This window comes from Enterococcus sp. AN402 (assembly GCF_040719405.1).
GTDB classification, from domain to species: domain Bacteria; phylum Bacillota; class Bacilli; order Lactobacillales; family Enterococcaceae; genus Enterococcus; species Enterococcus faecalis.
Genome location: NZ_JBFDTM010000004.1, coordinates 2,660,001 through 2,775,343, shown reverse-complemented (window position 1 = coordinate 2,775,343; position 115,343 = coordinate 2,660,001). Strand labels below are relative to the sequence as shown.

General features: G+C 40.0%; 96 protein-coding genes and 1 riboswitch (2 of these 97 cut by a window edge). Of the genes, 26 read left to right on the top strand and 70 right to left on the bottom strand.

All coding sequences use genetic code 11. The features are described 5' to 3' along the window. From mutS to AB1I62_RS14845, 6 genes are all read right to left on the bottom strand, one after another. Positions 1-1,986 carry the 5' portion of a DNA mismatch repair protein MutS gene (gene mutS / locus AB1I62_RS14870; RefSeq protein ID WP_048737569.1) on the bottom strand. The gene continues 591 nt to the left of window position 1, outside the view, so 1,986 of the gene's 2,577 nt are visible here — the first part of the coding sequence; it begins with the start codon at positions 1,984-1,986; the stop codon falls past the left edge of the window. Then, entirely contained in the window at positions 1,987-2,373 is a 387-nt protein-coding gene (locus tag AB1I62_RS14865) for a YlbF family regulator (protein WP_002359008.1), read from the bottom strand. A gap of 73 nt (positions 2,374-2,446) precedes the next feature. Continuing rightward, positions 2,447-3,244, bottom strand: coding sequence for a TIGR00282 family metallophosphoesterase (locus AB1I62_RS14860; RefSeq protein WP_002354864.1), 798 nt, complete (start codon positions 3,242-3,244; stop codon positions 2,447-2,449). A 159-nt stretch (positions 3,245-3,403) separates the two neighbouring features. Then, positions 3,404-4,960: a ribonuclease Y gene (rny, locus tag AB1I62_RS14855; RefSeq protein WP_002354863.1), complete on the bottom strand. Its 1,557-nt coding sequence runs from the start codon at positions 4,958-4,960 to the stop codon at positions 3,404-3,406. A 396-nt stretch (positions 4,961-5,356) separates the two neighbouring features. Next, a complete protein-coding gene (gene recA / locus AB1I62_RS14850) occupies positions 5,357-6,403 on the bottom strand; it encodes a recombinase RecA (protein WP_002354860.1) in 1,047 nt (348 codons plus the stop codon). Positions 6,404-6,516: 113 nt separating this feature from the next. Continuing rightward, complete coding sequence (locus AB1I62_RS14845; protein WP_033660204.1) at positions 6,517-7,761, bottom strand: competence/damage-inducible protein A; 1,245 nt, start codon at positions 7,759-7,761, stop codon at positions 6,517-6,519. Between the two features lie 191 nt (positions 7,762-7,952). On the opposite strand from AB1I62_RS14845, the gene AB1I62_RS14840 reads away from it, so the two are divergent. Beyond that, a complete protein-coding gene (locus tag AB1I62_RS14840) occupies positions 7,953-9,158 on the top strand; it encodes a hypothetical protein (RefSeq protein WP_002360981.1) in 1,206 nt (401 codons plus the stop codon). A gap of 78 nt (positions 9,159-9,236) precedes the next feature. Here the strand turns inward: AB1I62_RS14840 and AB1I62_RS14835 are convergent, their stop codons facing one another. From AB1I62_RS14835 to AB1I62_RS14825, 3 genes are all read right to left on the bottom strand, one after another. Next, positions 9,237-9,866, bottom strand: coding sequence for an NAD(P)-dependent oxidoreductase (locus AB1I62_RS14835; protein ID WP_002354854.1), 630 nt, complete (start codon positions 9,864-9,866; stop codon positions 9,237-9,239). 58 nt (positions 9,867-9,924) lie between these two features. Further along, entirely contained in the window at positions 9,925-10,350 is a 426-nt protein-coding gene (locus AB1I62_RS14830; protein ID WP_002383201.1) for an Rrf2 family transcriptional regulator, read from the bottom strand. An 88-nt stretch (positions 10,351-10,438) separates the two neighbouring features. Next, a complete protein-coding gene (locus AB1I62_RS14825; RefSeq protein WP_002358999.1) occupies positions 10,439-10,822 on the bottom strand; it encodes a YccF domain-containing protein in 384 nt (127 codons plus the stop codon). Positions 10,823-10,985: 163 nt separating this feature from the next. Here AB1I62_RS14825 and AB1I62_RS14820 point away from each other — a divergent pair, with 163 nt between their 5' ends. Next, the gene (locus AB1I62_RS14820) at positions 10,986-11,777 is read left to right on the top strand and encodes a hypothetical protein (protein ID WP_002354848.1); all 792 of its coding nucleotides are present in this window, start codon (positions 10,986-10,988) and stop codon (positions 11,775-11,777) included. 52 nt (positions 11,778-11,829) lie between these two features. Here the strand turns inward: AB1I62_RS14820 and AB1I62_RS14815 are convergent, their stop codons facing one another. The 12 genes from AB1I62_RS14815 to AB1I62_RS14760 form a co-directional block, all read right to left on the bottom strand. Then, positions 11,830-12,966 carry an ArgE/DapE family deacylase gene (locus AB1I62_RS14815; protein ID WP_367019383.1) on the bottom strand — a complete coding sequence of 379 codons (1,137 nt, stop codon included), beginning with the start codon at positions 12,964-12,966 and terminating at the stop codon, positions 11,830-11,832. A 129-nt stretch (positions 12,967-13,095) separates the two neighbouring features. Next, on the bottom strand, positions 13,096-13,980 hold the full coding sequence (locus AB1I62_RS14810) for an RsiV family protein (RefSeq protein ID WP_002365402.1): 885 nt from the start codon (positions 13,978-13,980) through the stop codon (positions 13,096-13,098). Positions 13,981-14,004: 24 nt separating this feature from the next. Next, positions 14,005-14,502 (bottom strand): RNA polymerase sigma factor, encoded by a 498-nt coding sequence (locus AB1I62_RS14805; protein WP_002372752.1) that lies wholly within the window; start codon positions 14,500-14,502, stop codon positions 14,005-14,007. A 120-nt stretch (positions 14,503-14,622) separates the two neighbouring features. Continuing rightward, the gene (locus AB1I62_RS14800; RefSeq protein WP_002358995.1) at positions 14,623-16,083 is read right to left on the bottom strand and encodes a helix-turn-helix domain-containing protein; all 1,461 of its coding nucleotides are present in this window, start codon (positions 16,081-16,083) and stop codon (positions 14,623-14,625) included. Beyond that, positions 16,058-16,543, bottom strand: coding sequence for a hypothetical protein (locus AB1I62_RS14795; RefSeq protein ID WP_002372750.1), 486 nt, complete (start codon positions 16,541-16,543; stop codon positions 16,058-16,060). The genes AB1I62_RS14800 and AB1I62_RS14795 overlap by 26 nt, the downstream gene beginning before the upstream one ends. A gap of 104 nt (positions 16,544-16,647) precedes the next feature. Next, a complete protein-coding gene (locus tag AB1I62_RS14790; RefSeq protein WP_367019381.1) occupies positions 16,648-17,727 on the bottom strand; it encodes a DUF916 and DUF3324 domain-containing protein in 1,080 nt (359 codons plus the stop codon). Between the two features lie 106 nt (positions 17,728-17,833). Beyond that, positions 17,834-18,592, bottom strand: a complete 759-nt coding sequence (locus tag AB1I62_RS14785) for a WxL domain-containing protein (RefSeq protein ID WP_131639183.1) — start codon at positions 18,590-18,592, stop codon at positions 17,834-17,836. After that, a complete protein-coding gene (locus tag AB1I62_RS14780; RefSeq protein WP_002385162.1) occupies positions 18,593-19,393 on the bottom strand; it encodes a WxL domain-containing protein in 801 nt (266 codons plus the stop codon). A 4-nt stretch (positions 19,394-19,397) separates the two neighbouring features. After that, on the bottom strand, positions 19,398-20,132 hold the full coding sequence (locus AB1I62_RS14775) for a WxL domain-containing protein (protein WP_002354838.1): 735 nt from the start codon (positions 20,130-20,132) through the stop codon (positions 19,398-19,400). Beyond that, a complete protein-coding gene (locus AB1I62_RS14770) occupies positions 20,089-20,478 on the bottom strand; it encodes an LPXTG cell wall anchor domain-containing protein (RefSeq protein WP_002354835.1) in 390 nt (129 codons plus the stop codon). The genes AB1I62_RS14775 and AB1I62_RS14770 overlap by 44 nt, the downstream gene beginning before the upstream one ends. A gap of 19 nt (positions 20,479-20,497) precedes the next feature. After that, complete coding sequence (locus AB1I62_RS14765) at positions 20,498-25,354, bottom strand: hypothetical protein (protein ID WP_367019379.1); 4,857 nt, start codon at positions 25,352-25,354, stop codon at positions 20,498-20,500. A gap of 366 nt (positions 25,355-25,720) precedes the next feature. After that, positions 25,721-26,734, bottom strand: coding sequence for an alpha/beta hydrolase (locus AB1I62_RS14760; RefSeq protein WP_002370135.1), 1,014 nt, complete (start codon positions 26,732-26,734; stop codon positions 25,721-25,723). Between the two features lie 165 nt (positions 26,735-26,899). On the opposite strand from AB1I62_RS14760, the gene AB1I62_RS14755 reads away from it, so the two are divergent. Continuing rightward, entirely contained in the window at positions 26,900-27,445 is a 546-nt protein-coding gene (locus AB1I62_RS14755; RefSeq protein ID WP_010778018.1) for a cysteine hydrolase family protein, read from the top strand. A 188-nt stretch (positions 27,446-27,633) separates the two neighbouring features. Here AB1I62_RS14755 and lrgB read toward each other — a convergent pair whose 3' ends face one another. The 8 genes from lrgB to AB1I62_RS14715 form a co-directional block, all read right to left on the bottom strand. After that, positions 27,634-28,317: an antiholin-like protein LrgB gene (gene lrgB / locus AB1I62_RS14750; protein ID WP_002354830.1), complete on the bottom strand. Its 684-nt coding sequence runs from the start codon at positions 28,315-28,317 to the stop codon at positions 27,634-27,636. Further along, positions 28,314-28,733: an antiholin-like murein hydrolase modulator LrgA gene (gene lrgA, locus AB1I62_RS14745; RefSeq protein WP_002354829.1), complete on the bottom strand. Its 420-nt coding sequence runs from the start codon at positions 28,731-28,733 to the stop codon at positions 28,314-28,316. Before lrgA ends, lrgB begins: the two co-directional genes overlap by 4 nt. Positions 28,734-28,884: 151 nt before the next feature. Then, the gene (locus AB1I62_RS14740; protein ID WP_002367483.1) at positions 28,885-29,613 is read right to left on the bottom strand and encodes a LytTR family transcriptional regulator DNA-binding domain-containing protein; all 729 of its coding nucleotides are present in this window, start codon (positions 29,611-29,613) and stop codon (positions 28,885-28,887) included. After that, positions 29,594-31,363, bottom strand: coding sequence for a sensor histidine kinase (locus AB1I62_RS14735; protein WP_002367484.1), 1,770 nt, complete (start codon positions 31,361-31,363; stop codon positions 29,594-29,596). The genes AB1I62_RS14740 and AB1I62_RS14735 overlap by 20 nt, the downstream gene beginning before the upstream one ends. Positions 31,364-31,453: 90 nt before the next feature. Beyond that, on the bottom strand, positions 31,454-32,272 hold the full coding sequence (locus AB1I62_RS14730) for a MetQ/NlpA family ABC transporter substrate-binding protein (RefSeq protein ID WP_002354826.1): 819 nt from the start codon (positions 32,270-32,272) through the stop codon (positions 31,454-31,456). 12 nt (positions 32,273-32,284) lie between these two features. Continuing rightward, positions 32,285-32,956, bottom strand: coding sequence for a methionine ABC transporter permease (locus AB1I62_RS14725; RefSeq protein ID WP_010778019.1), 672 nt, complete (start codon positions 32,954-32,956; stop codon positions 32,285-32,287). Next, complete coding sequence (locus AB1I62_RS14720; RefSeq protein WP_010778020.1) at positions 32,953-33,675, bottom strand: ATP-binding cassette domain-containing protein; 723 nt, start codon at positions 33,673-33,675, stop codon at positions 32,953-32,955. Before AB1I62_RS14720 ends, AB1I62_RS14725 begins: the two co-directional genes overlap by 4 nt. Positions 33,676-34,036: 361 nt before the next feature. Continuing rightward, positions 34,037-34,435, bottom strand: coding sequence for an OsmC family protein (locus AB1I62_RS14715; RefSeq protein WP_002394733.1), 399 nt, complete (start codon positions 34,433-34,435; stop codon positions 34,037-34,039). Positions 34,436-34,635: 200 nt separating this feature from the next. Between AB1I62_RS14715 and rpsN the strand changes: the two genes are divergently transcribed. The 5 genes from rpsN (at position 34,636) to AB1I62_RS14690 (ending at position 37,866) form a co-directional block, all read left to right on the top strand. Beyond that, positions 34,636-34,905, top strand: a complete 270-nt coding sequence (gene rpsN, locus AB1I62_RS14710; protein ID WP_367019378.1) for a 30S ribosomal protein S14 — start codon at positions 34,636-34,638, stop codon at positions 34,903-34,905. 109 nt (positions 34,906-35,014) lie between these two features. Beyond that, the gene (rpmG, locus tag AB1I62_RS14705) at positions 35,015-35,164 is read left to right on the top strand and encodes a 50S ribosomal protein L33 (protein ID WP_002354818.1); all 150 of its coding nucleotides are present in this window, start codon (positions 35,015-35,017) and stop codon (positions 35,162-35,164) included. A 15-nt stretch (positions 35,165-35,179) separates the two neighbouring features. After that, complete coding sequence (locus AB1I62_RS14700; RefSeq protein ID WP_016616438.1) at positions 35,180-36,154, top strand: GTP-binding protein; 975 nt, start codon at positions 35,180-35,182, stop codon at positions 36,152-36,154. A 33-nt stretch (positions 36,155-36,187) separates the two neighbouring features. After that, on the top strand, positions 36,188-36,310 hold the full coding sequence (locus AB1I62_RS14695; RefSeq protein WP_002383181.1) for a putative metal homeostasis protein: 123 nt from the start codon (positions 36,188-36,190) through the stop codon (positions 36,308-36,310). A 20-nt stretch (positions 36,311-36,330) separates the two neighbouring features. After that, a complete protein-coding gene (locus AB1I62_RS14690; protein ID WP_016616437.1) occupies positions 36,331-37,866 on the top strand; it encodes a zinc ABC transporter substrate-binding protein AdcA in 1,536 nt (511 codons plus the stop codon). A gap of 57 nt (positions 37,867-37,923) precedes the next feature. Here the strand turns inward: AB1I62_RS14690 and AB1I62_RS14685 are convergent, their stop codons facing one another. The 3 genes from AB1I62_RS14685 to AB1I62_RS14675 all read right to left on the bottom strand — a co-directional run bounded on the left by AB1I62_RS14685 (position 37,924) and on the right by AB1I62_RS14675 (position 40,783). Then, the gene (locus tag AB1I62_RS14685) at positions 37,924-38,898 is read right to left on the bottom strand and encodes a tRNA-dihydrouridine synthase (RefSeq protein ID WP_010710860.1); all 975 of its coding nucleotides are present in this window, start codon (positions 38,896-38,898) and stop codon (positions 37,924-37,926) included. Between the two features lie 186 nt (positions 38,899-39,084). Next, the gene (locus tag AB1I62_RS14680; RefSeq protein WP_002354811.1) at positions 39,085-39,855 is read right to left on the bottom strand and encodes an ABC transporter permease; all 771 of its coding nucleotides are present in this window, start codon (positions 39,853-39,855) and stop codon (positions 39,085-39,087) included. Next, entirely contained in the window at positions 39,848-40,783 is a 936-nt protein-coding gene (locus AB1I62_RS14675) for an ABC transporter ATP-binding protein (RefSeq protein WP_002354809.1), read from the bottom strand. The genes AB1I62_RS14680 and AB1I62_RS14675 overlap by 8 nt, the downstream gene beginning before the upstream one ends. A 257-nt stretch (positions 40,784-41,040) precedes the next feature. On the opposite strand from AB1I62_RS14675, the gene AB1I62_RS14670 reads away from it, so the two are divergent. The 5 genes from AB1I62_RS14670 to AB1I62_RS14650 all read left to right on the top strand — a co-directional run bounded on the left by AB1I62_RS14670 (position 41,041) and on the right by AB1I62_RS14650 (position 46,287). Continuing rightward, on the top strand, positions 41,041-41,460 hold the full coding sequence (locus AB1I62_RS14670; RefSeq protein WP_002354802.1) for a PTS sugar transporter subunit IIA: 420 nt from the start codon (positions 41,041-41,043) through the stop codon (positions 41,458-41,460). A 12-nt stretch (positions 41,461-41,472) separates the two neighbouring features. Continuing rightward, the gene (locus tag AB1I62_RS14665) at positions 41,473-41,964 is read left to right on the top strand and encodes a PTS sugar transporter subunit IIB (protein ID WP_002354800.1); all 492 of its coding nucleotides are present in this window, start codon (positions 41,473-41,475) and stop codon (positions 41,962-41,964) included. Between the two features lie 16 nt (positions 41,965-41,980). Then, positions 41,981-42,796: a PTS mannose/fructose/sorbose/N-acetylgalactosamine transporter subunit IIC gene (locus tag AB1I62_RS14660; protein ID WP_002365419.1), complete on the top strand. Its 816-nt coding sequence runs from the start codon at positions 41,981-41,983 to the stop codon at positions 42,794-42,796. Beyond that, entirely contained in the window at positions 42,793-43,620 is an 828-nt protein-coding gene (locus AB1I62_RS14655) for a PTS system mannose/fructose/sorbose family transporter subunit IID (protein WP_002354796.1), read from the top strand. The genes AB1I62_RS14660 and AB1I62_RS14655 overlap by 4 nt, the downstream gene beginning before the upstream one ends. A gap of 147 nt (positions 43,621-43,767) precedes the next feature. Beyond that, positions 43,768-46,287: a sigma 54-interacting transcriptional regulator gene (locus AB1I62_RS14650; protein WP_002396798.1), complete on the top strand. Its 2,520-nt coding sequence runs from the start codon at positions 43,768-43,770 to the stop codon at positions 46,285-46,287. A gap of 146 nt (positions 46,288-46,433) precedes the next feature. Here AB1I62_RS14650 and AB1I62_RS14645 read toward each other — a convergent pair whose 3' ends face one another. From AB1I62_RS14645 to AB1I62_RS14615, 7 genes are all read right to left on the bottom strand, one after another. Then, entirely contained in the window at positions 46,434-46,994 is a 561-nt protein-coding gene (locus tag AB1I62_RS14645; RefSeq protein ID WP_367019377.1) for a hypothetical protein, read from the bottom strand. Between the two features lie 189 nt (positions 46,995-47,183). Beyond that, a complete protein-coding gene (locus tag AB1I62_RS14640) occupies positions 47,184-50,201 on the bottom strand; it encodes an alkaline phosphatase family protein (RefSeq protein WP_082153233.1) in 3,018 nt (1,005 codons plus the stop codon). Positions 50,202-50,339: 138 nt separating this feature from the next. Continuing rightward, positions 50,340-50,732: a 30S ribosomal protein S9 gene (rpsI, locus tag AB1I62_RS14635; RefSeq protein ID WP_002354786.1), complete on the bottom strand. Its 393-nt coding sequence runs from the start codon at positions 50,730-50,732 to the stop codon at positions 50,340-50,342. Between the two features lie 13 nt (positions 50,733-50,745). Then, positions 50,746-51,174, bottom strand: coding sequence for a 50S ribosomal protein L13 (gene rplM, locus AB1I62_RS14630; protein WP_048670019.1), 429 nt, complete (start codon positions 51,172-51,174; stop codon positions 50,746-50,748). A gap of 236 nt (positions 51,175-51,410) precedes the next feature. Further along, positions 51,411-51,878, bottom strand: a complete 468-nt coding sequence (locus AB1I62_RS14625; RefSeq protein WP_002354782.1) for a DNA starvation/stationary phase protection protein — start codon at positions 51,876-51,878, stop codon at positions 51,411-51,413. Between the two features lie 127 nt (positions 51,879-52,005). After that, positions 52,006-52,725, bottom strand: coding sequence for a DUF5105 domain-containing protein (locus AB1I62_RS14620; RefSeq protein WP_010778023.1), 720 nt, complete (start codon positions 52,723-52,725; stop codon positions 52,006-52,008). 83 nt (positions 52,726-52,808) lie between these two features. Continuing rightward, complete coding sequence (locus tag AB1I62_RS14615) at positions 52,809-54,329, bottom strand: gluconokinase (RefSeq protein ID WP_010778024.1); 1,521 nt, start codon at positions 54,327-54,329, stop codon at positions 52,809-52,811. Between the two features lie 108 nt (positions 54,330-54,437). Here AB1I62_RS14615 and AB1I62_RS14610 point away from each other — a divergent pair, with 108 nt between their 5' ends. Further along, complete coding sequence (locus AB1I62_RS14610) at positions 54,438-55,130, top strand: A24 family peptidase (protein WP_010778025.1); 693 nt, start codon at positions 54,438-54,440, stop codon at positions 55,128-55,130. 48 nt (positions 55,131-55,178) lie between these two features. Here the strand turns inward: AB1I62_RS14610 and rpoC are convergent, their stop codons facing one another. From rpoC to AB1I62_RS14595, 3 genes are all read right to left on the bottom strand, one after another. Then, positions 55,179-58,832: a DNA-directed RNA polymerase subunit beta' gene (gene rpoC / locus AB1I62_RS14605; RefSeq protein WP_002354777.1), complete on the bottom strand. Its 3,654-nt coding sequence runs from the start codon at positions 58,830-58,832 to the stop codon at positions 55,179-55,181. 166 nt (positions 58,833-58,998) lie between these two features. Further along, complete coding sequence (rpoB, locus tag AB1I62_RS14600) at positions 58,999-62,613, bottom strand: DNA-directed RNA polymerase subunit beta (RefSeq protein ID WP_002389470.1); 3,615 nt, start codon at positions 62,611-62,613, stop codon at positions 58,999-59,001. Between the two features lie 416 nt (positions 62,614-63,029). Further along, positions 63,030-63,245 carry a zinc ribbon domain-containing protein gene (locus AB1I62_RS14595; protein WP_002354768.1) on the bottom strand — a complete coding sequence of 72 codons (216 nt, stop codon included), beginning with the start codon at positions 63,243-63,245 and terminating at the stop codon, positions 63,030-63,032. A gap of 138 nt (positions 63,246-63,383) precedes the next feature. On the opposite strand from AB1I62_RS14595, the gene AB1I62_RS14590 reads away from it, so the two are divergent. Further along, a complete protein-coding gene (locus AB1I62_RS14590; RefSeq protein WP_010778026.1) occupies positions 63,384-64,376 on the top strand; it encodes a biotin--[acetyl-CoA-carboxylase] ligase in 993 nt (330 codons plus the stop codon). Between the two features lie 65 nt (positions 64,377-64,441). On the opposite strand, the gene AB1I62_RS14585 is transcribed toward AB1I62_RS14590, so the two are convergent. Next, positions 64,442-65,074, bottom strand: a complete 633-nt coding sequence (locus tag AB1I62_RS14585; protein ID WP_002358972.1) for an RloB family protein — start codon at positions 65,072-65,074, stop codon at positions 64,442-64,444. 8 nt (positions 65,075-65,082) lie between these two features. Beyond that, entirely contained in the window at positions 65,083-66,378 is a 1,296-nt protein-coding gene (locus tag AB1I62_RS14580; RefSeq protein ID WP_002379013.1) for an ATP/GTP-binding protein, read from the bottom strand. A 203-nt stretch (positions 66,379-66,581) separates the two neighbouring features. Next, a riboswitch (M-box (ykoK) riboswitch) is annotated at positions 66,582-66,748 on the top strand. A 91-nt stretch (positions 66,749-66,839) separates the two neighbouring features. Here AB1I62_RS14580 and AB1I62_RS14575 point away from each other — a divergent pair. Together AB1I62_RS14575 and pepG1 are read left to right on the top strand one after the other, a co-directional pair. Beyond that, positions 66,840-68,456 (top strand): phosphatase PAP2/LCP family protein, encoded by a 1,617-nt coding sequence (locus tag AB1I62_RS14575; protein ID WP_010820356.1) that lies wholly within the window; start codon positions 66,840-66,842, stop codon positions 68,454-68,456. Between the two features lie 268 nt (positions 68,457-68,724). After that, on the top strand, positions 68,725-68,868 hold the full coding sequence (gene pepG1, locus AB1I62_RS14570; RefSeq protein ID WP_286328473.1) for a type I toxin-antitoxin system toxin PepG1: 144 nt from the start codon (positions 68,725-68,727) through the stop codon (positions 68,866-68,868). Between the two features lie 188 nt (positions 68,869-69,056). Here pepG1 and AB1I62_RS14565 read toward each other — a convergent pair whose 3' ends face one another. Continuing rightward, complete coding sequence (locus AB1I62_RS14565; RefSeq protein ID WP_367019375.1) at positions 69,057-72,818, bottom strand: WxL domain-containing protein; 3,762 nt, start codon at positions 72,816-72,818, stop codon at positions 69,057-69,059. Between the two features lie 595 nt (positions 72,819-73,413). Between AB1I62_RS14565 and AB1I62_RS14560 the strand changes: the two genes are divergently transcribed. Further along, complete coding sequence (locus AB1I62_RS14560; RefSeq protein ID WP_002387585.1) at positions 73,414-73,557, top strand: putative holin-like toxin; 144 nt, start codon at positions 73,414-73,416, stop codon at positions 73,555-73,557. A 190-nt stretch (positions 73,558-73,747) separates the two neighbouring features. On the opposite strand, the gene AB1I62_RS14555 is transcribed toward AB1I62_RS14560, so the two are convergent. From AB1I62_RS14555 to pplA, 6 genes are all read right to left on the bottom strand, one after another. Beyond that, complete coding sequence (locus tag AB1I62_RS14555) at positions 73,748-76,792, bottom strand: WxL domain-containing protein (RefSeq protein ID WP_202250982.1); 3,045 nt, start codon at positions 76,790-76,792, stop codon at positions 73,748-73,750. A 211-nt stretch (positions 76,793-77,003) separates the two neighbouring features. Then, positions 77,004-80,876, bottom strand: a complete 3,873-nt coding sequence (locus tag AB1I62_RS14550; RefSeq protein ID WP_202250983.1) for a WxL domain-containing protein — start codon at positions 80,874-80,876, stop codon at positions 77,004-77,006. Continuing rightward, positions 80,863-81,225 carry an LPXTG cell wall anchor domain-containing protein gene (locus tag AB1I62_RS14545; protein WP_202250984.1) on the bottom strand — a complete coding sequence of 121 codons (363 nt, stop codon included), beginning with the start codon at positions 81,223-81,225 and terminating at the stop codon, positions 80,863-80,865. The genes AB1I62_RS14550 and AB1I62_RS14545 overlap by 14 nt, the downstream gene beginning before the upstream one ends. A 387-nt stretch (positions 81,226-81,612) precedes the next feature. Then, complete coding sequence (gene menA / locus AB1I62_RS14540) at positions 81,613-82,560, bottom strand: 1,4-dihydroxy-2-naphthoate polyprenyltransferase (RefSeq protein WP_010825584.1); 948 nt, start codon at positions 82,558-82,560, stop codon at positions 81,613-81,615. A gap of 13 nt (positions 82,561-82,573) precedes the next feature. Next, positions 82,574-83,641 carry an FAD:protein FMN transferase gene (locus tag AB1I62_RS14535; RefSeq protein ID WP_202250985.1) on the bottom strand — a complete coding sequence of 356 codons (1,068 nt, stop codon included), beginning with the start codon at positions 83,639-83,641 and terminating at the stop codon, positions 82,574-82,576. Between the two features lie 254 nt (positions 83,642-83,895). Then, the gene (pplA, locus tag AB1I62_RS14530) at positions 83,896-84,825 is read right to left on the bottom strand and encodes an extracellular electron transfer flavoprotein PplA (protein ID WP_002368513.1); all 930 of its coding nucleotides are present in this window, start codon (positions 84,823-84,825) and stop codon (positions 83,896-83,898) included. Between the two features lie 277 nt (positions 84,826-85,102). Between pplA and AB1I62_RS14525 the strand changes: the two genes are divergently transcribed. The 7 genes from AB1I62_RS14525 to AB1I62_RS14495 all read left to right on the top strand — a co-directional run bounded on the left by AB1I62_RS14525 (position 85,103) and on the right by AB1I62_RS14495 (position 91,244). Next, the gene (locus tag AB1I62_RS14525; RefSeq protein WP_002354747.1) at positions 85,103-87,049 is read left to right on the top strand and encodes an NAD(P)/FAD-dependent oxidoreductase; all 1,947 of its coding nucleotides are present in this window, start codon (positions 85,103-85,105) and stop codon (positions 87,047-87,049) included. Positions 87,050-87,246: 197 nt separating this feature from the next. Continuing rightward, positions 87,247-87,438 carry a hypothetical protein gene (locus AB1I62_RS14520; RefSeq protein WP_082153316.1) on the top strand — a complete coding sequence of 64 codons (192 nt, stop codon included), beginning with the start codon at positions 87,247-87,249 and terminating at the stop codon, positions 87,436-87,438. Beyond that, positions 87,416-87,838 (top strand): NusG domain II-containing protein, encoded by a 423-nt coding sequence (locus AB1I62_RS14515; protein WP_002354745.1) that lies wholly within the window; start codon positions 87,416-87,418, stop codon positions 87,836-87,838. The genes AB1I62_RS14520 and AB1I62_RS14515 overlap by 23 nt, the downstream gene beginning before the upstream one ends. An 11-nt stretch (positions 87,839-87,849) precedes the next feature. Continuing rightward, positions 87,850-88,407, top strand: a complete 558-nt coding sequence (locus AB1I62_RS14510) for a Gx transporter family protein (protein ID WP_002354743.1) — start codon at positions 87,850-87,852, stop codon at positions 88,405-88,407. Between the two features lie 37 nt (positions 88,408-88,444). Then, positions 88,445-89,431 (top strand): polyprenyl synthetase family protein, encoded by a 987-nt coding sequence (locus tag AB1I62_RS14505; RefSeq protein ID WP_002358954.1) that lies wholly within the window; start codon positions 88,445-88,447, stop codon positions 89,429-89,431. 117 nt (positions 89,432-89,548) lie between these two features. After that, positions 89,549-89,746, top strand: a complete 198-nt coding sequence (locus AB1I62_RS14500) for a hypothetical protein (protein ID WP_010774056.1) — start codon at positions 89,549-89,551, stop codon at positions 89,744-89,746. A 451-nt stretch (positions 89,747-90,197) separates the two neighbouring features. Beyond that, on the top strand, positions 90,198-91,244 hold the full coding sequence (locus AB1I62_RS14495) for a serine hydrolase (protein ID WP_002386221.1): 1,047 nt from the start codon (positions 90,198-90,200) through the stop codon (positions 91,242-91,244). 1,233 nt (positions 91,245-92,477) lie between these two features. On the opposite strand, the gene AB1I62_RS14490 is transcribed toward AB1I62_RS14495, so the two are convergent. The 19 genes from AB1I62_RS14490 to AB1I62_RS14400 form a co-directional block, all read right to left on the bottom strand. Then, entirely contained in the window at positions 92,478-94,526 is a 2,049-nt protein-coding gene (locus tag AB1I62_RS14490; protein ID WP_104859377.1) for a hypothetical protein, read from the bottom strand. 452 nt (positions 94,527-94,978) lie between these two features. Then, on the bottom strand, positions 94,979-95,770 hold the full coding sequence (gene folP, locus AB1I62_RS14485) for a dihydropteroate synthase (RefSeq protein WP_002386219.1): 792 nt from the start codon (positions 95,768-95,770) through the stop codon (positions 94,979-94,981). Further along, complete coding sequence (locus AB1I62_RS14480; protein ID WP_002354736.1) at positions 95,763-96,356, bottom strand: non-canonical purine NTP pyrophosphatase; 594 nt, start codon at positions 96,354-96,356, stop codon at positions 95,763-95,765. The genes folP and AB1I62_RS14480 overlap by 8 nt, the downstream gene beginning before the upstream one ends. A gap of 3 nt (positions 96,357-96,359) precedes the next feature. Beyond that, positions 96,360-96,929, bottom strand: coding sequence for a GTP cyclohydrolase I FolE (folE, locus tag AB1I62_RS14475; RefSeq protein ID WP_002381007.1), 570 nt, complete (start codon positions 96,927-96,929; stop codon positions 96,360-96,362). Continuing rightward, on the bottom strand, positions 96,923-97,408 hold the full coding sequence (folK, locus tag AB1I62_RS14470) for a 2-amino-4-hydroxy-6-hydroxymethyldihydropteridine diphosphokinase (protein WP_002365443.1): 486 nt from the start codon (positions 97,406-97,408) through the stop codon (positions 96,923-96,925). Before folK ends, folE begins: the two co-directional genes overlap by 7 nt. Further along, complete coding sequence (folB, locus tag AB1I62_RS14465) at positions 97,409-97,771, bottom strand: dihydroneopterin aldolase (RefSeq protein WP_002354733.1); 363 nt, start codon at positions 97,769-97,771, stop codon at positions 97,409-97,411. It abuts the gene before it with no gap. A gap of 197 nt (positions 97,772-97,968) precedes the next feature. Continuing rightward, a complete protein-coding gene (gene gor, locus AB1I62_RS14460) occupies positions 97,969-99,318 on the bottom strand; it encodes a glutathione-disulfide reductase (protein ID WP_002354732.1) in 1,350 nt (449 codons plus the stop codon). An 86-nt stretch (positions 99,319-99,404) separates the two neighbouring features. Then, complete coding sequence (locus AB1I62_RS14455) at positions 99,405-99,803, bottom strand: hypothetical protein (protein ID WP_002375430.1); 399 nt, start codon at positions 99,801-99,803, stop codon at positions 99,405-99,407. A 74-nt stretch (positions 99,804-99,877) separates the two neighbouring features. After that, positions 99,878-101,431, bottom strand: coding sequence for a hydantoinase/oxoprolinase N-terminal domain-containing protein (locus tag AB1I62_RS14450; protein WP_104859307.1), 1,554 nt, complete (start codon positions 101,429-101,431; stop codon positions 99,878-99,880). Beyond that, positions 101,432-102,526: a DUF917 domain-containing protein gene (locus AB1I62_RS14445; protein ID WP_104859306.1), complete on the bottom strand. Its 1,095-nt coding sequence runs from the start codon at positions 102,524-102,526 to the stop codon at positions 101,432-101,434. It abuts the gene before it with no gap. A gap of 19 nt (positions 102,527-102,545) precedes the next feature. Beyond that, positions 102,546-103,820, bottom strand: a complete 1,275-nt coding sequence (locus tag AB1I62_RS14440) for a cytosine permease (protein ID WP_367019374.1) — start codon at positions 103,818-103,820, stop codon at positions 102,546-102,548. Positions 103,821-103,955: 135 nt separating this feature from the next. Further along, complete coding sequence (locus tag AB1I62_RS14435) at positions 103,956-105,518, bottom strand: PucR family transcriptional regulator (protein ID WP_002354724.1); 1,563 nt, start codon at positions 105,516-105,518, stop codon at positions 103,956-103,958. A gap of 23 nt (positions 105,519-105,541) precedes the next feature. Then, positions 105,542-106,789 (bottom strand): U32 family peptidase, encoded by a 1,248-nt coding sequence (locus tag AB1I62_RS14430; RefSeq protein WP_002368523.1) that lies wholly within the window; start codon positions 106,787-106,789, stop codon positions 105,542-105,544. A gap of 27 nt (positions 106,790-106,816) precedes the next feature. Then, the gene (locus tag AB1I62_RS14425) at positions 106,817-107,737 is read right to left on the bottom strand and encodes a peptidase U32 family protein (protein ID WP_002354722.1); all 921 of its coding nucleotides are present in this window, start codon (positions 107,735-107,737) and stop codon (positions 106,817-106,819) included. 178 nt (positions 107,738-107,915) lie between these two features. Then, positions 107,916-108,950: an FUSC family protein gene (locus AB1I62_RS14420; protein ID WP_113848605.1), complete on the bottom strand. Its 1,035-nt coding sequence runs from the start codon at positions 108,948-108,950 to the stop codon at positions 107,916-107,918. Positions 108,951-109,083: 133 nt separating this feature from the next. Further along, positions 109,084-111,579 (bottom strand): ATP-dependent Clp protease ATP-binding subunit, encoded by a 2,496-nt coding sequence (locus AB1I62_RS14415; RefSeq protein WP_367019373.1) that lies wholly within the window; start codon positions 111,577-111,579, stop codon positions 109,084-109,086. 2 nt (positions 111,580-111,581) lie between these two features. Beyond that, positions 111,582-112,049 (bottom strand): CtsR family transcriptional regulator, encoded by a 468-nt coding sequence (locus tag AB1I62_RS14410; protein WP_002354715.1) that lies wholly within the window; start codon positions 112,047-112,049, stop codon positions 111,582-111,584. Between the two features lie 203 nt (positions 112,050-112,252). Then, positions 112,253-113,482 (bottom strand): aminotransferase class I/II-fold pyridoxal phosphate-dependent enzyme, encoded by a 1,230-nt coding sequence (locus tag AB1I62_RS14405; RefSeq protein WP_048737488.1) that lies wholly within the window; start codon positions 113,480-113,482, stop codon positions 112,253-112,255. Further along, positions 113,460-114,767 carry a PTS transporter subunit EIIC gene (locus AB1I62_RS14400; protein ID WP_367019372.1) on the bottom strand — a complete coding sequence of 436 codons (1,308 nt, stop codon included), beginning with the start codon at positions 114,765-114,767 and terminating at the stop codon, positions 113,460-113,462. Before AB1I62_RS14400 ends, AB1I62_RS14405 begins: the two co-directional genes overlap by 23 nt. A gap of 145 nt (positions 114,768-114,912) precedes the next feature. Here AB1I62_RS14400 and AB1I62_RS14395 point away from each other — a divergent pair, with 145 nt between their 5' ends. Continuing rightward, a protein-coding gene (locus AB1I62_RS14395; protein ID WP_002354705.1) for a MurR/RpiR family transcriptional regulator crosses the window boundary here: on the top strand, positions 114,913-115,343 show its 5' portion. It continues 427 nt past the right edge of the window; only the first 431 of its 858 coding nucleotides appear in the window; its start codon is at positions 114,913-114,915; its stop codon lies off the right edge, out of view.

The window sequence follows — 115,343 nt, the reverse complement described above, 5'->3', positions numbered from 1 at the left end:
TTGCCCTGCAATTAGATCATCAGAGGCCCCAATCCGTGTAAAAATTTGATCGAAAATTGGCATTTCAGCACTTTCCGCTGGTACAAAACAGCCAATTTGCGCCATGACCACCGTCAAAGCCAATTGACGCATGTAGGTACTTTTCCCTGACATGTTTGGTCCAGTAATCAAGAGAATATCTGTTTCTGGGTTCATGCGGATACTGTTTGGAATGTATTCTTGATGCCCTAAAACTTTTTCCACGACTGGGTGTCGTCCTTCGACAATCGCCAAATTTTTCGTGTTACTTCTTAACGTTGGTCGAACGTATTGATACCGTTCACTAATTGTTGCAAAAGATTGTAAAACATCAACCGCACTAATGGTTTTAGCCAGTGTTTGCAATCGATCAATATTCGTTTTTACTTGTTCTCTAACGGCCAAGAACAATTGATATTCTAGTTCAACTGATTTTTCTTCAGCTTCTAAGATTAAACGCTCTAGTTCTTTTAGTTCGGGCGTAATAAAGCGCTCCGCATTAGCTAATGTTTGCTTACGCTCGTATTTTCCTTCTTCTAAATTCGCTAAATTTGACTTAGTGATTTCAATGAAATAACCAAAGACACGATTGTAGCCAATCTTCAAGTTTTTAATCCCTGTTTCTTGGCGTTCTTTCGCTTCTAACTCCGCTAACCATTGCTTACCATTGCGCATGGCATCACGGTATTCATCTAATTGGTCGTTATAGCCGTCTTTAATAACATTTCCTTCAGTAATTTGTAAAGGGGCTTCTTCATTAATCGCCGTCGCAATCAATGCCACTAAATCTTCAACGGGGTTTAAGTCGACTAACAAATCATCCCATTCCCCTTGATTGATCCCGACAATTAACTGTCGAATCGTTGGTACTTGTTCTAAAGAGGTCCGTAATTGAATTAAATCACGCCCATTCACGCTGCCGAATGCCACGCGTCCTGCTAACCGCTCTAAATCATACACGTTCGTCAATGCTGCTTGCAAATCTAAGCGTTCAAAATAGGCATTTAATAAGGATTGCACCATTTCTTGACGCGCCTTAATTTGACGTTCCTGAATTAGCGGACGATCCAACCATTGTTTTAATAAACGGCCGCCCATAGCTGTTTTCGTTTCATCTAATAGCCACAAAAGAGTCCCTTTTTTCTGCCCTGTTCGAATCGACTGACTCAATTCTAAATTGAATTTAGAATAATGATCCATTTTCAAGAAATGATCTGGCTGATATTCCACAGCTTTCTGAATATGGGACAAGCTCCGCTTTTGGGTAACGGATAAATAAGATAATAATTTGCCTGTAATTTCAATTTCTAATGGATTAATCAGTTCATTGGTTAAAAAACTAAACTCGGCATTTTCTTCCACCGTTTCTTGTGTCGAAAAGATGATGTTTAAACGTAAACTTAAGTTCTCTTTTAACGATTCAGGAATCCCTGAGCCTAGGACCATTTCTTTTGTTTGCAACGCAGAAGCTTCGTTTAAAACGCCCTCTTCATCAGCCAAGACTGCTGTTTTTAATTCGCCTGTACTCAAATCTACATAGGCAAAACCAAACTGATTACCATCTGTTAGCACAGCAGTTAAGTAATTATTGTCTTTGGCTTCCAAGCCTTTACTATTCATCACCGTTCCTGGCGTTACCAACTGGACCACTTCTCGTTTGACCATGCCCTTGGTAGTCTTTGGATCTTCCACTTGCTCACAAATCGCTACTTTATAGCCTTGCTCAATCAACGTATCAATGTAGCCTTGCGCGGCATGATAAGGAACGCCACACATAGGAATCGGATCATCCGCATTGCGGTTACGACTGGTTAACGTCAATTCTAAGATTTGCGCTGCATTGATAGCATCTTCATAAAATAATTCATAAAAATCACCTAAGCGATAAAATAAAAACGCATCCTTGTATTGGGCCTTAATGGATAAATATTGTTCCATCATGGGTGTATTTTTTGTCTTTTGTGGCATTTAATTCCCTTCCTTCTCTAGCTCTTCGTTCACGCGGTATTGAATGAGCGCCGTGACATGTTGGACTAAGTCATTGGCTTCGATCAGTTGTTCGCGGTAGGCTACAACGAGTGGGTGCTCATCAAATTCTTTTGTTTTCGCATCGGCTCGTTGAATGGCTTCTTTTTCAGCAGTTGGTTTGCCATAGTGAGCAAATTGAACCGCATCTTTTTGCGCAGCTTTAATTTCTTCCACTAATTCTGTCAGCTTTTTGTTTTTCTTTACCTTTTCTTCAATCGCTTGGTAGCGCTGAATGACTTCATCTTGTCCAATTAAATGTAACAATTTTTCTAATTCTTTATTACTTTGTGCATCTAAATTCAACGGCTCCATTTTTTTCACCTTCATCTTTCACCGGCACTTTTTCTATAAGAGCAGAAAAAGTTAACCTCTTAATGATCCGAGATTAACTTTTCTTCTATTATTCTTGAAACGGGCGATCTTCGCTAATCTGAATCGGCTCAATCATCTTCGCTTGGCCCGTTTGGTCATCAATCTCTAAAATACAGGCAGATAAAATCGTCCGCCCTGTTTCGACTACTTCAAAGCGCTTCGGCAATGCTGTCATAAACTTCTCAATAATCGGTTCACGCTTCATTCCTAGAATCCCATCATAAGGACCGGTCATACCGACATCACTTAAGAAGGCTGTCCCTTTCGGTAAAATCCGAGCATCATTTGTTTGAACATGCGTATGTGTTCCAACAACGGCTGAAACTTGGCCATCTAAAAACCAGCTCATGGCTTGTTTTTCGCTCGTCGTTTCGCCATGAAAATCCACAAAAATGAGCGGTGTCCGTTTGCGAGCGATAGCCACTAGCTCGGCGGCTTTCTTGAAAGGATCTTCCAATGGCACCATAAATGTGCGGGCCTGTAAATTAATCACCGCTAGTTCCAATTGATTGACTTTCACAAAAACCATTCCTTGACCAGGCACATCTTCTGGAAAGTTCGCTGGACGAACCATTTTCTTCGCATCATCAATGAATTCAAAGATATCCTTGTTGTCCCACGTATGGTTACCCATCGTAACAACATCGACACCATCTTGCAAAAATTTCTTATAAATCTTGCCAGTAATTCCCCGACCAGATGCCGCATTTTCACCATTGGCAATGGTCACTTGTGGACGATATTTCTTCTTTAATTTAGGGACATACGTTGCTAAGGCTTCTCTTCCTAAAGAACCGACAACATCTCCTATAAATAATATACGCAAAAAGGTTCCTCTTCTCTTTTTAACATCTCTTGTTTATTATAGTTGTTTTCGCTTTGAAAAGAAAGTTTTGGTTTTAAAAGATTAAAAAAAGTGTCTCAACGAACAATCCTTGCAATTGTTCGTTGAGACACTACACGCTATTCTTATTCGCTTTTTATTTTATTTCGCATAGTCAACGGCACGTGTTTCACGGATAACCGTTACTTTGATATGTCCTGGATAATCCAAGTCATCTTCAATTTTCTTCCGAATGTCTCGAACTAAACGAACAGATTCTAAATCAGAAATTTCTTCTGGTTTCACCATGACACGAACTTCACGTCCTGCTTGAACAGCAAAACTTGAATCAACGCCTTCAAAACTATTAGAAATATTTTCTAAGTTTTCTAAGCGGCGAATGTAGTTTTCTAACGATTCACTACGTGCACCTGGACGGGCTGCAGATAACGCATCTGCGGCTGCCACTAAAACAGAAATAACTGAGGTTGCTTCCACATCACCATGATGCGAGGCAATGGCATTAATAACTACTGAATTTTCTTTATATTTCGCAGCTAATTCTGCGCCAATCTCAACGTGAGAACCTTCAATTTCATGATCCAATGCTTTCCCAATATCATGTAGTAAACCTGCACGTTTGGCTAATTGAACATCTTCGCCTAATTCGGCGGCTAAAACGCCAGCCAGTTTTGCTACTTCGATTGAATGGTTCAAGACATTTTGACCATAACTTGTTCTGAAACGTAAACGGCCTAAAATTTTAATTAAATCAGGATGTAACGTATGAGCACCTACTTCAAAGGCTGCTTGTTCTCCGTATTCACGAATCCGTTCATCCATTTCTTTACGTGATTTTTCTACCATTTCTTCGATACGAGCGGGATGAATCCGACCATCTTGGATTAATTTTTCCAAGGTCATTCGAGCGATTTCTCGTCTGATTGGATCAAATCCGGATAACACAACCGCTTCTGGCGTATCATCAATGATTAAGTCAATCCCTGTTAATGTTTCCAATGTACGAATATTACGTCCTTCACGACCAATAATGCGACCTTTCATCTCATCATTTGGTAAAGTGACCACGGAAACAGTTGTTTCAGAAACAGAATCGGCGGCGCAACGTTGAATTGCTAGGGAAAGCAAGTTCTTCGCTTTGCGATCAGATTCTTCTTTGGCACGTTGTTCTGACTCCTTGACCATCAAGGTTAGTTCATGATTCAACTCTTCTTCTGTTGACTTCATAATAATCGATTTTGCTTCTTCTTTTGAAAGGGAAGCAATTCGTTCTAATTCTTGATGTTGCTGATTAATTAAGTTTTCTACTTCTTTTTCTCGCTCATCAATTAATTGCTGTCTAGCACCAAGTTTCTCTTCTTTTTCTTCCAGTGAGCCTTCACGTTTTTCAAGAGAGTCATCTTTACGATCCAACGTTTGTTCCCGTTGAATTAAACGATTTTCTTGAGATTTAAGTTCTAATCTGCTTTCTTTCAACTCACTTTCAATTTCTGAACGATACTTCTGGTTCTCTTCCTTAGCTTCTAGCAATGCTTCTTTTTTCAGTGTTTCTGATTCTTTCCGAGCGTTCTCGAGAATACTCGACGCTGAAATTTTTGCACCATTTATTGCTTTATCATGACGTGACTTTGCAATAACAAATCCTAAACCAAGACCGACAATCAAACCGACGATAGCGAGGAGAATATTTAAAACCATATTTCCACCTCCATACTATCTTTTTGTTAATTCATATCTTGTAGTTTTTTGATAAACTAAAATCAATTATCAATATGCCTACTTGCATATTTGTGCATACACACAATTTTATTCTAATGTTTGTCGCGAAAGGTGTCAACTTAAAAAAGCCCTTTCTTTTGGAAAGGGCAGCAAATATTAGACAACGTCACATTTTTAGGTTTCCGCCGTCACGAATTGTTTAAATTTTAGAACAAACGCCGCATAGTCTGCTGTTTGACTAAGCTGCTTGATGTGGATGGGTTCGGACATGGACAACAGTCTATTTAACAATTTAGTTCTAAACAAAGAAAGACAACACCTGTCCTGTTCAGTAAGTGTTGTCTTTCTTTTTAACGAGTCGTATTCACTCGTTATTTATTCATCTAAGGGTAATTCTTCTTGACCTTCTGCTTCTTCTGTAATGGTTGAACCGTCACCGATGCCATATGCATCACGGACCAATTTAGACACTTCTGCCATCATTTCAGGATGATCCGCCATGTATTGTTTGGCATTTTCACGGCCTTGGCCAATTCGTTCTTCTTTGTAGCCATACCAAGCACCACTTTTGCTGATAAGGTCTTTTTCCACAGCCATATCTAGTAATTCGCCTTCTTGGGAAATCCCTTGGCCATACATGATATCAACTTCTGCCACTTTAAATGGTGGCGCCACTTTGTTTTTAACGACTTTAATTTTTGTGCGGTTACCGACGATGTCTGTTCCTTGTTTTAACTGTTCTGCACGACGGACTTCTAGACGAACCGTTGCGTAGAATTTCAATGCACGTCCACCAGGAGTTGTTTCAGGATTTCCGAACATCACGCCAACTTTTTCACGAATTTGGTTAATGAAAATAGCAATTGTTTTTGTCTTATTAATTGAGCCTGATAATTTACGTAGTGCTTGAGACATTAGTCGAGCTTGTAAGCCGACATGGCTCGCTCCCATCTCACCATCAATCTCTGCACGAGGAACTAACGCAGCAACCGAGTCGATGACAACGATGTCAATCGCACCACTTGAAACTAAGGCATCGGCAATCTCTAAGCCTTGCTCACCCGTATCTGGTTGAGATAAAAGTAATTCATCAATGTTAACGCCTAGTTTCTCCGCATATTGAGGATCCAATGCATGCTCAGCATCGATAAAAGCGGCTGTTCCACCATTTCGTTGCACTTCTGCAATTGCGTGTAAAGAAACAGTTGTTTTACCTGAACTCTCAGGACCATATACTTCAATAATTCGGCCACGTGGATACCCACCTACGCCCAATGCAACATCTAACGCTAAAGAACCACTAGGGATAGTTGAAATTTTTTGATCAGCTTTTTCGCCTAATTTCATAATAGAGCCTTTCCCAAAGTTCTTTTCAATTTTTTTCAGTGCGGCATCTAAAGCCACTTTACGATCATCTGCCAATGGATAATCCTCCTTTAATTTATATAAACTTATTTTTCATTTCCTGTTAGTAGGTCTATCATATCTCTTTTGTACCAAAAAAGCAAGAAGAAACCGAACAAACATTCGCATATTTATTTTTTATTAATGATTCGGCGCCGCAGAAGATCTAACCCTCGCATAACCGCACTCTGTCTAATATAATTTCGGTCACGGTTAAAATGGAAACATTCTGCAACAGTTGGTTGGCCTTCTTCCGCCAGCCCAATCCAAACAGTGCCTGTCGGTTGACCTTCGATTGGGTCACCAGCGACCCCAGTAAATGATAAACCATAGTTAGATTTAGCTAACTGACGCGCTTTCTCTGCCATTTCTTTGGCACACGCTTCACTTACCGTGCCATGTTCTTCTAAAAGTTCATGAGAAATCCCTAAAAAGTTCTCTTTTGTTTCTTGCGAATACGTCACGAAGCCTCCCTTAAAAATCTTCGAAGCACCCGCAATTTCCCCCAGTGTACTTTGGAATAGGCCAGCGGTGAGGCTCTCAGCAGCCGTGACGGTTTGTCCGTTTTGTAATAACAAATCCACTGTTACCTTGGCTAAACTATTGTCATCCCCATACCCATAAAAATAGTCTCCCACTTTAGCTAAAACCTTTTCTTCCGTCGCTGTTAATAATTCTTCGCCAGCTACTAAGTCTTTTGTTTTAACTGTTAAACGAAGTGTCACTTCATTAGGCTTAGCATAAGGCGCAATGGTTGGATTCGTTTGGTGCGCAATCAACGATTGAATCTCGGTCACCAGCTGTGATTCACCAATGCCATAAAAACGCAAGACTCTTGAAATCAATTGTTCTTCTTGTGGAAACGCATCAATCAATAAAGGTCGTGCCGCTTGTTGGAACATCGGAATTAATTCATTGGGCGGCCCTGGTAAGAGCAAATAGCTTGTTGTGCCTTCTGTTACGAAAGAACCAACCGCTAATCCTGTCGGGTTTTGAAGAACTTGTCCACTTTCAATGGCTAACACTTGTCGTAGATTATTTTCCGTCATTGGCCGCTTAGACTGTTGGAAAAACTGGTGCAAGCGGTTCAATCCTTCTTGATCTTCTACTAATGATTTATGGAGATGTTGTGCGACAACTTGCTTGGTTAAATCGTCTTCTGTAGGTCCTAGCCCTCCACATAGGACAATTAAATCACTTCTTTGTTCTGCTTCTGTTAGTAGCGTTTCTAAGCGGCCGCCGTTATCGCCAACAACGGTCTGATAGTAAACATCGATGCCTAGCGCAGCTAACTCTTCTGATAAAAAGGTGGCGTTGGTATTCACTACTTGTCCCAGTAATAACTCTGTTCCGACTGCAATGATTTCTGCTTTCATTGATTTCCCCTTCTCTAATAACATACGTAGTTAAACTCACTTTCCATTTTAGCACAACAAAATTTTTACAAAAGAATTTGAGCTTCAGGAAATAATTTTTTTATCAGGAAATTTATTAATTATTACGAAAAAAATGTTCATTTTCTCACAATACATTGTATAATAACGTTATATCGAAAGGAGAGAAATGAATGAGTGTAGTATTAGTACTTTTGGGTCTATTAGGGTTACTTGTCAGCGGGGGACTGACTATCAAAGCATTAATTAAGAAACAACCGAAAAAACAATATGGCTATGCCGCATTAGCAAGTGCCGCTCTATTTATTGGTGGGGTTGCCACGACAGATTCTTCCCCAACGCTTTCACTTGATGCAGAGAGTGTTGAAACCGATGCCAATGGCTCAGCCACCATCAAAGGCGAATACGACGGCAACAGCAAACTAACGGCCAATGGCAAGGAAGTAAAAACGAAAGACAAAACGTTTGCTTACAAAGTAAAACTGTCCGATGAAAAAACGCAAAAAATCACCTTTGTTGCTGAGAAGAAAGATACCAAAGTTGAAAAATCAGTCGAAGTCACACCGTCAAAAGAATTTATTGCGAGCATCACAGATTCTGAGCAAGAATTGGCCAAAACAGAAAAAGCCTTAGCTTACGCTGAAAAGCAACCTTCTCAGAAAAACTATGATGAAGCCGCAACCTTAGTATCTTCATTAAGTCAAGAATACGAGGAATACAATGATCGCCTTGAAAAAATCAAAGAAGCAGTACCTGTTGATGAAGCAGTTACAACTGCTGAAAAATCTAAAAGTAAAAGCGATTATCAAGCAGCTGAAAAATTAGTGGCTGCTGCCCCAGTTGGCAAAGAAGGATTTCAACAACGATTAACGACTGTTCAAACCGCTATCGCTGAAAAAGAAAAAAATGAACAACTAGTCGCCAGTGCAACTGCCGCTGTTGAAAAAGCTGAACAAGAACCAACCAATGAAGCTTACTATAATGAAGCGATCAAACAAATTGACGCTTTAAACTCCCCAAATCAAGCTTTAACAAAACGGGTAGCCGTTGTTAAAACTCAATTAGATGCCCACAAAGAAAAACAACGAAAAGAAGCAGAAGCTCAGAAACTAGCCGCTGAAAAAGCGCAAAAAGAACAAGCCGAAGCGGCAGCAAAAGCGCAAGCTGAAGCAGAGGCGCAACAAGCCGCACAGGCGCCGGCGGAAGTCGAGACGGCTGCTGCGGAAGCACCAAGCGGTAACGCCTTAATTAAAGGGTCACGTAATGGAATTTATCATGTACCTGGAAGTAGATATTATAATAGAACTACGAATCCAGTAGCTTGGTTCTCTACTGTTGAAGAAGCAGAAGCAGCAGGATACCGAGCACCCAAACAGTAAAGACATTAGCAATAATTAATCAAACAAGAAAATGGGGTCTCCGTTGTTTTAACGGAGGCCCCATTTTTCTTGTTTCTTTTATTGATACACACTGATTCGTTGATTTGGGTGTGCATTACTTTCCACTTCATCTAACATGGCAACGGCGTAGTCTGCGTAACTAATGTAGCTGTCACCTTGACTATTGGTTGTTAATTCTTCGCCAGCGACTTCATAATGGCCTGTCGCAGGACCTTCAGCATCAAACATGGCTGCAGGACTAATATAGGTCCAGTGGATGTTTTGAGCTTCTTTCAATAAGTTTAAAGCTTCGCCCATCGCCGAAGCTAATGGCTGAATTTCTGCTGGGAATGATGGTGTATCTTTTAATTGAGTTGTGTGTTCTGGGTCCACATACAAGGTTCCAGCGCCCCCAACGACAAACAAGCGCGTTTTTTGATTGGTTAAAATCTCAATCAAATGCTGGGTAGATTTTGGAAAATCTTGCACATCAGGGAATCCTAAGGCACTAATTAATACATCAAACGCTTGAATATCTTCTGTTGTTAATTGATAAACATCTTTTTCAATGGTCGGTGTGCCATCTGTTATTTTTGAAGCATTACGAACGATGGCTGTCACGTCCATCCCGCGACGTTTAGCTTCTGCTAAAAGTAATTGTCCTTCTTTTCCTGTTGCTCCTAATACTGCTACTTTCATGTAAATCATCCTTTCATTTTTAAATAGAACTAAAATAGTTACATTTAATACTTTAAAAGTAGAGAGATTACTTATCTCTCTTAACTTCTATTTCATGAATCACATCTGCTAAGGTGATGCTTTTCAATTCTTCTTCCATTTTTTGTTGCACTTTAGTAAATTCAGTTTCTAGTACCGATTGGATATTTGCCCCAACGGAACAGTTTGGATTAGGATTTTGATGAATATTGAAAATCTCTCGTTCCAATTCAACCGCTGTGTAAATTTCATACAGTGAGATCTCTTCTGGTTTCTTTAATAAGGTATTTTTATTGGCTCCACGCATGGAATGAATCAAGCCGGCTTTTTTTAACTGGCTCATTAGTCGTCGAACAACGACTGGATTCGTATTCACGCTCGAAGCAATGTATTCAGAAGTCACTTGTTCTTGAGGACCTGTTTCAATCAAACTTAAAATATGAATCGCAACACTTAATTTCGTTGACATGGCCATATCTAATCACTCCAAACTAAATGTAACGTTATTTGTTACATTTACAGAATACGCTGTTTCGTTTTATTTGTCAATGAGAAACCTCTGACTATTCAAAATAAAAATCATTTGTTGAAACAACACGGGCCCCAAACGGCATTAACGCTAATTTCGCCAATTTAAAGGATTGTTGCCCAAACGGAATACCGATGATTGTCAGACAAAGCAACAAGCCACTAATACAATGCCCAATTGCTAATGGTAGTCCACTGATAATCAGCCAAATAATGTTTACCACCAAAGATACGCCGCTATCACTATACACGACTCGCTTTTTAAACGGCCAAAAGCTCAACCCCGCTAATTTAAAACATTGTAAACCAATCGGAATACCGATAATTGTAATACACCAAATCACGCCTGCGAATAGCCAAGATAAGCCACCAAAAAAGCCGCCAAAGATGAACCATAAAATATTGCCAAGTGTTTTCATTCTTGTTCCTCTACTTTCCTCATTAAAAATTATGTATGTGAGTAAGTATACCACGAAAGCTTCTTTTTGTTTCAAACAATATTGTAAGGTCGCTGACTCGTTAAAAGACGAAGACGCTATTTCATGATACAATGAAGAGACTAACGATAAAGGAGCAGACTTCATGGACTTACATTTAACCGTTGATCTAAAAAAAACAAAGACACTCATTGATTTAGCCGATCAGGCCCACTTAATCATTGAACAAACAACTAAATTACCGAAAAAAGAAGCAGCGATTCTTTTCTTGCTAAGAGATAACCAACTAGTTGCTTTAGGACTTGCTGAAGAAAAAGCTACATATAAAGAAGTTTCTTTTGATCACTCGATTTTGTTGAAACCGACTTGGGACACAGAACTTGCCTATTTAGCGCAAGCTTTCCTAGATGATGCGAAAGAAAGTGGTTTAACATTGGAAGCAACCCCAGCGACAGTCAAAATTCCGAAAAGTGCGGTAGCGACAGTGACTAACTATAAAGAAACAGTCACCTTTATCTTGGAACGTTTTGGCTACTCTCTGTTTAAAAAACCGGCGCCGAAGAAAGCCAGACCAGCCAAAGCACGCCACAAATGGACAAAAGAAGTCAGCCAAATTCCTTTTTATATTGATACTCGACAAAGCAAAGCAACAGTTTTTTGGCAAAAGCGCAATGAAATGCTTATTAAAGCTGGCGCGACAATGATGCCCGAAGCCCCTTTAAATAAAGACGGGTCTGTCGGTTTCTCCGCCAGATTTGGTGAAAAACTTCGTGATGAACGCAAGGGCCAATTTAAAGACTTTGTCACAACGGAAGATATCGTCTTAAAAAGCGTTAATGAAGTCGGCTTGTTTCTCTATTTTGCTGGAACAAACAGCTGGTTAGAGCTAGTTGATGAGAACGGCAAAACCTTAAATGAATGGACTGTGGTGGAATAAACCTTATAAAAAATGTCGCACCTGATTTTTATGATTCAGGCGCGACATTTTTTTAATTTAAATAACTTTTTGCTATCGCTTGATACTTATCAATCATATCTAAGTAATTATCAATTTCGACATATTCGTCGACTTGGTGTGCAGTAGTGGTCACACCTGGTCCAAAGACAACGCAATCAAATGTATTGTCTGATTTAGTAAATTCAGCTAAGTCTGTGGTCCCAGCGCTTGTCACTAATGGTAATGGTTGATCAAATTGGGCTTGAATGGCTTGAATTAACGCAGAATCTTTCTCAGCTTTTACAGGAATTTTATTGTAATCAGTCGTTAATTCTAACTGATGTTTTTCTTTTTTGTTCAATTCATCGACAATTTTTTGTAATAATGCAATGACTTGGTCGTTGCTGAATTCTGGAATTGAACGGATATTCCCTTGCAAGGCTGCTTGACCTGGAATACTGTTCACTTGTGTGCCACCTTTAATGACGGTTACATTGTGAATCGTTCGGCCTAATTCAGGATTTTCATAGTTTGCTGTGACTTCCGCCATTTGTTGGTTTGCTTCTGTAATAAATTCGTTCAAATTATTAATTGCATTAATGCCTTCTTCCGGCATCGAACTGTGGGCTTCTTTTCCGTGTGACACAACGGAGTAGTTAATTGAACCCATGTGCGCATACATCAAGTTATAATTGGTTGGTTCTCCAATGACTAAGGCACTTAAATCATCCGCATAGCCTTTTTCAGTTAATTGGCCAGCACCTAGCTCACCGACTTCTTCACCAACTGTACCTAAAAATTTAACCGCTCCCTTTAATGGAACTTCCTTTTCTTTTAATTCAATCATTGCTAGAACCATTGCGACTAAGCCGCTTTTCATGTCCGTTGCGCCACGGCCATACAATTTATTTCCTTCAATATGGGCCGCAAATGGCGGGAAAGTCCATTGACTTTCGTCCCCTTCAGAAACCACGTCCATGTGGCCACTAAACCCTAAGACTTTTTCTCGGTTTTCACCTAAATAAGCAACCAAACTACTACGATTTGGTGCATAAGAAACAAGTTCAGAAGGGATCTCATATTTTTTCAAAAGATTTTGTAAATAGATTGCCACTTCTTCTTCGTTTCCATTTACAGATTTAATTTTAACCACATCTTGTAAAATACTAATTTTTTCTGATTTTTCCATTGCCATTCGCCCTTTCTTGTTATGCTTAATTCTAGTGTACGCTTCTCTCAGTAAAACCGCAACTGACTTGGTTAGATCAGTAAAAAACACGCGACATTTCTTAAAACTGTCGCGTGTTTTTTGCTGAGTTTATTTTAAATAATTAGGCGCTGCCAATTCATTCTCAATGACTTGATTAGGAATCACAAATTCAGGGGTGCCCATATAGTAAGGCGCAATCTCTCCTTGAGGAAACACAATCACTAATTGGTGTTTTTCATTGATATAGAAAGGTTGGTCCTTTTTAATTTTTTTGAAGGGTTGAACATCACTGGGGGCATCCTCTTTTTCGGACCAGTATATTTTATTGCTATCGTTCTTCATTTGGTCTGCTATTTGTTGTTTAATTTCACTACTAATGACATCAATGTAAAAATCATTTTTAAAAATTAAGGGGAGTGAAACGACAACATTGGCTCGTTTGTCGATGGTGTCATATTTCGTTGTCGTCGCAGAACTGCCTTTAATTTCTGTGAAGGTTCGTTTGACCACTAGGAAGCGACGGTCGTCCACGACTTTTTCATAATCTCCAGTGACTGAAACACGAGAACCATCAAACAATTGCCCTTTGACTTGTTGAAATTCTGTTTGGGCTTCTTTCAAGTATTTTTTGTTGAGCGTGTCGGCTACTGAAGATTCTTGGGATGTTTGGATTTTAGGGACATCGATGTTTACTTCACTTTCCTGTTTTTTCGCTGTCAACGTTTTGATGGTGACTAATTGAACAATTTTATCTAACACAGGAATGTTGCGGGCTGCTTCACTAAAACCTGGAAACAAATTGACTGATAAGACAAAGCCACAAGCCACTACTAGACTACTTTGCAGTGAGCGGTTTCTAAAACGAAGCCAGGTGTACCGCTTTTTCTCTTTATGAAAACGCGCTTTGACTTCCGCTTGTAGATCCGTTGGCAACGGTTGTTGGCGGTATTCTTTTGAAAAGTTTTTAACAACACTTTTTACAAAATCTTCCATTATTTTTTCGCTTCCTTTCTTTTACTAATTCAATAGACTTCGGAGTTCATTCAAACTGCGGTACATCTTCGTTTTAATCGTGTTTTCGTTAATATCCAGGATCAAGGCGATTTCTTTTAGCGTAAATCCTTCAAAAAATTTTAATAGAATAATTTCACGATTGGGACTATCTAATTGATTAATAATTTCTTCAATTTCTAAAAAACTGCGTTGGGGATTATTTAAAAGGGCTAACACATGTTCATCTTTTTCAATATGAACAGCTTCTCGTTTCTTTTTACGCCAATAATCTGTCGCTACAGAAAGCAGAATTCGAAAGAACCACGCGTCAAAATCATTAATATCGGGTCCTTTTTGGATGGCCTTCAGTGCCTTTTCAAAGCTTTCTTGAATCACATCCAAGGCATCTTCTTTCGAATGTGTATAGTTAAAGGCAATGCGATACATTTTTTCATATTTGGTATCCACAAGCGTTTCTAACGCGCGAATTTGTTTTTTTCTTTTCCAACCATCGAAAACCATCGATTTCTGGAACCTCCTTTCCTGTACACTTATATAGACGAATCACAAGCATAAAAAGTTTCAACTTTTTTATTATTTTTAATTTTTATATTCTAAAAGAAAAAGAAATCACCGTCTAGTCTACGATGATTTCTTTTTCTCTTCTCCCGAGTGCGGTCTTAGTGCACTCAGCGTTTTAATAAAATGCGACCAATCAACAGGACGTGGTGGCGCTAGCCAAATAATTTGGGTAATCTCAGGCCAATCGACAAAATGAATATCCGATAAAATTAATTGTACACTTTCATCTACATGTGCTTTGAAAATGATATTCCATTCCGTAATTTTTTCAATATTTTTTTGTATCATACGATTATAGGCTTCACCAAAGGAAAAGTCGACACACAATGTAATCGGAGCCAAAACTTTTTTCAATGGTAACGCATCCACCATTAACAACAGATACCGATAAAATAAAAACCGTCTGGCATCCCAAACAGCGGGATTCGTTTTTTGTTCTTGAATAAATTGTCGACTAGCAGAAAAATACTCTGTATACGTTTCTGCAAAGTAGGTTATATCCATTTTGCGATAACTATAGTTTGCTTCTATTGGAAAATGGAACAATTTAAAATGTACGATTGTTACTTTTTGTTCAAAACCTTGCAGGACTTCCTCGGAAAGCTGAAATTGTATTTTTAAATAGCTTAACAAGTCACGATTCAATTGTTGAATTTCTGCAAATCTTTGGCAAAGTGCTGCTGAAGCTACTTGAAGCCACTCTTCAGCAATTAAAAATAAGAGTAAATAATTGCCTTCGTTTGTTCGTTGTGGTTCTGGGATTTGAAGACTCTCTAACCAATTGAAAACATTCTGCTGATTGTCACCGGCTAATTGTTTTAACACTTGCGAATCTACTTTTTTCTCTACATAAAACTGTTGCTGCGTTCGTACTAAAGAAACCGCCAAAAAATGAAAACATTTAGCTTGTGCATAGCCCGCACGCTGATTAAGATGAACCTTCTCAGAAAAAAATAGCTCAAAGTTCCGAATCTGCTCTAAAACTTTTTTACCGTACAATGAAAAATCACGTTGGTATAATTGTAAAAAAACCAGTGTTGTTACTTCGCGTAAATTGGTTTCATTTCCCACCAAGTGAAATTCTTTATTAATTGTAATTTGATAATTTTCCAGCATTTTCTTTAATTCCTTGAACTCCTTATAAGCCAATGTGTGACTAACAAAGTGTTCTAACGCAAACTCATTCACAGAATCAAAACGCTGAAAAAAGAAATCTTGAAACATAGCAAAACGTAACGACTCTTTAATATAGCAATCAATCAAAGTATCGGAAGTTTCCGTTCCTGATTCATTAAGAGTTAAGAAAATACCATCGCTCACAATTTGAAAATCCTCTGATAAACCAAATTCAATAAAATCGGCATTTAATTCAGCGACCGTTTTGTTCACGATAAATTCAGATAATTCTAACTCCTGCATTACGGTTTCTTTTGACTCTGTTAACATCGGTGCATTTTCCAGTAACTGAAATAAGGCGATTTTTCTTTTATCCACTTTATTTAAAAACATCATCAATATCATAGACTTCTCTCACATCCATTTTTTTCCCATACAATCCATTTCCTGAAAGAAAGTACCCAACCGCTGCTAAATAGCTTTCAGATTCTTCATCGCCGCCTGCACCAAGTCCGTTAGGAAAGACAAAATCTTTATTCACTTGTAGGGGATGAGCCGTTGTTTCTTTTGTTTGTTTCTTTTTTTCTTTTGACATTGCCGGTTTCTCCACAGGTTTGTCTTTTTTCTTGGGTGAAGGCTTTTTTTCTTCAGAAGGAACCGTAGTTTTTTGATCTTCCTGAGGGGTTGGCGCAGGTTGTTCCGGTTCTGACTTTTCCTGAGGGGTGATTGATTCTGGTTTTGGTTGAATTTCTTCCGTTGGTTCTAAGGGATTATAAATAGGTGTCGCCAATGTTTGAATTGGTTCTATTTCGACAGCCGTAAAAATTAGCAAAGAACTAAATAAAAAAAGATACTTTTTTCTCATGGCTTCTCACTCTCTCTACCTCTACTTTATGGGAAGCAATTCCTTGTAAAAGTACCTTTACTTTTACAAGGAAAACCCTTTTTGTCAATAGATAGCCCTTTTTATTACTCAGATTGTTGTTCTTCCTCTTTTTTCTTTTTACGATACAAGAAGAAAATCAATAAGAGCAGCGCTAGAATGATTAATGCAATCAGTAGATACAACCACCAATTGGTTCCTTTAATGGTTACGTCTTTTTCATTTAATTCTTTAGCGACGTCCCCAGAAATAGTAAATTCTTTTGTAAATTCCCATTTGTACAGGTACCGTTCTTCACCATTGGCGCCTTTGACTTGATAGGTGCCCTTTTCATCTTTTACACCATAGGCCGTTGATTTCAAGACATATTTCCCTGGCGTTAATCGTTCCCCTTTTAAAGAAATTGGGTAACTAAAGTTAGAGTTTGGCGCCACTTGCATATCCTCAGTATCGGATTGGTAAAGCGTTTCGCCTCCTTTTGAAACAGTGTTGATTAAATGTAATTGGTTTAAATAGGCCGCTTGTGGGTTTTGTAAAGAAACATTGATGACGTTTCGCGCGTTGACTTGGCCTGGTTTAACCCCCAGTAATTTTAAATCTGGTTGAACCTTTGTCTCATTTTGCTGAAGAATAATAGCCACAACATAGGAGTATTCATTATTAATAGCTAACCCTTTTGATTGGTCCGCAGAAGTCGTGGTTTCTTTCTTTTTCTCTTTGAGTGTTATGCCGCCAGCCATCACGCCATCAAAAGAATCTTTAGGCATCGTGATGGTTAAAGGTAAGGTCTTTTGGGAATGCTTCGGCAAGATGATTTCTTTCGGTGCTTCCACATAATCTTTTAAGTTAAAGCGTAAAGTTTTGTCAGGTTTGATCCCGTTTTGGCCATATTCTACTACGCCATTTAAATTCGTTGTCGCTGAGTTCACCGTATTTTCAATGGTAATGTCTTCATCTGTATCATTGCGTAACTGAATTTCTACGGTTTGTTTGGCACCAGGCGCCATTTTTAAGTCAAAGTAGGTTTTTGATTTATCCACTTGATTTTCGGGAATTGTTGGTGTGACCGTAAAATTAAATTCAGAAGCGTGCGCCTCCACGCCAATCCAGCCAAATAACATACAAGCGATTACCGTTGCATATACTTTCCATCTGTTCATATTCATTCTCCTATATCTTCCATTCTTTGTTGTATTATAAGCACCAAAAGACCGAAAGATAAGCCAAAAAATTTTTGACTTATATCCCGATCTTGCGTGTATGCTGTCGTTCTTAGTTTCCTGTGTTAGCAGGTGTATCTGTCAAAGTCCAAGTAAAAGTTGTCGTGTATTTTTTCGCATATTTTGTGGTTGAACCAGGTACTTCTAATGAAATACTTGTTTTAGCGGCATCTATACTATCGCCCCAGCTCATTAAGTACGTGCCCGCACCTTCTTTATCGCCAGCAGCCATGACCACTGATTCAGCCCCAGTTGGGTTTAATTCAATCGTAGCTGGCGCTGTCGTTGGTTTTGCAGATTGTGAAGCTGAAACCACGCGTCCGTTGCTTAAAGTTACTTTGGCCGCTGTTAGTTCTTGGTTGGCTTCAGTTTTGAATTGACCATTTTGTTTTACTTTTAACGTCCAACCTGTTTCAGTCCCACGATTATCTGAGACTTGAACAAAGTTCGGGCCTTCTTGATCGGCACCAGCGTTATCTTTGTATTTTTGTGTTTCTGCATAGTAGGTCATATTTTTTGAGGTAATCGTTTGTTCCCCAAAAGATAAGCTAGATGCATAGTCAATGGATAACGGACCTGCTGTCCCTGGCTTAGGCCCTGTCGGATCAGTTGGATCAACTGGCGTAATTGGTTTATCCGGGTCTGGATTCGTCGGATCAACTGGATTCGTTGGGTTCGTATTTGGTGCAAATTGAATCGCTCCGTTTGTTTGGTATTCACCACCGTCGACTGCTAATGCACTCATTGGTACAAGTGCCAGTGCTCCTAAAGTTGTGGTTGCCATCAATGTCATTACTTTTGTCTTTTTCATTTATTTCCCTCCATTATTTACTGGTACATCTGAAAGTAGCCAAGTCAATGTTGTTTTATATTGTACTGCATCCTTAGGGGTTTTCCCAGGAACAGTTAGTGAGATTGCCCGTGTGATTGTGGCATTTACTTGCTGTCCTTGTTGATTTTTTTCGGTCACTTTTTCTGCTTGCCCCCACAGCGTGATCCACGTTCCGGCGCCGGTCTTTTCTGGGGCTTGCATGACAACAGTTTCTGCGCCCGCAGCATCTAATTGAATGTTTGCGGTAGCAGTTGGCGGCAATACGTCCGTCGCATTTGAGCGAACACTGGGCTCAGTAAAGGCAACGGTGGCGCCTGTTAATTCTTTGTGTAATGTTTCTGCATTACGAAATTGACCATTTTGTTTCACTTTTAAAACCCAGCCAGCATTGGTTCCCCGTAAATCACTTACTTGTACATAATTAGCAGTTGCCAATTCACTTGCTGAACCATCTGGGTTTTTATAGGTTTGCGCTCTGGCAAAATACGTTTGATCCTTATTCGATATCTCATTACTCCCAAAATCCAAACTTGAGGCATAATCGATGGAAAGTGGCCCAGGTGTGCCTGGATTAGGTCCATCAGGATTCGTTGGATCGACTGGTCGAACTGGTTTTTCTGGATCGGGATTTTCTGGATTCACTGGATCTGTTCCATCTGTGCTTGGGGTAAAAACAATCGACTGTTCGCTATCAAATACGACCGTCGCCGCTTCAGCAGGAACAGTGGCGCCAAGCAACATTGTTCCGAATAACAAGGAGTAGACGACTGTTTTTTTCATTTACTTAGCCTCCAACATTCGTTGGTACAGATTTCAATGTCCATGTTAAGGTCGTACGATATTCTTTTGCTAATTTAATCGCTTTACCTGGGACATTTAATTTCACGGCAGTAGCACCTTCTGTCGCATCTTTCCCAAAACGATAGACCCAAGTCCCCATTCCTTTGCCATCTTCTGCTTTGACTAATTCTACTTCTGTTCCAGGAACAAAGGTATGTGCTGCTGTTGGTGTTGGCGCGTATGCGGCATCAACAATCGATGTCACACCTGCATTGGCAATCGATAAAGCGGCCCCAACTAATTCTTCATTTTGGGCTGTTTTGAATTGCGCATTTTGTACAGCGCTTAACGTCCAGCCTTCTTGTGTCCCACGTTTATCCGTTACCTGAACATAGTTGGGACCTGTTGTTCCATCTTTAAATGTTTGAATTTGTGCGTAATAATCTTTCGTATCGGAAGTGATTTTTTGGGCGCCAAATTGAAAGCTTGAAGCATAGTCAATTGATAAGGGGCCTGCAGTCCCTGGTTTTGGTCCAGTTGGGTCAGTTGGATCTTCTGGTTCAACTTTTTCATCTGGATTGGTTGGGTTAACTGGCTTCGTTGGATCTGTATCTGGTTCAAATGTAATGGCGCCATTACTTGTATAGTTCACGTTAATATCTTCCGCAAATGCTTGTTGTGTCGCTAGGACACCGCTAAATCCTACAATCCCTACTACTGCTAATACTGTTTTTTTCATCTTCTCTTCTCCTTTTAATAAATAATATGCCTATAGTGATAAGGCTGATTCCCAAATAAATAAATGGTGCTTGATTGGTGGTACCTGTCGCTGGTAATCTTCCTTGTCGCGACCCATATACGCCAGAAGAAAGGACGGATGAAGCGCCTCCGTCAGCTGGCTTGGTGGGTTCGGTCGTTGTGGAAGAATTACTAGTCGCTGTTGTCGACTCTTCTGTGGGATATTCATACGTTCCATAAAAGGAGACAACACCACTATTTTCATAAGCTGCTTCCCCAAACGCAGTGTCTGAATGACAGAAGCTGAAAAGACCTAAAAAACAACTAAGCAAAAGGTATTTTTTCATCTCACTTCTCTCCTCCTTGTTATGGTGCCATGACTAATGACCATGACAATGTCCCTTTGAATTCGCCAACTTTTTGTTTCTCGACTGGCACAGATAGTTTAAGCCCCCGTTGGTTTGCCGCACCCCAACCTTGGTTAATTGTATAACTACCTGAACCGGAGCCTTCATTTTCTGTAACAACCGTATCTCCTTTATTGAGTAAAAATTCTCCTTTGTCTGTAACCAATGACAAATCTTCCAATTGATCTGTGCCGTTCGTTAAGGGATTCGTTACCTGAACATTCAGTTTCCAAGGCGTACTTTCTGTCCCGCGTGTGTCTTGAACGACTAAATCATCTGAAAGAGTTGGCCAGTAAACTTCTGGCTTGGCAGAAATTTTTTGTTTGCCAAAATCAATTGTTTTAGGTACTTTTTCTAACGTTAATTCACCTGAAATAGACACATTGACTTTTTTATTTAACGTTTCACCAGCTTCTGTAAATTGATAATTGGCTGGCACCGTTTTGGCTAATTCTTCTGGTTTCGCTTGTTGAATGGCTTGGAAGGTTGCGGCATCAAGACTTGGTGTTTGATTGGCCCGACCATCTGCGAAAATCACCGTTGCTTGTGTCCATTGTGCCAACTCGTCTGAATTCGTTAAGCCATTTGCTTCTTTTAACTTCAAATGCGCACTTGTCGCATACAAGGCAAACGAACGATCTTTGGCAAGCACACTTTCATTTTTCACAACAACTAAATGAACCGTTTTGTTTTGCAAATTATCTCCTGACGTCCCTGCTTCTAATTGAATATCATGTGTCCGCGATACAGTTTTTTCTGCTAACGGCGCTTGAATTTGTGGTAAATCCGTCTCTTTTAATGAGGTCTTGAAAAACGGCCGACCTTTTGCGCCGAGCATTTCCACTACTTTATCAACAGTTGTTAGCTGTGCTGCCTCGTCCTCTGTGACAATCACCGATTGCCCCGAAAGTTCCACTTTATTTGAAAATTGAACTTTCACCTGATAACTGTAGTTCATATTCGTCGCTTTCCATGAAAGCGGGGTGGTATCTTTTTGCTCTGGAATTTGCTCTATCGTGCTCCCAACTTCACTAGATTTAACCGTTCCTTGGTGCAACCAAGAACCTGTTACTTCGTCAGGAAGGAAGCTTAGGGTTGGTGTTAAAGTACTTGAGGTCGGAATCATCAAACGTCCTTTTTGAACTTTTTGTCCAGCTACTTCGGTGCCCCACGCTTGTAAGGTTAACGGCGCATTGCCGGCTTTGACCTCTTTTACATCATGAGAAATAGTACCTGCACCTGCCACAATTCCAGGCGTTTCCACTTCATAATCGATGATAGAGCCAGGAATTGCTATCCCATAGCCATTGGCGCCCTTGGTTACATCGTTATCGCCAATAAATGTTTTTCCAGTCGCTTTTTCAATCCCATGAAACGTTGTTGGCGTAAGTTTTGTAGCATTATTGACCGTTGGATTAATCGTCAAGACCTGATAGGCTTTGACATTTCCAAACCAAGTCCCTGTGCTATCCACCAAAGCAGTTGTATCTGTCGTTGGTTTAATCCATAAAAGTTCATCTTTTGTTGGATCGACAGCTTCAAAATCCGCAATGTTTACTTTACCTGTACCAGGAATTGTTTCTAATGTTGCATGATCCTGAACCGTTAGTTTGCTAGCTGAAATTAAATTGGCCGTGTTGGTAATCCCAATTCCTGCATTTTTAGATAGATGAATTGATCCGAATTCATTGTAAGTCGTACTATGATTCGCGGCAGTAGCAGAAACGCCATTTTTGATGTTCCCACCATTAGCCATTAATTTAATGCCATTGGTGACATTTAATTCCGTAAAGTTGACAACGCCTAAGCCTGTCGCATTTAGTGGTTCTGTTTGATAGTTATCAAGTCCATCAACGTTCTCGCCAATGTTAATGACAACCTTCTGAGCATTTTTAGAAACAATGGTATTGGTGAAACTATCTGTTGCATTTCCACCAGATAAGCCATTGATTGTTTTGGCACCTTGTAAATTTATCTCGACATCACGTAACAGCCCTGTCGTAGGGGCATTACCATAATTTGTTGCATATAAGTTACCAATACTTGAACCTGTTGCTTGAATATTCATAATAATTTTGCCACTTTTTGTATATGAGGACGTCCGCGCGCCATCTCCGTATATAGCTGCACCATTCAAAACATCTGAACCTGGTTTTGTATAGATATTTAGCGTGATTGTATTAGAATCATCTGTTCCTAAATTAGTTGTTCCGTTATAAGGAACACCTCCTGAAATAGACGTTCCCGAAGGCAATTTAAACTCGCGATTGTAGTTTCTTAAATCAATGGTCAAATTTGCGTTTCCTAACAAAGAACCAACATTTGTTATTCCGCCAGAAAAACCATTCGTTCCTTCACGAGGAGTACCAGAAAAGTCGCCACCGTAAACAATATTATTAGAATTTCCAGTAACAGTATGATCACTTGAAGCACCATAAGATGCTCCCATTGAGGCATTAATGACACCATCATAAACGGTTACTCCAACATTCCCGACAATTTTTTTATCATTCCAGCCACCACCAGATAAGAACCAGTCAACTTGACCATTCCTGACAGTTGCTTGGGCATTTCCATAAACTCGACCGCCTTCATAACCACTTCCTTCTAAGGTATCGACAATACCTCCATTCAATGTATTAGAGGTGTTCCCTTCAACAACGCCAGAAAATAAACCACCGTATGTTCGTCGAGCTACAGCATTATTAATTACTGTATTTGACTCACCGCGAATGTAGATAGTCCAAGCATCTCGACCAATGACAAGACCACCGCCAGCAATATCAAAATCTTTCGCATTCGCTAAATTATTTCTACTAGAAGAATAATTCGTGTCAGTTGGACGACTTCCTTTATAAACCAAGCCATCGCCGCCAGCTGTGCCATCGCCTGTTTGTGTTCCAACTTCTATAGTTGCCTTACCTTCTACGTAACCACCTACACCAGCTGCGGTTGTTCGCCACAGATCCGCATTACCAAATGAACCTTTAACAAGATGTGAGTGAATATTTCCTAAAATTTTATAAGTTGCACTATCAAAAGCTAATTTTGCCCGTTGCTCTGATGTATAAGCATCATAGATACCTTCATTGGAAGCCCCTAGTGCTGCTTTTGATAATCGATCAGCTTCCGTTCCACTACCACCATCAAAATTACCTATACCGCCTTGAGCAGCTGTTGTTCCACCAATAACCGTATTTTCAATATTTCCTGTTATTGTGCCGTTATAACGATTGGCTCCAATAATACTTGGTCCATAGGTTGTATAATTACTTGCATCGAGGGTTGTGGAAATTGCATTTGTTCCACGATTTGTTCCAATATTCCCACGACCTGAACCACCAACATAAGGCCCTCTTGAACTCCAACCGCCATATCCAGATAATGAATTTTTAATGGTACCATTAATGTTTCCATAAAGTGCGCCACCATAGTAAGTGGACATCCTAAAAGAACTATTTGCTTCCGCTGCAATGTCTAACTCATTGGAAACACTCCCGGTCACAGAAATTGGGTTTGCTGCTGTACCAATTCCTGCACCATAATAATTAGAAAGAGCACCATTGATTCGTTTAACAGAAACGGTTACATTCCCATCGACTGTACCTAGATTTGCACCGCCTGATAGCGTATTGATTCCGGAGACCGTGTTATTAATAAGCAACGTTGGGTTTCCTTTTAAAGTTCCACCATTATTATTTCCGCCATAAAAATACCACGTACCTGAACCTGTGCTATTTACTGTAATCACAGGATTTCCTGTAACATCGCCTGAATCCGTTCCGCCAAACACAGAGAAACCATTCCCGATAGAACCACCATTCAAGGACAAACTATGACCGTTTAAATACATTTGTGATCCTGTGTAAGAAATATTTCTTAAAGTAATATCTGTACCGAAGTGAACAATTCCTAGTGCCAATGTTTTGGAACCTGTAGGTAAAGTTGTATCCATACTAATCGGATCCGCGCTGTTTCCAGTAATCACTAAATGATTGACTTTACCTTGCAAGGCGTAAAAGGTCATATTACTTGCCGTAACGGTGTCAGGAATCACTTTAGCGGTGGTCGCCGCACTCGTCGTAATATTGTTTCCTATATAAAGAGTGAAATCGCCATTGTTCCCCTGTTGATACAAATCAAACAAGGCTTCTTTCAAGCCAGCCTCTGTCGATGCATATTCTTTGTACGCTGCTCCATCTCCTGCAGGACTTGGCACAACAATCACTTTTGTTTTATCTGCAGGAGCAATTGTGTCCGCAATGGACTGATCAATTGAAACAGCTCTGGCCATGCGTGTCAGTTTCTGTTTAAAGACAGCCGTAAGTTGTGTATCTTCTGAAAACTCTAATTGAAGAAGTTCTTCATTTGTATATGTTTTTCCTTGGTAAGACCAGCCAACGAAAGTCGCATTTTCCTCACTATTCGCCCATTTTGGTAATTCTTCTGTCCGAAGTGGCTGATTTTTTTCTTTTACCACTTGATAACTTTTGGCATCATTTAGAAACAAAGCTTGATCCGTTGTTTCAAAGGTCAAGGTGATTTGCTTCTGCTCTTCGCTTGGTTTTGTTTCTGTGGAAGAGGTGGTTACTTTTTCTGTGATAGCACTAGATTCCGTCATTGATGACTGTTCTATAGAATGTGCGCTGCTTTCTTTTGTTGCTTCACTTGTACTGGTTTCTGCTGTTTTTGGCTGTGTCTGCGTACGTTCTGTTTGTTGCTCCCCTTCAATCGCCCACGCTGAAACAGATAAAAATGGTTGTACAAGTAAACAAGTTGCCAATAAAACAGCGATTTTCTTTTTCATTAACTTCATCACTCCTCCCTCGAAGTAAACTTTCCACAACCAACCTATGGCTCAAGTATACGAAGTTTTCTTCTGATTTTTTTAAAGATATTTTCTTAATTTCAAAAAAAAAATTTATTTTTTAATTTTCTTTTTGTTAACTAAACGAATTTTTTGCTGTTTTTTGTAAGATAAAATGTTAATTTGTTCACAAAAATAACAAAAACGTTGTTTTTAACATTAAAATTAACAAACGAGTTCGTAGTATAGCACGGATTTTTTCTCATGTAAACATCATTAAATAAACATTTTTGTTTAATTTATACATATTTCTCAGCTAAAAAAATGACAAAAATAAATAAACAGAGGCCTTAGAAATATTTCTAAGGCCTCTGTTTATTTATACGTATTCACAAACTGGACTGTTTCTTGGTAACATTGTTTAGCTTCTTTTGTTTGATAGTCGAATTGATATTCGTGGGTGATCGTTGCTTTCTTATCTTTGAAAAAGAGAGCTGAAACTGGAACATTTAAAGTTTTTAACCGCTGAACCAAGGCTAGTCCTTGCTCTTGGAATGAAAAACTATTGCCATCTGTTAGATACGTCGGGGGAAATTCTTTGGTGACTTTATCCACTAAACTCACTTCTTGCAGTTCTGCACTCGTCTGCCAGTCTTTAGTGCCGAGCAAGGACCAAGCCACTGTTTTAACGAAAAATTTCATAAAACGATTATCACTTTGTTGGTTGGCCATTTGTTTCAAATCCACCGGACCACAATACGAGAGTGTGCCTTTTAAATGGCTAGCCGGCAACGCTGCAGTCATCCCTAATTCTTTGGCATAGTTGGCATTGGTTTGAACTGTTGCATATTGTAGAGCAATCTGTGCACCCGCACTGTCCCCGCCAATAAAAAGCTTAGATAAATCTAACATGGGATACGCTTGTTTCTTTTCTAATAAAAATTGAACAAGTTCATTGACCTGCTGGAGCTGGCTTGGATAAGGTGCGTCTGGTGCTAATTCATAATTCATTGAAATAAAGGCAACTGAGGAATCAGCCACTAAACGTGTCGCAAACTCTTTCATCCCAGACTTATCTCCTCCCACATAGCCACCACCATGGACCCATAAAACGACTGGTACCGCTTGTTTTGACGTTTGGGGATAATACAAATCAAAGGTATTCTTTTTTCTTGAAGAAGGGTATGTTTGATTTTCTTGCAATTGGACATTGGGTAATGCTTTATCATAGGAAGCTGAATCTTTTATTTCAACTTCGCCTGCGAATAACTGGTTGATGACCCAAGCGCCTGGCTTAGGAGATAATTGAAAGGCGAGAAACACGCCTAAGCAAATAACCACAAGGATTCCTAACAACCAAAGGATAAAACGTACGATTTTTCTTTTCACTCTATTCACCTGCTTTAATTTGTAGCAAAATTATAGCATGTTTTTTAGCCAAAGCGTTTATTTTGAAACAGCTTTTTTAGAATTTGATGTACTTTTATCATTTGAAATGCTTTCTTAAAAGCTGTAAAATGAACAAAATGACTTTAACCTTTAGGAGGTTGCCAAATGAAAGCTCTGATTTCCATTGATTATACGAATGATTTTGTCGCCACAGACGGAAAACTAACCACTGGTGCCGCTGGACAAGCCATTGAAACGGCCCTTGTTCAACAAACAAAGCACTATTTTGACAATGGCGATTTTGTGGTTTTTGCCATTGATGGGCATGACCCCCTAGATCGCTATCATCCTGAAAATAAACTTTTCCCGCCCCACAATGTCTTAGGAACTGACGGGCGTAATCTGTTTGGCTCGCTAGCTGATTTTTATCAAGCTCACAAAAATGAGGCAACCGTTTATTGGCTGGACAAACGGCACTATTCTGCTTTTAGTGGCACGGATTTGGACATTCGGTTACGAGAACGAGGAATTACAGAGCTTTGTTTAACTGGTGTTTGTACAGATATTTGCGTGTTGCATACGGCTGTTGATGCCTATAATTTAGGCTATCAATTAATGATTCCCGAGCATGCCGTTGCTAGTTTTGATGAACAAGGACACGAATGGGCGTTACGCCACTTTAAACAAACTTTAGGAGCAACCATTCTATAAAAAGACTGGTCAATCCGACCTATCTATACTCAAAAAATCGTGTAAACAACACAAAAAAGCCTGGGACAAAAATCACTTTGGATTTTTGTCCCAGGCTTAAAAATTGATAAACGGCGGGAACAGAATAAGCAGAGTCTGCTAGCTGATAGAAATTAGCTACTCATAAAAGAGTGGGGAAGCCCACTTTTTTATAGACCAATGACCGTTGCAAAGAAAGGAACTACTAAAACAGTAACTACGCCAACCACTACGACAGAAATACTAGCCATAGCAGCCTCTGTTTCGCCCATTTCCATGCCAACTGCCACACCTAGGGCATGTCCGGCCGCACCTAAAGCTAAACCTTTGGCGATTGGATTGTTAATTTTAAACCATTTCAATGCAATTCGGCCCAAGGCATAGGTTAGTACACCATTGAAGATTACAGTAAACGCCGTAATGGAAGCAATGCCACCAACAGTTTGAGAAATAGGTACGGCAATCGCTGTTGTAGCTGCTTGTGGTAAGATTGAGGCCACTAAATGATTATCCATGCCAATCACTTTTCCTGCAAAATAAACAGCCACTAGCGAACCAAAAGAACCAATTGTTAACGCCGTTAAAATTTCTAACCAATATTTTTTCAACACGTCTCTCTTTTTATATAAAGGAATCGCAAACGCTACTGTCGCAGGCTCTAGAAAGAAGCTGATATATTTGCCACCTTCATTGTATTGCTCGTAACTAATTCCTGTTACTTTTAAAACGACAACGCCTAAAATCATCGCAACGAATAATGGCGTAAATAAGAAGAAACCTTTACTTTTTTTAAACAACCAAGTACCTATGCCAAATACAGCTAATGAAATAATAATGCCAACATACGGATTCATGCGCGAACCTCTCCTTTCGCTTTCTTCGTTGCTGCGGGTTCTTTTTCTTTTCGAGCATCTTTCATATGCAATAAAAAGGCGCCCGTCCAACCAGTCGTTGCTAGTAACGCTAATGTTGCTACTAAAATAACAAAAACAATTTGAACGCCAAATTGTTGCATAATCCCTAAAGAATTAACTAAGGAAATCCCTGAAGGAACAAATAAAAATGTAATAACCGTTGATAAGCTATTACCTAGCCCTTCCACTTGCTCCAATTTAACAACTTTTGTACATAAACCAATGAACAATAACACCATGCCAATTACTGAAGCAGGCATTGGTATTGGGGAAATGAACGCCAAGCCGTTGGCGATTAACATAATAATGGCAAAAACTGCTGCTTGTTGTAAAAATGAATATACTTTCTTTTCCATGCTTCTTCGCTCCCTTTTGTCTGTTTTCTATGGGTTAAGTATATAAAGAAAACGTTTTTTTAAGGGCTTTTTTTCATGAAATGCCAGAATTTCTTCACCAAATGCAAAAATCACCACTTGAAATGCATTCGACATTTCAAGTGGTGATTTTTTAACTTAAGCCAAGTTTTTCTTTAAATTCTTTGACGTATGAACGGCTAACAGGTACTTTTGAGCCGTTGGTTAAAATTACTTGCAACGTGTTATTAAACCACGGCTGGATTTCTTGAATTTTTGTTCGATTCAAGATGAAACTTCGATGCGTTTTAATAAAGAGCGTGGCAGGTAATTTTTGTTCGATACTGTTGAGGGTCCCTGTCATCTTGTAGACCTGTTGATCCACAAAAATGCTCAGTTGCCGTTCTTCGACAGAAACGAGGTAAATATCTTCTGGCGCCACAAGATAAATGCGGTCTTCCCCTTGAATAGGTATTGCTTCAGATTTTGGTCCTTTTTCGGCAGTGTTTTCTGGGACAGCTTGACCCATTTCTTTCGATGCTTTTTCAATGACTTGTGTTATTTTTTCTTCTTCAAAAGGTTTCAAAATATAATCTTTTGCATTCACTTGAAAGGCCTTTAACGCATATTGATCATAGGCGGTTGCAAAGACCAAGTAGGGCGCTTTTTTAAGATGGGTTAATTTTTCCGCTAAATCAAACCCGCTTTCATCGGTCAAATGAATATCTAAAAATAACAAATCTGGCTTTTGATCCATCATCTCTTCCATTGCCTCCGCCACAGAATCCGCTTCTGCAACGCTCGTCACTTGCGGATGTTGGGAAACAAGATAGCTCAATTCTTCTCGTGCTAAGGGCTCATCATCAACGATTAATACGTGCATCTAATTCCTCCTGTTCCATCGGGATTTCTAAATGAACATGGCTCCCGCCTGTTTCTAAATTTTCAATTAAAAAACAACCTTCTGATCCATAAAGGTTCGCCATTCTGCGGGACAAGTTTTCCAGTGCCGTGCCGGTGCCTTTTTCCGAAGTCACTGTTGTCTTTCCTAATAGCAAGCGGCGTTCTTCAGGAATCCCTTGCCCATTGTCATACACATCCACATGTAATTTGTGTTGTTTTGCTTTGACCACTACCCGGACTTGATTGTTCTCCTTCCGGCTGCCAAATGCATGCTTGATGGTATTTTCCACTAACACCTGAATCGCATACGGCGGTACTTTTTCTGAAGCAACCGCTTCTTCCACGTCAAATGTTACTTGATAACGATTCGGAAACCGTGCTTGTTCTAATGACAAATAGGCTTTTACTTGTTCTAGTTCTTGTGAAACTGGGATCGTAGTTTGCACGGCTCCCTGCAAGTTGCCTCGAAAGTATTTACTTAATTGGAGCAATAGTTTCCGCGCTTTTTCACTGTCTTTCCGCATTAATGCGGAAATAGTATTGATGGCATTAAAGAAGAAATGCGGGTTCACTTGCGCTTGCAAGGATTTAATTTCAGCTTCTTTAAGTAATTTTGATTGTACTTCCGCTTCACCTAATTCAATTTGTGAAGAAAAAATTGTCCCAAGACCTTCTGCTAACTGTTCCTCGACATGCGTTAACTGCGCTGGATCCGTAAAGTACATTTTTAAGGTGCCAACAATTTGCTGATGGGAAAATAATGGAATCACAATCGCCGCTTGCAACGGACAATTAGGGTCCGAACAACCAACTTCTTCTTTGGCATGCGCGATGGTCATTTGGCCCGTCCGTAACACTTCCCGAGAAAGCTCCGTAATGACTTCTAGCTCTGGAATATGATGATCGCTTCCTGCGCCAACATGAGCTAAAATTTGATGACTGTTTGTCATGCTAATCGCACTGACTTTTGTATAATGCTTAATAATCTCCGCAACTTTTTTGCTGGAATTTTTATTGAGGCCTTCTCGAAAATATGGCAGTGTTTCCGCTGCTAATTCCAAAACATCGTGCGTCTGAACCGCTTTGGCCTGCTCTTCTTGTTTCAATGTCGTCGTTAGAATCGACATAAAAATAAACGTTCCTACGCTATTTAACAAAATCATCGGCAGCGCAATAAAACGAACCAACGTAGCCCCATCCGCTAGATCACCGCTGAAAAAGAAAATAAAAATCATCTGAATCATTTCCATACACGCTCCGACAATGGCAGAAAAGCCGGCAGACGGAAAAACAGTTTGCTTTGCCATGCGGCTCCCTAAAAAACCAGCAATTAAGCCAACAATTAAAGAAGCAGGCACATAAAAGAAACTATGCCCCCCGCCTTGAATAACCCGATGAAAGCCAGCAATTAAACCAACCGTACTGCCGACAATCGGACCACCCACTAATCCAGAAACGCCAATTACTAACGTACGCGTATTCGCAATGGAAGCATTGCTGCTTAAATAGGTTAGTAAATTATTGGGAACAATCTGATTCTTAGCGATTTCGATACCTGTAAAATTAGAAATAATAGCAAATAAACCAAAAATCAAAATCAACTGAACTTTTGAAGACATTTTTTCACGACTTAATAAAACACGCTTAAAATAAGGCACATTCACTAAAAGAAAGGCCAGTAAAATAATTAAGCCCACCCGTTCCATCATTAAAATAAATAATTCGACCACACCGGCACCTCCTTCCTATTAACTATACTATAAATCAAGGAAAAGAAAAAAATGAAGCTTCTCAAAAAGAGGCTTCATTTTTTCTATTCATTAAAACGCAGGAATATTGGCGCCTTTAGAATTTTTCTTGATGTATTCAGCAACTTCTTTTGTTGTCATCGCTTCTTTTAAAACCTTGATTTTTTCACTATCTTTTTCGCCTTTACGTGTCACAACTTGCAATGCGTAATGTTTACTTGCTTCTTCATCTTCTAACAAAATCGCATCTTTCGTTGTTAAACCAGCAGGTTCTAAGTAGGCTGGGTAGCAGAACACCATAGCGATGTCTTTTTCATCATAGGCTTTAGCTAAATTCAGTAAATCAATGCTTTCAAAAGTGATGTTTTTAGGATTTTCCACGACATCTGCCACCGTGCCGTTAAAGCCGACACCTTCTTTTAATTTAATCACGCCGTTTGCATTTAAAATTGCTAAAGCACGACCTTCATTGGTTGGATCGCTAGGAATCCCCACTTTGGCATTTTCAGGTAAATCTTTCGCATCTTGGTATTCTTTTGAATAGAAACCACCAGCAAAATAATAAATCGGTTGAACAGCCACTAAATCAGCTTTTTTCTCTTTGTTAAACATTTCCATGAAAGGTTGATGTTGCGCAAAATTAGCATCCGCTTCGTCATGTTGCACGGCATCGTTGTAGGCAACATTGTCGCTCACTTCCATAATGTTAATTTTGTACCCTTTTTTCTCAGCTTCTTTCTTGGCAATTTCCAAGATATCTTTTGAAGATTCCAATTGCACGGCAACGGTAATCTCCTTGTCTTCTTTCTGATCTGCTTGTTTATTTCCCCCACAGGCAGCTAAAATGACTGTTGCAATAACAGCGAATGTTGCTAAATAAAACTTCTTCATTCTTTTGTCCTCCTACTTTCTTTTGTCTAGTTTTTGGGCAATGAAGTTCCCAAGCATTTGTAAAATGAAGACCAGTGCAATCATAATCACAATGGCAACATACATAATACCGTATTCATACCGTTGATACCCGACACGAACTGCAAAATCGCCAATCCCGCCGCCACCAACAACACCCATCACCGTGGAATATGAAACCATACTCACTGTCGTGGTTGTGTAAGCAAGGACCAATCCGCTACGTGCTTCCACCAATAAAAAGTGCCAAATGTATTGGACTTTCGAGGTACCTAACGAATTAGCTAAAAAATAAATTTCTCCTGGAACATCCAACAGCACTTGTTCAACCAAGCGAGCAAAAATCGCGATCGCAACAATACTCAATGGCACAGATGAAGGAATTGGGCCAAATGCCTTTCCTAAAACAGAACGAGTAACTGGAATCAACGCAATCACAAATAATAAATAAGGAAACGAACGAATAACAGTTACAATGAAATTTAAAACCCAGTATAGCCAAGGTTGATGTCCTTTGACTTTCGGATTAGCCAAAAATAGTCCTAAGCCTAAAGGCAAGCCAACAAGCAAACAGATAGCCATCGAAATCGACATCATAATCCCTGTTTCTTTTAAACCAATCAGCATAGATGGCCAATATTCGACAAAGGTTTCTGAAAAAGTCATGGGCGCAAACTCCTTTCCACTTTTTCTAAATAGGAAAGCGGTTCTTCCTCATATTGTTGAGGATTATTCAGAAATTCGCCAATTAACTGACCTTTTTCCATCACTAAGATACGATTACATAAGCGCTTCACGGTTTCTAATTCGTGACTGACAAAGAAAATAGTCGGTCGGAATTCCTGATGCGTCTTATGTAATAGTCGAACGACACTTTCTGTATTTTCTTCATCTAATGAACTCGTTGCCTCGTCACATAATAACCATTTTGGATTACGGCTCAACGCTCGAGCAATAGAGACACGCTGTTTTTCCCCACCAGAAAGCAGAGCAGGATACGCTTCTGCCTTATGGGCCATATCAACAAACGTTAATAAACGCTCAATTTTTTCAGGCTGTTTCTCTTTTAAAAGTTTCAAAGGCAACGCAACATTATCATAAATTTTCAAATTTTCTAACAAATTGTAATGTTGAAACACCATCCCCATTTGTTGTTGCTGCTGGCGAACTTCTTTTTTAGAGAAGGTTTGAACATTTCTGCCATCAATACGAATCTCCCCTTCACTCGGTTGTTCCATTAAATTCAACAAACGTAACAACGTGGACTTGCCAGAGCCACTTTTCCCAACAATCCCAACGATTTCTCCTGGTTGGACAGAAAAGTGAATATTTTTTAACGCGTGTGTCTCTTGATAGACTTTCGACACATTCACTAACTCAATCATGATTACCTCCTAAAGGCCGACAAACAAACTATAACAACTAAAAAAACTGTATAACAATTAAAGTAATTCTGTGAAACGATTTAAAAAAACTATTACGAATTAAAAAATAACACACGTTTCGCAAAACAGCGTTATATCAGAGATGTAACTACTTACATCATCTACTAAAACAGAAAAAAAAGCAACCTTTTTATTTGTGAAAAAAACACTATCTGTTTTTTGTCTGTATTATTTTGTACAAATGAATTAAAAATTTCCTGTTTCTACAGCTATTTCCCCACGCTCCTCTAAAAAAAGACATTCTCAGAAACGAGGCATCCAAAATGGGAAAAGCGCTCGTAACGATAATGTCTCTAATAGTTTACTTTTTAAATACAACTGTTTCTTCGACAGTAATTCTTTCAGCCAATGATTGAATCACTGGACAGTTTGGGGAGACAAGCTTCAAACACCGTGTCGCCCGTGCTTGAAAGGCTTCTGGAACAGACACATAAAAGAGAATCGTCACCTGTTTTAATGGTTGTGCGCGTCTCTCTACTTCTCTTGAATACGTGACTTCTATTTTTTCAAACTCAAAGGGAATGTGCGAATTTTCCAAAACGGATTGATACACGTACCCCCCACAAGCGCCAATTGCCGAAACGAGCATTTGAACTGGCGAATATCCCTCTTCTTTTGCTAACACCCAGCGCGCTGTTTTCGTTTGTAATTCAAATTTTTCCACACCACGAATAATCGTCAAACGTTCTACCATTGCCATCTTCACTCCTTTTTACTCTTTCTTAAAAGATACTACAAAACAGCGCTAAAACAAACATTTCTAACTTCTCAACTTAGCAAGTCCTAAAAAAAACGAAATTCTCACTTGACAAACAACGCAACACCTGATATTATACTTCCGTTCAAATCGTAACCATTACGATTTAGATTTTATAAATCCAAAAAGAAAGGAAGTGCCTTATGGCTAAAAAATCAAAAATTGCTAAAGCAAAAAAACAACAAGCAATGATTGCAAAATATGCGCCTATTCGCCAAGCCTTAAAAGAAGCTGGCGATTATGAAGATCTTAGCAAATTGCCAAAAGATGCTCATCCAAGTCGCTTAAAACTCCGCGATCAAACAGATGGGCGCCCACGTGGCTACATGCGTAAATTTGGCATGTCTCGGATTCGTTTCCGTGAATTGGCTCACCAAGGCTTGATTCCTGGCGTCAAAAAAGCAAGCTGGTAACTCATTATTTCGATAAAGACAACTAGCGAGGACAGTCGCATTTGGGCTGACCTCGCAGCCCCCTTTATCTTTATACGCAATTAAAAAAATCAAATTGGAGGACGGTACTATGCGCCAAACCATTACGTTAGCTTGCGCTGAAACTGGCGAGCGCCTTTACTTAACAAGTAAAAACAAACGAAATACACCAGAAAAATTACAGCTGAAAAAATATTCACCAAAACTACGGCGCCGCGCACTTTTCACTGAAGTCAAATAACAGGAGGAAAACTTGATGGGCATTCCAATCACCATTGTTTCTGGCTTTTTAGGCGCAGGAAAAACAACCTTAATTAACCATGCGCTTGCGCAGTCACCGTTTCCTAAAGAAGAAATTATTATTATTGAAAATGAATTTGGTCAAACAGGCGTTGACCACGCATTACTTTTACAAACCACGGAACGAATTATTCAATTAAATAACGGTTGCATGTGTTGCAGCTTACGAGGAGATCTTCTTGCCTCTTTATCAGCAATCTTAGAAGTGTACCAAGAAGAACAACAAACCGTTGCCCAAGTCATTTTAGAAACAACGGGCATTGCTGATCCGCAACCAATCATTCAAACAATTTTAACGACCCCGCACATCAAAAATCATTTCTATATAGACAGTCTCTTAACGGTCGTTGATGGGCATCATTGGCAACAGCAACTTCAAGAAGCCGAAGCCATCAAACAACTGGCCTTAGCAGATCGCCTCTTTTTTTCTGTCAAGGAACCAGCAGACATCACTCAGCTACCAACGTTCCAAGAAACCCTTCGTACCATTAATCCTTTTGCTGATATTTTATCCTTTCAAGCCAACGAGCCTCTTTTGGCTAGTGACTTTTTTCAATTAAATAAGTTTACGGCGACACTTACAGAACACGAAATGACTCATTCCCCGCATGAGCACGCCCACGAGCATCATCACCATACCTTTCACTCCCTTACGTTAACGGCGTCCTCAGCCCTCAACGAACCTCTTTTCACTCGTTGGCTTGATTGGTTAATGTATACACATCAGGAAAAGTTATACCGTTTCAAAGGGATTCTCGCCTTACAGGAGCATGACTTGGCCATTGCCATGCAAGGCGTCAACCAGCAAGTGGCCTTTCAAATGACGAATCAACCCCCTCAAGAAACGACAATTGTTCTGATTGGCAAAGAATTAGAGACAAAAAAAATCCAAGAAACCTTTCAAACCCTCAACAAAATAGCTACTCCGTAAATTATTTTTTACGAAATGGAGGTCCTATATATAATGGAAAAAACTGACTTATCTAGCGCTTATCGTCGACTGAAAAGTCCCAACATCAAAACACGAAAACGCGCACTTAAAATCATTAAAGAACATAAGCGCAATAAACAAAAGAAAATTGCGTAATTCACTAAAGGAGCACACCTATGAAAAAATTTACTCTTCCCCTGTTAGCCGCCTTATCGCTAATCCTTTTCGGCGCTTGCGGCAAAACAAACACCTCTGATAAAACCGCTGACGGTAAAGAAAAACTATCCATTGTCACGACTTTTTATCCTATGTACGATTTCACTAAAAATATTGTAGGCGATGAAGGAGACGTCAAATTGTTAATCCCTGCTGGTTCTGAACCCCACGATTATGAACCATCCGCCAAAGATATGGCTACCATCCATGATGCGGATGTTTTCGTTTACCACAATGAAAATATGGAATCTTGGGTACCCAAAGCTGCTAAAGGTTGGAAAAAAGGAGCCCCGAACGTCATTAAAGGTACCGAAAACATGGTCTTACTTCCTGGCAGTGACGAAGACGGACACGACCATGACCACGAACATGGCGAAGAAGGCCACCACCATGAATTAGATCCGCATACTTGGGTTTCACCCCATCGTGCCATCCAAGAAGTTACAAACATCAAAGAACAATTAGTCAAACTTTACCCTAAAAAAGCCAAAACATTTGAAACAAACGCAGAAAAATACTTAACAAAATTAACAGCCTTAGACAAAGAGTTCCAAACAGCTTTGAAAGACGCTAAGCAAAAAAGTTTTGTTACCCAACATGCTGCATTTGGTTATCTTGCCTTAGATTACGGCTTAAAACAAGTGCCAATAGCTGGTTTAACACCTGAACAAGAGCCAACTGCAGGGCGCTTGGCAGAGTTGAAAAAATATGTCACAGACAATCAAATTCGCTATATTTATTTTGAAAAAAATGCCAACGATAAAATTGCTAAAACGTTAGCTGACGAAGCGAATGTTCAATTGGAAGTCCTAAACCCGCTAGAAAGTTTGACACAAAAACAAATGGACAATGGCGAAGATTATCTTTCTGTAATGAAAGAAAACTTAACTGCTTTGAAAAAAACAACAGATACAGCTGGGAAAGAGGTTCAGCCAGAAACCTCTGAAAAAACAGAAAAAACCGTGGCTAACGGCTATTTCAAAGACAGTGAGGTGGCTGAGAGAACACTGACAGATTACGCTGGAAATTGGCAATCCGTCTATCCTTTATTAAAAGATGGCACATTAGACCAAGTCTTCGATTACAAAGCGAAACTGAAAAAAGATAAAACACCAGCCGAATACAAAACCTACTATGATGCCGGCTATCAAACCGATGTCGACCACATCAACATCACTGATTCCACCATCGAGTTTCTGGTCGATGGCAAACCACAAAAATTCACCTATAAAGCAGCCGGTTATAAAATTTTAAACTATGCAAAAGGCAACCGTGGCGTCCGTTTCCTTTTTGAAACAGACGATGCCAATGCTGGGCGGTTTAAATACGTCCAATTTAGCGACCACAACATCGCACCAACGAAAGCCGCTCATTTCCACATCTTCTTCGGCGGCGATAGCCAAGAAAGTCTGTTCAATGAAATGGACAACTGGCCAACGTATTATCCAAGCGACTTAAGCAAACAAGAAATTGCCCAAGAAATGATTGCGCATTAAGCATTCAAAAGAGAGGAGATAGCATTAGCTAAAATGCTACCTCCTCTCTTTTTTTATTTAGTCAAGCACACCATGTTCTGCTTCAAACGTCGCTAACAACTGGCGCACTTCATCCGTTGATTTTGTATTCATTAATTGTGCTCTTAAATCACTGGCACCTGGAAAGCCTTTGACATAAATTTTGAAGAAGCGATGCAACCCAACAATGGAGCGAGGCACCAATTCCGCATATTTGTCTTGCAAATCCAATTGTAAACGTAGCAAGCCCAGCAATTCTTGTGGTGTATGTGTTTTGGGTTCTTTTTCAAAGGCATAAGGATTTTTAAAAATCCCCCGACCAATCATGATGCCATCTACACCATATTGTTCTGCTAATTCTAGGCCCTTTTGACGATCGGGAATATCCCCATTAATCGTAATTGTCGTTTGCGGTGCGACACGGTCCCGAATAGCCATAATTTGCGGAATGACCTCCCAATGGGCATCCACTTTACTCATCTCTTTTCGTGTTCGCAAATGAATGGATAGATTCGCAATGTCTTGCTCTAATAAATGCGTAATCCACGCATCCATTTCCGCCATTTCAGTAAACCCAATGCGTGTTTTGACACTAACAGGTAAGCCACCTGCTTTGGCGGCGTCAATCAATTCAGCCGCGACTTCTGGGCGCAAAATCAGCCCGCTGCCTTTTCCACGCTCAGCCACGTTAGGCACAGGACAGCCCATATTTATATCTAATCCTTGAAAGCCCATCTCCGCTACGCCGATACTCATTTCACGGAAAAATTCCGGTTTATCCCCCCAAATATGTGCCACCATCGGCTGTTCATCTTCTGTAAAAACGAGGCGCCCGCGCACACTGTCTTTCCCTTCAGGATGACAATAACTATCTGAATTAGTAAACTCTGTAAAAAACACATCTGGTGCTCCAGCTTCTTTCACGACATGACGAAAGACCACATCAGTGACGTCTTCCATCGGTGCTAAAACAAAAAAGGGCTTTGGCAATGTTGCCCAAAAATTCTTGCTCATCTTCATATACTCCGTTTCTGATTTTTTCTTTATTTTCAACGACAATTGTCGACATATTCTGGTGCGAAACATTGCTATTATACAGGGAAATGCACGAAGAATCAAAAAAGCATACTTAGAAACAAGAAAACTGTCTGAATCTGCTCGCTAGAATGAGTGATTCAGACAGTTTAATCTTTTTACGGCTTAACTACGTAAGCCACGCCCTGTTTCTACAAGGTACCAACAAATGCCATATAAAACGACAATAAATAAGATTAAAATGGTCATAGAAATACCAATTGGCACATCTTGAACCCCTAGGAAACCGTAGCGGAACCCAGAAATCATGTAAACAATCGGATTAACTTTTGAGACAGCTTGCCAAAATGGCGGCAACATGGAAATGGCATAGAAAACCCCACCCAAATAGGTTAAAGGCTGTAACACAAAGGTCGGCACAATCGATACATCATCATAGGATTGCGCAAAAATACCATTTAACAAACCAGCTAAAGAAAAGAGAATCGCTGTCATCAATAAAGTCATGATGACCATCAGCCAAGAAACAACGTGCAATGGGACGAAAAATAGAGAAATGATGGTGACTAACGCACCGACCAAAATACTACGACCAACGCCACCAATTACAAATCCCCAAATAATCACATGAGTTGGAACTGGCGCCACGAGAATTTCTTCGATATTTTTCTGGAATTTTTGTGAGAAAAAGGAAGATGAAACATTGGCGTACGAACTTGTAATGGCTGACATCATAATTAAACCTGGCACGATAAATTCCATATAAGAAAAACCGCCCATATCGCCAATTCGCCCGCCAATCATTTTCCCAAAAATCACAAAATATAAGGACGTCGTAATCACTGGCGGTACCAGTGTTTGGACCCAAATTCGTAAATAACGGTTGGTTTCCTTCACAGCTAAACTTTTTAAAGCAGTAAAATACAGACTAAACATGTTGATCCTCCCTTTGGTACGTATCCTCGGTAATCTTCAAGAAGAGCTCTTCCAAACGGTTGGACTTATTCCGCATTGACAATACTTTGATTCCTTGTTGACTTAGCTGTTCAAACAAGTGATTGACTCCTTGGTTTCGTTCTACTTCCACCGCTAACGTTAACTCGTCCTCAAATACGCTTTGATAGCCTTCAATAACTGGCGCCTGCGTATAAGGTGCTAAATCAAAAATAAACGTTTCGAATTGTAATTTTGCTAACAAGTGCTTCATGCTGGTGTTTTCAATCAATTCACCAGACTGAATAATCCCAATGTTGCGACACAACATCTCAGCTTCTTCTAAGTAATGGGTCGTCAAAATAATCGTGGTTCCCTGCGCATTTAACTCTTGTAAAAAGGCCCACATTTCACGGCGCAATTCAATATCGACACCTGCAGTTGGTTCATCTAAAATCAATAACTTCGGCTCATGCATCAGCGCGCGAGCAATCATCAAGCGACGTTTCATTCCGCCAGAAAGCATCCGAGCCCGCTCGTTCCGTTTTTCCCATAAATTGGATTGTTTTAAATACTTTTCACTCCGTTTCATGGCTTCTTTACGAGACACCCCATAATAGCCCGCTTGATTGACCACAATCTGCTGGACCGTTTCAAACGGATTGAAGTTAAACTCCTGCGGCACTAACCCAATCTGTTGCTTCGCCCGCACCATTTCCGTATCTAAATCATACCCAAAAATTTTGACTTTCCCCGAAGTCTTATTAACTAACGAGGTCACAATCCCAATCGTCGTTGATTTTCCTGCGCCATTCGGTCCCAAAAGAGCATAAAAATCGCCTTCTTCGACTGTTAAATCAATCCCCCGCAACGCTTCAACACCTGAAGCGTACACTTTGCGTAAATCTTGTATCACAAGAGCATCAGTCATTCGTAACTCTCCTTAATGTATAAATATTCATGAGTATTATTGTAACACTTCTCGATAAAAACGGGGGTTATTTTGATTAAATTTCACAGTTTTGCTTAGCTATTTTTCAACAACAAACTAGCCAACGAATAACGTGTTTATTTTGACTTGAAACTGTTTAAACAGTTTCAAGAGCGTTAAAACCCTTTCAAATCAAGGATTTAGAGTTCTCTTTTGTTGGCACAGAACTTGCTTTATATAAAAGTGAGGTGAAAAGAATGAAAAGAAAATTTTTAATTGCTAGTCACGGAAACTTAGCGAAAGGCTTCCAAAGTTCCTTGGATATTCTCGCAGACAAAGGAAAAGAGCTGGCGGTCATCAATGCCTATGTGACTCCTGAGGACTACACGCCAATTATTCAAACGTTTCTTCAGTCCCTTGGCGCAGAAGAACAAGCTATTATTTTAACAGATTTATATGGTGGTAGTGTCAATCAAAAAATTGTTCAAGAAGTCATGACGACAAAACCAGACAATGTTTTTATCATTTCCAATGCCAACTTAGCCATTGCCTTATCTCTGATTTTCTTAAAAGAAGGCGAAAAGCTAACCAAAGAAGATATTCAAGCAGCAATTGCTGAAGCACAAATTCAATTCGTTGAATTAAACCCATCAAATGAAGAAGAAAACTTTTTTTAGGAGGAAATTAAAATGATTACACAAGTACGAGTAGACGACAGATTAATTCACGGCCAAGTAGCCGTAGTTTGGACCAAAGAATTGAATGCCCCCTTATTAGTTGTAGCGAATGATGAAGCAGCCAAAAACGAAGTAATGCAAATGACGTTAAAAATGGCTGTCCCTAATGGCATGAAACTATTAATTCGCTCAGTCGATGATGCGATTGATGTCTTCAATGATCCTCGTGGTAAAGACAAACGAATTTTTGTAATTGTGAACAGTGTAGCGGATGCTACTAAAATTGCGAAAAACGTGACAGATATTGAAAGTGTGAATGTTGCCAATGCTGGCCGCTTTGATAAATCAGATCCAGCCACCAAAACAATGGTTTTCCCAAGTGTCCAATTAAACCCTGAAGAGTTAGAAGCTGCCAAAGAATTAGCCAGTTTGACTCACGTGGAAAGCTATAACCAAGTCCTGCCAACCAACTCAAAATTAAGTCTAAAACAAGCCGTCAATTAAAAGGAGGAAATGAACAATGCTTATGCATGCAACAATGGCAGCCTTAGCTGTATTTATCTGTTTTGCTGGGAACTATTTAACTGGTCAAAGTATGATGGAACGTCCCTTAGTCGTTGGATTAGTCACAGGAATTTTAATGGGCGACATGAAAACAGGGGTCTTAATGGGGGCCTCTTTGGAAGCAATTTTCTTAGGAAATGTTAATATCGGTGGTGTTATCGCAGCGGAACCTGTAACTGCGACTACTTTAGCCACAACGTTTGCAATTATTTCAAATGTCGAACAAAAAGCCGCCATGACGTTAGCCGTACCAATTGGGATGTTAGCCGCTTTCGTGGTGATGTTTTTAAAAAATGTCTTTATGAATATCTTTGCTCCTTCTCTTGACAAAGCAGCACGTGAAGGCAACCAAAAAATGGTTGTAACACTGCATTACGGAACGTGGATCATTTATTATTTAATCATCGCTTCGATTTCATTTATCGGAATTTTAGCAGGAAGCGGGCCAGTAAATCTGTTTGTTGAAAGCATTCCACAAAATTTGATGAACGGCTTAAGCGCAGCTGGCGGACTTTTACCTGCCGTTGGGTTTGCTATGTTAATGAAACTATTATGGGATAATAAATTAGCCGTCTTTTACATTTTAGGCTTTGTTTTAACCGCGTACCTACAATTACCAGCCGTTGCGGTAGCGGTCATCGGGACAGTAATTTGTGTCGTGAGTGCCCAACGGGATGTAGAATTTCGCGACATTCTAAAAAGAAAACCTGCGGCGTCTTCTGCGGTTGAAGGCAGCGCGAAAGAAATCGAAGAGGAGGACTTTTTCGCATGAAGTTAAAAGAGAATTTATCTAAAGAAGAGAAAAAAATGATGCGCTCTGTTTTCTGGCGTTCTTGGACGATGAACGCTAGCCGGACAGGAGCTACACAATACCACGCAGTGGGTGTCATGTACACTTTACTCCCAGTTATCAATCGTTTTTATAAAACCAAGGAAGAACGGGCCGAGGCATTGGTGCGTCACACCACTTGGTTCAATGCAACCATGCATATCAATAACTTCATCATGGGGCTCGTTGCTTCGATGGAAAAACAAAACAGTGAAGACGAAAACTTTGATGCTAGCTCTATTACAGCAGTTAAAGCCTCACTAATGGGGCCACTTTCAGGCATCGGTGATTCCTTCTTCTGGGGCATCTTGCGTGTCATTGCTGCCGGTATTGGGATTTCATTAGCCAGCACTGGTTCGCCATTAGGGGCGATTGTCTTCTTACTTTTATACAACGTTCCTGCGTTCCTGATTCACTATTATGCGTTGTATAGCGGCTACTCAATCGGTGAAAGTTTTATCCAAAAAATGTACGAATCAGGCGGAATGAAGATACTCACAAAAGTATCAAGTATGCTAGGCTTAATGATGATGGGCAGTATGACTGCTTCAAATGTAAAATTCAAAACGATTCTTGAAGTTTCCGTTAAAGGAAGCAAAGACGTAGTTAAAATCCAAGACTATTTGGATCAACTATTCGTCGGTATCGTACCATTAGCCGTGACGTTACTTGCTTTCTGGCTATTACGCAAAAAAGTCAATGTTAACGTGGTGATGTTTGGTATCATGTTCTTAGGCATCTTGCTAGGATTACTAGGCATCTGTTAAAATTGAAACAATAAACATTTAATTATTAAACACTTAGAGCCTGAGACAAAAATCCAAAGTGATTTTTATCTCAGGCTTAAAAGCTGATAAACGGCGGGAACAGAAGCAACCCCTGTCCCGACCTCTCTTTTGGAAGGACGATGAATCATGCGCTTGGAGACCTACCAACACTTAGTTGATATTTTAGAAACCAGCAACACCCCGATGAGCACACAAGAAATTGCCACAAAAATTCAATTAAGCCGCTCGGTAACCAGCTTATACTTAAATAAATTATTGGAAAAAGGTGAAGTCCAACAAACGGGAAAAAAACCCGTTTATTGGCAATTAACCCGTGCAACAACCCCCACGACCGATGTGTTTCGACAATACATCGGTAGCCAAGGCAGCGCCAAAAAAGCCATTGAACAATGCAAAGCCGCTATGTTGTATCCCCCATTGGGTATGCCTTTATTAATCCATGGAGCCAGTGGCGTCGGCAAAAGCTTTTTGGCAAAGCTGATTTATGAGTATCTAAAAAACGAACAAATCATTGGCCTGGAAAAATTCTACACCTTTAACTGTGCCGATTATGCCAACAATCCCGAATTACTGTCATCCATTCTCTTCGGCCATACCAAAGGCGCATTTACTGGAGCTGAATCAGAAAAGCAAGGACTCTTGGCCCAAGCCAATAATTCCGTACTCTTTTTAGATGAAGTACATCGATTATCCAACGAAAACCAAGAAAAACTCTTTCAGTTTATGGATACAGGAACCTTCCGCCCCATTGGTGAAGAAGGAAAAATGGTGCATTCCAAGGTCCGGCTACTATTTGCAACCACCGAAAACCCGAAAAAAGTCTTATTACCAACCTTTTATCGCCGAATTTCCGTAATCGTCTCACTTCCGAACTTCAAAGAGCGCCCCATTCGAGAACGGATTGCGATTTTAAAAAACTTATTCCACCGAGAAGCGAAACGAATGACCAAAGACATCAACGTGGACGAAGAAATCTTTACGGCATTATTAGAAAATGACGAACCTGGCAACGTGGGGAGTTTATCCAACAAAGTGCAGCTCCTTTGCGCGTCGCAATTACGAAAAACTTTGCCCAATCAACCTGTCGTCATTGGCGATGCGACTCAACCAATGATTGCGATTCCTTTAGACAAAGAAGTGTTAGAAGAAGACACACTTTCTTCCGATATTTTCGCAACATTTGAAGCCTTGTTTACAAAAGAAAAAACACTGGCCCACTTAAAAACTGAACTGACACAATTCATTAAATATTGTTTAGACGATGAAATAACCTTGGAAAATGATTATTTTTTACAAAACCTAGTCACGGAAGTCCAAACCAAAAACAAACTAATTATTAACCAACCTGAGCAAACTGAAAAACCGATGAAAGATGTTGCCAAATTGCTGAAAATTTTACCGCCAACATTTAACGAAACAGTGCTCCTTCCAGTCCAAACACAGTTAAAAGAACACTATCCGCGAACGGTTTCCCTCGTGAAAAACTTAGTCAGTCCGCTGCCAGAAGAATACCGTTTCTTGACAGAGGTACTCTTATCTGTATTACTTAGCGGAGAAATTTCTGAAACGATTCCTTACCAAGCGCTCCTCGTGGCGCATGGTGAATCGACTGCCACAAGTATTCAAGCCGTTGCCAACAAATTATGTGGTACCTATATTTTCGATGCGATTAACATGCCCTTAACCTCTTCCGTCCGAGATATCGTCGCCGAAGTTAAAGACTGGCTTTCTCAGCGGGACACATCACAAGGCGTCATTATGCTCGTCGATATGGGTTCCCTGACACAACTTTATAAAAGTTTGAAACCGCAAATTCTTGGAGAACTTTTGGTGATCAATAACCTGACCACTGCCTATGCGTTGGAAATTGGTCATCAATTAATGAACGAACAACTTTTCTATGGTATTGCTAAAACCGCTGAAAAAAAATTTAAAACCGATGTACAGTACTTTGAAGGCTTTTCAGTGGAAAAAAATATCATTGTCTCTAGTATTTCAGGTCTGGATATTGCCAAGCAAATCAAACAAATCTGTCAAAAATACCTGTATACTGACATTAAAGTCATTACCCTAAAATACAAAGATTTGGTAAACACGTTAGACATTGCCAACGCCGAAGAAAATTATTTAAAAGAAACCTCGCTCATTTTGACGACGTCCTACTTAGACAATCATACGAATGTTGCTAGCGTGAATCTCTTAGACATGTTAGACGAAGATGCAGGAACCCAGTTGATGGAACCTTTCCAAAACTTGATGCATCCCAATAACATTGATAGCATGATTAACGAATTTGTTCACTTCTTCTCGAAAGAAGGCTTGTCAGAAAAACTAGAATTTCTAAATCCTGACGTCATTATTAAACAAGTCGAAAACGTTACAAAAAACATTGAAAAACGTTTCGACCTCACACTCAGCGGCAAAATGAAATTTAACTTAATGATGCACAACGCGCTCATGGTAGAGCGAACCATGCTCGGCGTTGAAGACTATGAAATCCCTGCTAACCTCGAGGAACTAACCATTAACCAAAAACCATTTTTCCAAAATGCTAAAAACATTTTCTATACTCTAGAACAGTTTTATCGAATAGAGATTTCCAACTGGGAACTCTATGTGATTTATGAAATTTTGTCTTCTCGGTGAGGGTTATAGGGAGAGTTGCTTTTGTTCAGATGATTATTTTAAGATATAGCTAGTGGGCCATAAGTCATTTCGACTTATGGCCCACTTTTTTTAGTTTGTGTTGAAACACTTTCTATCAACAGAAAGTGTTTCAATAAATATTTCGTTTAGGCAGCGCCATTTCCTGTAGTGTAAACGAACAGGACAGTGAACAGGATGGATACGCCAACCATTATTAATTTTTTCGTTTTGTTGGGGTCCTCTTGAAGTAGCCATTTAATCAACAGACTGCCTCTAATCCGTTGACTTGCCTTCTCTTTTTCAGTCGCTGACTTTGTATAACGCCAACCATAAAAGTGCCAACGAAGTAAATTGGCGTACCAAGCCCGATAGTTTTTAGATAGAAAACCACCACAGATAAACAACGCTCCTAATAAAATATCTAAATACAACCAAACAACAAATGTTAACGGAATATCGATTAATGAATAATTCTTCACTTCAATCACTTGATCTTTCAAACCAAATTGATGAATAATCCGTTCTTGGTATTCAGAATCCGTCTCCGCTTCTTCTTTTCCCCCAACAACTTTTATGGCTGACTCGACGCCCATACCTTTTATAAAAGCTTGTTTGGAATGACAATACTTACATTCCACCACTTGATCAGCGGTATCGTACCATTTAAACGCATTCGCCCCACAACTTTGACAAACCACACTACTCATTTTTTGCCTCCGATATTTGTTATTTTTTATGGTTATGTTTCATTACTTAATGATACCATTTATTGGAGAATTCGGCTTATTTCTGAAGAAGTTGCTTTTGTTCAGCTGAGTATTTTAAGACATAGCTAGTAGACCATAAGTCGAAACGACTTATGGCCTACTAGATTTATATAACATCTTTATTTCTAATTAATTCACTTTTTTTTCCGCCCAATCTGCTGAATATTGTTTTCCTGCGACTAGGTCATACTGAATCAATTCATAATCATGAAGCAACTCTTTTTGTTCCTTCGTAAGATCTTTTTCTTCTGTCGTTTTATTTTGATCACTAGCAAATACTTTTTTACCATTCTGAACGTTTTGACTACCAGAATTAGGGTCAATTGTTGTAGCTGGTAAATTATTTGTCACTGCTGTTAACAAGGCATAAAATGGTGTCACTTTAATATTAGCTTGCTCGAGCGCCAATGAAGAAAACATATACGGAGATACTAATGAATAATTTGGCAGTTTTCTTTGTTGTTGTGCATATTTATTGTTATATACGAAATAATCTGTTTCTCGATACAACAAAGGATACTTCGCTAAATCTTGTTCCTTATAGATACCTGGTAAATGATCTCCATACCAAACAATTGTAATTGGTTTTTCAATTTTATCAATTTCTTCAATAAATTTCTGCGTTGCTTGATCTGTATAATTTAAACCTTGAAGATAGGTCTTCATTTGATTTCTATTGCTTTCTGAGACACCAGCCCCCTCGAAATCAAATGTGTCTTCTTTGTAGTAATTGTTATACGGCATATGATTTTGCATTGTAGATAGTTGGATAAACTGAGTCTTACCTTCCGTTGCATTTATCGCATCAACTGTTTCTTGATAGGCTGCTTCATCTGAAATATAAGGATTCGCTTCAATCTTTTGTGTATAATTCAATCCATCTGGACTTCCAATATAATGAAATTTATCAAACCCAAACTTTTCAAATACATTTAAACGACTGTAAGTATTTGCAGAAAATGGATGAATTGCCACAGCTTCATCAAATAAATTTAAAAAAGTAGGCGTCTTTTTTTGCTTGTTCACTAACTGAGTGTAAGGCACAGGCAAGGTAGCCCCCAAGTTACTTAAATCCATCCCTGTCAACGATTGCCACTCCATGTTTGCTGTACCTCCACCATAACCTGAGGAAAGCATTAAACCCGATGTTGTTTCTTTAGATAACTGTGTAATAAACGGAAATGGATTATTGTTCAAGGTTATATCCTTCAATCGAGACGGATCACTGAAGCTTTCGCTAAGAGTAAAAATAACCGTTTGCTCTTTTTGCCAATCCTGACGCTCTGAATTTATTTTTTTAGCCTCTGCATCATACTTTGCCATAATTTTTTTAATGTTCTCTTGTGAGTATCCAGAGGGTTCCTCCATAATTTTCACATCAATATTACTTAAAAATTGGATGACTGGACCATTAATCTGTGTCCCACGTCTTTGATTATAAAATTGACTATCAATACGGAAAAGCTTAAACACCAAATTAGGCAGCGAGTTCTGATGGTTAACGAAAAAGACCCCTGAAAAAAACACTAAAATTGAGACAATTCCTAATACTCGTTTTTTTATGTTTACTTTTAGATGATAGGTTCTTTCCAAACGTTTTTGTAGAATCCAAGAATAAATTCCTACTAAAACTAAACCAATGACGCTAACAATAAGAATGACAGGATTTAGCATATCTAAAATTTCACTAATACTGTTTAAAAAAGCTAAATCTGCCGGTAAAATGGGTTCAAGTCTATATTTAATTTTCAAAACTGTCGCGATAGTTAAAACAAGATTTATCACTAAGGTAAACGCAAATGCATACCAAAATCTATTAATCAATAAAATAACTAACATTAAGAATGCCATGATTACTATTACGTTTAAGACAACTGGTGCCTGTCTGTAGATAACAACGGTAAAAATAGAACGAAGTGCTGCATCCTTTGATCCATAATCTGCAATTAATAACATCTGCATAATCGTGAATAAGTAGAAAAATAGCGCACTATAAAATAATCTGCGGTAAGCACAGACCCAGTTCCATAGCTTATTTAATTTCAATTTTAGTTGTGAAAAATTTTCTACTCTTAAATTCTGCTCAATTTTACGATATAGCGGAATTTTTTGTAAAAGTAATACAACACAGCTAGAAAGAAGTGCTACTATCAAATAAGCAATAGTTAAATAGATAATTTGTTTTGCCCAAACAGTACCAGATTTCACCTCTGTTTGAACAAATTTCTCAGAAACTAGACGTGTAACAATTGGCCAATTTACTAAGATTTGTACAACTAATAAACTTGTAGATAGCACATTAAAATTTAAACGCAATAAGGAAAATCGTTTATTTACATTTTCTAAAAATATAAATAAAGAGATTGAATAATACACGGAAAAAAGAGACCAAGGAACATTGAATCGAGTAGCAGTACTTGTTCCTTTGTTTAAAAATAGAGAGATTTGTGTCATTAGTAAGACTAAGCTTGCTAATATTACTATTCCAAAAGCCACTTGAATAAATTTCAAATGGTAACGAGGAAGAAATTTAAACCGATAAATGGTGTAGCCAACTAAGTAAAAATAAATTAAAAGTAAAATGCTATTGCCGCTAGCCATTCCCCAAATATCTTTTCCAAAAAAAGTTGGTAAAGCGATTAAAAAGAATGTTAGTAGTGACATGGTCCATTTGATTTGTTCGTTCTTTAACCGATCTAAATACTCGTATAAATAAGGGCTTAATAAAAACAAAAGCAAGTAAGCCGTAGCAAATGGAAAAATATTTTGACTAATTGGAAAGAGTATCGTCCAATAATCACGTATATTTAATGAAAAAGAAGCCAAAGACAAATTTAAAACGAATGTTCCAAAAACATATAATAAATAAAAATTTGCAAATTTAGCTAGCGGCTTGGTTCCTACTGATTTTTTTCCGTGGTACCCCATATATAAAGCCAATAAATTCCCACCAACTGCAACTAATCCTAATGCTACTGAATAAAGATAAAAACGCGTACCATTTTGGTCATATTGTGGAATCGCTGTACCCGAAAATAATACACGTTGAACAATTATAAAAATACATGCCATAATTGGTGTAACTATTGGGTATTTTTTTAATTCTATCATATTTTCACCTATCTTTAATTTAAAAAAACCGTCCAAAATGGACGGTTTATAATTTTAGTTTCCTCATTTGGAAAGTGTCTTTCAAAATGATAATTGAGTGGCACTCGATTTCCAAGGAAATCTCCGTCCCATACTGTATTCGTAAGCAAATAAATTTGCAACGACTCCAAATAATTAACGTTTTGAAAACTGTGAAGCTTTACGGGCTTTCTTAAGACCTGGTTTTTTACGTTCAACCATACGTGCGTCACGAGTAAGTAACCCAGCGCGTTTTAAAGCAGAACGGAAGTCAGGATCTACTTGTAACAATGCACGAGCGATTCCGTGACGGATAGCTCCTGATTGTCCAGCATAGCCACCACCGTTTACGTTTACGATTACATCGTAAGCGCCTTTTGTTTCAGTTACGCCAAATGGTTGGTTGATAACTTCACGCAAGTCAGCATGTGGAATATATTCTTCTACGTCTTTTTTGTTTACAGTAATTTTACCAGTACCTGGTACTAAGCGTACGCGGGCAACTGCATTTTTACGACGGCCTGTGCCGCTATATTGTACTTGTGCCAATGAATTTCCCTCCTTAAATTAAGTTCGTGATATCTAATACTTCTGGTTGTTGTGCAGCATGTGGATGCTCAGCTCCACCGTATACGTTCAATTTAGTAAATTGTTTACGTCCTAAAGTGTTTTTAGGTAGCATACCTTTTACAGAAGTTTCGATAAGACGGCGAGAGTTTTTGTCGCGTAATTCACCAGCAGTCACTGATTTTAATCCTCCAGGATACATTGAGTGACGGTAGTAAATTTTGTCTGTAGCTTTTTTACCTGTTAATTTTACTTTATCAGCGTTAATTACGATTACGAAATCTCCAGTATCCACATGTGGTGTGAATGTTGGTTTATTTTTACCACGTAGTACAGAAGCAACAACTGCTGATAGACGTCCTAAAGGAACATCTGTTGCATCTACTACGTACCATTTACGTTCTACTTCGCCAGCTTTGGCCATATATGTTGTACGCACGTTTCTTTCCTCCAATTTTGTTTTCGATGTTTGACATACACTTGAGTTTCCGGGGCTCATTGTGGGGCAAACAATACCATTTAATATTTTACCTTCAATCACTGATAAAGTCAATGTTTTTCTGCGCTTTCAGAAAATAGATTTTCACTTATTTTTTTGTGCCTTTTAAACAGAAAAAAACCGCCAACGTCAACGTCAGCGGCTTTGGGAGTTGTTTTAAATTATGCGTCAATACCAGGCGCTTTGCCAAGTTTGGCTTGTAACATCCAAATATTTTTTTCGATGTCTGTTTTGTTTGCGATGAAAATGTCTTGTGTGCAGTCGTCGCCTTCTTCACCAGAAACTTCGATTCCTTTTGCGTAAAGGTCTGCTAAGTAACGGTAGCCTGCTACTAATTTTTCCATACGTTCTGGAATGGTGCGGTCCCAGTTACCAATTTCATCTTCAATTTTTGTATTTTCTGCGAATTCACGCAATGTTGAGAATGGAGAGCCGTCCAATGTGATTAAACGTTCTGAAACAACATCTAATTGCTCATTGATTTGATCCATGTATTCATCCATTTGTGGGTGAAGTGTTAAAAATTCAGGTCCACGCATATACCAATGTGTTTGATGAATTACCACGGAAAATTGGCTTAAATCTGCAACGAGTTGGTTCAAAATTTCTTTTGTTTTTTCAAATTTCATTCTTTGTCATCCTCCTAAATATTATTTCTACACTCTTAGTGTAATATGAATTGTGAAAAAAGTACACTGAAAACCTTTCTTTTTTAAAATTGTTATCAAATTATAATAATTACAATTAAGAATCTAATTAATTTCCTGAAATCGCTGTTTTTTCATCCGCAGTGACGACTTTTTGTTCCGCTTGAGTGAGGATCGTGTCGAGTGCCTCCGTCAACTGGTCAGTATCTTCTTTTCCTGTGACGAAAGCTAAAAAAAACTGATTCAGTCTCAGTTGCTCCGCTGCCGGCAAGTACCATTGCCCTTCTACTTGCTTAACCGTTAATGGCAGTTCAACTGGCTCATGGCTGACATTGATTTGTTGGATTTCTTTTTTTAAAACGGCTAACGTGTGCTGCATGTCTAGCGCTTGTGTTGCCTGTTGCGTTTGCTGAAGAAGAGCAGTGGTTGTATCTTCAATCGCCGTCACAAAATCTAAGCCCTTAATCTGAAAGGTGATTGTCGCTTGCCCATTCAATTCTTTCGTGGCTACTAGTTGATATGACGCTTTTTTCTTCACTTGAGCCAGTAATTCTGCGCTAAGCTTCTGGGCTTCGGTCTCGGTGACTTCAGCGTTCATTTCTTTTAAGCTATTGAAAAACTGCTTCTGGAACTGTTGACGGCTCGTCTGCAAATGCTCCACTAAGACTTTCGGTTCACGAAAAGTTTGAGAGAATGTCGCTGTCTTTTCTTGATAAATAAAGTAATCTACCAACTGTTGCGCTGCTTTTTCGCCGGAATGAGACGGTGCACTGCAACTTGCTAACGCCCCAATGAATAACAGAAATAGTGGTAGTAGCTGCTTCTTCATTTCTCATCCTCATTTCCTCAAGTCTTTGTCTCTCTTCTAGTTAAGCAACTTCTCAGCCATTTGTCAAAGCTATTTACTATCAATTATTTTCGGAATTCTGCTAATTTTTGATAACTTTGTGCTAAAATTTGTTGGGTTTCTTGAAAAACAGGATACAGTTCTTGATAAACTAGCAATTGATCCGCTCGTGGCGTGACCGTTTCATGAATCAGCACCTGTTGCGCCGCTGCTTGCAAATTTGGTAATTGCCCTAAGCCTTGCCAGCCTAGCAAAACAGCGCCTAATGCCGAAGCTTCGGTGCTATCAGTGAACGATAACGTTTCTCCCAGCACATCAGCCATGATTTGACGGAACACAGGGGAATCAGCAAAGCCGCCTGTCGCCCGAATCTCCTGAACGGGTCCACCGAGTTGTTTCAAATCTTCTAAAATAGTTTTTAAATTGAAACAGATTCCTTCCACCACCGCTCGAGCTAAATGTCCGGCGTGGTGATTTTTGCGCAAGCCAATAAAACTTGCGCTCGCCTCTGCATTCCACAGCGGTGCTCGTTCACCTAGCAAATAAGGATGAAACAGTAAGCCATTTGCCCCAGCTGGCACGGTTGCAATTTTGGCCATAATTGGGTCATAGAGATTGGTCCCGTTTTGGATAGCTTGCTGACGTTCTTCTGCAAAAATCGTTTGGCTCGCCCAATCTAACGCAACTGCACCATTACTACTTGCGCCACCAATCACCCAGTGCTGTTCATCTAGAGCAAAACAAAACGTTTCACCTTGCGGATGCAAAAAAGGTTCTTCGACAATATACCGAAGTGCGCCGCTCGTACCAACGGTCAAAGTCGCTACACCCATTCCTAGCGCTCCCAAACCTAAATTAGACAATGGACCATCCGCGCCACCAAGAACTAAAACCGTTTCCTCCTCAACACCAAGCATCTCTTGCCAAGAAGGCGCTAATGCTGGAAAAATGAACGTTGACGGGGCAACTTTTGGCAACTGTTCCTCCTCAATAGATAAATACGCCAAAATCGACGATTCCCATTGCCGCGTGTGAATATTAAATAAACCCATCCCCGAAGCACTACTATAATCTGTCCAGTATTCGCCAAAGAAACGGTAAAAAATGTAGTCCTTAATCCCAATAAACTTGGCCGCGCTCTGCGCAACGGCTGGCTGATTTTCCTGCAGCCAGCGAATCTTGTACAAAGGCGCCATTGGATGAACTGGCATGCCTGTCAATTGATAAAACAATTGGGCCGCTGGCGTTTCTTTTAACGCTTCCGCATAATCAGATGCTCGTGTGTCAGCCCAAGTAATCACTTGGGTCAATGGGCGTCCTTGCGCATCCATGGCAATTAAGCCATGCATCGCTGAAGCAAAAGAAATGAGCCCAATTGGTTGATTCTTCACTTGTTGTGTGACGGTTCGAATACAGTTCACCACAGCTTGGAACAGCGTTTCTGGGTCTTGCTCTGCCATTCCTTCAGTCTCTTGAATTAATGGATAACGCACATAGCTAGAAGCTACGACTGTGCCATTGGGTTGAAAAGCCACTGCTTTGGCTTGCGTGGTGCCAACGTCGACACCAATCGCTAATTTTTCCATTTGATTCCCTCATTTCTTGTTTCTTTTATTATTCCTAACAAAAAAAGATTTGTCTAGTCAAACGAAAAAGTTTAAAAAAAGCGTAGTTTATTTTTAAGGAGGTAACCTATGTTTTTCTTGAATCTCTTTTTGATTGGTGCCTGTTTCGGTTCTTTTTTATGCTTAGTGGCGGAGCGCTTACCAGTAGGGCGTTCTTTGTGGTGGCCCCCTTCCCACTGTCAAGGTTGCCACCAGCCTCTACAACTCTATGAATTAATTCCAGTTGTTTCGATTTTACTGCAGCGCTTTCGTTGTCGAAAGTGTCAACAGCCAGTGGCTAAGAGTTATCTTTTAGCAGAACTTGTCATGGGCGGGTTAACCGCAAGCTGTTTTTCAGCTGGCCTGACGATTGATGCTTTGATTCTCTGGTGGTGGCTGACGAGTGCTTTCACATTATCCTTGATTGATTACTGGTATTTAGTGGTTGAACCGAAGATTCTTTATCCGAGTTTTTTTGTGCTTTGCTTGCTGAAAATGGCGGGTCAGCATTCGTTTTACTTACTGACTGGTCTTTTTTGTTTTTGTTTTTTCCGAGCCGTCTTACACTATTTTCCGGAAGCCATGGGGCGAGGAGATCTTTTGTTACTGGGTTTGTGGGGCTGTTTTTTACAGGTACCTCAGTTGCTGATGCTACTATTTTTTGCCAGTAGTTATGGTCTAATCTATGGCTACAGTTGTAAATTTTTAGGGTATCCAGTTGAACAAAAACTTCCCTTTGTCCCCTTTTTAAGTTTGGGCTTACTCACAATCAGTTGGTTATAGCAAATAAAAAAAGCCGTAAGGAGCATGCTCCTTACGGCTTTTTAGGGTTTATTTATTGATGTTTTTCATCGCATCTTCAGCAGCCATTTGTGCTTCAATGTCTGAAATACTATAAACGTTTTCGCTAGCTACGCCAACTTCTTTTGGTTCCATGTTACGGTAACGCGCCATACCAGTACCAGCTGGGATGATTTTACCAATGATAACATTTTCTTTCAATCCAAGTAATGGATCTTTTTTGCCACGGATAGCAGCATCTGTTAACACGCGTGTTGTTTCTTGGAAGGATGCAGCAGATAAGAAGCTGTTTGTTTCCAATGACGCTTTGGTAATACCAAGTAAGACTGGACGACTAGTAGCAGGGACGCCACCAGCAACTAATGTGTCGTAGTTACGGTCTTTAAATTCTGCGATGTCCATTAATGTTCCTGGAAGGATTTCAGTGTCACCTGGATCCATTACGCGGATTTTACGTAACATTTGACGAACCATTACTTCGATATGTTTGTCGCCGATTTCTACCCCTTGCATACGGTAAACACGTTGTACTTCACGTAATAGGTAGTTTTCAACAGATAAAACATCACGAACTTGTAATAATTGTTTTGGATCGATTGAACCTTCTGTCAACGGTGCACCACGGTGGATGATGTCGCCTTCAGCAACTTTCATACGTGCAGTGTAAGGGACAGTATAGGTACGTGTATCTGTTTTTCCTTTGATGGTTACTTCTTTTTGACGTGTGGCAGGATCTTCAGAAATATCGATAACTTCACCGGTTACTTCTGTAATCACTGCTTGTCCTTTCGGATTACGTGCTTCAAAGATTTCTTGGATACGAGGTAAACCTTGAGTGATATCGTCACCGGCAACCCCACCGGTATGGAACGTACGCATGGTTAACTGTGTACCAGGTTCCCCGATAGATTGAGCGGCGATTGTACCAACTGCTTCTCCGACTTCAACGTCAGAACCAGTTGCCAAGTTACGTCCGTAACAGTGCTTACATACACCATGTTTTGTGTTACATGTAAAGACAGAACGGATGGTTACTTTTTCAATACCAGCGTCCACGATTTCTCTGGCAAGATCTTCAGTGATTAATTGATCCGCACCAATGATGATTGCACCAGTTTCTGGATGAACAACTGATTTACGTGTATAACGACCTAATAGACGTTCGTCTAATGGTTCGATAATTTCGTTACCTTCACGAATTGCTTCGATTTCAAGACCACGGTCAGTGCCACAGTCGTCTTCACGAATGATTACGTCTTGGGCAACGTCAACTAAACGACGTGTTAAGTAACCTGAATCGGCTGTCTTCAAGGCCGTATCGGTCATCCCTTTACGAGCCCCGTGAGTTGAGATAAACATTTCTAAGACAGAAAGTCCTTCACGGAAGTTTGAGATGATTGGTAATTCCATGATTCGTCCATTCGGAGCGGCCATCAAACCACGCATACCAGCTAACTGTGTAAAGTTGGAGATGTTACCACGGGCTCCAGAGTCAGACATCATGAAGATTGGGTTACGAGCTTCCATACTTTCGATCAGTTTTTGTTGGATTTCGTCTTTGGCACCGTTCCAAACGCCGATTACACGTTCATAACGTTCGTCATCAGTAATTAAACCACGACGGAATTGTTTAGTAATTGTTTCAACTTGTTTGTGGGCAGCATCAATGATTGCTTGTTTTTCATGAAGAACCATGATATCGGCAATCCCTACCGTCATCCCAGCATAAGTTGAGTGTTTGTAACCTAAGTCTTTCATGCGGTCAAGCATTTTAGAGGTTTCCGTAATGTGGAATCTCTTGAAGACTTCAGCAATGATATTTCCAAGATTTTTCTTCTTGAATGGTAAAACTAATTCTTGCTCTTTAATGTGTGCAGGAATGTCTGTACCAGCTTCTACGAAGTATTTATCTGGTGTTTGAACAGTTAAGTTATAGTCTGTTGGTTCGTTCAAGTAAGGGAACTCAACAGGCATGATTTCGTTAAAGATGATCTTACCAACTGTGGTGATTAAGATTCGTTCTTTTTGCCAATCAGTAAATGGTTTGTCACCTAAAAGTGTTGTTTGAACCCCAATCCGTGAGTGTAAATGCACGTAGCCATTTTGCCATGCTAAAACAGCTTCGTTCATGTCGCGGAAGATCATGCCTTCCCCTTCACGGCCTTCTTCTTCCATTGTTAGGTAGTAGTTACCTAAGACCATATCTTGAGATGGTGTAACAACTGGTTTACCATCTTTCGGGTTCAAGATATTTTGGGCAGCAAGCATTAACATACGAGCTTCTGCTTGTGCTTCTTCATTTAGAGGCACGTGAACCGCCATTTGGTCTCCATCGAAATCGGCATTGTAGGCTTCACAAACTAATGGGTGAAGACGAATCGCACGACCTTCAACAAGAACAGGTTCGAAAGCTTGGATCCCTAATCTATGCAACGTAGGTGCCCGGTTAAGTAAAACTGGGTGTTCTTGGATAACTTCTTCTAAGATATCCCAAACTTCATCTTCGCCACGTTCGATTTTACGTTTCGCATTTTTAATGTTTGTCGCAATTTCACGTTGTACTAATTCACGCATTACAAATGGTTTGAATAATTCAATCGCCATTTCTTTTGGTAAACCACATTGGTACATTTTTAAGAACGGACCAACGACGATTACGGAACGACCAGAATAGTCAACACGTTTACCTAGTAAGTTTTGACGGAAACGACCTTGTTTCCCTTTCAACATGTGAGAAAGAGATTTCAATGGACGGTTACCTGGTCCAGTAACTGGACGGCCACGACGACCATTATCGATTAAAGCATCGACCGCTTCTTGTAACATCCGTTTTTCGTTTTGAACAATGATGCTTGGCGCATTTAAGTCTAATAAACGTTTTAGACGGTTGTTACGGTTGATAACACGGCGGTATAAGTCGTTTAAGTCACTTGTTGCAAAACGACCACCTTCCAATTGAACCATCGGACGTAAATCTGGTGGAATAACTGGGATAACATCCATTACCATCCAGCTTGGTTGGTTACCAGAAGCACGGAAGGCTTCTAAGATGTCTAAACGACGGATGGCACGTGTCCGTTTTTGACCAGAAGCTGTTTTTAATTCTTCTTTTAATTGCGCAACTTCGCCATCTAAATCGACGTTATCTAATAATTGTTTCACGGCTTCGGCACCCATAGCAGCTTTGAAGGCTTGGCCATATTGTTCACGTTTTTCACGATATTCGCGTTCCGTTAACAATTGTTTTTTCTCTAATGTTGTGTCACCTGGTTCGATGACAACGTATGAAGCAAAATAAATGACTTCTTCCAATGCACGAGGGCTCATGTCTAAAACAAGACCCATCCGAGATGGAATTCCTTTAAAGTACCAGATATGTGAAACTGGTGCGGCTAATTCAATATGTCCCATACGTTCACGACGTACTTTTGAACGAGTGACTTCAACGCCACAACGGTCACAGACAATACCTTTATAACGGATACGTTTATATTTACCACAAGCACATTCCCAGTCTTTGGTTGGACCAAAAATGCGTTCACAGAATAACCCTTCACGTTCGGGTTTTAATGTACGGTAGTTAATTGTTTCGGGTTTTTTAACTTCCCCATAAGACCAGCTTCTGATCTTTTCTGGTGAAGCAAGCCCTATTTGCATACTTTCGAATTTATTTACATCGATCAAAAGGAATTCCCTCCATTTCCTTATTTAGAGAAGCTGAGTCAGCAACTTGTTAGCAAATGGCAAGCATCACTTGAAAGAAGGTCTGACGACACTTGGAACAAGTAATGGCTTGCGCAGTTGCAACAAAGTCGCAGTTGAATCAACTCATCAGAGTGGTAGCGACAAATTAGTCTCTGTCTTCGGCTGTTTCAATTTCTTGAACAACGTCTTGTGCTTCTTCTTTCACGACTGATTCTGCTTCTTTTTCCAGCTGTTTCGCTGATTGTTGTTCCGCAAATTTGGTTAGTGCGTCAACGGTGATTAAATCATCATCGTCATCGTCCATATCGCGTAACTCAATCTCAGCTTCCTCAATGTCCAAGACACGCATGTCTAAACCAAGTGATTGTAATTCTTTCACTAATACTCGGAATGATTCAGGCACACCTGGTTTTGGAATTGGTTCACCTTTAACGATGGCTTCGTATGTTTTCACACGTCCGACAACGTCATCAGATTTGTAAGTTAAGATTTCTTGTAATGTGTAAGCAGCACCGTAAGCTTCCAGTGCCCAAACTTCCATTTCCCCGAAACGTTGTCCACCGAATTGAGCTTTACCACCCAACGGTTGTTGCGTAACAAGAGAGTAAGGTCCGATTGAACGAGCATGCAATTTGTCATCAACCATGTGGGCTAATTTAATCATATACATGACACCAACGGAAATACGGTTATCAAATGGTTCACCTGTACGTCCATCGTAAAGAACTGTTTTAGCATCGCTAGCCATACCAGCTTCACGAACAGTTTCCCAAACGTCTTCATCGGTTGCCCCATCGAAAACAGGTGTTGCGACGTGAATACCTAATTGGCGAGCAGCCATACCTAAGTGTAATTCAAGTACTTGTCCGATATTCATACGAGAAGGTACCCCTAATGGGTTCAACATGATATCAACAGGTGTTCCGTCAGGTAAGAATGGCATATCTTCTTCCGGCATAATACGGGAAACAACCCCTTTATTTCCGTGACGTCCCGCCATTTTATCTCCTTCGTGAATTTTACGTTTTTGAACGATATAGACACGAACTAACATGTTGACACCTGGTGATAATTCATCGCCAGCTTCACGAGTAAAGATTTTCACATCATGAACGATACCGCCGCCACCGTGAGGTACACGGAGAGACGTATCACGAACTTCGCGGGCCTTTTCCCCGAAGATTGCGTGTAATAAACGTTCTTCTGCAGATAATTCTGTAACCCCTTTAGGTGTGACTTTCCCAACTAGTAAGTCGCCATCTTGAACTTCAGCACCAATGCGGATAATCCCCATTTCGTCTAAGTCTTTCAATGCGTCTTCCCCAACGTTTGGAATTTCACGGGTAATTTCTTCAGGTCCTAATTTTGTATCGCGTGCTTCTGATTCATATTCTTCAATATGCACAGAAGTGTAGACATCGTCTTTAACTAAACGACGGCTCATGATAATGGCATCCTCGTAGTTGTAACCTTCCCATGTCATGAAGGCAACTAAGACGTTTTGCCCTAAAGCCATTTCGCCTTCTTCCATAGAAGGTCCATCCGCTAAAGTATCGCCTTTTTCAACTTTTTCACCTAAGTGAACAATTGGGCGTTGGTTGTAGCTTGTTCCTGAGTTAGAACGACGGAATTTTGTAACCATATATTTGTCTAATGCGCCATTGTCGCGACGAACGCGAATTTCTTTTGCATCGACGAATTCTACGACACCGTCATGTTTACATAGTAAAGCAGCACCTGAGTCATGGGCTGATTTATATTCCATACCTGTACCTACCCACGGAGAGCGTGGTTGAATTAACGGCACCGCTTGACGCTGCATGTTGGCACCCATCAAGGCACGGTTGGAGTCATCGTTTTCTAAGAAAGGAATACATGCTGTTGCGACTGCGACTACTTGTTTTGGTGAAACGTCCATGTAGTCAACTTTGTCTACGGCAACTTCTAAGTTTTCACTTTGTAGACGCGCCATAACAACATCATTGGCAAATGTGCCATCTTCATTTAAAAGTGAGTTCGCTTGCGCTACGATATAATGGTCTTCGATGTCTGCTGTTAAGTAATCTACTTGATCAGTAACACGGCCTGTCGCACGATCAACACGGCGATAAGGCGTTTCGATGAAACCAAATTTATTCACTTTTGCGTAACTAGATAAACTATTGATCAACCCGATATTTGGTCCCTCAGGCGTTTCAATTGGACACATACGACCATAGTGAGAGTAGTGAACGTCACGAACTTCATAACCGGCACGGTCACGAGTCAAACCACCAGGCCCTAAGGCTGATAGACGACGTTTATGGGTTAACTCACCTAATGGGTTTGTTTGGTCCATGAACTGTGATAACTGTGAAGAACCAAAGAATTCTTTGATACTTGCTACCACTGGACGGATGTTGATTAATTGTTGTGGTGTCAATGTTTCTGTGTCTTGAATAGACATTCTTTCACGAACCACACGTTCCATACGGGCTAAGCCAATACGGAATTGGTTTTGTAATAATTCGCCTACTGAACGGATACGACGATTACCTAAGTGGTCGATGTCATCGACATTGCCGATATCTTCCATTAAGTTGAAGAAGTAGCTCATTGAAGCAACGATATCTGCTGGACGAACTGTTTTTACGCTGTCGTCTGGATAGCCGTTACCAATCACATTTACGATACGTTCAGGATCTTTTGGTGAAAGAACTTGAATCACTTGGATTGTCATTGGTTCAGTTACTACCGCATCTTCACTTGGATAGTAAGTTACGCTGTTTAAGCCGTTGTCAATGTATTCGCCTAATGTTTCCATGATTTGGTGTGTTAAAACCGTGCCTTTTTCGACAATGATTTCACCAGTTTCTGGATCAACTAGCGTTTCAGCTAAGGTTAAGTTTAAGAGACGTGTTTTTAAGTCTAATTTTTTGTTAACTTTGTAGCGACCAACGTTTGCCAAATCATAACGTTTTGGATCAAAGAAACGTGCAGTTAACAAGCTACGTGAGCTATCTGCTGTTTTTGGTTCGCCTGGGCGAAGACGTTCATAAATGTCTTTCAAGCCTTCTTCTGTACGAGAATCACTTGCGTTTTTGTGTAAATCTTTTTCGATTGTGTTGCGTAAGCTTTCGCTGTCGCCGAAAATTTCGAAGATGGTATCATCTGAACCGAAACCTAAAGCACGAACTAACACAGTTAAAGGAATTTTACGTGTGCGGTCAATCCGAACATAAGAAATGTCTTTCGCATCTGTTTCCATTTCTAACCATGCACCACGGTTAGGAATGACTGTTGAGCCAAAACCTTCTTTGCCGTTTTTGTCCACTTTTCCATGGAAATAAACACCTGGAGAACGAACTAATTGGGAAACGATAACACGTTCTGCCCCGTTGATGATGAAGGTACCCATTTCTGTCATTAATGGGAAATCGCCGAAGAATACTTCTTGGGATTTAATTTCACCTGTTTCACGGTTGGTTAAACGTAATGTTACATGTAATGGCGCAGAATAGTTGGCATCATGTGCGCGGGCTTCTTCTACTGTGTACTTTGGTTCTTTTAATTCATAGTCAACAAATTCTAAGGATAAGTTTCCTTGGAAATCATCAATTGGTAAAATGTCTTCAAACATTTCACGAAGTCCCTCATCTAAAAACCATTGATAAGAGTCTGTTTGGATTTCAATTAAATTTGGTAATTCCAATACTTCACTGATACGTGCGAAACTTCTACGTTCGCGATGCTTTCCGTATTTTACTACGTGTCCAGCCAAGCTCTTCACCCCTCTAGTTATAAGTCTATCAAAACACCGATCCGAAAAATTACATTTACGTTACATATATTAAATATATGTAACAAAAAGCATTTTTTGCAGTTTTTAAGCAAAAAAAAACCAAAAATAGAACATGCTTCCGAAAAATTTTCTGGCGTTTCTACTTTTGTTTTCCTATAAAAAACCGGAACGGACAATATTTCGCTCCTGCTTCGTCACTTTCAGATAGTTTTTGCTCTATAGATTCTACTACCTTTGTCTAGAAAAGTCAAGGGTTTCTTTAAGGTTTTCTTTTTCATAAAAAGGAGTTTTTTTATAAAGGGTTTTAATGAAAAAATGCGTAATAAATAATTACGCCTTTTCCCCTATCTTCTATTCACACAAAAAAACGAATGCAAAGATGCATTCGTTTTTGACTAACCGCCACCTAATAAAAAGTCTAGGACATTCATGCCGCCGCTTGTTTGGCTGCGGTAAAGTTCGGTGTAGCCGCATTGGGTACAGCTAATTGTAATAAATTTTTTATTTTGAACATCAAAAATTTTCGCAAAGTTCCCACCTGTTGCTTGAAATTGGTCCGACACATAGTGCATGTTGCCACATTTCTCACAAACATATTGTTGCTTTTCCATTCCCCTCACTCCTTCTCAATAAAATAAGTATAGCAAACGCCTGCTTCATTTTCCTCCATCCTAAGATGGATTTTTTCACTAGTTGACCAAGCCTTTTCCTTTCCGCTACAATAAGCATAACGAATCGGAGGAAAAAATATGTCGACAAAAAGCCAAGTCCTAACTTTATTGATGAAACAAACGCCCGCATTCCTTTCGGGCGAAGAGATGGCACAACGTCTGTCCTTATCTCGCACAGCTATTTGGAAAGCGATTAATGAATTGAAAAAAGATGGCTATCAAATTACTAGCGTGCAAAATAAGGGGTATCGCCTTGAAAAATCAGATGTCCTTTCTGCAGAAGGCATTCAGTTGGCGTTATGGTCACAAACACCGCCTTTAACAATTACCGTCCTAGAAACATCTGAATCTACCATGACCGATGCTAAGCGGGCGATTTTAGACCAGACGCCCGACAATACTTTGATTGTTGCTGACATGCAAGAAATGCCGCGGGGCAGGTTCGGCCGGCCGTTTTTCGCTACGCCAGGTAAAGGGATTTACATGAGCATGGTGCTTCAACCGAACCAAAATTTTGAAGAAATCGCTCAATATACTGTGATTATGGCCGTAGCGGTCGCTCGAGCAATGGATGCTCTGGCAGGCGTTCACACAGAAATTAAATGGGTCAACGACCTTTATTTAAACGGCAAAAAAGTTTGCGGGATTTTGTCGGAAGCCATGAGCAATGTGGAAACAGGGCAGATTTCTAATGTTATCATCGGCATGGGGATTAATTTTTCAATTACAGAAACCGAATTTCCTGAGGACATTCGGCAGAAAGTGACTTCTCTTTTCCCAGAGGGTGAACCAACGGCGACGCGAAATGAATTAGTCGCCAACATTTGGAATCATTTTTATCAAATTTTAGACAAACGTTCAACGAAAGACTTTTTAGAAGAATACCGTCAACGCTCCTTTGTGATTGGCAAAGACGTCGCTTTTACCCAAAACGGGCAAGACTTCCGCGGCGTTGCGACAACCATTAATGGAAATGGCGAATTGATTGTCCAGTTGCCTGATGGCACGGCCAAAACGTTGTCTTCTGGGGAAATTAGTTTGGACCAGATTGGTGAATGGCGTCGAGGTTAAGTGGGGAAATTTAGAAAAAAGCAAGAAAGCACCTGTCTAAATTTAAACAGATGCTTTCTTGCTCTTTAAAAATCAACTTCTTTTTGTGCTAACATTTCGCACAATTCTTTGGGGAAATTCGTATAGGGATTTTCATTGATTTTCATTTCTTCTAAAGGAGACAACCAGTTTTTATTCGTATTCTGAAAAGCAATAGCTACTTTTTCTTCAAGATACTTACATACTTCTGCGCCTTTAAAATTTCGATAACTGTCTTTTAAATGCAGAACTTTCTCTAATCTCCCATATAAATTTTCTCTAGTCATGTATCGATTGACTTCCTCAAAGTGAAGTAGTAACCAGAGTTCAAAGCATTCATTTGAAAAAATTGTCTTGATTTCAGGACGATGTCGTTGTGCACATCTTACCGCGTTTTCAATCGATTCTGTGGTTTGTTCGTCCTTGTCATACATAACATAAAACAAATCATAATTATCCCGCTCCGCTTTTCCCATACTCCGAATACAGGAAACGGCGTATTCGACCAACGCCTCTCCTTGACGTCTACATGTTTTTACTTTGAGTTTACTTTTAATATTGACTGCAGAATATTTTCGTTTAATCAATCTAAGGTAAGCTTCTTCTGTTTCTCCTTCGCAAAAAATCATGACATTTGGTTTTAATTTCTTTCCTTTTTTTACCCTTTTTATTTTTGGCATACCAACTTCTACTCCTTTACCTTCACTGCCTGAACGATTTCACTTCGATCAATATGAGGAACACCACCGAACAGACCATTTAAATAACGGCGATAATATGTGATATCTCCGCGACCTTTTTTTGGGTCTGCTTCAAAGTCATACAAAGCGTATAATTCGCTGGCGCCACGATAATTCTTATCTGTGAAGTAAATTTGATCCTTTCTCAATTGATTATCCATCAAATGAAGTTCATGGGAGGTCAAGATAAATTGTGTATTCGTCTCCATGGCATTGAACGCTTCTAACAATGTTCCTGACAACTCTTGATGAAATGCATCATCAAATTCATCAAAAACAAAAACTTTTTCTTCTGGATTAAATAAAATATTTAGCGCTAAGCCAATTAATTTTTTCGTCCCAGAAGATTCCAAATCATAATGAATACGTTCTTGTCCGACCACTTGATTCATTTCATCATATTGGTTATAAACAGAGTACAGCGAATACAGACTTTTCTTGACTCGACCAATTTCAATGGTCGGGTCTTTTTCTTGGATAATTCGTTCTAAAACAGCGGCTAATTTTTCTTGTTTCGAGTAATCTTCCTCTTTGTCTTTCACAGGAACCAGGTCAACCATGTTCATATCCGCAAGTTTCAAAAAGTTCAAGAATTTCTCTTTGTCTTTTTCATTGCTCAGCCGTTCAATATTCCGTAAAGACCCATCAAAAATAACTAACTGATTGGCAAACCAACGAACGACATTCGTAGCGTGCTGATCATTTTTTGATTCCAACGTATGGATAACTAACGAATTAGACTTAATTTGTGTTTGGTATTCTTGATATTTTTCTGGAAAAACGGAAGATTCCGCACCGTCTCTTTTAAAATAATAAACAAAATCATCCTGCGTTTTGTCATAAATCTCTAAAGATTCCTTAACTACTTCGCGCGCTGTGTTAGCTAACGAATAGCGATACAAGACACTGTCATTAATAAATTCAATGGTCATAACAGATGGGCTTTGTTTAGTGAGAGGGTCTAACGCAAAAGGTTCATATAATAAAGCATCATTAATCGAAGCTTGTTCTCTTAAAACTAATGTTTTTAATGCATTTAACCCACTCACTAAATTTGATTTTCCTGAACCATTTCCCCCAAAAACAATGGCACTCTTCAGTAACCTTAGTTTTTCTGGGTAATTTTTAGGTTTCACTTCGAAACGATTATTGACATACTTTCGTAAATACGCACCTGTTTGTAGGGAAAGTGTTTGTTCCTCTTTAAAAGATAGAAGATTTTTGACTGTAAAATTAACTAGCATGCTGTTCACCTCCTCGTTTTTTCATCTATTCTTTTATTATATCGTTAAAGACCGATACTGTAAAACGTTTTTCCGTTTTTAAAATAAATTTACCGAAATAACGCTTTTCTCCCACACCTTTAAATTTATTTAAAAAACAATAAATTTTCTTAAACTTCATTGTGAGAACCGCTGCATAAATTCTATACTTCTAGCGTTAGATAAAATAACCTTGTTAGGTGAGGCTCCTATCCAAACATAGGCTATTGCGCAGAAATGTCGAAAGACACCAATGTGTAAAACAGGAATGGTCGAATTAAGGCTCTTCTAAAAATAGCTAAGAGAAATCTTTACGTTGGATAGTGCTAAAGCTCAGACGATGAGAACCGATTGGCTTGCTGTGTCCTGTTTAGTCGCAAGCGCTTATTTACGATCGATGCTGGCTTAGTCTACTCTTTCAAGGGAAAAAGAAAGGGATTCTCATGCAAACATCGAATAAAAAATTTCCACTTTATGCCCTAACAACGCTTGGTTTTACTTTCCTCACTTTGTTAGTGGCGGCTAGTCCAAATTGGTTTCAACAAATGGACGAAGCTATCTATCACATCAAATGGCAATTAAATGCCCCACTTTTAACAGCGGTCAATCTGTTAGCAAAAACAGCCACAATTGGACCAATGCTGCTATTCTTCTTATTATTGATGGTGTACCTTTTACGCAAAAAAGAAAAAATCCTAGCTTTTTGGGCTGTCAGTAACCTATTAGCTGTCGGCTTTTTAGGGAGCGTTTTTAAACATGTGGTGGGTCGGGCTCGACCAAACCTAGGCGCTTTAGCTGACCGGAGCTCTGCTAGCTTTCCCAGCGGACATTCATTATTAGCAATGGCGCTAGTCTGTACGATTTTGATCGTTTTGGCCTATCTTCATGTCGAAAAAACCAAAGGCATCAAAATTTTCTTACTCACTTATTTAGTTTTGATTGTGTTAGGTCGCTTAATCTTACGCGTTCATTATCCTAGTGATGTCATCGCTGGGATGCTCCTAAGTTATAGCTGGATCAACTTTTCATTTCAAATTGTTCAACGTTATTTGCCGACACCTGAACCAGAGGAAGCAGAAGTACCGACACAACGCCGGCGCCGCCATTCTCGTAAAAGAAAAAGTTTATTCGTGGTCTTCAGTTTAACCCTTTTATTTTTAGGCACACTTTCTGTTTCGGCTTACGGCGTCAGCATGTATCGTAATTTGCAAAAAACGGCGAATACCATGTATAAACCAAGAAAATCTTCCACGAAGAGTCCCGATTTAGCCAAAGGGGAACCGGTTAGTTTCTTAATTATGGGAATTGCGAATGACTCAAAACGCAAAACCGATTACCGCTCCAACGCCTTAATGGTGGTTACAGTGAATAATCAATTACAAAAAACTACCATCACCAGCATCCCGCGCGACTACTATGTGGAAATGGCTGGCACCAATGGCGAATACAATAAAATCAATGCGGCCCACGTTTTCGGTGGTGCCGATATGCAAATTAAAACGGTTGAAAATGTCTTGCACATCCCAATCAATCATTACTTTTCAATTGATATGGATGCTATGAAGGACCTTGGCGATGCGGTGGGCGGCGTCACTGTTGACAATGCCTTTGCTTTTGACGCTGAAGGGATTCATTATCCGAAAGGCAAACAGCATTTAGGGGGCTGGGAAGCTTTACAATACGCGCGCATGCGTTACGAAGACCCCGAAGGCGACTATGGTCGTCAACGCCGCCAACGAGAAGTTTTAATCGAATTAACCAACAAGCTACTTTCTTTTAACAGCTTGCTAAAATATCAAGAAATTCTGGACGTAATCGGCGAACATGGCGAAACCGACTTGTCCTTTGACCAAATGATGGCGATGCTAAAAAAATACACCCCCGCACTAAAAACGATTGAAACCGATCAATTAAAAGGCTACGATTACACTGGCGATGGCGTGACAGGGATTGAAGGTATTTCTTATCAACTTGTGGAAGAGAGTGAACGCCAACGTGTCGAAAATGCCATCAAAGAACAAATGAACCTCTCTACGAAAGACACTGAACAATCACAATAACGACTAAAAAGCAGCGCCCCTTAATGAAAGGGGCGCTGCTTAACTTTGCCTAGTTAGACGGTCATTTCAAAAATATTAATTTTTGTCACCGTTCTTAAACGGTTTGACAATAGAAAAAGATGTTTCCGCATCGCTTTCTTTTTTTATTATAGCACAATTACCTAAAAAAATATATTGTAAACTAATTATTTTTTAGCACCACATGGTATAATCTATGTGTAGAGAAGTTATGGCGGTGGCTATCCAATCTGAAAGAGAGGTGATGCGTATGCACGTATTTCCGAAATTCACAGAAAGGAGAGGCCTTTTGTCAGCATATGAAACAATTCAGACAATTCTTGGGTTTGGTATGTTTACCATTGCTTTGATTGCGCTGATTGTGAAATTGCTTAAAAATGACAATAAAAAATAACCGTCTACTTTGACCAAGCACGGTTATTTTTAAATAATAAAATTGGTCACCGTCTTAAACGGCTCTACACCAGAGAGGTATGTTGTCGCATACCTCTCTTTTCATTACCATTATAGCACAACAACCCTAAAAAGACCATCAATAAAAAATGCCTGAGCCTCCTATTTCAAGGCTCGGGCATTTTTATTTTATGGGCCTGTCACCAAATTCCAAGTGACCGCAGCATTGTACTGTTGTCCTTTGGTTCCTTGGTTGGCTGGTACCTCTAGTTTGATGTTAGCAAACGTGAAGTCCAACTGATAGACGTCACTACCTGTGAACTGTTGGTTTGCGACAACACTGGTTGCCACATTATTCGCCGTTAAGCTCAAAGAACTAGTCTTACCAACTGCTTTGATTTGTTCAGTTGCTTCGTTATAATTTGTAAAACTTGAAACATTCGCTGGACCTAACAATAAACGAGTCGCTGTTGGCAGACTATCTGTGGTTGCTTTCGGTTGAGATAGTTGCGCTGTCATCTGCCAATTCGGTTGATTTTTCTTAATTCGTAAGTAAGGATTGCGTGTACCATTTTCGTAGTAATCGGCCGCTTTTTTCAAGCCTGATTGTTGCGTTTTACTAGCAATATTCATTTTTCCAAAATCAAAGGTTGGCACGCTGATAAAGCCTTCTGCTGTTGGTGTAATTGTTCCTTGGGTTGTATCTGTCATACGTACCGCATCCGCGGCGCTCACTGTCGCAAAATTTCCTGTAACATCAAGGGTTGCCGTCAAGCGTTGGTCTGATGTTCCTGAAATTTTGGTGCCAACAAGCATCACGTTGGCTGTTTGACCTGCCGGTATTTCAAGACCTGTTAAGCTGATTCCTTCAGACCAAGTAGTCGCCGTTACTGGATAAATTTTTGGTGCTTGTCCGTCCAATTGGACAGAAAGTGACGTCGGCGTACCAATTCCTGCAGGCCAAGTAGTCGCTGGTTTCACTGTCAGCGTTTTAAGTGGTGCCAAGCTAGTATTTTTCAGTGTTGCCACCCAATCTACACTATCGCCATTATTCACGACACAGTTGGTGCTGGTCAAAGTTAAAGCAGCAGTCGGCGTTTCTTCTTCATAGACCGCCGTCATATCGTCATTATCATCAAAATCCACCTGATAAGTTGGCGTAGCCGTTGTTTTTAAGGTCGTTGGCTTGGTGGTTCCTTTATACCAACCAACAAACTTATAGGTTTTTGCCCCAGCCGCATAAACGCTTGGTAAAGCTTTTGAAGCAGTATAATTAAAAGGATCACTGGTAATTGTGACTTGATTTCCTTGCGTAAATCCTTGAGGGGGCGTGATTTTTGCGCCAGATTTATCTACAAAGTTTTCAGTCACTCGGCGATTGGTCGCATAGTAATAGATTGGCTTATTAGGATACATTTCTACGCCTGTTGGTGCCACGCTACTTCGAATTAACGTAGCTTTGTACAAACTAGAGAAACTTTGTGTAGGCTCTTCTTTCCAATGAAACTCAATTATTTTGTATTGATTGGCTTTGACTTTCGAAGCAGAAAAGTAAGGTGGTTGTGCCCCCTCATCATACAGATTACCACTAAACATATTCTCAACACGCCCTGCAACTGGATAATCTAGTCCTTGATAGTTGGCAGGTTTCGTAAAAGAAATCTCTTGGTATTGTCTTGGAATCGTAATCAATGAATTTTTTGTTCCATAGAAATTCATCTGGGGAGTCAATACATATTCCTTTTGCGGGATCGTCAAAGTTTTAACGTTGCCTGTACTGTCGACAGCTGAAACATTACTTAAAACCGTACTCAGCCCATCGATTGTTTCAACAATATCAGTAGTCACCTGAAACCCTGTCGGCTGAAGCAATTGCCCATCTTCCCCAACAAAACCAAATGTCACCGTGTTTCCGCCGTATTTAATTTCTTCGTAAACAACGGTTAAATCATCGTTATCGTCAAACGTTGTATCATACTCAGGCGTTCGACTCGTTTCTAACACCTTAGGCTTGGTTTTGCCTTTATACCAGCCTTTAAATCGGTAAGCTTTATTGTTTAAAAAATAACTAAACGGCAATTCCTTTGCCAATTTAAAATGATAAGTATCACTGTCAATCACCGTTTGATTCCCTTGCGTGAAGCCTGTAGGCATCGGTACCTCAGCACCTGCTTCATCAACATAGTGTTCAGTGACGCGGCGGTTTTCTAAGAAATAGTACATCGTGTTATCGGTCGTGAAATAAGCTGGATAAATCTCGGTCGTCGCCATGTTTAAAGTTGCACTAAATCCCGTGTTGGTAACGTCAGGTTGCCAACTACTTCTGTACATACGATAGCTATGAGGCGTCGGTAAATTATATAAACTATAGCGAGTGCCATCCGTTGTTATCCGTTCATCTGCCTGACCACTAATATGCCTTAACAGCGTTGTCGCCAAAGGATAGGCGGTCGTTGAGCCAGTGTAGAATGAACCAGGTGTGACTGTTGGAATTTGATAGCGCTTGGGAATAGTCAACCGAAAATCGGTTACCCCAGAAGAAGCAACTTTAATTTTAGGTACATAGGTTAGTGTTTGGCTAGGAACGGTTAACTGTTTTAAATTGCCTACATTAGCGCCTGTAATAGCCCCCACCTTCTGGACCACCTTATCCTCGACAGTTGTTAAGTTCGCCTGAATGTCTACATTCGTTGGCGCAACAAGCGCCCCTTTTTCATCAACAAAGCCAAACTTATAGGTAACTTCTGGAATAGTAGTGGTCATTTCATCGACTTCATCATAAAAAACATATAAATTGTCGGCATTATCATAAGTGACATCGAACTCTGGTGTCAATGAAGTTTCTAACTTAACGGCTTTCGGGTCCGCTGGTCTTGCTGACCCTTTGTACCAGCCTTTAAACTGGAAATGACGATTCCCAGAAGAGTAACTTGCTGGAAACGCCTTTGGTGCTTTATAGTGAAAATTTTCTGAATCAACTACTGTTTTTGAAAGACTGGCATTATACCCTGGAGGATACGCTGGTAAGCCATTCGGGGTCATGTCATTATAATAAATGTTAACCCGTTTGTTAGGCACATAATAGTAAATGTGATCATCCGTAGTCAGATAAGCTGGTGTGCCGCCTGCAGTAGCCATGTTAAAGCCACGCGCAAACATATTTCCCGCTGGATCATTGTCCCAACTAGCACGAGAAAAGACAAACTGGTTAGGGATACCTGATACAAACATATTCAGCCTCGCGCCTGTGGTTTCCTCATTCGATACTTCTCCTGTAACATTCACCTGTTTCGTCACTGCCATTGGATAGATTTGTCCAGTGTAATTCGCACTGGGCGTGATTTTCGGAACATTATAGAACCGCGGCAAAGTAATCTTTTCATTTTGGATGCCGGAAAAATCATAACTCTTTATGGCTGTATCCCCAGACAAAGCTACTTTCGGCACCGTCAATTGCTTCGTGGTTCCCACATTATTAGTGGCCACGGCCCCGACTTTCGTCAAAGCGCCTTGCATAGTAAACTTCATAATATCCCCAGTAATCGAAACTTTCGCTGGATCAATAAAACGACCACTTTCATCTAAAAACGACATTTTGTACGTCTTCTCTGGAATATCGAATGTCTGCACTGCTCGCTGCGCACGCAGTGATTCTGGTGTATTAACTATTATTGGACTCGTCACTGACGCTTCAACTTGCCCGACTACTTGTTCAGTCTGTTCTGGTAGCTCTTCATCAGCTGGCGGTACGCCTACTTCCGTATCTGCCTCTGGAAAAGAAACGGGCGCCCGTCCTTGAACCCCCTCTGACGGGACTACTGTTTGGCGGTCCTCCCCTTGAACATCTGGGGCCGCCATGGTTTCAGCAATTGCTGGGATGCCATTTAATGAACTGATTAGTAAAGAACCACACAAAGCGATTGCAAATAAACGGTTTCTTTTTTGATTCATGCCATTCTCCTTTTTTATGTAACTTTTTATTGTTATTTTTATTGTCCTATGTATGATTTTTTGTATGATTTTCATTTTATCAAAAAAAGGCCCCACTGAAATTTTAAATTTTGATACGACAACTTGATATTTCCAATGATTCCTTTTATACCAAGGAGGAGCCACTGTTTTTTGGTAAAAAACAGCCTGGAAATCAGTGGAATTCACCATTTTCTCTCTAATTTCCGCTGATTTTTCTTGATATTTATTGAAAAAAACTCAAAATGTTAGTAATCAGAACTAACATTTTGAGCTTTTCTTCTCTATTCTTAACAATTAGGGAACAGGAAAATCTTTTAAAGCTTAAAAATGACAATAAAAAATAACCGTCAACTTTGACTGAGTACGGTTATTTTTTGTAACTAAAAAGGTCACCGTCTTAAACGGCTCTACATCAGAGAGGTATGTTACAGCATATCTCTCTTTTCATTGCTATTATAGCAGAATTTCCTAAAAAAACATATTACAAACTAATTATTTTTTAGTTCTACATGGTATAATCTATGTGTAGAGAAGTTATGGCGGTGGCTATCCAATCTGAAAGGTGGTGGTGCTTATGAATGTAAGTACTAAAATCTATGAAAGGAGAGGCCTTTTGTCTATCGCAGAAGCTTTAGCTCTGATGATTAGTTTCGGTTCTTTTATCGCGACTTTAATCTTCGGAATCCTAAAGGTTGTTAAAGAAGACAAGAAAAAATAACCGTCAACTTTGACCAAGTACGGTTATTTTTAAATAATCCAAAAAGTCACCGTCTTAAACGGCTCTACACTAGAGAGGTATGTTACAGCATATCTCTCTTTTCATTGCTATTATAGCACAACGACCATCAAAACACCATCAATAAAAATGCCCGAGCCTTAGAAAAATAAGAGGCTCGGGCATTTTTATTTTAGGGGCCAGTCACTAAATTCCACGTGACGGCGGCTTGGTATTGTTGGCCAGCCATACCTTGGTTGGCTGGCACTTCTAGTTTGATGTTAGCAAACGTGAAGTCCAACTGATAGACGTCACTGCCTGTGAACTGTTGGTTTGCGACCACCGCTGTTGCGGTATTGTCGGCGGTTAAAGTCACGGTGCTGGTCTTGCCAAGTGGTGTCATGGTTTCTGTTGGTTGGTTGTAATCGGTAAAGCTGGCAGCAGCGGCCGTTCCTAGCAACAAGCGGGTCGTTGTTGGCAAGCTGTCTGTGGCTGATTTCGGTTGCGACAGCTGGGCCGTTAAACTCCAATTGGCTTGGCTAGTATTCAGGCGTAAATAAGGGTTGCGAGTGCCATTGCCGTAGTAATCTGCGGCCTTCTTCAAACCATATTGTTGCTTACTTCCTGAAATTGCTAGTTTACCAAAATCAAATGTCGGGGTACTAATAAAGCCGTCGCCGTCAGGGCTCGTAATTTCTTGATCTAAATCTTTAATACGGACCGTATCTTTGGCGGTTAAGCTGCCAAAGTTGCCCGTTACTTCAACATCAGCGGTTAAAACTTGACCAGGTTGACCGGTCACGGTGGTTCCTAATATGTTCATTTTTAATTGACCGCCAGCTGGTAAAGGCTGATCCAACGTGATGGACACTCCTGCACCGGTCGTCCATTGTTCTTTGGTGACAGGAAAGGCTTTGGTGTTTTGACCCGTTCCTTGTACAAATATCGTGTTGGGTGCGCCGATGCCAGCCGCCCAAGTTGCCGTTGGCTTGATTTTAATGGTGGTTAACGGCGCTTCGCCTGTGTTCTTCAGTAGCGCCTCCCAGTAATCCATTGTGGCGCCATTTTCGATTATGTCAACGGCACCTGTTAACGTTAGTTCCGCGGTGGGAATCGCTTCTTGGTACACAGCGGTCATGTCGTCCTCATCATTAAAAGTTGGTGTAAAACTTGGGGTCGTTGTCGTCTTTAATGTTGCTGGCTTGCTTTTGCCTTTAAACCAGCCTTGGAAGATATAGGTTTTTTCACCAGCTTGGTAGATCTTCGGCAAAGCTTTTGCGGCAGTGTAGACATAGTTTTCACTGTCCATCACTAGCTGGTTTCCTTGTGTAAAGCCAGTTGGTGGCGTGATTTTTGCACCACTCTCGTCTACAAAATGTTCAGTTATTTTTCGTTGCGTTAAGATGTAGTAAACAGGGCCACTAAAGGTATTGTAATTGGTAAAATACGTAGAATTTATTGGCACAGCATACCGTCGATACAACCTTGGATAGGAAATATCTGGCGCACTTACTTCAGCATTAACATTAGCTAACGTATAACTTTGTGCTTGATTAACGACTTTGGTCACATCAAAGGCTGTCTTTGCTGTATTTAAAAGGCTATCGCCTTGGTCGCTCCGATGATACATAACTGTTGGTACAGGATATCGACTATCTTCACCAGAGCTTGGTGCCATGGCTGAATAGTTTTTTGGTACTTGAAACGTCACATTGATTGGGCTATAGACACTGTTGCCAGTATCAGTGTTAGGGACAATAATTTCTTTGTCATCAAGAGTCATTGTTTTATAATTTTCGACATTCGTTCCAGTAATCCCTGTTGCTAAAATGGTTGAGTCTTTATTCTCCAACTCCCATAAGTCATAGGTCATCTTAATTTTACTTGGATCAATAAAATTTCCTGAATCATCCACAAAACCAAATTGATAGGTAGCGCCTGGCAAGATTGTTGTCTTGACTTCTTCATAGACCACATGCAAATCGTCATTGTCATCATAGGTCACCGCATAACTAGGCGTTTTGGTGGTTTCCAACGTGCTAGTTTTCGCATTCCCTTTGTACCAACCTTTAAATAAATACGTCTTCCCATCACTGCCTGTGTAACGTTCAGGCAAGGTGCCTTCTTGGGTAAAAGTAAACTCCTCCCCCGTCACAATGGTTTTCTTATCCTGCGTAAAACCTTCTGGCGCAGGAATCGCCCCGCCTGCGGGATTCTCAAATTTTTCCGTGACACGTCGCTTGGTTAAATAATAATACACAGGACCCGCTGTTCCTCGTCTTTGGTGCGAACTTGTTGGACCGCCGACATCTCCATAAAAATAGGTCAGCGCATACGTAACGCCTCCTGGTGCCGTAGCTACCGTATATTTAAACGTCTTTTTAGGACCAAACGTCAGCTTATTGGGCATTTTTTCATTGGTTAACTCTAATTCCGTCTCCGCATTGGCGCCCACATAGTTCGTCACTTTGCCCCCAACGTTCGCAAAAACCGTTGGCACTGGATATTGCGTAGTGTCTCCTGTATAAAACGTACTTGGTCGAATGTCCAGGCTTTGATACTCCTTAGGAATAGTAAACGACACTTCAGAAACGCCATAAATGTTACTTGGATCCCGATTGTTGGTATCATATTTAAAAGCTGGTGACGTTGGAATAGACAGTAACTTTCCGCCATTCACAGTGGTGGGCTCAAGGGGGGTTCGTTGTAATTTCTCTTCATAAAACGAAAACGAAGAAAGATTGACCGCCATCGTAATTCGGTCGGGATCAAACAACGTCCCGTCTTCCTCCACAAAGAAAAAGGGAATCTCGCGCCCTTCCACAGAAGAATAACCAATCGCTCGAGAAGCAATTCTCGCCGTTTCCTGTGGCGGCACTGTTTTCGCTTCACTAGCGACCGTTGCCTGTGACTCTTCGGTTGTTTGCGTCGTCTGGCTCGCTTCGTCACTAGACTGAGATGTTGCTACTCCTTGCTCCGTCGCCCCAGTAATCGTTTCCGCTAACACAGTCACACCAACCACTGAATCCATGAACAAAGAACAACTTAACCCAACAACTAGCCATCTTTTCCAATTTACTCGCTTCATCTTGCTCCTTCTTTCTATGTAAAAATTCAATCTATAGTCTCTATAAAGTCCTTTCTTAATCAGTATCCTGTTATTATCGATACTGATAACTAGCATTTTTTTATTTATTTTACCAAAGAACACACCGCTTGAAATTTCAAATTTTGACATATTGAGTGCCGTTTTTTAGTGATTCCTATCCTTTCAAGGCTGAGCGCCTCTGTTCCCTTTGAAAACAAGTGTTATTTTAGCGAAAATCAAGGATTTAAACGCTCTTTTGATGAACCCCAACTGCTTTTTCCTTAATATTTAAACCAAAAAGCTCAAAATGTTAGTGATAACCACTAACATTTTGAGCTTTTCTCACGATAACTTAACTATTTTAAGGACCTGTAACTAGGTTCCATGTAACTGCGGCCTTGTATTGCTGCCCTTTAACACCTTGATTGGCTGGCACTTCAAGTTTGACATTATTGAAGGTGAAGTCCAACTGGTAAACATTACTACCTGTGAATTGCTTGTTGGCAATAATACTCGTCGCCGTGTTGTTGGCTGTTAAGCTAATGGCACTCGTGGTACCGACCGCATTTTTCAACTCGGTTGGTTGATTGTAATTGGTGAAGCTAGAGACAGGTGCCGCCCCTAATAATAAGCGGGTCGCTGTAGGCAAGCTGTCTGTCGCTGATTTTGGTTGCGACAGTTGCGCCGTTAAGCTCCAATTGGGTTGCGTTTTCTTAATCCGCAGATACGGATTGCGGGTACCGTTACCGTAGTAATCCGCGGCTTGTTTCAAGCTGTGTTGTTGCTTACTTCCTGCAACGCCCACTTGACCGAAATCAAAGGTTGGTACACTGATGAAGCCTTCGGTCGTTGGTGTGACTACTTCTTGATCATTTGGACGAATTCTCACGAAGTTGTCCACTGTACGATCTTTAATACCACCAAATACCACAACCTCTGCTTTCAAAACAGTGTTTGGGTTCCCTGTTGCGCGAGTTGTGAAAGCAACTGAAACTTTTTTGCCGATAGGAACGGCATTTGGTAAAGAAACCCCATCTGTCCAAAGTGTACTATTTACTGGGATTGATTTTGTCGTTTCTCCTTCTGGTGTCACTTCCATAAAGGTCGGGATCGTCAGACCAGCTGACCAATTGGGCCCTTTTTTCAAGGTGAGATTTTGTAAGGGTGCTTTGCTAGTATTCGTGATTGTTGTTGTCCAGATTACATTGGTATTCGAATCGATCACTTCTTTTGGTCGAGTTAATGTGACACTAGCCGTTGGTATTTCTTCCTTATACATGGCGGTCATATCGTCATTGCCATCAAAGGTCGCATTGAACGTTGGTGTTGTGGTTTTGTTCAACGTACTTGGCTTAGTTTTCCCTTTATACCACCCTTGGAACGTATAAGTCTTGCCACCCGCAGTATACGTCGCTGGTAAAGCTTTCGCTGCTGTGTACTTGAAGGTGTTACTGTTCATCGGTACTTGGTTGCCTTGGGTGAAGCCTGTTGGTGCAGTGATTTTGGCACCGTTGACATCCACGAAGTTTTCGGTGACTTGTTTTCGTGTGACTTTGTAGACAAGTTTTGACTTATCCGCAGGGTTAGCGTTAAAAAGTGACATTATTAAAAGATCGATACCGCCCACTGAACCGCCATATCCTAAATTCATGTAAAAAAATCGATTACTTGCATTAGAAAAATAGGTACCATCCGAATTAAATTTGAATGAATCAACATATTCTGAACTAAGAGCAACCTCTGCTGGTGCTACATTCGGGTCGAAAATAAGCGAACTATTTTTCGTATACTCATATCTATAAGATTTCAGATTGCTACTCTGAGCTATATCCACTTGAATGCTATCAACATATTTTAGTTGTTGGTCAATGGCTAATTTATCAACCGTGAACTGTAACCTGTTGGTAGCACTGATTGGTTGTCCATTATTATATTTTTTCAATAATTCTTGGGACAATGGCATACTACCATTGTTAATACTTACCGTATATTGCCCACTGCCATTATTTTTTGATGTTACGTCATATAAATCGGTTCTTAAGGACGCACTCGTACTTTGCGCATAGTACTTACCACTAAAAGTTAACGCCGGTGTGAAAGCCCCGCCTTTTTCATTCACAAAGTTCATATCGACTGATGGATACAATGTCGTAACTGTTTCTTCCTCATACACCACATTCAAATCATCATTGTCATCGTAGGTCACTTGATAACTTGGTGCTTTGGTAGTTGTCAATGTGTTGGGTATGGACTTGCCTTTGTACCAACCTTTGAACTTGTAGGTCTTACCGCCTGTTGTGTAGGTGTCGGGTAAGGTGCCTGCTTGTTTGAAGGTATATGGGTCGCTGTTAATTACCGTTTGCTTACCTTGGGTGAAACCTGTTGGCGGTGTGATTTTAGCACCGCTTGTGTCTACGAAGTTTTCGGTGACACGGCGGTTTTCTAAGAAATAATACATGGTGTCATCTGTGGTGTAGTAAGCAGGTGCATTTCCTTCTGCACTTGCTGTTGATGAAATTAAGTCAAATATGGTTTTAGTTGTGTCTGATTCCCACCAGATTTGACGTATTCGATAAGAATGAGCGGCTGTCGTTGCAACTAAAGTATACTCTTTACCATCTGTCACTAAACGGCTATCAGGTAAGACACCATCTACATATCTCATTCTTGTTGTAGCGATTGGATAAGCGGTACTAGAGCCTGTATAATATGTCCCAGGCTTAACTGTTGGCAACTTATACCGTTTAGGAACAGTTACGCGGAAATTTGTACCACCAGAAAAAGCAGGATTAACCGACGGTGTATACGTTAGTTGTTGGCTCGGAATCGTTAACTGTTTCAAGTTACCATTGTTCACGCCGCTAGCTGTGCCGACTTGTTTCGGCGTGCCATTCATGACAGTTGTTAAATTGGTTGTCATGTTAAAACTCGTTGGTGCGACTAAGGCACCTTTTTCATCGACAAAACCAAATTTATACGTAACGGCTGGAATCGTGGTAGTCTGTTCTTTCAATTCCTCATACATCACCGTCAAGTCATCATTCCCATCATACGTCACCGCATAACTTGGTGCTTTGGTGGCGGTCAAGGTGCTTGGTTTAGTTTTGCCTTTGTACCAGCCTTTGAACTTGTAGGTCTTACCACCTGTTGTATAGGTGTCGGGTAAGGTACCTGCTTGTTTGAAGGTAAAGTTATTGCTGGTCATTGGTGTTTTCTTATTTTGGGTAAAACCTGTTGGCGGTGTAATAGCTACGCCACTAGTATTTACGAACTTTTCGGTGACTTGTTTACGTGTGACTTTGTATTCTTTTGTTACCGCACTGTAATCAGTCGTTCCGCTAAAATTATTCAAAACAATTTTTTTACTACTAGCATCTGATTCTATGCCCATACGCAATAATGACGAAATCAAATCAGTCGCTACTGTTGTTCCCCATGCAGAGACCATTCTAAAACTATTGTCAGATTGCTTTATAAACGCTCTAGACCTATCTGGACTCAATATAATTGTATCCCATACGCCTTTATCCAAGGTGCTCGGATTCGTTGTATAAGATACAAACTTTACAACATTGCTCGTTTCTTCTATTCTGTCTACGTATTTTAATGCTGTCGTGATAGACAAATTGTCTAATGCATAGCCTGAATTGGATACTCCATTTCCCAAATCTGTAAAAGTATATGGTACAGGGACTGGCGTGCTGGTCGAAATCACATATGTTCCGCCACTTTTATTTGAAGAATTAATCTTATAGCCAGTACCAACTGTATAGAAATCATTACTGTCTTTTCTTCCATATTTTATATAATTCCCCGAAATCACGAGTGGTTCATTAAACGGCATATTACTTTCATCAATAAACTTTAAAGTCGTACCTACATACATATTAGTTCCTGTTGGTAACCAACGAGTTTGTCTACCATCTTCAGGTGTATGTTCTTGGACAGCTTCTGAAGATTCCGTTGATACTTCTGTTTCTGCTTGTTTCTCTATCTCTTTCTTTTCTTCTTCCTGACTCGTGTCAGTTGTTACTTGACTATTTTCCGTACTGGCTTTCGTTGTTTCTTCCTTCACGCTGCTTGCTGGCGTCTCTTCCTTGGCACTACTTTCGGCGGTCGGACTACTTTCAATCGTCACGGTTTCCGCAACTGCCGTCACACCAGAAAAGGCGTTAATTACTAAAGAACTACACAAGCCAATGGTTGCTAATCGTTGCCATTTATTTCGCTTCATGTCGTCCCCTCTTTCTATGTACGATTCCCGCCAAGCCAACTAAGACCAAGCCGAGAATGCTCAAATTTGCCTGACTCTTGCTCCCTGTACGAGGGAGCTGCGAGCCAGTTGTGGTGGTCTGTGTCGAACCACCACTTCGTTGATCTCCTTGCGGAGGACCAGCTGGTTCCTTGGGATCAGCAGCTGGCGCATCTGTTTTCGGTGGGGGATCTTTAGGAGCGGGTGTTCTCGGATTTTGGTAAAATTCAATCCCCACCGAACTAGAACCACCATCAGACGCTTCAACATTTATAAAAAAACTAGGAGAAGATAGTAGACACACAATCATTAAATAACGCTTTTTTTTCATTGAAAAACCTCCTTTTAACTCGCTAGCCTTTCTTGCCCTTTTACACAAGAAAGACGAAACAACCTTTTGTTACTCCTCTATAATAACAAAGAAACCCCCAGCAGAAATTGACGATTTTTTCGCACCCCATGCGAAAATTTTGAAGGTTCCTATTCTGACAAGGGTTACAACAGCTGTTATTTAATAATCGGCTCAAAAAAAGGGCGATTTCGGCAAATTTTTACCAAAATCCCCTGACAAAATTTTAAGATTCCGCTCTTTTTAACAAGAAAAGCTCAAAATGTTAGCAACGAATACTAACATTTTGAGCTTTGTTTGATTGTTTTGACGCAGGCCTCTGAAAAAAAACAGTATTTTTTTCGCCCAGCCCGCTATTTTTCCGCAAGACTAACCAAGTAAGGCGCTAATGAATAGCCCTAAGGCATAGGTGCCATTGAAAACCATTAAGTTCTTAATGGAATGACGGAAACTTTTCGGCTGCGGCAATTCTTGTTTAAACGTTTGAATATTTTTCCAAATGACAGGCAAAGTGGCAAACGTGATTAACACAGGCCATTGATAAATACCACTAATGAAGCCGAATAAAATCACCAGATAACCAGCTAGCGCTAACACTTGAAACAGCACAATCCCTGCTGGGCGCCCGATATAATAGACTAATGTATAACGGTGGTTCTCAATATCCGTGTCTAAGTCCCGTAAATTGTTGGCGAGCATGATGTTAGCAATCGAACAGACCAAAGGCAAGGACGCCACGACAATCGCAAGCACCGCCCAGAGATTGCCGTCTAAACGAAAGGCGCCACTGGCGAAATCAACCGTTAAGTAAAACGGCGGCTGGTTAACCACGTTCAAGTAAACGGTTAAGACGAAGATGCCTAAGCCCATCGTGAAGCCACTGAAAATTTCTCCCAAGGGCATGCGGGATAACGGAATCGGTCCATACGTGTAGAAAATCCCGATGAAGCAGCAAATCCCCCCTAATACGAGGAAGAGCCAGCCGGTTTGAACCGTTAAGTACGCACCCACAACGGCAGTGAAGGCAATCATGGCGAAAATCATATTACGGACCAGTTTTGGTGAAACCCCTGATTGTCCGATAATGTTTTCTTCATATTTATAGACGTCTGATTTGGCTTTTTTGAAGTCCATGTAATTATTAATGGCGGTGGTGGCCATATCAAAGACCACCATGCCAATGAAGAAAACCAGCGTGTTGCCCCACTGGACTTCCCCAAAATAGGTCATTGAAAACAAGACCCCGATAATAAAGGGAAAGAGACTGGCTAGCTTCGTCTGAATTTCCACTACTTTTAAAAACACATTTAAAGACATTTTTAGTCGCTCCTTATTTCAAATCGGCCCGATTCCCCATCGTATAGCCAGAGTCTTTGCCGATTTCAAAGTTGCCTTCGATATCTTTGCTGATGTAGACTTTGTCGTCTTTTGTGACGAAAATGGCATCGGTTCCTTTCAGACTTTCGACATATTCTAGTCCTTTTTTGACGCCCATTGAGAAGACGGCTGTTGAGAGACCATCACCATCGATTGATTTGTCGGTGATAATGGTGACACCCGCGATGTCGTTATCAAACGGATAGCCAGTTTCACGATCGAAGAGATGGTGGTACGTTTTACCATCGACTTTTAAGTAGCGTTCATAAATTCCTGATGTGACTAAGGTTTTGTTGCTTTCTTTGACTTGACCTAAAACAGTGTTGCGGGCTTTATTCGGATCTTGAATCCCAACTGTCCAGTCCATGTCTTTGCCACGTGGGCTGTGTCCTAAGACGTAAACATTTCCGCCTAAATCGACGATAGCGGTGGTGACACCGTTGTCTTTGAGGACTTTCACGACTTCGTCGGTGATGAAGCCCTTGGCAATTGCGCCTAAATCCAATTGCATGCCTTTTTCTGCAAGGTAAACGGTTTGCTCTTTGTCGTTGAATTTGACTTTCGTGTAATCAACGAGTTTCAAAGCTTGATCAATTTCGGCTTGGCTTGGTTTGCGGGCATCATCGAAGCCAATGTGCCACATAGAGGTGATTGGGCCAATCGCCATGTCGAAGCCGCCGCGGGAGTCTTTGCTGTATTCATAGGCTTTTTTCAACAAAGGATACAGGTCATCTGAGACTTTGACCGGTTTTACGCCTGCTTCTTGGTTGATTTCATCAATTTCTGAACCTGGTTGGTTGACCGTGATTTTATCGCCTAGTTCTTTGACGCGGGCAAAGGCTTTCGGTAAGACGTCTTCTTTGCCATCATCGTAGATGCGAATTTGAACGTAGGTACCAAGCATTGTTTGACGGTCAGAGTATGGTTCTGTATTAATTTTCGCTTCTGGTTTTGAGGAACAAGCAGCTGCCACAAATAGCACTGCTAGAACACTCACCATGAGCAGAAGTTTCTTTTTCATAGGATTCCCTCTTCTTTCCTTCTTTAATTAAAAAATAAGTTCTCTTGCATAGTAGCCTTTTTTGGAAAAAATGAAAAGTCTTTCTCTTGGAAATTCACAAATTTCTGTGAAAAAATTTGTGAAATGATGGACAGAACTAGCGAAGAAAAAGGGGCGGGAAAGTCAGCCAACCGACTTTTTCCCAACCCCTCAATGGTGTCAAGTAATTGCTGAAAAGCGTTTCAGGAACTACTTCACGATTCATTTATTATTACTTATTTTGTTACGATGTTGTCAACAACGATTTCAGTTGTGTCGCCTTTTTCAGCAGCGTTCACTAATTGTTGTGCGTAGTTGATGAATGAATGTGTGCTGTGTGTTGCACCAGTTACCACTTCAACACCTGCAGGTGAGCCGTCTTCTTCGCCCATTGCTTTAACAAATTCTTTGTTTAATGTTTCGATATATTCTTTTGGTCCAACGCCAGCAACGTCTTTCATTTTGCTTTCGTATTCAGTGTCATCTTTTTTAGATTTGCCGTCAGCGTTCACGTTATCGTAGTTAGATTCAGTCACTTTACCATCTTTCACAGTCATTGAGAATGTTGTGTGGTAGCCGTTTGAGTCATTTTTTTCTTTCAATGAGTACGTACCATCTTTCAATGTTGCGCCATTGTCGATTTCGATTGTGTCTGTGTTACCAGCTTGTGCTGCTTGGATTAATTGTTGTGCGTAGTTTTGGAATGATTCAGATGAATGAGTCGCACCAGTTACTACTTCCACACCGCTTGCGCTTTGTGCTTTAACAAAAGAATCGTTTAATTGTTTGATGTATTCTTTTGGTCCAACACCAGATTTTGCTTTCATGCTTTCTTCATACTTAGTGTCTTCTGTTTTAGATTTGCCGTCAGCATTGATGTTGTCATATTTAGATTCAGTGATTTTGCCGTCTTTTACAGTCATTTCAAAGACTGCACGGTAACCATTTTTTTCATTTTTTTCTTCTAATTTATACGTACCATCTTTTAAATCGCCACCGGCAACTTTTTTCGCTGGTGCTGATGATTCAGTTGATTTTTTCGTTTCTGAAGATGCTGCGCTAGAAGAGTTCGTTGTGTTGTCTTTCTTGTCTGCGCCACAGCCTGCTAATACTAAACTAAATAATGCAATTGCCGCAAAACCTTTAACAAATTTATTCACTTTCATTGATAGTCACCTTTTCTTTCATGATTTTCACAAACATTAAAAGTTTGTGATACATTACACATTATAATGGTTTTAAAAACGTTGTCAAGACCATCCCCTAAAAATATTTACATTTCGGTCTTTTTTTCATCAAAAACTCATCGTTGGAGTAAATTTGTTGACAATTAAAATTTATATTAGACAAATTCGTGAAATACTTATATAATGTTAGTCGATTGTGTACTTATTAATCATTATCACTATTTTACTACTTACAATATTAAGGAGCGGATTGTCAATGACAAAGCAAAATATTGTCGTTGTAGGTGCTGGGTATGCTGGCGTTTCAGCTACTAAATTTCTAGCAAAGAAATTTAAAAAAGATACGGACGTAACAATCACATTGATTGATCGCCATTCTTACCACACTATGATGACCGAATTGCATGAAGTAGCAGGCGGACGTGTTGAACCAGAAGCAATTCAATACGACTTACAACGTTTGTTCTCACGCAAGAAAAACGTAAAATTGGTAACAGATACTGTTACTGGGATCGACAAAGAAAACAAAGTTGTGAAAACTTTAGCAGGTTCTTATCCATTTGACCAGTTAATTCTGGGTATGGGTGGCGAACCAAACGACTTTGGAACACCAGGCGTGAAAGAAAATGGTTTCACCTTATGGTCATTTGATGATGCAGTGAAAATTCGTCATCACATTGAAGCAACCGTTGCTAAAGCAGCCATCGAACCAGATGCTGAAGTACGCAAAGCAATGTTAACATTCGTTGTCTGTGGTTCTGGTTTTACTGGGATCGAAATGGTCGGCGAATTAATCGACTGGAAAGATCGTTTAGCGAAAGATGCCAAAATTGATCCAGACGAAATTACATTAATGGTTGTTGAAGCAATGCCAACCATCTTAAACATGTTATCTCGTAACGATGCTGCCAAAGCAGAACGTTATCTAGAAAAGAAAAATGTTCAATTATTATTGAACTCACCAATCGTTGAAGTTGCAGCAGATCACATTAAATTAAAAGATGGTTCTGAAGTACCAACGCATACGTTAATCTGGACAGCTGGTGTGAAAGCAACTTCTGATGCCGCTGACTTTGGTTTAGAAGCAGCACGTGGTAGTCGTTTAGTTGCGAATGAATACATGCAAGCAAAAGGTTACGAAGACAAAAACATTTATATCATTGGTGACTTGGTTTATTACGAAGAAACACCAAATACACCAACTCCTCAAATCGTTCAAGCAGCTGAACAAACAGGTCATACTGCGGCTGCCAACATCGTTGCAGATATTAAAGGTGGCGAAAAACACGCCTTTAAAGGAAACTACCAAGGATTCATGGTTTCCATCGGCGCGAAATGGGGCGTTGCCAACTTATTCGATAAAATTCATTTGAGTGGTTTCTTAGCCATCATTATGAAACATATCGTTAACTTGAAATACTTCTTTGATATTCGTTCTGGTTACTACATGTTCCAATACATTATGCACGAAATCTTCCATATTAAAGATGATCGTTCTGTTGCTCGCGGACATACGTCTCGTTACGGCAATGTCTTGTGGAGTGTTCCGCTACGTGTTTTCTATGGTATGGTTTGGTTAGTCGAATCAATGAAGAAAATTGTCGGCAACGGCGATTACTTGAAACCAAGCACTTGGTTTGGTGATGGTTCTTGGTTCACAGATAAAGTCGTTTTCCCATTCCCTTGGTTACAAGAACAAGTAACAACAGGTGCTTCTCAAGCAACTGAAACAGCAACAACTGCTGCAAGTGGTGCGGCGGATGCGGCGGCAAGCGGTGGTGCCGATGCGGCAACACAAGCAGCGCACTTTGGTTTAAGCTACGCTTACGGCGAAACACCAATGCAAGTGTTTGATCACATGCCTAAATGGTTCGAAAGCGTAATGAAATTTATGATGCCAAACCAAGAAGTTGCTTTGTTCATGCAAAAATTCATGACAATCGTTGAAGTATGTATTGCTTTAGCATTGATTGCTGGTTTATTCACTTGGTTATCAAGTGCTGCTACAATTGGTTTAACAATTGCCTTCTGTTTATCTGGCATGTTCTATTGGGTAAATATCTGGTTTATCTTTGTCGCTTTTGCTTTGATGAACGGTTCAGGCCGTGCTGTCGGTTTAGACCGCTGGGTAATTCCATGGATTCAACGCAAACTTGGTAAAGCGTGGTATGGTACCCCGAAAGCTAGATACGGCGGTAAGTAAGCAATCGATAATCGATTGACAACTACGAGCAAAAGCTGAGACACATGTCTCCAGCTGACTATCATAGGATTTAGTATGTGGGACAGCAGTCAAGCATGACTTTTGTCCCACATATTTTCTTTTATATAATATGGTGGCTCAACTGAGGTCGGGACAGAATCGTTTAGCTCCGAGAAATAAGAAGAAATTTCCGAAAATTGCTCTTTAATTTTTGGGGAATTTCGGCTTATTTCCGAAGGAGTTGGTTCTGTTCCCGCCGTTTATCAGTTTTTGAGCTTGGAACAAAAATTCAAAGTAATTTTTGTTCCAAGCTCGTTCACTGTGTTATGATAGACAAGAAAAAAACACCAAAGGAGAGAGAAGAAAATGACGATCAAAGAATTCATTAAGAAAAGTCGCTTGAAAACATGGGACGTTATTATTATTGCTATTTTAGTTCTTGGTTCTTTTCTGCCCCTTGTTGTTTTTGCCATGCAAAACCGTGGTCAAGAAGCGGCTACGTATCAAGCAGTCTTGAAAGTAGACAACAAAGTAATCAAAGTCTTTGACTTAAAAAAGGACGGCCCGCATTATACATATAAATACGAAGCAAAAGACGGTGATTACAACCTGATTGAAGTAGATGGTGATCGTATCCGCGTGAAGGAAGCCAACTGTGCTGACTTAGTGGATGTTCGACGAGGCTGGATTTCCAAACCTGGTGAAACCCCGATTGCCTGTCTACCCCACAATTTGTTTATCACCGTGGAAGCTTCTGATGGGAGTGAAGACGGTAGCTTAATTTATTAAGCACGACAACTATGAGCAAATTACACAAGAATATTTATATTGCTATGCTCGTTGCCCAAGGGGTCATTATTGGTTTAATCGAAAATATGATTCCTTACCCTTTCGCATTTGCTCCTGGGGCAAAGCTCGGTCTAGCAAATTTAATTACCATTATTGCGATTTTCACCATGCGTAAGCGTGATAGTTTTTTCCTAGTCTGTTTACGTTTGATTTTAACGACATTACTGGGCGGCACACTTTCGACCTTTTTCTATAGTGCCAGTGGTGCCTTATTAAGTTATTTCGGCATGTTGCTTGTCAAGCAGCTGGGGCCAAAACGGGTCAGCATTATTGGGATTAGTGCCGTTGGTGGTTTCTTACACAACGTTGGTCAGTTGCTAACGACCTCTTTCTTTGCTCATTCGTGGGCGCCGATGCTGTACTTACCATTTCTATCTCTGTTTGGGTTACTTTCGGGGATTGCCATTGGGATTGCCGCTAATTATTTACTGCAACATGTCCAGACGTTACGAAAATTCCAACTGAATTATGAACAAACAACGAAACATAAGTGGAGTCAATTTTTCTAATTGAAAACCTGTCCGCCACAATTAAAGGAGTCATCTTATGAATATACATCCTATGTGGAATACCTATCCTACGTTATCAAAAGAATTAACAACTACTCTTCGCTTGATGGAACAAGCGGTTCAAATCGATAATCAAGAGATTCAAGCTGCTGTCCATGACATGATTCATTCTGGCGGCAAATTGCTACGTCCAGCCTACCAACTGTTGTTCTCTTATTTTGGTGAACAGCGGGACCCTAAAAAGGCGACAGCGTTAGCGGCTTCCATTGAATTACTGCATACCGCCACGTTAGTTCACGACGATATTGTCGATGAAGCTGATACGCGTCGTGGCTTGCCAACATTGCGTTCGCGCTTTGGAAATAGCACAGCCGTGTATACAGGCGATTATCTTTTTGTTTGCTGTTTCAAGCTCTTATCTGATTATTCTTCTTCATTAAAAAGCATTCAATTAAATTCGCGCAGTATGGAAAAAGTCCTGACTGGTGAGCTTGGTCAAATGGACAATCGCTATAATTTCGAGGTAACGATTGACCAATATTTAAAAAATATTTCCGGGAAAACTGCGGAACTGTTTGCGCTAAGTTGTTTTGTCGGTGCCTATGAAAGTGGCACCTCCCAACGTTTTGCCAAACGTTGTGGTGAAATCGGCGAAAATATCGGACTGGCTTTTCAAATTATTGATGATATTTTGGACTATACACAAACTGCCGATGCTATCGGCAAACCCGTCTTAGAAGACGTACGTCAAGGCGTGTATTCTTTGCCATTGATTTATGCACTTGAAGCCAATCGTGAAGTCTTGTTGCCACTTTTAATGAAAAAAGAAGCCTTGACCGATGAAGAAACACAGGAAATTTATCGTCTTGTCCATGAACTAGGTGGCGTAGAAAAGGCCCAACAATTAGCCACTCATTACACAGAAAAAGCGCTGAAAGAAATCAGCAAACTTCCTGAAACAAAGGCCCAAGCGAAAGAACAATTGTATGAAATTACACAAACGATTTTGACAAGAGAAAATTAAAAAAGCCGCTGGATCCTATTGAGGATTTAGCGGCTAGCTTTTTAGGTGATACCAAACATATATTTTATGATAGAATTTAAAAATATACTTGATTCATTAGTAGAAAGAGGTGCTACTATGACTTTTCTCCAGTGGTATTCTCATACCACGCTCAGCGAAATGTGGGCGTTTTATGAAAAAACAATCACGCATCATCCCTATTACCTTGCCATCTGTCTTAAAGATAAAGAAAATAGTTGTCCAATTGGCTACGTAAAAGCGGAAATGAACGATAGTCACGACTTTGGCACTTCGAAAGGAGTTTCTTCGGCATAAAGGGATTGTGACAGACGCCAGTAAATCATTGGTTTCATTACTGAAAAAAAGAGAGTATCCCCTATATTACAGCCACACATGATGTAGAAAATTATCGCAGTGGAAATGTGATGAAATAAATCGGTATGACGTACTGTTACTAATACAGAGAACAATGGCAACCTAAAAATGTGCTCATTTCTGAATGTACCAGTTAAATTTAGATAATCACGCAGACCGTGTCTATAAAAAATATTGGGATACTTATCCTGACCACTTCATAGAAGACATTTGATGTAAGCTTGTTTCTTCTAAATCCTTTTTGCCGTTTTTATGTATTGAAAGCGTATACTAATAATTGAAAGGACGTGATTTTTTGCGTAAAGATGTACCAACTATGTTCGCTTAATTTAACATTTTTCCCAAGACAAGTAATATCAGCCTTGGAGACTAAAGCGAAAAGAGAGAAAAAATGAATTTACAAGAAATAATCCATAGATTAGAAACTATCTATCAACAGACCGATTACAATGGTAGTTATGCACTTGTAACCGCTGATAAAATTTTAGCTAAGAAAAATTATGGGTTTGCAAAATTTAAGGAAAAACAGTTATTCACAGAAGCAACTCAAAGTTGTATTGGCTCTGTAACGAAGCAATTCACTGGTACCGCCTGCATGATCCTTCATGAACAAGGTAAGTTAAACTTGGAAATGCCAGTAGTAGCCTTTTTTCCAGATTTGCTAATCCCAAAAGCAATCACAGTTAAACATTTATTGACAATGAGTAGTGGTCTACCTGATTATCCAACGGAGCTATTCTTAAATAGTTTGAAAAAAATTAAAGAACAGAGACCAGAGCTAAACGAAAAACTTCAGGAATTTTATGCTGAATTTGCTACCGCAGAACAAATTTCTTTCAATAAATTGAAAACGATAATTGCTACTAAACCGATGGATTTTCAGGTTGGAACCCGAGTTTCTTATAGTAATACTAATTATTATTTATTAGGTTTGATTATTGAAAAAGTATCTGGACTCTCATTTGAGAAATTTGTAACACAAAAAATCTTGTCTCCTTTATCGATGGTAAAAACTTCCTTTGCCACACAAAATAGCATAGCAAGGAGCTATCGTAACATTGATAATGAACTACATGAATTTCCAAATACTTATCAATTACTATCTGCAGATGGCTGTATGGTCTCGACTATTAACGACTTATCGAAATGGCTACAAGCAGTTCTCAAAGGTGAAATTTTGTCGCCCGAAAGTTGGGATCAAGTTTTCAATCTCTATTTAAAAGAATATAATTGTGGTTGGATGAAGTTAGGAGATTGGTTTTACCATGGCGGTCAATATCTAGGTTTTTACTGCGAAATCTTTCTGCATCGAAAAGCAGGTCTAGGAAAAGTTATGCTTTATAATCGGGAAGCCACTTCTGAATTAGATCAATATTCTATGGATGAACGTTCCAATTGGCGTAATTTAATTCGAGATTGGTCATTTTCTCAAAATTAATAAAAAAGCTCTAATCCTATTGAAAGATTTAGCGGCTAGCTTTTTAGGTGATACCTTGCTATAATAAACACGAAGAGAGCGTACTAGACATACGCTCTCGGGTAGACCGTTTAAGACGGTAGCTTGATTTTAATACGGAAATAAACCCGTCAATCTTCGCTAAAGGTTATGACGGGTTTATTTTTTGTCGTTTTTATTACTGATTTTGACAATTAATGTTGCGAAAGCAATCGCAAGCATCAATGCTTCAAAGACAGTCACTGCTATTCCTTTCTAGGGAAAAAGCGAACAAGCAAAAACATTGGCAGTCCCCCTTTTTTGAGAAATTGCCACCGTCATAAACTTCCTACTTGTGTAGTATAACACATTTATCCCTTACTGGAATACGCTTACTTTTTTTATTTACTATTCGACTTTTCCGTTTCAACTTGCTATAATAAACACAAAGAGAGCGTACTAGACATACGCTCTCGGGTAGACCGTTTAAGACGGTAGCTTTAATTTATTGGTTAATAAACCCGTCAATCTTCGCTAAAAGTTATGACGGGTTTATTTTTTGTCGTTTTTATTACTGATTTTAACAATTAACGTTGCGAAAGCGATCGCAAGCATCAATGCTTCAAAGACAGTCACTGCTATTCCTTTCTAGGGAAAGAGCAAACAAGCAAAAACATTGGCAGTCCCCCTTTTTTTGAGAAATTGCCACCGTCATAAACTTCCTACTTGTGTAGTATAACACATTTACACCTTGCTGGAATACGCTTACTTTTTTTATTTACTATTCGACTTTTCCGTTTCAACTTGCTATAATAAACACAAAGAGAGCGTACTAGATATACGCTCTCGGGTAGACCGTTTAAGACGGTAGCTGAATTAATTAGGAAATAAACCCGTTAATCCTGGCTAAAGATTATGACGGGTTTATTTTTTGTCGTTTTTATTACTGATTTTGACAATTAATGTTGCGAAAGCAATCGCAAGCATCAATGCTTCAAAGACAGTCACTGCTATTCCTTTCTAGGGAAAGAGCAAACAAGCAAAAACATTGGCAGTCCCCCTTTTTTTGAGAAATTGCCACCGTCATAAACTTCCTACTTGTGTAGTATAACACATTTGTACTTTGTTAGAAGGCGCTCTCTTTAAAAAAGTAGGAGCCCCAGAGAGATCTAGAAAAAAGTGTCCAATTATCTATTAATAGATCTTTGGACACTTTTTTCTTATTAAACAAAGGTTTTATTCTGGCGCATCTTCCAGAGACCATCGCAATACTCCACTATACCTTCCGACTGGATCAGAAGGAAAAATCGTCAACTGAAGTTGTTTGGTCAAATTAGCGGTAGCGTTGCCGCTTCCTTGCAAAATAGGTTGGCTATCTGCATTAATTAGAACACGCTGATTCTTCTCACCATAACTTATTCTTTTGTCGAGTAACTCACCGCTTTCGTTCTTTAACGGTTGTTCTTCTTTTACTTTAATTGTCCACCGACTTTTATCAAGTTTGCTTGTATCTTCAATGCGGATTTCTTTATTTGTAATAGAAGAAATCATTGTCTCTGTTGCGGGAATTTCATTCACACCAAAATTGATTGTATCAGGTAAAATGAGCTTGGGCCCAGCTTCTTTTTGAAGAGTCCGACTGTCTTTTTCTGACTCTTGATTGTTCTCATCTTTTATATAAAAGAAAACCTCTCGATTCAACCAATGTTCAGGAAAAGTATACGTAACTTTATCAACAACCGATTCTGGCGCATCTACATATTTTTTTAATTCTTTTTCTTCTGTGCCACACTTCGCTATTAAAGTTATATTGGTTGATGGATCATGAGAAAATGAAAAAGTAACTTCTCGCTGATTTGTAAAACGTGAGACCAATAGCGGATTTTCTTCATCCATCAATTTGAATTGTAATAACTTCTTTTCACGATAACGATGAATAATTGTTTGCTCCTCTGGAAGAAACATTCCTTGATCTTGTTGGGTCTTAATTGGTTCATAGCCAGCTATTTGGGGATACTGATTAGACAAGTCAAAAGGCGTGGTTAAAATCCCTTCTTTTGTGACTAGTTCATGAATAGCATTATCTTGTTCATTTAAAAACACAGCCGTTGCTTTCCCCACATAATTCACACTGGATGTAGCAGTCGTTTCCTCTAAATTTTCTCCATCTAAAAGAGTTCTTGCACTAAACGGCAAGTCTAATTTTCCACTTGAAATGAGCGCCGTATCGACTGGATTTTGAGTCCCTTGCCATTTCAAGTAAACTTTATATTGTAATACGGTATCGTAGAGACGACTATCTGACAGATTTTTTGTCATAATTTGGACATTTTCACCATCTGTTTGGCTAGTAAATAAATCCGTTAAATCTTCTCCTTTAAAGTCTGTAACTAAGACTTTGTCAAATTGATATTGCTTTGTTTGATTTACTTGGTTCAGGTTAACGTTTACAACCATTTGACTAGGTTTTGTCCACTGATCAATATTGGGAATGGTCTGTTGCACATTTAAACAAACAGCCGTCTCTGCATTTTCAAAATAAGTATCCATTGCGTAGGCTGGTGGAAATTCTGGTTTTGCCAAAAAATCCGTAAAGTAAACAATTGATGACGGCGTTGTGTCATTGTTGTGGACTACAAAAGTAACAGTAGAAATACTTTTGGTCGTCATTTCAAAACGCTGGCGAGGGTCCCGCCAAGGTACCCCTGCAGTAACGTTTTTTAGATATAACCAATAATCATCGTCTCCGCCATCCCACGTATCGTAAAGAATATGTGTAGGATTTTCCGCATATAAGGCATCAATTATCGTTCCAGGGTTTTTATAGCCAACATATTTGTTTGAATTTAACCCATAGTAATTAAACGCTGTTTTTATCGTTAAGGGCTGACCATAATTATCAACAAAATCATAGGTAACCAGCATTTCGCCTTTAATCGTAATTCCTAAAAAGTAGCTTTCAGTAAAACTAATTGATCCTCCATCCAAATTACTTTTATTCCGTTGTAATGTAACTAATAAATTAACTGCTTTTCCTTCATAGAACCCCACATTTTTTACTAATGCTTTACTTTTATTTGTCGTTTGACTAACTGCCATGTAGTTTGAATACACTTCGCCTTCAATTGGTTCAACGGATGTATTTTCGCCGTAATGCATAATAAATGTGTTTGCCGCTGGTGTAATCGATTGATTTGCCCAATGGAAATAGCCCAGTTCTGTTAATGGTCTAGGAGCAGCCTCTACTTTTTCAACTCCTAAAAAGATCCCTCCAACTATCCACAATAAAATCAATAAATAGTTATGTTTTTTCAATTGAGATTACAACCTCCTTACTTTTACTTGTAAAAAATAAAATAAATATTAAATAACAATTGATATTATTTGAAGATCCAAAGACAATTGTAATAGAATTTCTATGCTGTATCTACTCTAAAATATTTCTTAAAAATACCTAAAAAACGAAAGCTTATTTAACAATCGACTTTCCCGTTTCAACTTAGCATAATAAACACGATAAACATGAAGAGGTCAGGACAGAACCAATTAGTTCCGAAGGCGTTGGTTCTGTTTCTGCCGTTTATTAGGTTGCGAACGTTTAAGACGTCATCTTTAATTATAATCAACCTTCGGTAAAAGTTATGACAGGTTTATTTTTTATTACTGATTTTAGCAATAGACTAAACAGACCGACCATCAAAAAAGATGGTCGGTCTGTTTAGTCTATTGGTCTACCTTTACTCCTTCTCCGACAATGCTCGCCAGACATCAAATGTTTGTTTTAAGCCTTGGACATTATGAACACGTAAAATTTCTACGCCTTGTTGTGCTGCATACAAGGAAGCAGCGGCTGAACCAAAATCACGGTTGGCTGGTTCTGGTTCGTTCGTTAAAGCGCCAATGGTTCGTTTGCGAGAAACGCCGTATAGTAACGGATAATCTTGGTAGCGAAAGGCGTTAGGATCTTTTAACAGTTGAAGGTTTTCTGCGACAGTTTTATGAAAGCCGATCCCTGGATCGAAACAAATTTTTTCTAAGGAAAGGCCGTATTTTTGGCATTGTTCAATTTTTTCTGTATAAAATTGGTGTAACTCTTCTTTTAAAGAAAGAGATTGGCGTTTTCTAGAATGCATAATCACAACTTGGATTTCAGGATATTGCGCGAGGACTTCTGCCATCCCCGGAGTGTCTAATCCTTTGATGTCATTAATCATTGTGGCGCCAGCTTGGATCGCGGCTTCCGCTACTTCGGGATAGTAGGTGTCCACAGAAATCGGCGCTAGAGAAGTCTCACGTATTTTTTTTATTAACGGTAATACTCGGTCTGCCTCAACTTGTGGAGAAACTTCTTCGTAGCCAGGACGTGTGGATTGGCCGCCAATGTCTAAAATATCGGCCCCCGCTTCTAGTAAATGAAGCGCATGTTGATAGGCCACGTCGACCGTTGTGTAGCTACCGCCATCAGAAAAAGAGTCGGGGGTCGTGTTGACAATCCCCATAATTTGGTAATTCTTTTTTAAATCAATCATTGTCACATTGCTCCTTTATCTGCTGAATCATCTTTCGTAAGGCCCGCATTCTAGGACTTATCTTCATTCGTTCACTCGTGGACAACTCCGCTAAGGTTTTGCCTCGGTCTGGTAAATAAATAATCGGGTCAAAACCATAACCACCTGTACCGCGCGGTTCAACTAATTCACCAGTCAAAGTGGCTTCCGTTTGCAACAGTTTGTCGTCATCGAGTACATAGACCAACGTGGCTGATAAGGTTAACTCGCGGGTCGACTGTTGCCCTTCAAATAAGTGCAACAGTTCGCGGTTCTGTTCTTCCGGATTGGCTGAATGGAAAAAACGGCTTGTATGAATACCTAATAAATCAGGAAAAGCAGTTAACGTTAAGCCGCCATCATCACCTAACACTGGGCGGCCAATTAATTGTTGGAAAAAGCGAGCTTTTAGATAAGCATTTTCAGCATACGTAGTGCCAGTTTCTGCAGGTTGTTCTTGACTGGTTGTATACTTTCGATAAGAGACAAGTTGAATAGCGGGGTCCTTAAGTCCTGATTGCATTTCTTTTAACTTACCTTGGTTATTCGTGCCAACAATGATTTCCATTTTCTAACGTATCTCCATTAAAAATTGATTTTTCCACTCTTGTTCTTTAAATAGTCCGGTAAATTGAAATGTTTTGGTGCTACTTTGTGGTGTTTTCACGCCGCGCATCGTCATACACATATGTTCCGCTTCAATGGCTACTGCAATGCCTTTGACGGGAATATTTTCTTGGAGTTTGCGGGCAATTGTCACTGTTAAATCTTCTTGAACTGTGGGACGTTTGGCACAATGTTCTACTAATCTTGGTAACTTGCTTAGTCCCAATACTTTGCCACCTTCTGGCAGATAAGCGACATGTACTTTTCCATAAAATGGCAATAAATGGTGTTCACACATTGAATAAAAGGCAATATCTTTTACTAAAACCATTTCGCCTTCATTTAAGCTATCAAATAATTTATAATCGTCAAATTCAGGTTCGGTTAATCCACTAAAAACTTCTGCATACATTTTAGCTACACGTTTGGGTGTATCAATGAGTCCTGACCGTTGAGTATCTTCCCCCACTGCTTCTAAGATTGTGGTAACTGCCTGCTCAATTTGCGCTTGTTTTTCCTGCTCCATCTCTACCATTCCTTTTCGCTTACTCGCACTTCTTCTTGATTGCCACTGCGCTGAATCCATGTAGCTATTGGCGCGCCCAATAGTTGTTCCTCTGCGTAAACATCACTTAAGGGAATCAAAACAAATGACCGTTTTGTTAATTCTTGATGAGGAACTTGTAAGTGGGGCAACGTGACTGACTGTTCCCCTAATAATAAAATATCAATATCAATAATCCGCGGACCCCAGTGAATTAATTTTTTACGTTTCATCGCTTGTTCAATTCCTTGGGTAACAGCCAGTAATTCTTCAGCGGTATAGCTAGTATCAATTTTCAATACGGCGTTCAAAAAATCATCTTGGTCTGTATAGCCGTAAGGATCCGTTTCATAAAGTTTTGAAGAAGCCACGACCTGAATCTGCGGGTCTTCGTTTAAATAATTGCGGGCTTTCACTAAATTTGCGTACGGATCGCCGACGTTACTACCTAATGCTACATAGCCAATCATCTATACTTCTCGCTCCATTTCAATTTCAATATTGTCAAAAAGGCCGGGCATCGGCACACTATATTTTCTAATTTTAATGATAATTTTGTTCAATTGTTCTTGATAATCTGCGGAAATATCATCTAAAATAGCACTCGCTAACCCTTCGATTAAATCGTACGAGTGATTGTTTACTCGTTGGGCAATCAATTCATTCACTTCGGCATAATTGACAGTTTGAGTGACATCATCTGTTCGCCCTGCCTCGGCTAGCGACAACTGCATTTCAAGGTCGATTTCTACTTGCTGCCCTAGACGTTTTTCTTCTGCCAAAACACCATTTTTTGTGAAAAATTTCAAGTTGTTGATTCTAATTTTATCCATCCTCTAACTCCCTACCCTCTGTTTTGCTGATTTTTTTAATCATAGCATATTTCTTGGAAAAGTCAGTAGTTAAAAGATGGAAAAGTGGTTATTGGTATGATATAAAAAATTACTTTTTATGAATCAAATAGTATAACTCGTGTATTCAAAAAAGAGCGTTGCTGATGCAACGCTCTTTTTCGGGGGTTATTCGTCTTTTATCGCATTGTTACAAATTCTTCTGAGCCTGTTGGATGAATCGCAACAGTATTATCAAAATCTGCTTTGGTCGCGCCCATTTTAATAGCGACTGCAAAGCCTTGTAGCATTTCGTCAACACCGATGCCGATGCCATGCAAACCGACAATTTTTTCTTCTTTGCCGACACAGATTAATTTCATGTCGCATTTTTGACGGTATTCTCCTAAAGCGAAATACATTGGCGTAAAGCTAGAGCGATAGATTTTCACTTGGTCTTCACCATATTCTTCAAGCGCTGCTTTTTCCGTCAAACCAATTGTCGCAACTGGTGGATGGGTAAAGACCACCGTTGGTACCAAGTTATAATCCAAATATAAATCGGTTTGTCCGTTAAATAAGCGTTCAGACAGGCGCCGACCAGCGGCAATCGCGACTGGCGTTAAGTCGATTTTCCCAATGACATCGCCGACTGCGTAGATGCCATTTTGCGTGGTATTTTGGAATTTATCTACTTTGACGTAGCCTTTTTCATCAAGGGCTACTTTCGTATTTTCTAAGCCTAATTGATCCGTGTTCGGCTGACGGCCTGTCCCGAAAATCACGGCATCTGTCGTGATTGATTCACCATTTTCAAATGTAATAACGTACTCATTCTGCGCCGTTTTTTCAATTTTAGCTGGTGTTGCATTCGGATGAATTTGCATGCCCATTTCTTGATAGCGTTCTACGACTTTTTCAGAAAGCATGTCATCAAAGCTTCGTAATGGTCGTTCATGACGGAAGGCCCAATGTGTTTCTGCGCCTAAGCCATGTAAGGTTCCTGCTAATTCGGCTGCGATGTAACCCGCACCGACAAAGACCACACGTTTTGGCATTTCTTCTAACGCAAAGAAGCCGTTTGAATCTAAGGCATATTCTTCTCCTGGAATACCTAGTTTTTTCGGACGACCACCTGTCGCGATTAAAATGTGCGGCGCCGTATATTCTGTTCCATTGACTTCAATTGTTTGCTCCCCAGTAAACGTAGCGTAACCATGGATACGTTCAATGTTGTTACTGTCTAAACCACGATTATACGCACCATGTAAGAAGTCGATATATTTTTCACGATTTTCAACTAATTGTTTAAAGCTAAAATTTTTGATTTCAACATCAAACCCGTAGCCTGCTGTGTCTCTTTCCATCATTTCCATCATGCTGCTGGCTTGCCACATGACTTTTTTAGGCACACAACCAACGTTGACACAGGTCCCACCAATTTCGTTGCCCTCAATTAAAAGGACGTTGGCTCCGTGCATTCCTGCGCGGTTAGCAGAAGCAATCCCGCCACTACCGCCACCAATAACAATATAATCATAGGTTTTCATTTATTCTGGCTCCCTTTCAATTTGAACTTTCTCCTTTATTATCGCAAAAAATAGCAAAAAAAGACAGTCGTATTACTTACTTTTGTTTAGTTTTCTGCTGCTTCTGTTTCATGGATTCGTTCCGTAAAAGCACTGGGGGAAAGGAATTCAATCGTAGCATTGTCGAAGGGAATTCCTAAATCTTCTTTCGTTACGTTTGGATTCATTGTAATGACGTAAAGTGTTTTGCCTAAGGAAAGTGCAATCCCAATTTCTAAATAACTTAGTCGGTCAAAGTCACCATTAATAAAAACGTAGGTTGCTTCGTGAAGATACCGTTTTATCACTTCAATATCTGTAAACATTCCGGTTTGAACACAATCGGCTAACCCGAAGCCCACACCCCCCGCACAGCCATGCTCATCTTCAAACAGCTGAGGATCTACCAAAAGGTCCGTTTGAATACGTGGGTTTTGACCAATTTGGTAGGCGAATAATTTAGCCATAGTTATTCCTCCTTCTTTTTCTTTTACTATAGCACAAAAAGGAAACCCTCATATGCCAGAGGATTTCCTTTCTTTTAATACATGTTCCCAACCACTTTTACTCGTAAGCGGGTTGCATTTTCTGGATGATAGGCGAGTGGTGTTTCTTCCACCTCGACTAACTCGATTGTGCCAGGAACTGCACCCGCAAGTTCGGCTTGTTGAACGGCTTTTTCTTGGGCATCGGCCAACGCCGCGTCTCGTTGGATTTTTGAATAGACATAAATTTGTTCATATTGTCCGCTAATCTGAGCGATAGAGGCACCGATGGCATTCGCCACTGCCCCGTTTCCGTTGCGAATTAGCGCTTTAACGCCTGTCAATTCTTCGGGGATGATAATACTCCCACCACCAACTAAAACGACCGTCACGTCTGCGGAACTGGTTTTCATGCGATCAATCGCTTCACTGACTAATTCGCCAATTTTTTGGTACACTTTTTCCGCAAACGCTTGGTCTAAATGAGCCACTTTACTAGGATCACCGATTTGGGCATGACCTAAGCGAACCGCAATATCAGTGGTCGTTAATTGTGTGCCGCCAAAAACAAGGGCCTCTTGTGTAATACGGTAGCCGACACTGTCGGGGCCAACTGTCACAGAACCATCTGGTTGTTCACGCACTAGACTGCCGCCGCCGACACCGATTGACACGATATCTGGCATTCTAAAATTGGTCCGTACTCCGCCAACATCAACGGCCAGTGAAGATTCTCTTGGAAAGCCATCCACTAACACGCCAATGTCTGACGTTGTGCCACCAACATCTAAAACAACCGCATCTTTCAAACCAGCTAAGTAAGAAGCGCCACGAATACTATTTGTTGGTCCACAAGCAATGGTTAAAATAGGAAACTGTTTGGCATACGTTAACGACATTAACGTACCATCATTTTGACATAAGTACACTTGGGCGTGATGAATTTTTTCTTGTTCTAAGGCTTGTTCAAAGCCTTCGCTGGTCACTTTAATTACTTTGTGCAACGCAGCATTCAAAATTGTCGCATTTTCCCGTTCAATTAAACCGACAGACCCAATCATTGAGGAGCAAGATACAGGAACATCTGCCCCTAACACTTCCTTCGCAAGTGCTTGAACAAACAATTCTTGGTCATTTTTTAAAGAAGAAAAAACGCCAATTACTGCGATTGCCTCTACTTCTCCTCGCCAAGAGGCCAAAATCCCACGTAATTCTTCTTCGTCCAGTGCAGTCAATGGTTGTCCATCATATTCGTAGCCGCCATGTGCTAAAGCATACGTTTCTGAAAGAGTGGCCACTAAATCCTTAGGCCAAGCTGTGTAAGGCAAGACCGAAGCGGTTGCTGGATAGCCCAAACGAAGGACCCCAACTTTCGCTAATTTTTTTCGCTCAACAATGGCATTCGTACATTGGGTCGTGCCCAACATTGCATGTGTGACTTTAGTTGGGTCCACTGCTGATTCTGCCAAGACTTTATTTAAGGCACCGGCAATCCCTGTTTGAATATCATCGGTTGTTGGAACTTTCACTGAATGAATCAAGTTTAATTGATGATCTAAAATAACAGCATCTGTATTTGTGCCGCCGACATCGATACCGATTTTATACATTTATTTGTCCTCCTTCGCTACTAAGTTTTCTAGTGGTTGATAATCCATTTCGTAGCCGAAATACCGAGGACCCACTGTTTCGATACCTTTTTTCGTTCGCCAAGCGGCATTCGCTTTCAAACCCATTACTTGGACACGTTTGCCGTATTTCAAGCTTTCTGTTGTCACAGGCGTTAAAGTTTCTAAATCTACCATACAAATCAAATCAGGCGTCATCGCAATTACCTGACCATCTTTCTCGGCAATTAAATTTTCATTTTGAAAATGGACGACTGCTTCTGAACCAGCATCACTGTTTAAGCCACTCAATTTGACACGTCCCAAATTGAAGCCACCTTTTACTTCTCGTTCCACATCTAGAATTTTTCCTTGGAACAATTCAAACCCATCCGTAACTTCTACTAATGCTTGGCGTTTTTCTTGTTCATCCGCATAGGTACCTCGAATCACTTTGCCAATTTCTTCTGATAATGTCACGATGTTGTGAATACCATAGTCTTGTAATTGTTTGCCTGTCGCGGGATAAATGCTCACTAAAGCACTGGCGCCCATTTCAACCGTTTGAACACGAGCAAGACGTTCTGTCCAAGTATTATCAATCGTTTCCATAATACCAATATTTCCTTTTTCATCGGTAATTGCCATAGGGGTCGCTGACATCCCATTCAAATGGAACGTTACCATAGGCAATTCTGGAAAGGCCCGACCCATACCATCACAATCCACCAAGAGAATGCCTAGCTTCGCTGCAACAACAATTGGAATCATTGAATTGACGCCCCCAGCTTCCATTGGAAAGGTCCCCGCAATCGTTTCTTGGTCTAAATATTTTCCTAACTTCTCAAAGACACGGACGAATTCGTCGCCTTTGGGAAATTTTTCAATTGCGACAGATGGGGCACCCATCATTGCGGCTGGTAGGAAAAAATCCTCCGCGGCAATTTCTTCTGGAGAAACCAGTTTGACAGGTCCGTTTTCTTCGATGGCGGACAAAGCCATCATTTTACCAATGTAGGGATCACCGCCACCTCCTGTCCCTAAAAAAGCTGCTCCTGTAGCTATATTCTCAATTGCTTCTGCATCTAAATAACGCATTCTCCGACACTCCTCTTCTTCATTCCATTTCTAATGATTCGGTGTTCGTCTGTTGACGTTTTGCACCGAAATAATAAATAACAAACGATAAAACAATGCCAATTAGCGGTTGGTTAGGCAATTGAGGGGCATTGGGAAAGAAACTCATAATCACCGGAATGCCCCCCACTGCAGCACCAATTAGCCATGAAAAAACACCTAATTTATTCACGCCAGGCGTTGGCTGCCATTTGGTTCGATCACCTTTGTTAATCAACCAATAGGCAGCAATCATTACACCAGCCACTGGTGGAACCATCGCAGAAAGGACAGACATAATCGGCGTAAAGTAATTTAAAATCCCCACGACTGCTAATAAGGTTCCAATGGCGCCGGCCGCACCGACAGCGACTTTTTCTTTTTCTTTTGGAATATCAAAGACATTAATCAAGGCCAGTCCGCCAGAAAAAGCATTCACGGCATTCGTGGTCCAAGTTGCTAAAATTAGCGCAATAATTCCTAAAACTGGAAAACCGAGATTCATAAAAACTTCCGTGATATCTGCGGTGTTCGAAGCAATGGTCAAGACCGCACCAACGCCAATCATCAACAAGCCTGTCGGTAAAATCCCTAAGGTGGCCGCTTTAACCACATCTTTACGAGAAGAAACATATTGAGAGTAATCTCCAGCAATTACTGCGCCTAATGCAAAAGAACCGACAGTCATTGAAAGACCTGACATAAAGCTTCCTGCTGTTTGAGGTGTATATTGACTAACAGCTTCCCAACCGTTGTTTCTTAACGAAGCCACCAAGCCATAAAGACAAACCAGAACTAACACAGGAACCGCAAAATAATTCAGAATTTTCAATATTTTTATGCCATAAAGAGCCGAAATAAGCATGATAATTCCCCAGATTAAGGAAGAAAGCGACACAGGTAAATCAATGCCGTAAATTTTTAAAAAGTTCGTGAAGGCGCCGCCGCTGACATTGGCTTGCAAACCAAACCAACCTAAGCAAGCAATCGCTAGAATAATGGAAATAATCTTTTGCGAACCTTGAATGCCAAACACTTGAGAAGCGACTTTGACAGAAGGTTCTTGTAAGTCGGAACTTTGAATTCCTTGTAAAATCATTAAAATAACAATAATACCGTAACCAATAAATCCTGTTAACAAAGCTTCCCTTAAAGGCATGCCTGCAACTAACGTTCCTCCAATAATTAATCCTGGCACGCTAATCATTGCGCCCGCCCAAACAAATGCTAAGCTAAGCCACGATTGTTGTTGCTCGTTTTTTAATTTCATTCTCATTCCTCCTTAATTATTTTTTCAATTATAACGAAAAATCAGTCATAGGTCTTTTTCAAATTGAAAAAAAATATCGAGGAAGTTTTGGCTTAAAATAAAAAAGCAGACAAATCGGCTACTGCCGATTGTCTGCTTTTTTCATTCATTCGTGACCAAGCGATATAAGATCATCGCCAAATAGACTTCATAGGCTTCGGCGGCGTTAGTCATATCATAGCCGAGCGCTTCATTAATTTTACTGATACGATATTTGACCGTATTTTTATGAACAAATAGGCGTTCGCCGCATTCTTTAAAATCACTACTTGCATCTAGTAAAAACGTCCCTAATGTCATTAACTGCTCTGATTCTTTTAAGAGAGGTTGGATAACTGCTAAGCGTTGTTGGATTGCTTCTTCTCCTGCTTGGAGACACGTCATCATTTGTTGAACTGTACGAATTTCCGCGATTGATAACACTTTTCTTTGTGGATAGACGCGCTTTAAAAACGGCGCGACTTGATTAGCGGTTTGGTAGCTGACACGCACTTCAGTCGTGTTACGAACTTTCGGACAAAGGATGATTTCACCTAAATAGTCCTGATAGTCTGTGGCTTGCAAGTATTCTTTACTAATCGTGGCTTCAGGCTGTTTGTGTAAATAATTACCTAAGAGAACAATCAGGTAATTTTCTGTTTGCTGGACAATCGTTGTTTGGTAATAGTAACGTAGGAAATCTTTCAAATCTTGCTGAATAGCGTGGATTTCTTGTCCTTGTTGCCAAATAGGCAAAAGCCACATCGTTTCGACAGAAGAAATATCAATCATTAATTTTTTGGCTAATTGGTACATCTTATCACTTTCATCGTTAATGATTGCTTGGACTAAGGCATACTCACTGACTTCGTCATAGTTTTTCCCCCATAAATTCAGAGCCATCTGAACGACTTCCACCGCTTGATTCATCTCAAAAGAGGTTAACTGCTCTTCTTCTCGAATGAAGTAAAGCTTCAATGTTTGTCCATCTTTCTGAGGAAGTTTTTGCGAGGTAATGAAGTAGGTCGTTTCTCCCAGCGCTACTTTCTCTTGTGATTGATAAAGTAACTTGGTTAAGGGTAATTTCGTGCTTCGCGGCCAATTGATGGTGCTGATGATTTCATTGGTATAGGTGGTTAACGCAATATTGACTTTTAAAAAATCGGATAGGATTTTCAAGGTCATTTCCACACTGCGGTTTTGTTCAGGCAAAAGGGAAACTTTTTCCAAGAGGTCCGTTGCAAAAGAAGCCATTTTATTTTTATTGACTAACAATTTCATGACTTCATAAATGACTTCGTTGTAGCGTAATGTGGGATCATTTTTAGGCATTTGGATTAAAATGAAACCTAAAGAATCCGCTAATTGAATCACTTCCTCTGCAACTTTCGGTACGATAATCCCAACGTAGTACAAGATTAGGCCTACTTCGCCTAATTCATGGAGATGCCGAATCGTTTCGCATTGCTTCACCACATCATGACGAATGGCACAAAATGAACCAATCAAAATTTCGCCAGCATGGTATTCATTTGTTTTGTGAAGTTTTTCCGAAAACAAAGACATATCAGAGACTTCTAAAAAAGAAAGAGAAGCAACAGATGTGTCCAATTGGTTTTTACCAGAAAGTACCGTCGCTTCTCGCAAAGACGGTAATTTTAATAAATCATTCACGCGGACACTCATAATTACTCCTCCTTTTGGCTGGTTTATTTTTTCTTACGAATCATATCGCCGACTGCAACAGGTTGCGTCACTTCCATTGTTAATAACATCATGGGATTAGGTGCCCGATCGATCGCTTCACCGTCTTCATTATACATCTCTTTAACGGTTTGGTGGAAATGGGTAAACCCGGGACCATAAAATTCAATTTCATCGCCGACACTGAAAAGGTTCCGTTGACGAATCGTTGCGACTTGCGTCTTTTCGTTGTACGCAATCACTTCACCAACAAATTTATATTGTGGAATTTTACGACGTTCGCCGAATAATTGTTCATTTTCACTTGGTGTATTGTAATAAAAACCAGTTGCTAATTCACGTTGTGCTACTTTCCATAATTCATCAATCCACTCTTGTTGGCAGACATAGTTTTCAGGGTCTTCCATGTAAGAATCGACGGCTTTTTTATACACATTAGCGACTGTCGAAACATAGTGAATGGATTTCATGCGGCCTTCAATTTTAAAACTATCGACACCATTTTCAATTAATTCTGGAATATGTTCAATCATAGACATATCTACGGCGCTCATTGAAAACTCTTCTTCAACTTCCCCTTCGCTGGTTTTGCTCCGACGTTCTGTCCCAAAAGGCATATCAAATAACTCGTATTTCCAACGACAAGATTGAGAGCAACCGCCACGATTGGCATCCCGCATCGACATATGGTTGGATAAAGTACAACGTCCTGAATATGAAATACACATTGCTCCATGAATAAAGGCTTCAATTTCAATGTCCGTATTTTCACGAATCGCTGCAACTTCCTCCATTGAAACTTCGCGCGCTAAAACCACACGTTCTAAGCCTTCATTTTTCCAAAATTCTAATGTTTCATAGTTGGTTGCTGAAGCTTGTGTCGATAAATGGATGGGTAAACCTGGTGCTTCTGTCGCACAAATTTCGATTAAAGCTGGATCGGAAACAATCACAGCTGAAATTCCGATGTCTCGCAATTCTCTGAAAAACGCTCCTGCCCCTTCCTGGTTTCCTTCATGAGTGACCATATTGGCAGCGACATAAACTTTCGCATTATGTTCGCGGGCAAAGGCTACGCCTTCCGCCATTTCTTCTGGCGTGAAATTTCCTGCGCGGCTACGCAGACCGTAGGCATTCCCTCCGATATAAACGGCATCGGCACCGTAACGAATTGCGACTTTTAGTTTTTCTAGCGTCCCGGCTGGAGCCAACACCTCGGGACGCTTCAATGTTCGTTCTGTCATTACTTTCATGTTCTTCTTCCCCTTAAATGAATCAATTTATTTTATTGCATCGGCACTTAAATCAAAGAAACCATTGTCTAAGCCACGACCTGTTGGATGTAATTTTTCAATTTCAGCTGTTGCATGAGCTGCTTGATCTTCTGACCAAGTTCCCGCTTCAAGTGCTGCTTTCGCTTCAGCAAATAAGCGAGCAATCGCGACAAAATTTTCACCTGGCGTGTAAAGGCCATCGAGCTTCCATGTACGATAGTGATGGTCATACAAGTTTGTTAACTCATTCATCAAGTTCACATCGTTATTGGCAAAAATATGCGTACCATGACTATCTTCATAAATGGAATAGTGGGTTTCTGGTTTTTTGGGTTCAGAAATAAACAGCCCTTCGTCTTTCGTAACCCCTTTGTCGTTCTTTGTGTAATTGTAGTAATTTTGAATTAATGGGCGTTTCGATTGATGAATACAGGTCGCCCCATAGACAAGAATTTCAGCTGGAACTGCTAAGTTTTCTTCCATTGCGACCATTTCTTCAAAAGGTACTTCCCGAGCTAGGACAGCTCCGATGGCTCCTCGTTTACTCCAAAAATTGATTTGACGTGAGCTCGTTACCAAGGTTTCGCCATCATAAACGTAAGGAATTTCTAATCCATCTCGTTGCATAATAAACACAATACCCGGATCACCCAAAGTAATTTTATCGACGTTGATTTCTTTTAAAAATGTCAGATACTCTGGGACTAATTTCATTTTTTCAGGGTGCATAATGCCATTTACTGCAACTAGCACTTGTTTGCCCATTTCATGTGCACGTTTCACAATCTCGCGTTGTTCATCTCGTGTAAAAGATACGGGCAAACGTAACCCGAATGTTTCTTCTCCAATATATAATGTATCCACACCTGTTGCGAGTAATTCTACAGCCTGCTCAACAGATTCTGCAGTTGCAATCAGTTCAATCATAAATATAGCCTCCTTCTTTATGACCGTTTAATAGTATCATACGTTCACAAACTTTAAAAGAGCCTATCTGTATTAAACGTACATTTTTCACAATGTTTCCGAAAAAATTTTGGTAGAAAAGCGCCATCCGCTTACCTACCAAATGCTCTTTTTTAATTACTGGTCATCTGTTCTTTGGTCACTCGTTCAAGTGATATTTTCGTTCATAAAACGTTACTACAACGGTGAATAGCCACGCTGCTGCTAAGCCTAACAAGCTGCCTAAAACAATCCCCAAAAAGCGGAATTGAATCAACGTTATCACGTACTGCTGACGAACGAGCAATGAAAGCATCAGAGCCATAGGCGTTGTGAAAAATTGCGCCAATCCATAATTACGACGAATAAAATACTCAACGGTCACAAATAAGATTGTAATCACGACAATCGATTCAAAAGTTGTCAAAGCTAAATTAAGCAGAAAAGCGGAAATAACCAATCCAATCGTTGTGCCAAAAATTCGCTGAATATTTCGCTGCTTAATCGCACGTAAATTGTCTCCTTGTAGAATGGATGCACAGGAAACGACTAACCAATACGGATTTTGTAAATGTAAACTTTCGCTGATATATACAGCAAAAAATAAAACAAAGCTATAATATATGCTATCTAATGGTGCTTCTGGATGCCGATAAATTCGTTCCCGTAATGATCGCTTAGCTAGCGGGGCACTGATTTCCTTCTCTGTAAAATGCAACACTAGTGCAAACAAAATGGAAAAGCCAATGCCTAATAACATACAGCCACTCATGAACGGAATTTTTGCTAGCGGAATGCTCGTACTGGCACCCATCGCTGTCACCATCACACCAAAGAAGGCTCCTGGTTTTGAAATATCGTAAACTTCAAAGAAAAAGCGGCCACCAAAACCGACCATTGCAACAACAATGGGAATGAGCCATGCAATATGGGTCGATAACATGCCTAACAAATTTCCTAAAAAAAGGTAACTACCGACCACAGATAAACGAGTCATTAACTGTTTTAATGGTAGCGGCTGATAATATAAAAAAGTAAAAATACCTAACGAGCCAAAGCTTGAAATCAATAATTGATGATTGATATAGCCCAAAAAAAGAATGCTGAACATAACCAAGCCAGCAAACACTAGTCGAAAAGGATTATCCTTTGGACGTTGATAATGTAGTAATTCTCGAAAAAAAGATTGTTCCATTCCATCACCCCTCCTTATTAACGTAGCACAGAAAAATCAATCTGGCAATTCTCAAAAAGAAATCGCCACTGGAAAATAGAAAAGCCTGGCATAAAAACCCTAAATGGTTTTTGTACCAGACTTCGCATCTCATCTATACAGTTTGTAATTCTTTCGCTTCTGTCTTTGGTGCTTTTGGTGCCCGCACATTTAACGTGATTTTGCCTTTGCTAGCGCCTAAAGTTACTTTATCCCCTAACTGAATTTGACCAGAAAGAAGGGCTTCACTTAAACGATCTTCCACTTCTTTTTGCAAGGCCCGACGAATTGGACGTGCGCCATATTCTGGATCAAACCCAACTTTACCAATAACTTCAATTGCAGCTGGTGTGATTTTCACTTTAACCTCTTGTTCGGCCATCCGTTTCACGACAGATTGACTCATAATTTTCACGATTTCATGAATTTCCTCTTGTTTCAAGGAATGGAATACAACCGTTTCATCAATTCGGTTTAAGAATTCTGGACGGAAGGCTTTTTTCAATTCTTCCATGATTCGTTTTTGCATTAATTCATGATTTTTAGAAATGTCTTTCACATTGAAGCCAACATGTTTTTCTTCACGAATCGCTGTTGCCCCTAAATTGGAGGTCATGATTAAAATCGTGTTACGGAAATCGACTTTTCGTCCTTTGGCATCCGTTAAATGGCCATCATCTAAGACTTGTAATAAAATATTAAAGACATCTGGATGGGCTTTTTCTACTTCATCTAGCAAAATAACGGAATAAGGACGTTGACGAATTTTTTCAGTTAGTTGGCCGCCTTCTTCGTAGCCGACATAACCTGGAGGAGAACCGATTAAACGGCTAGTGCTGTATTTTTCCATAAACTCAGACATGTCCACGCGAATCAAAGCTTCTTCGCTGCCAAACATCGCTTCGGCTAAGGCTTTGGCAAGTTCTGTTTTCCCAACCCCTGTTGGTCCTAAGAACATGAAGGAACCAATCGGTCTTGCTGGGTCTTTCAAGCCACTACGCGCACGACGGATAGCGCGTGAAACAGCTTCAACTGCTTCATTTTGGCCAACGACCCGTTGATGTAAAATGGTTTCTAATTCCATCAATCGTTCGCTTTCTTTCTTCTCTAGCTGCTGCAAAGGAACGCCTGTCCATTGTGAAACAACCCCAGCCACGTCTTCTTCTGTTACTTGCGTACTGTAACCAGACAGACTTTTTTCTTTCACTGCAATCAATTCTTCTAGTTTTTCCATTACTTGTTTTTCTTTTTGACGAATCCGAGCGGCACTTTCAAATGATTGGTTTTGAATGGCCTCTTCTTTTTCCGTAATTAATTGAGAAATTTCGGTACGCAATTCATTAATTTCTGAAGGCTGATCTGCCTTATCTAAACGAACTTTTGCTGCAGATTCGTCCATTAAATCAATTGCTTTATCTGGTAATTGGCGGTCATTTAAATAGCGAATCGATAATTGAACTGCCGCATGTAGAGCTTCATCTGTAATTTCTACGCCATGATGTTTTTCATAGCGTGAACGCAAGCCTTTTAGAATTTCTTCTGCTTCTTCTGGCGTCGGTTCTGCTACTTGAATACGGGCAAAACGACGTTCCAAAGCGGCATCTTTTTCAATATATTTTTGGTATTCATCCAGAGTTGTCGCACCAATTGTTTGCAACTCACCACGTGCTAAAGCAGGTTTTAAAATATTTGAAGCATCGATCGCCCCTTCTGCACCGCCAGCACCGATCAAGGTATGCAATTCGTCAATAAATAAAATGACTTGTCCATCTTGATAAATTTCATCGACAACTTTTTTCAAGCGATCTTCGAACTCACCTCGATATTTAGTTCCAGCAACCAAGGCACCCATGTCTAGCATCATTAAACGTTTGCCTTGCATATCTTCAGGGACTTCCCGGTTGACAATTTTCTGGGCTAACCCTTCTGCTATCGCTGTTTTCCCAACACCTGGTTCACCGACTAAGACAGGATTGTTTTTGGTACGGCGACTCAAAATTTGAATCAAACGACGAACTTCGGTCCCGCGACCAACTACTGGATCCAAACTTTGTTCTCGTGCTAACTTGGTTAAATCTCTTGCTAAAGAATCCAATGTTGGCGTCCCTTGTGGCGCATTTTTATTTTGACCATTCCGACGACGTTGTGCGCCATTGGGTTCGGAAACGCCCATTTTTTTCAATAATAATTGACGCATTTTGGATAAGCTTAATCCTAAATTCACTAAAATTCTAGACGCTAAAATTTCTTCGTCTCTTAACAAGCCTAATAATAAATGCTCGGTACCAATCTTTTGAGCCCCTAAGCGCTTCGCTTCATCTCCAGCATAGGCAAAGATTTGTTTGGCTCTTGGTGAATAAGATAAGTATAAGTTGTTATTCCCCATTGGACTTTGCATGGTGCCATAGCCACTTAAATGCTCAATTTCTTCACGGATGTCTTCTGTGTCAGTATTCAATTGTCGTAATGTTTTTCCGGCAATCCCATTCGGTTCTAAAACGAGTGCTAATAATAAATGCTCAGAACCGACGGATTGATGACGAAAATACTTCGCTTCTTCTTGGGCAATCGCCAGTACGGCTTTCGCACTTTCTGTAAATAGTTCATCCATAGTTATTCCTCCTCATAGCTCAAGCGCTCTAAAAATGAACGCATTATTTGAGCTCTTAGAAAATCTTCGTGATTCCCCAGACCATTCAATGTGCTTTTACTTAAAGCAGCTAGCATTAAATTGCCTTCCTTTTTCGTAATCACTTCTTCTTCATACAATGTTTGAATAAATGTTAGCGCATCTTTTTCTGTTAAGGTTGCGCCAATCAATTGATCCATTTGTTTTAGTAATTGATCGTTATCTGAAATTTGTACTTTGACAATGCGAATATAGCCGCCTCCACCACGTTTACTTTCAACTGCGTAGCCTCGTTGGATGGTAAAACGTGTATTAATTACATAGTTAATTTGTGAAGGAACGCAATTAAATAAATTAGCCATTTCCGCCCGACGGATTTCAATTTTATTACTTTCTTCTAAAATCTTTTTTAAATAAGCCTCGATTAAATCTGACGTATTTTGATTACTCATAGTCTTCCATCCTTCTTCTCTCTTGACTAATATTGACCATTATTATATCGAACTTTGCCTATTAAATAAAGAGGAACGCTTTGACTTTAATAAAAAAATGCAAAACAGGAGGAGCAACCTCAGTCAAACTGACTTAAGTTCCCCTCCTAAAATTGAAAATATGTTATTGAATTACAGGCAGACAATGGCTCCGCCTTAATGTCTCACAAAAGCGTTTCTTCGCCGTAGGCTTGATCCAAGGCTTGCTGAATATCTTCGATAATAGATGTTGGCTCTTCCAAACCAACGTACATGCGAATGTGCGCTGGTGACAAGCCTCTTTTCTGAAGAGCCGCCAAGTTATTGCCTTTAAATACAGGCAAGGCCAAACTTTCAAAGCCACCCCAACTGACCCCAATTGTGACCAGCGTCAATGCGTTCACAAATGTTTTCAAACGTTCAAAATCGGTATCTTTTAAATCAATCGCAAACAATGAGCCATAACCTGTTAAATATTTTTCTGCTAACGCTTGTTGTTGTTGATTCCCTACAAAAGGATGATATAATCGACTGATTCGCGGATCCTTTTGCAAAGCCGACAGCACCGTTTGGATGGCTTGAGACTGATGCGCCAACCGAACGGGCATGGTACGAATACCTCGTAACGCTAACCAAGAATTGAAGGGACTATTGACTGCGCCTAATGCTTGATGACCATGTTCAAAAATTTGATCCACAAGCGCTGCTTTGCCAATGACAGCCCCTGCTACAATATCCGAATGACCACCAATATATTTGGAACAAGAATGAATCACCAGGTCCACATTATGGCATAAAGGATGCTGAAATAACGGTGACGCCCACGTGTTATCAATGACAGTGTATGCGCCAATTTTTTGTGCTAACGCAGTTATTTTTTCTAAATCTAGCAGTTCAAACTTTTGTGAGGACGGACTTTCAAAGTAAATGACTTTGGTGTTTTCCTGAACAAATTGAAAAAGTTCTTCTGTTTCTGCAACGTCTACTTTGGTCAAGGATACGCCAAATTTCTCTAAATATTGCACAAACGAAACAGATTCTCCATAAATTGTATTGACCATTAAAACATGATCACCTTGTTGGAGCAACGTAAACAGCGTTGCCGAAATAGCGCCCATTCCTGAGGCAAAAACTTTACATTTTTCTCCACGTTCCAAACGAGCAATTTTTTTCTCTAAAATTTCTGTTGTGGGGTTGGTGCCACGTGTGTAAACATAATTATTTTTTTCATCTATACTCGCTGCCATAAATTCTTCGTAAGTTGGAAAATAAAAGGAAGAGGTTTGAACCAACTCGGGCACCATCGGATGATACATTTTTTCCATTCCTTTTTCCACTTCACAGCAAATATTTTCATCATTCTCAACATGCATTTCCTTCACTCCTCTTTCTCTACAATGTTTCTGGTACTTCATGGGCTTCTTCTTTTTGATATTGTCGATCTAAGGCTTTTACAAATGGATAATAAATAACGACACTAGCCGCAACAGCTAAAACTTGCGTCACTGCACCTTGCCATTTTCCCACTAAAAAGCCCGAAAACAGAAAGGGCGTAGCCCATGGTGCTTGAATGTTTGTAAACATTGGCATGAACCCAATTTTCATTGACAGAAAGGCAATCAAGACCGATACAATCGGCGCGACCGCAATCGGAATCAATAATAAAGGGTTAAAAATAACTGGGAGTCCAAAAATCAAGGGTTCATTAATGTTGAAAAATGCTGGAACAAACGAAATTTTCGACATGGCTTTCATTCTAGATGAATGTCCGACGATGGCCATTGCAATAGCCAAGCCAATCGTGCAACCAGCGCCTCCAATTGTGGCAAATTGATCGAGCATTTGGACCGTGCCAAAGTTGCCACTTTGAGCAGTTAATTGTCCTAATTCCGCTAAGCTTTGGTTTTTGTCTGCATTCGCATACAAAATAGGATATAGCATGGAATTGATGACAGTTGGATGAATTCCAAACCACCAGAACAGTCCATTTAAGCCAGCCACAATAATAATTGCAAAAGGGGTTCCGATTAAACCTTGCAGTGGCGCTTGAATCACCGCATAAATTAATTGCGGGAAGGAATCCGCAAACGAAAGCCCAATCCCATTAATCAATAAAGCCACCGCTACCACAAAAATCCCAGGAATCAATGCACTAAAAGCTTGGCTCACCATAGAAGGCACGCTTTCAGGGATTTTGATGACTAATTTTTTCTTAATACAGAAACGAGTCAATTCAACCGAAAGAATTGACATAATAATGGCCGTAATCACCCCTTGCGTTCCTAACCAATCAAACGATAAAACTTTCGTCACAACTTCGCCAGATTCTGTGATCACCGTTTTCGGTAAAACGACTACGTAAGCAACAATTCCTAAAATTAATGAAGTTAAACGATCCATTTCGTAACTTTCCGCCAATTTATAGGACATCGTCCCAGCAAAAATAATTCCCATCATGTTGAAAGTCGCTCGATAAGCTGGTGAAATCATATCCGCCCAACCTGCACCGAAAATTCCAGCCATAAAATCGCCATACCCTGCTACTGGAAAATCTGTAATCAACATAAAAATCGACCCAATAATTGTTAACGGCATAATTGCAAAAAAACCATTTCTTAAGGCTTGAAAATAACGTAAACTTGTAATCCTTGAAATTTTAGGCACTACGGCTTGCTCCACCCAGTTTGTTAACTTATCCATTTCACTTCTCTCCTTAATCCTTTGTGATATCCTCATCATAAAGAAACCGCTTTCTGATGTAAATACAACTAACTGATTCTGTAACTATGTTTCATAATTCATACGCTTAAGGTATACTGAAAGCGAAACAAAGTACCACAGAGAGGTGAACCCATTGAATCTAATCGAATGTTTAGAACAAAAAGAACGCTATACATATAACGAAGGGCTAATTATTGATTTTATTTTATCTCATACTGAACGAGTCCTGCATATGTCGATTTATGAACTAGCAGAAGCCACCAACTCTTCAACTTCCACGATTGTTCGTTTGTGTAAAAAAACAGAAACTAGCGGTTTCAAAGAATTTAAAATCCGCTTGTCCCGCGACTTAGAAATTCACTACCAAGCAATCCGGAATGTTGATGCGAATATGCCTTTTTTAGCGCAAGATTCTGATTTACTAATTGCCAAGAAAATTGCGCAGTTAACGACTGAAACTGTTCAATCCACCCAACAGTTATTAACCGAGGCCATGTTAAATAAAAGCATTGATTTACTTTTAACCGCTGAAAATATTTTAGCAGTGGGGGTCAG

Coding starts and splice junctions, on each gene's coding strand:
- AB1I62_RS14865 (WP_002359008.1), bottom strand. CDS start 2,373: ATGAAGGTGAAAAAAATGGAGCCGTTGAATTTAGATGCACAAAGTAAT.
- rny (WP_002354863.1), bottom strand. CDS start 4,960: ATGGTTTTAAATATTCTCCTCGCTATCGTCGGTTTGATTGTCGGTCTT.
- AB1I62_RS14845 (WP_033660204.1), bottom strand. CDS start 7,761: ATGAAAGCAGAAATCATTGCAGTCGGAACAGAGTTATTACTGGGACAA.
- AB1I62_RS14840 (WP_002360981.1), top strand. CDS start 7,953: ATGAGTGTAGTATTAGTACTTTTGGGTCTATTAGGGTTACTTGTCAGC.
- AB1I62_RS14835 (WP_002354854.1), bottom strand. CDS start 9,866: ATGATTTACATGAAAGTAGCAGTATTAGGAGCAACAGGAAAAGAAGGA.
- AB1I62_RS14830 (WP_002383201.1), bottom strand. CDS start 10,350: ATGGCCATGTCAACGAAATTAAGTGTTGCGATTCATATTTTAAGTTTG.
- AB1I62_RS14825 (WP_002358999.1), bottom strand. CDS start 10,822: ATGAAAACACTTGGCAATATTTTATGGTTCATCTTTGGCGGCTTTTTT.
- AB1I62_RS14820 (WP_002354848.1), top strand. CDS start 10,986: ATGGACTTACATTTAACCGTTGATCTAAAAAAAACAAAGACACTCATT.
- AB1I62_RS14815 (WP_367019383.1), bottom strand. CDS start 12,966: ATGGAAAAATCAGAAAAAATTAGTATTTTACAAGATGTGGTTAAAATT.
- AB1I62_RS14810 (WP_002365402.1), bottom strand. CDS start 13,980: ATGGAAGATTTTGTAAAAAGTGTTGTTAAAAACTTTTCAAAAGAATAC.
- AB1I62_RS14805 (WP_002372752.1), bottom strand. CDS start 14,502: ATGGTTTTCGATGGTTGGAAAAGAAAAAAACAAATTCGCGCGTTAGAA.
- AB1I62_RS14800 (WP_002358995.1), bottom strand. CDS start 16,083: ATGATATTGATGATGTTTTTAAATAAAGTGGATAAAAGAAAAATCGCC.
- AB1I62_RS14795 (WP_002372750.1), bottom strand. CDS start 16,543: ATGAGAAAAAAGTATCTTTTTTTATTTAGTTCTTTGCTAATTTTTACG.
- AB1I62_RS14790 (WP_367019381.1), bottom strand. CDS start 17,727: ATGAATATGAACAGATGGAAAGTATATGCAACGGTAATCGCTTGTATG.
- AB1I62_RS14785 (WP_131639183.1), bottom strand. CDS start 18,592: ATGAAAAAGACAAAAGTAATGACATTGATGGCAACCACAACTTTAGGA.
- AB1I62_RS14780 (WP_002385162.1), bottom strand. CDS start 19,393: ATGAAAAAAACAGTCGTCTACTCCTTGTTATTCGGAACAATGTTGCTT.
- AB1I62_RS14775 (WP_002354838.1), bottom strand. CDS start 20,132: ATGAAAAAAACAGTATTAGCAGTAGTAGGGATTGTAGGATTTAGCGGT.
- AB1I62_RS14770 (WP_002354835.1), bottom strand. CDS start 20,478: ATGAAAAAATACCTTTTGCTTAGTTGTTTTTTAGGTCTTTTCAGCTTC.
- AB1I62_RS14765 (WP_367019379.1), bottom strand. CDS start 25,354: ATGAAGTTAATGAAAAAGAAAATCGCTGTTTTATTGGCAACTTGTTTA.
- AB1I62_RS14755 (WP_010778018.1), top strand. CDS start 26,900: ATGAAAGCTCTGATTTCCATTGATTATACGAATGATTTTGTCGCCACA.
- lrgB (WP_002354830.1), bottom strand. CDS start 28,317: ATGAATCCGTATGTTGGCATTATTATTTCATTAGCTGTATTTGGCATA.
- lrgA (WP_002354829.1), bottom strand. CDS start 28,733: ATGGAAAAGAAAGTATATTCATTTTTACAACAAGCAGCAGTTTTTGCC.
- AB1I62_RS14740 (WP_002367483.1), bottom strand. CDS start 29,613: ATGCACGTATTAATCGTTGATGATGAGCCCTTAGCACGAGAAGAATTG.
- AB1I62_RS14730 (WP_002354826.1), bottom strand. CDS start 32,272: ATGAAGAAGTTTTATTTAGCAACATTCGCTGTTATTGCAACAGTCATT.
- AB1I62_RS14725 (WP_010778019.1), bottom strand. CDS start 32,956: ATGACTTTTTCAGAAACCTTTGTCGAATATTGGCCATCTATGCTGATT.
- AB1I62_RS14720 (WP_010778020.1), bottom strand. CDS start 33,675: ATGATTGAGTTAGTGAATGTGTCGAAAGTCTATCAAGAGACACACGCG.
- AB1I62_RS14715 (WP_002394733.1), bottom strand. CDS start 34,435: ATGGCAATGGTAGAACGTTTGACGATTATTCGTGGTGTGGAAAAATTT.
- rpsN (WP_367019378.1), top strand. CDS start 34,636: ATGGCTAAAAAATCAAAAATTGCTAAAGCAAAAAAACAACAAGCAATG.
- rpmG (WP_002354818.1), top strand. CDS start 35,015: ATGCGCCAAACCATTACGTTAGCTTGCGCTGAAACTGGCGAGCGCCTT.
- AB1I62_RS14700 (WP_016616438.1), top strand. CDS start 35,180: ATGGGCATTCCAATCACCATTGTTTCTGGCTTTTTAGGCGCAGGAAAA.
- AB1I62_RS14695 (WP_002383181.1), top strand. CDS start 36,188: ATGGAAAAAACTGACTTATCTAGCGCTTATCGTCGACTGAAAAGTCCC.
- AB1I62_RS14690 (WP_016616437.1), top strand. CDS start 36,331: ATGAAAAAATTTACTCTTCCCCTGTTAGCCGCCTTATCGCTAATCCTT.
- AB1I62_RS14685 (WP_010710860.1), bottom strand. CDS start 38,898: ATGAGCAAGAATTTTTGGGCAACATTGCCAAAGCCCTTTTTTGTTTTA.
- AB1I62_RS14680 (WP_002354811.1), bottom strand. CDS start 39,855: ATGTTTAGTCTGTATTTTACTGCTTTAAAAAGTTTAGCTGTGAAGGAA.
- AB1I62_RS14675 (WP_002354809.1), bottom strand. CDS start 40,783: ATGACTGATGCTCTTGTGATACAAGATTTACGCAAAGTGTACGCTTCA.
- AB1I62_RS14670 (WP_002354802.1), top strand. CDS start 41,041: ATGAAAAGAAAATTTTTAATTGCTAGTCACGGAAACTTAGCGAAAGGC.
- AB1I62_RS14665 (WP_002354800.1), top strand. CDS start 41,473: ATGATTACACAAGTACGAGTAGACGACAGATTAATTCACGGCCAAGTA.
- AB1I62_RS14660 (WP_002365419.1), top strand. CDS start 41,981: ATGCTTATGCATGCAACAATGGCAGCCTTAGCTGTATTTATCTGTTTT.
- AB1I62_RS14655 (WP_002354796.1), top strand. CDS start 42,793: ATGAAGTTAAAAGAGAATTTATCTAAAGAAGAGAAAAAAATGATGCGC.
- AB1I62_RS14650 (WP_002396798.1), top strand. CDS start 43,768: ATGCGCTTGGAGACCTACCAACACTTAGTTGATATTTTAGAAACCAGC.
- AB1I62_RS14645 (WP_367019377.1), bottom strand. CDS start 46,994: ATGAGTAGTGTGGTTTGTCAAAGTTGTGGGGCGAATGCGTTTAAATGG.
- rplM (WP_048670019.1), bottom strand. CDS start 51,174: ATGGCCAAAGCTGGCGAAGTAGAACGTAAATGGTACGTAGTAGATGCA.
- AB1I62_RS14625 (WP_002354782.1), bottom strand. CDS start 51,878: ATGAAATTTGAAAAAACAAAAGAAATTTTGAACCAACTCGTTGCAGAT.
- AB1I62_RS14620 (WP_010778023.1), bottom strand. CDS start 52,725: ATGAAGAAGCAGCTACTACCACTATTTCTGTTATTCATTGGGGCGTTA.
- AB1I62_RS14615 (WP_010778024.1), bottom strand. CDS start 54,329: ATGGAAAAATTAGCGATTGGTGTCGACGTTGGCACCACGCAAGCCAAA.
- AB1I62_RS14610 (WP_010778025.1), top strand. CDS start 54,438: ATGTTTTTCTTGAATCTCTTTTTGATTGGTGCCTGTTTCGGTTCTTTT.
- AB1I62_RS14595 (WP_002354768.1), bottom strand. CDS start 63,245: ATGGAAAAGCAACAATATGTTTGTGAGAAATGTGGCAACATGCACTAT.
- AB1I62_RS14590 (WP_010778026.1), top strand. CDS start 63,384: ATGTCGACAAAAAGCCAAGTCCTAACTTTATTGATGAAACAAACGCCC.
- AB1I62_RS14585 (WP_002358972.1), bottom strand. CDS start 65,074: ATGCCAAAAATAAAAAGGGTAAAAAAAGGAAAGAAATTAAAACCAAAT.
- AB1I62_RS14580 (WP_002379013.1), bottom strand. CDS start 66,378: ATGCTAGTTAATTTTACAGTCAAAAATCTTCTATCTTTTAAAGAGGAA.
- AB1I62_RS14575 (WP_010820356.1), top strand. CDS start 66,840: ATGCAAACATCGAATAAAAAATTTCCACTTTATGCCCTAACAACGCTT.
- pepG1 (WP_286328473.1), top strand. CDS start 68,725: ATGCACGTATTTCCGAAATTCACAGAAAGGAGAGGCCTTTTGTCAGCA.
- AB1I62_RS14565 (WP_367019375.1), bottom strand. CDS start 72,818: ATGAATCAAAAAAGAAACCGTTTATTTGCAATCGCTTTGTGTGGTTCT.
- AB1I62_RS14560 (WP_002387585.1), top strand. CDS start 73,414: ATGAATGTAAGTACTAAAATCTATGAAAGGAGAGGCCTTTTGTCTATC.
- AB1I62_RS14555 (WP_202250982.1), bottom strand. CDS start 76,792: ATGTCAAAATTTGAAATTTCAAGCGGTGTGTTCTTTGGTAAAATAAAT.
- AB1I62_RS14550 (WP_202250983.1), bottom strand. CDS start 80,876: ATGAAGCGAAATAAATGGCAACGATTAGCAACCATTGGCTTGTGTAGT.
- AB1I62_RS14545 (WP_202250984.1), bottom strand. CDS start 81,225: ATGAAAAAAAAGCGTTATTTAATGATTGTGTGTCTACTATCTTCTCCT.
- menA (WP_010825584.1), bottom strand. CDS start 82,560: ATGTCTTTAAATGTGTTTTTAAAAGTAGTGGAAATTCAGACGAAGCTA.
- AB1I62_RS14535 (WP_202250985.1), bottom strand. CDS start 83,641: ATGAAAAAGAAACTTCTGCTCATGGTGAGTGTTCTAGCAGTGCTATTT.
- pplA (WP_002368513.1), bottom strand. CDS start 84,825: ATGAAAGTGAATAAATTTGTTAAAGGTTTTGCGGCAATTGCATTATTT.
- AB1I62_RS14525 (WP_002354747.1), top strand. CDS start 85,103: ATGACAAAGCAAAATATTGTCGTTGTAGGTGCTGGGTATGCTGGCGTT.
- AB1I62_RS14515 (WP_002354745.1), top strand. CDS start 87,416: ATGACGATCAAAGAATTCATTAAGAAAAGTCGCTTGAAAACATGGGAC.
- AB1I62_RS14510 (WP_002354743.1), top strand. CDS start 87,850: ATGAGCAAATTACACAAGAATATTTATATTGCTATGCTCGTTGCCCAA.
- AB1I62_RS14505 (WP_002358954.1), top strand. CDS start 88,445: ATGAATATACATCCTATGTGGAATACCTATCCTACGTTATCAAAAGAA.
- AB1I62_RS14500 (WP_010774056.1), top strand. CDS start 89,549: ATGACTTTTCTCCAGTGGTATTCTCATACCACGCTCAGCGAAATGTGG.
- AB1I62_RS14495 (WP_002386221.1), top strand. CDS start 90,198: ATGAATTTACAAGAAATAATCCATAGATTAGAAACTATCTATCAACAG.
- folP (WP_002386219.1), bottom strand. CDS start 95,770: ATGATTGATTTAAAAAAGAATTACCAAATTATGGGGATTGTCAACACG.
- AB1I62_RS14480 (WP_002354736.1), bottom strand. CDS start 96,356: ATGGAAATCATTGTTGGCACGAATAACCAAGGTAAGTTAAAAGAAATG.
- folE (WP_002381007.1), bottom strand. CDS start 96,929: ATGGTAGAGATGGAGCAGGAAAAACAAGCGCAAATTGAGCAGGCAGTT.
- folK (WP_002365443.1), bottom strand. CDS start 97,408: ATGATTGGCTATGTAGCATTAGGTAGTAACGTCGGCGATCCGTACGCA.
- folB (WP_002354733.1), bottom strand. CDS start 97,771: ATGGATAAAATTAGAATCAACAACTTGAAATTTTTCACAAAAAATGGT.
- gor (WP_002354732.1), bottom strand. CDS start 99,318: ATGAAAACCTATGATTATATTGTTATTGGTGGCGGTAGTGGCGGGATT.
- AB1I62_RS14455 (WP_002375430.1), bottom strand. CDS start 99,803: ATGGCTAAATTATTCGCCTACCAAATTGGTCAAAACCCACGTATTCAA.
- AB1I62_RS14450 (WP_104859307.1), bottom strand. CDS start 101,431: ATGTATAAAATCGGTATCGATGTCGGCGGCACAAATACAGATGCTGTT.
- AB1I62_RS14445 (WP_104859306.1), bottom strand. CDS start 102,526: ATGCGTTATTTAGATGCAGAAGCAATTGAGAATATAGCTACAGGAGCA.
- AB1I62_RS14440 (WP_367019374.1), bottom strand. CDS start 103,820: ATGAGAATGAAATTAAAAAACGAGCAACAACAATCGTGGCTTAGCTTA.
- AB1I62_RS14435 (WP_002354724.1), bottom strand. CDS start 105,518: ATGAGTGTCCGCGTGAATGATTTATTAAAATTACCGTCTTTGCGAGAA.
- AB1I62_RS14430 (WP_002368523.1), bottom strand. CDS start 106,789: ATGAAAGTAATGACAGAACGAACATTGAAGCGTCCCGAGGTGTTGGCT.
- AB1I62_RS14425 (WP_002354722.1), bottom strand. CDS start 107,737: ATGATTGAACTGATTGCAACTGCAGAATCTGTTGAGCAGGCTGTAGAA.
- AB1I62_RS14420 (WP_113848605.1), bottom strand. CDS start 108,950: ATGGAACAATCTTTTTTTCGAGAATTACTACATTATCAACGTCCAAAG.
- AB1I62_RS14415 (WP_367019373.1), bottom strand. CDS start 111,579: ATGGATGAACTATTTACAGAAAGTGCGAAAGCCGTACTGGCGATTGCC.
- AB1I62_RS14410 (WP_002354715.1), bottom strand. CDS start 112,049: ATGAGTAATCAAAATACGTCAGATTTAATCGAGGCTTATTTAAAAAAG.
- AB1I62_RS14405 (WP_048737488.1), bottom strand. CDS start 113,482: ATGAAGTACCAGAAACATTGTAGAGAAAGAGGAGTGAAGGAAATGCAT.
- AB1I62_RS14400 (WP_367019372.1), bottom strand. CDS start 114,767: ATGGATAAGTTAACAAACTGGGTGGAGCAAGCCGTAGTGCCTAAAATT.